Annotated in this window: 103 protein-coding genes, 3 tRNA genes and 1 pseudogene (1 of these 107 cut by a window edge); 41 read left to right on the top strand and 66 right to left on the bottom strand. The window is 69.4% G+C overall.

Going from position 1 to position 115343, the window contains the following annotated elements:
• Window positions 1-95 precede the first annotated feature (95 nt).
• The 3 genes from HEP85_RS21005 to HEP85_RS20995 all read right to left on the bottom strand — a co-directional run bounded on the left by HEP85_RS21005 (window position 96) and on the right by HEP85_RS20995 (window position 3686).
• Window positions 96-1571, bottom strand: a complete 1476-nt coding sequence (locus HEP85_RS21005; protein WP_369657791.1) for an FAD-dependent monooxygenase — start codon at window positions 1569-1571, stop codon at window positions 96-98.
• Between the two features lie 209 nt (window positions 1572-1780).
• Window positions 1781-2176: a pyridoxamine 5'-phosphate oxidase family protein gene (locus tag HEP85_RS21000; protein WP_168529100.1), complete on the bottom strand. Its 396-nt coding sequence runs from the start codon at window positions 2174-2176 to the stop codon at window positions 1781-1783.
• 19 nt (window positions 2177-2195) lie between these two features.
• Window positions 2196-3686 (bottom strand): MFS transporter, encoded by a 1491-nt coding sequence (locus HEP85_RS20995; RefSeq protein ID WP_168529099.1) that lies wholly within the window; start codon window positions 3684-3686, stop codon window positions 2196-2198.
• 137 nt (window positions 3687-3823) lie between these two features.
• On the opposite strand from HEP85_RS20995, the gene HEP85_RS20990 reads away from it, so the two are divergent.
• Window positions 3824-4321: a helix-turn-helix domain-containing protein gene (locus tag HEP85_RS20990; RefSeq protein WP_168529098.1), complete on the top strand. Its 498-nt coding sequence runs from the start codon at window positions 3824-3826 to the stop codon at window positions 4319-4321.
• 43 nt (window positions 4322-4364) lie between these two features.
• Here the strand turns inward: HEP85_RS20990 and HEP85_RS20985 are convergent, their stop codons facing one another.
• The 3 genes from HEP85_RS20985 to HEP85_RS20975 form a co-directional block, all read right to left on the bottom strand.
• A complete protein-coding gene (locus tag HEP85_RS20985; RefSeq protein WP_248002019.1) occupies window positions 4365-4901 on the bottom strand; it encodes a flavin reductase family protein in 537 nt (178 codons plus the stop codon).
• An 82-nt stretch (window positions 4902-4983) separates the two neighbouring features.
• Window positions 4984-6354: a cation:proton antiporter gene (locus HEP85_RS20980; RefSeq protein ID WP_168529097.1), complete on the bottom strand. Its 1371-nt coding sequence runs from the start codon at window positions 6352-6354 to the stop codon at window positions 4984-4986.
• Window positions 6351-6797 (bottom strand): nuclear transport factor 2 family protein, encoded by a 447-nt coding sequence (locus tag HEP85_RS20975; protein ID WP_168529096.1) that lies wholly within the window; start codon window positions 6795-6797, stop codon window positions 6351-6353. The genes HEP85_RS20980 and HEP85_RS20975 overlap by 4 nt, the downstream gene beginning before the upstream one ends.
• Before the next feature lie 213 nt (window positions 6798-7010).
• On the opposite strand from HEP85_RS20975, the gene HEP85_RS20970 reads away from it, so the two are divergent.
• From HEP85_RS20970 to HEP85_RS20960, 3 genes are all read left to right on the top strand, one after another.
• The gene (locus HEP85_RS20970; protein ID WP_168529095.1) at window positions 7011-7706 is read left to right on the top strand and encodes an antibiotic biosynthesis monooxygenase; all 696 of its coding nucleotides are present in this window, start codon (window positions 7011-7013) and stop codon (window positions 7704-7706) included.
• Between the two features lie 300 nt (window positions 7707-8006).
• Entirely contained in the window at window positions 8007-8996 is a 990-nt protein-coding gene (locus HEP85_RS20965) for an aromatase/cyclase (RefSeq protein WP_168529094.1), read from the top strand.
• Window positions 8993-9799: a 4'-phosphopantetheinyl transferase superfamily protein gene (locus tag HEP85_RS20960; protein ID WP_369657790.1), complete on the top strand. Its 807-nt coding sequence runs from the start codon at window positions 8993-8995 to the stop codon at window positions 9797-9799. Before HEP85_RS20965 ends, HEP85_RS20960 begins: the two co-directional genes overlap by 4 nt.
• 149 nt (window positions 9800-9948) lie before the next feature.
• Here the strand turns inward: HEP85_RS20960 and HEP85_RS20955 are convergent, their stop codons facing one another.
• The 16 genes from HEP85_RS20955 to HEP85_RS20880 all read right to left on the bottom strand — a co-directional run bounded on the left by HEP85_RS20955 (window position 9949) and on the right by HEP85_RS20880 (window position 26591).
• On the bottom strand, window positions 9949-10185 hold the full coding sequence (locus HEP85_RS20955; RefSeq protein WP_168529092.1) for an acyl-CoA carboxylase subunit epsilon: 237 nt from the start codon (window positions 10183-10185) through the stop codon (window positions 9949-9951).
• Window positions 10186-10216: 31 nt separating this feature from the next.
• On the bottom strand, window positions 10217-11767 hold the full coding sequence (locus tag HEP85_RS20950; protein ID WP_248002018.1) for an acyl-CoA carboxylase subunit beta: 1551 nt from the start codon (window positions 11765-11767) through the stop codon (window positions 10217-10219).
• A 76-nt stretch (window positions 11768-11843) separates the two neighbouring features.
• Entirely contained in the window at window positions 11844-12149 is a 306-nt protein-coding gene (locus HEP85_RS20945) for an acyl carrier protein (protein ID WP_148014262.1), read from the bottom strand.
• A gap of 61 nt (window positions 12150-12210) precedes the next feature.
• On the bottom strand, window positions 12211-12570 hold the full coding sequence (locus tag HEP85_RS20940) for a hypothetical protein (protein WP_168529090.1): 360 nt from the start codon (window positions 12568-12570) through the stop codon (window positions 12211-12213).
• A 119-nt stretch (window positions 12571-12689) separates the two neighbouring features.
• Entirely contained in the window at window positions 12690-13577 is an 888-nt protein-coding gene (locus HEP85_RS20935; protein WP_329294934.1) for an alpha/beta fold hydrolase, read from the bottom strand.
• Between the two features lie 199 nt (window positions 13578-13776).
• Complete coding sequence (locus tag HEP85_RS20930; RefSeq protein WP_369657789.1) at window positions 13777-15252, bottom strand: FAD-dependent monooxygenase; 1476 nt, start codon at window positions 15250-15252, stop codon at window positions 13777-13779.
• 138 nt (window positions 15253-15390) lie between these two features.
• The gene (locus HEP85_RS20925; RefSeq protein ID WP_369657788.1) at window positions 15391-17067 is read right to left on the bottom strand and encodes an FAD-dependent oxidoreductase; all 1677 of its coding nucleotides are present in this window, start codon (window positions 17065-17067) and stop codon (window positions 15391-15393) included.
• Between the two features lie 2 nt (window positions 17068-17069).
• Entirely contained in the window at window positions 17070-18005 is a 936-nt protein-coding gene (locus HEP85_RS20920; RefSeq protein ID WP_168529087.1) for an aromatase/cyclase, read from the bottom strand.
• A gap of 99 nt (window positions 18006-18104) precedes the next feature.
• The gene (gene fabG / locus HEP85_RS20915) at window positions 18105-18890 is read right to left on the bottom strand and encodes a 3-oxoacyl-ACP reductase FabG (protein WP_168529086.1); all 786 of its coding nucleotides are present in this window, start codon (window positions 18888-18890) and stop codon (window positions 18105-18107) included.
• Between the two features lie 131 nt (window positions 18891-19021).
• Window positions 19022-19297 (bottom strand): acyl carrier protein, encoded by a 276-nt coding sequence (locus tag HEP85_RS20910; RefSeq protein ID WP_168529085.1) that lies wholly within the window; start codon window positions 19295-19297, stop codon window positions 19022-19024.
• 131 nt (window positions 19298-19428) lie between these two features.
• The gene (locus tag HEP85_RS20905) at window positions 19429-20643 is read right to left on the bottom strand and encodes a ketosynthase chain-length factor (RefSeq protein ID WP_369657787.1); all 1215 of its coding nucleotides are present in this window, start codon (window positions 20641-20643) and stop codon (window positions 19429-19431) included.
• A complete protein-coding gene (locus HEP85_RS20900) occupies window positions 20640-21911 on the bottom strand; it encodes a beta-ketoacyl synthase (RefSeq protein WP_168529083.1) in 1272 nt (423 codons plus the stop codon). The genes HEP85_RS20905 and HEP85_RS20900 overlap by 4 nt, the downstream gene beginning before the upstream one ends.
• Window positions 21908-22237, bottom strand: coding sequence for a TcmI family type II polyketide cyclase (locus tag HEP85_RS20895; protein WP_153289591.1), 330 nt, complete (start codon window positions 22235-22237; stop codon window positions 21908-21910). Before HEP85_RS20895 ends, HEP85_RS20900 begins: the two co-directional genes overlap by 4 nt.
• Before the next feature lie 186 nt (window positions 22238-22423).
• Window positions 22424-24205, bottom strand: coding sequence for a biotin carboxylase N-terminal domain-containing protein (locus HEP85_RS20890; protein ID WP_168529082.1), 1782 nt, complete (start codon window positions 24203-24205; stop codon window positions 22424-22426).
• A 387-nt stretch (window positions 24206-24592) separates the two neighbouring features.
• The gene (locus tag HEP85_RS20885; protein WP_168529081.1) at window positions 24593-25516 is read right to left on the bottom strand and encodes an NAD(P)-dependent oxidoreductase; all 924 of its coding nucleotides are present in this window, start codon (window positions 25514-25516) and stop codon (window positions 24593-24595) included.
• 55 nt (window positions 25517-25571) lie between these two features.
• The gene (locus HEP85_RS20880; RefSeq protein WP_369657786.1) at window positions 25572-26591 is read right to left on the bottom strand and encodes a ScbA/BarX family gamma-butyrolactone biosynthesis protein; all 1020 of its coding nucleotides are present in this window, start codon (window positions 26589-26591) and stop codon (window positions 25572-25574) included.
• A gap of 473 nt (window positions 26592-27064) precedes the next feature.
• Here HEP85_RS20880 and HEP85_RS20875 point away from each other — a divergent pair, with 473 nt between their 5' ends.
• Both HEP85_RS20875 and HEP85_RS20870 read left to right on the top strand, forming a co-directional pair.
• A complete protein-coding gene (locus HEP85_RS20875) occupies window positions 27065-27859 on the top strand; it encodes a response regulator transcription factor (RefSeq protein WP_329526935.1) in 795 nt (264 codons plus the stop codon).
• 228 nt (window positions 27860-28087) lie between these two features.
• Complete coding sequence (locus HEP85_RS20870) at window positions 28088-28714, top strand: ScbR family autoregulator-binding transcription factor (protein ID WP_168529079.1); 627 nt, start codon at window positions 28088-28090, stop codon at window positions 28712-28714.
• Between the two features lie 985 nt (window positions 28715-29699).
• Here the strand turns inward: HEP85_RS20870 and HEP85_RS20865 are convergent.
• Window positions 29700-29858 (bottom strand): annotated as a pseudogene (locus HEP85_RS20865) (TetR family transcriptional regulator); the annotation flags it as partial.
• 310 nt (window positions 29859-30168) lie between these two features.
• Here HEP85_RS20865 and HEP85_RS20860 point away from each other — a divergent pair.
• Complete coding sequence (locus HEP85_RS20860; RefSeq protein ID WP_369657785.1) at window positions 30169-31425, top strand: histidine kinase; 1257 nt, start codon at window positions 30169-30171, stop codon at window positions 31423-31425.
• A gap of 126 nt (window positions 31426-31551) precedes the next feature.
• Here HEP85_RS20860 and HEP85_RS20855 read toward each other — a convergent pair.
• Window positions 31552-31638, bottom strand: a tRNA-Leu gene (locus tag HEP85_RS20855).
• Window positions 31639-32035: 397 nt separating this feature from the next.
• On the opposite strand from HEP85_RS20855, the gene HEP85_RS20850 reads away from it, so the two are divergent.
• From HEP85_RS20850 to pknB, 7 genes are all read left to right on the top strand, one after another.
• A complete protein-coding gene (locus HEP85_RS20850) occupies window positions 32036-32179 on the top strand; it encodes a hypothetical protein (RefSeq protein ID WP_168529077.1) in 144 nt (47 codons plus the stop codon).
• Window positions 32167-33027, top strand: coding sequence for a DUF3662 and FHA domain-containing protein (locus tag HEP85_RS20845; RefSeq protein WP_329526928.1), 861 nt, complete (start codon window positions 32167-32169; stop codon window positions 33025-33027). Before HEP85_RS20850 ends, HEP85_RS20845 begins: the two co-directional genes overlap by 13 nt.
• A gap of 10 nt (window positions 33028-33037) precedes the next feature.
• On the top strand, window positions 33038-33565 hold the full coding sequence (locus tag HEP85_RS20840; RefSeq protein ID WP_168529076.1) for an FHA domain-containing protein: 528 nt from the start codon (window positions 33038-33040) through the stop codon (window positions 33563-33565).
• Between the two features lie 128 nt (window positions 33566-33693).
• Entirely contained in the window at window positions 33694-35238 is a 1545-nt protein-coding gene (locus HEP85_RS20835; RefSeq protein WP_248002015.1) for a Stp1/IreP family PP2C-type Ser/Thr phosphatase, read from the top strand.
• Window positions 35239-35264: 26 nt separating this feature from the next.
• Window positions 35265-36713, top strand: a complete 1449-nt coding sequence (locus HEP85_RS20830; RefSeq protein ID WP_168529074.1) for an FtsW/RodA/SpoVE family cell cycle protein — start codon at window positions 35265-35267, stop codon at window positions 36711-36713.
• The gene (locus HEP85_RS20825; protein ID WP_168529073.1) at window positions 36710-38200 is read left to right on the top strand and encodes a penicillin-binding protein 2; all 1491 of its coding nucleotides are present in this window, start codon (window positions 36710-36712) and stop codon (window positions 38198-38200) included. The genes HEP85_RS20830 and HEP85_RS20825 overlap by 4 nt, the downstream gene beginning before the upstream one ends.
• A gap of 170 nt (window positions 38201-38370) precedes the next feature.
• Window positions 38371-40350: a Stk1 family PASTA domain-containing Ser/Thr kinase gene (gene pknB, locus HEP85_RS20820; protein WP_168529072.1), complete on the top strand. Its 1980-nt coding sequence runs from the start codon at window positions 38371-38373 to the stop codon at window positions 40348-40350.
• A gap of 278 nt (window positions 40351-40628) precedes the next feature.
• Here pknB and HEP85_RS20815 read toward each other — a convergent pair whose 3' ends face one another.
• The 6 genes from HEP85_RS20815 to HEP85_RS20790 all read right to left on the bottom strand — a co-directional run bounded on the left by HEP85_RS20815 (window position 40629) and on the right by HEP85_RS20790 (window position 45305).
• Window positions 40629-41375 (bottom strand): class E sortase, encoded by a 747-nt coding sequence (locus tag HEP85_RS20815; RefSeq protein ID WP_168529071.1) that lies wholly within the window; start codon window positions 41373-41375, stop codon window positions 40629-40631.
• Between the two features lie 83 nt (window positions 41376-41458).
• On the bottom strand, window positions 41459-42928 hold the full coding sequence (locus HEP85_RS20810; RefSeq protein WP_356016073.1) for a class E sortase: 1470 nt from the start codon (window positions 42926-42928) through the stop codon (window positions 41459-41461).
• Window positions 42925-43563 carry an aminodeoxychorismate/anthranilate synthase component II gene (locus HEP85_RS20805; protein WP_168529070.1) on the bottom strand — a complete coding sequence of 213 codons (639 nt, stop codon included), beginning with the start codon at window positions 43561-43563 and terminating at the stop codon, window positions 42925-42927. The genes HEP85_RS20810 and HEP85_RS20805 overlap by 4 nt, the downstream gene beginning before the upstream one ends.
• A complete protein-coding gene (locus HEP85_RS20800) occupies window positions 43560-43757 on the bottom strand; it encodes a hypothetical protein (protein WP_168524952.1) in 198 nt (65 codons plus the stop codon). The genes HEP85_RS20805 and HEP85_RS20800 overlap by 4 nt, the downstream gene beginning before the upstream one ends.
• A 37-nt stretch (window positions 43758-43794) precedes the next feature.
• Window positions 43795-44493 carry a class E sortase gene (locus HEP85_RS20795; RefSeq protein WP_168533837.1) on the bottom strand — a complete coding sequence of 233 codons (699 nt, stop codon included), beginning with the start codon at window positions 44491-44493 and terminating at the stop codon, window positions 43795-43797.
• Between the two features lie 32 nt (window positions 44494-44525).
• Entirely contained in the window at window positions 44526-45305 is a 780-nt protein-coding gene (locus HEP85_RS20790) for a DUF881 domain-containing protein (protein ID WP_168529069.1), read from the bottom strand.
• 142 nt (window positions 45306-45447) lie between these two features.
• On the opposite strand from HEP85_RS20790, the gene crgA reads away from it, so the two are divergent.
• Window positions 45448-45702, top strand: coding sequence for a cell division protein CrgA (gene crgA, locus HEP85_RS20785; RefSeq protein ID WP_168529068.1), 255 nt, complete (start codon window positions 45448-45450; stop codon window positions 45700-45702).
• Window positions 45703-45982: 280 nt separating this feature from the next.
• On the opposite strand, the gene HEP85_RS20780 is transcribed toward crgA, so the two are convergent.
• Window positions 45983-46897 carry a rhomboid family intramembrane serine protease gene (locus HEP85_RS20780; protein WP_168529067.1) on the bottom strand — a complete coding sequence of 305 codons (915 nt, stop codon included), beginning with the start codon at window positions 46895-46897 and terminating at the stop codon, window positions 45983-45985.
• A 109-nt stretch (window positions 46898-47006) separates the two neighbouring features.
• Window positions 47007-47540: a peptidylprolyl isomerase gene (locus HEP85_RS20775; RefSeq protein WP_168529066.1), complete on the bottom strand. Its 534-nt coding sequence runs from the start codon at window positions 47538-47540 to the stop codon at window positions 47007-47009.
• Between the two features lie 312 nt (window positions 47541-47852).
• On the opposite strand from HEP85_RS20775, the gene HEP85_RS20770 reads away from it, so the two are divergent.
• On the top strand, window positions 47853-48554 hold the full coding sequence (locus HEP85_RS20770; RefSeq protein ID WP_168529065.1) for a DUF5324 family protein: 702 nt from the start codon (window positions 47853-47855) through the stop codon (window positions 48552-48554).
• 482 nt (window positions 48555-49036) lie between these two features.
• On the opposite strand, the gene HEP85_RS20765 is transcribed toward HEP85_RS20770, so the two are convergent.
• A tRNA-Ala gene (locus HEP85_RS20765) sits at window positions 49037-49109 on the bottom strand.
• Window positions 49110-49290: 181 nt separating this feature from the next.
• Between HEP85_RS20765 and HEP85_RS20760 the strand changes: the two genes are divergently transcribed.
• Complete coding sequence (locus HEP85_RS20760; protein ID WP_168529064.1) at window positions 49291-49839, top strand: DNA-binding protein; 549 nt, start codon at window positions 49291-49293, stop codon at window positions 49837-49839.
• A gap of 129 nt (window positions 49840-49968) precedes the next feature.
• Window positions 49969-51699, top strand: coding sequence for a serine/threonine protein kinase (locus tag HEP85_RS20755; protein ID WP_369657784.1), 1731 nt, complete (start codon window positions 49969-49971; stop codon window positions 51697-51699).
• Window positions 51700-51736: 37 nt separating this feature from the next.
• Here HEP85_RS20755 and HEP85_RS20750 read toward each other — a convergent pair whose 3' ends face one another.
• Entirely contained in the window at window positions 51737-53239 is a 1503-nt protein-coding gene (locus tag HEP85_RS20750; protein WP_248002014.1) for a hypothetical protein, read from the bottom strand.
• 192 nt (window positions 53240-53431) lie between these two features.
• A complete protein-coding gene (locus HEP85_RS20745; RefSeq protein ID WP_003999697.1) occupies window positions 53432-53560 on the bottom strand; it encodes a DLW-39 family protein in 129 nt (42 codons plus the stop codon).
• Between the two features lie 338 nt (window positions 53561-53898).
• On the opposite strand from HEP85_RS20745, the gene HEP85_RS20740 reads away from it, so the two are divergent.
• Window positions 53899-54264, top strand: a complete 366-nt coding sequence (locus HEP85_RS20740) for a DUF6344 domain-containing protein (RefSeq protein WP_168529062.1) — start codon at window positions 53899-53901, stop codon at window positions 54262-54264.
• A 163-nt stretch (window positions 54265-54427) separates the two neighbouring features.
• Here HEP85_RS20740 and HEP85_RS20735 read toward each other — a convergent pair whose 3' ends face one another.
• The 10 genes from HEP85_RS20735 to dnaA all read right to left on the bottom strand — a co-directional run bounded on the left by HEP85_RS20735 (window position 54428) and on the right by dnaA (window position 68197).
• Window positions 54428-54781 carry a VOC family protein gene (locus tag HEP85_RS20735; RefSeq protein ID WP_168529061.1) on the bottom strand — a complete coding sequence of 118 codons (354 nt, stop codon included), beginning with the start codon at window positions 54779-54781 and terminating at the stop codon, window positions 54428-54430.
• A 160-nt stretch (window positions 54782-54941) separates the two neighbouring features.
• Window positions 54942-55018, bottom strand: a tRNA-Ile gene (locus tag HEP85_RS20730).
• A 111-nt stretch (window positions 55019-55129) separates the two neighbouring features.
• Window positions 55130-55909: a DUF3566 domain-containing protein gene (locus tag HEP85_RS20725; protein WP_168529060.1), complete on the bottom strand. Its 780-nt coding sequence runs from the start codon at window positions 55907-55909 to the stop codon at window positions 55130-55132.
• Between the two features lie 18 nt (window positions 55910-55927).
• A complete protein-coding gene (gene gyrA / locus HEP85_RS20720) occupies window positions 55928-58519 on the bottom strand; it encodes a DNA gyrase subunit A (protein ID WP_168529059.1) in 2592 nt (863 codons plus the stop codon).
• A 42-nt stretch (window positions 58520-58561) separates the two neighbouring features.
• On the bottom strand, window positions 58562-60646 hold the full coding sequence (gene gyrB / locus HEP85_RS20715; RefSeq protein ID WP_168529058.1) for a DNA topoisomerase (ATP-hydrolyzing) subunit B: 2085 nt from the start codon (window positions 60644-60646) through the stop codon (window positions 58562-58564).
• Window positions 60647-61011: 365 nt separating this feature from the next.
• A complete protein-coding gene (locus tag HEP85_RS20710; protein WP_168529057.1) occupies window positions 61012-61584 on the bottom strand; it encodes a DUF721 domain-containing protein in 573 nt (190 codons plus the stop codon).
• Entirely contained in the window at window positions 61581-62705 is a 1125-nt protein-coding gene (gene recF, locus HEP85_RS20705) for a DNA replication/repair protein RecF (RefSeq protein ID WP_168529056.1), read from the bottom strand. Before recF ends, HEP85_RS20710 begins: the two co-directional genes overlap by 4 nt.
• A gap of 90 nt (window positions 62706-62795) precedes the next feature.
• Window positions 62796-63671 (bottom strand): phosphogluconate dehydrogenase (NAD(+)-dependent, decarboxylating), encoded by an 876-nt coding sequence (gene gnd, locus HEP85_RS20700; protein WP_168529055.1) that lies wholly within the window; start codon window positions 63669-63671, stop codon window positions 62796-62798.
• A gap of 162 nt (window positions 63672-63833) precedes the next feature.
• Window positions 63834-64964 (bottom strand): DNA polymerase III subunit beta, encoded by a 1131-nt coding sequence (gene dnaN, locus HEP85_RS20695; RefSeq protein ID WP_168529054.1) that lies wholly within the window; start codon window positions 64962-64964, stop codon window positions 63834-63836.
• 1160 nt (window positions 64965-66124) lie between these two features.
• Window positions 66125-68197 (bottom strand): chromosomal replication initiator protein DnaA, encoded by a 2073-nt coding sequence (gene dnaA / locus HEP85_RS20690; protein WP_168529053.1) that lies wholly within the window; start codon window positions 68195-68197, stop codon window positions 66125-66127.
• Window positions 68198-68591: 394 nt separating this feature from the next.
• On the opposite strand from dnaA, the gene rpmH reads away from it, so the two are divergent.
• From rpmH to HEP85_RS20645, 9 genes are all read left to right on the top strand, one after another.
• Window positions 68592-68729, top strand: a complete 138-nt coding sequence (gene rpmH, locus HEP85_RS20685; RefSeq protein WP_006381191.1) for a 50S ribosomal protein L34 — start codon at window positions 68592-68594, stop codon at window positions 68727-68729.
• A gap of 18 nt (window positions 68730-68747) precedes the next feature.
• Complete coding sequence (rnpA, locus tag HEP85_RS20680) at window positions 68748-69119, top strand: ribonuclease P protein component (protein WP_168529052.1); 372 nt, start codon at window positions 68748-68750, stop codon at window positions 69117-69119.
• On the top strand, window positions 69116-69469 hold the full coding sequence (gene yidD / locus HEP85_RS20675) for a membrane protein insertion efficiency factor YidD (protein WP_168529051.1): 354 nt from the start codon (window positions 69116-69118) through the stop codon (window positions 69467-69469). Before rnpA ends, yidD begins: the two co-directional genes overlap by 4 nt.
• Window positions 69470-69472: 3 nt before the next feature.
• Complete coding sequence (gene yidC / locus HEP85_RS20670) at window positions 69473-70765, top strand: membrane protein insertase YidC (RefSeq protein WP_168529050.1); 1293 nt, start codon at window positions 69473-69475, stop codon at window positions 70763-70765.
• A gap of 15 nt (window positions 70766-70780) precedes the next feature.
• A complete protein-coding gene (locus tag HEP85_RS20665; RefSeq protein WP_168529049.1) occupies window positions 70781-71290 on the top strand; it encodes a R3H domain-containing nucleic acid-binding protein in 510 nt (169 codons plus the stop codon).
• A gap of 118 nt (window positions 71291-71408) precedes the next feature.
• Window positions 71409-72125, top strand: coding sequence for a 16S rRNA (guanine(527)-N(7))-methyltransferase RsmG (gene rsmG / locus HEP85_RS20660; RefSeq protein WP_168529048.1), 717 nt, complete (start codon window positions 71409-71411; stop codon window positions 72123-72125).
• Between the two features lie 337 nt (window positions 72126-72462).
• Complete coding sequence (locus HEP85_RS20655; protein WP_168533835.1) at window positions 72463-73536, top strand: ParA family protein; 1074 nt, start codon at window positions 72463-72465, stop codon at window positions 73534-73536.
• On the top strand, window positions 73533-74639 hold the full coding sequence (locus tag HEP85_RS20650; protein ID WP_168529047.1) for a ParB/RepB/Spo0J family partition protein: 1107 nt from the start codon (window positions 73533-73535) through the stop codon (window positions 74637-74639). The genes HEP85_RS20655 and HEP85_RS20650 overlap by 4 nt, the downstream gene beginning before the upstream one ends.
• A gap of 322 nt (window positions 74640-74961) precedes the next feature.
• Window positions 74962-75579, top strand: coding sequence for a GNAT family N-acetyltransferase (locus HEP85_RS20645; RefSeq protein WP_168529046.1), 618 nt, complete (start codon window positions 74962-74964; stop codon window positions 75577-75579).
• 142 nt (window positions 75580-75721) lie between these two features.
• Here the strand turns inward: HEP85_RS20645 and trxA are convergent, their stop codons facing one another.
• The 7 genes from trxA to HEP85_RS20610 all read right to left on the bottom strand — a co-directional run bounded on the left by trxA (window position 75722) and on the right by HEP85_RS20610 (window position 85621).
• The gene (trxA, locus tag HEP85_RS20640; RefSeq protein ID WP_168529045.1) at window positions 75722-76054 is read right to left on the bottom strand and encodes a thioredoxin; all 333 of its coding nucleotides are present in this window, start codon (window positions 76052-76054) and stop codon (window positions 75722-75724) included.
• 42 nt (window positions 76055-76096) lie between these two features.
• Window positions 76097-77059 (bottom strand): thioredoxin-disulfide reductase, encoded by a 963-nt coding sequence (trxB, locus tag HEP85_RS20635; protein WP_168529044.1) that lies wholly within the window; start codon window positions 77057-77059, stop codon window positions 76097-76099.
• Between the two features lie 184 nt (window positions 77060-77243).
• On the bottom strand, window positions 77244-78218 hold the full coding sequence (locus tag HEP85_RS20630) for a hypothetical protein (protein ID WP_168529043.1): 975 nt from the start codon (window positions 78216-78218) through the stop codon (window positions 77244-77246).
• Window positions 78215-78946: an RNA polymerase sigma factor SigM gene (sigM, locus tag HEP85_RS20625; protein WP_168529042.1), complete on the bottom strand. Its 732-nt coding sequence runs from the start codon at window positions 78944-78946 to the stop codon at window positions 78215-78217. The genes HEP85_RS20630 and sigM overlap by 4 nt, the downstream gene beginning before the upstream one ends.
• A gap of 28 nt (window positions 78947-78974) precedes the next feature.
• Complete coding sequence (locus HEP85_RS20620) at window positions 78975-80687, bottom strand: protein kinase family protein (protein WP_168529041.1); 1713 nt, start codon at window positions 80685-80687, stop codon at window positions 78975-78977.
• A 118-nt stretch (window positions 80688-80805) separates the two neighbouring features.
• Complete coding sequence (murJ, locus tag HEP85_RS20615; RefSeq protein WP_168529040.1) at window positions 80806-83106, bottom strand: murein biosynthesis integral membrane protein MurJ; 2301 nt, start codon at window positions 83104-83106, stop codon at window positions 80806-80808.
• A gap of 46 nt (window positions 83107-83152) precedes the next feature.
• Window positions 83153-85621 (bottom strand): DUF6049 family protein, encoded by a 2469-nt coding sequence (locus HEP85_RS20610; RefSeq protein ID WP_168529039.1) that lies wholly within the window; start codon window positions 85619-85621, stop codon window positions 83153-83155.
• A gap of 223 nt (window positions 85622-85844) precedes the next feature.
• On the opposite strand from HEP85_RS20610, the gene HEP85_RS20605 reads away from it, so the two are divergent.
• Entirely contained in the window at window positions 85845-87311 is a 1467-nt protein-coding gene (locus HEP85_RS20605; protein ID WP_168529038.1) for a CCA tRNA nucleotidyltransferase, read from the top strand.
• Between the two features lie 118 nt (window positions 87312-87429).
• On the opposite strand, the gene HEP85_RS20600 is transcribed toward HEP85_RS20605, so the two are convergent.
• The 4 genes from HEP85_RS20600 to HEP85_RS20585 all read right to left on the bottom strand — a co-directional run bounded on the left by HEP85_RS20600 (window position 87430) and on the right by HEP85_RS20585 (window position 91283).
• Window positions 87430-87903, bottom strand: a complete 474-nt coding sequence (locus HEP85_RS20600; protein ID WP_168529037.1) for a hypothetical protein — start codon at window positions 87901-87903, stop codon at window positions 87430-87432.
• A 112-nt stretch (window positions 87904-88015) separates the two neighbouring features.
• Window positions 88016-89278, bottom strand: a complete 1263-nt coding sequence (locus tag HEP85_RS20595) for an MFS transporter (protein ID WP_168529036.1) — start codon at window positions 89276-89278, stop codon at window positions 88016-88018.
• Window positions 89279-89448: 170 nt separating this feature from the next.
• Window positions 89449-90531, bottom strand: coding sequence for an inositol-3-phosphate synthase (locus HEP85_RS20590; protein WP_168529035.1), 1083 nt, complete (start codon window positions 90529-90531; stop codon window positions 89449-89451).
• Between the two features lie 44 nt (window positions 90532-90575).
• Window positions 90576-91283, bottom strand: coding sequence for a PadR family transcriptional regulator (locus HEP85_RS20585; RefSeq protein ID WP_168529034.1), 708 nt, complete (start codon window positions 91281-91283; stop codon window positions 90576-90578).
• A 374-nt stretch (window positions 91284-91657) separates the two neighbouring features.
• Between HEP85_RS20585 and HEP85_RS20580 the strand changes: the two genes are divergently transcribed.
• Together HEP85_RS20580 and HEP85_RS20575 are read left to right on the top strand one after the other, a co-directional pair.
• Window positions 91658-94357: a transglycosylase domain-containing protein gene (locus HEP85_RS20580; RefSeq protein ID WP_369657783.1), complete on the top strand. Its 2700-nt coding sequence runs from the start codon at window positions 91658-91660 to the stop codon at window positions 94355-94357.
• 182 nt (window positions 94358-94539) lie between these two features.
• On the top strand, window positions 94540-96045 hold the full coding sequence (locus tag HEP85_RS20575) for a glycosyltransferase family 87 protein (RefSeq protein ID WP_168529033.1): 1506 nt from the start codon (window positions 94540-94542) through the stop codon (window positions 96043-96045).
• 119 nt (window positions 96046-96164) lie between these two features.
• Here HEP85_RS20575 and HEP85_RS20570 read toward each other — a convergent pair whose 3' ends face one another.
• The 3 genes from HEP85_RS20570 to HEP85_RS20560 form a co-directional block, all read right to left on the bottom strand.
• Window positions 96165-97196, bottom strand: a complete 1032-nt coding sequence (locus tag HEP85_RS20570; protein WP_168529032.1) for an alanine racemase — start codon at window positions 97194-97196, stop codon at window positions 96165-96167.
• Window positions 97197-97339: 143 nt separating this feature from the next.
• Window positions 97340-98461: a peptidoglycan bridge formation glycyltransferase FemA/FemB family protein gene (locus tag HEP85_RS20565; RefSeq protein ID WP_168529031.1), complete on the bottom strand. Its 1122-nt coding sequence runs from the start codon at window positions 98459-98461 to the stop codon at window positions 97340-97342.
• A 214-nt stretch (window positions 98462-98675) separates the two neighbouring features.
• Window positions 98676-98990, bottom strand: coding sequence for a hypothetical protein (locus tag HEP85_RS20560; RefSeq protein WP_168529030.1), 315 nt, complete (start codon window positions 98988-98990; stop codon window positions 98676-98678).
• A 300-nt stretch (window positions 98991-99290) separates the two neighbouring features.
• Here HEP85_RS20560 and rpsF point away from each other — a divergent pair, with 300 nt between their 5' ends.
• The 4 genes from rpsF to rplI all read left to right on the top strand — a co-directional run bounded on the left by rpsF (window position 99291) and on the right by rplI (window position 101029).
• Window positions 99291-99581 carry a 30S ribosomal protein S6 gene (rpsF, locus tag HEP85_RS20555; RefSeq protein WP_005482942.1) on the top strand — a complete coding sequence of 97 codons (291 nt, stop codon included), beginning with the start codon at window positions 99291-99293 and terminating at the stop codon, window positions 99579-99581.
• 77 nt (window positions 99582-99658) lie between these two features.
• Entirely contained in the window at window positions 99659-100270 is a 612-nt protein-coding gene (locus tag HEP85_RS20550; RefSeq protein ID WP_168529029.1) for a single-stranded DNA-binding protein, read from the top strand.
• Window positions 100271-100327: 57 nt separating this feature from the next.
• Entirely contained in the window at window positions 100328-100564 is a 237-nt protein-coding gene (gene rpsR / locus HEP85_RS20545; RefSeq protein WP_003949403.1) for a 30S ribosomal protein S18, read from the top strand.
• An 18-nt stretch (window positions 100565-100582) separates the two neighbouring features.
• The gene (gene rplI / locus HEP85_RS20540; RefSeq protein ID WP_148009270.1) at window positions 100583-101029 is read left to right on the top strand and encodes a 50S ribosomal protein L9; all 447 of its coding nucleotides are present in this window, start codon (window positions 100583-100585) and stop codon (window positions 101027-101029) included.
• A gap of 201 nt (window positions 101030-101230) precedes the next feature.
• Here rplI and HEP85_RS20535 read toward each other — a convergent pair whose 3' ends face one another.
• Entirely contained in the window at window positions 101231-102568 is a 1338-nt protein-coding gene (locus HEP85_RS20535) for an MATE family efflux transporter (protein ID WP_168529028.1), read from the bottom strand.
• A gap of 459 nt (window positions 102569-103027) precedes the next feature.
• On the opposite strand from HEP85_RS20535, the gene dnaB reads away from it, so the two are divergent.
• Window positions 103028-104503: a replicative DNA helicase gene (gene dnaB, locus HEP85_RS20530; protein WP_168529027.1), complete on the top strand. Its 1476-nt coding sequence runs from the start codon at window positions 103028-103030 to the stop codon at window positions 104501-104503.
• 90 nt (window positions 104504-104593) lie between these two features.
• Window positions 104594-105979 (top strand): serine hydrolase, encoded by a 1386-nt coding sequence (locus HEP85_RS20525; protein WP_168529026.1) that lies wholly within the window; start codon window positions 104594-104596, stop codon window positions 105977-105979.
• Between the two features lie 90 nt (window positions 105980-106069).
• Here the strand turns inward: HEP85_RS20525 and HEP85_RS20520 are convergent, their stop codons facing one another.
• Both HEP85_RS20520 and HEP85_RS20515 read right to left on the bottom strand, forming a co-directional pair.
• On the bottom strand, window positions 106070-106522 hold the full coding sequence (locus tag HEP85_RS20520) for a GNAT family N-acetyltransferase (RefSeq protein WP_168529025.1): 453 nt from the start codon (window positions 106520-106522) through the stop codon (window positions 106070-106072).
• A 42-nt stretch (window positions 106523-106564) separates the two neighbouring features.
• Window positions 106565-107023, bottom strand: a complete 459-nt coding sequence (locus HEP85_RS20515; protein ID WP_168529024.1) for a MarR family winged helix-turn-helix transcriptional regulator — start codon at window positions 107021-107023, stop codon at window positions 106565-106567.
• Window positions 107024-107165: 142 nt separating this feature from the next.
• Here HEP85_RS20515 and HEP85_RS20510 point away from each other — a divergent pair, with 142 nt between their 5' ends.
• Both HEP85_RS20510 and HEP85_RS20505 read left to right on the top strand, forming a co-directional pair.
• A complete protein-coding gene (locus HEP85_RS20510) occupies window positions 107166-108374 on the top strand; it encodes an MFS transporter (RefSeq protein WP_168529023.1) in 1209 nt (402 codons plus the stop codon).
• A 114-nt stretch (window positions 108375-108488) separates the two neighbouring features.
• A complete protein-coding gene (locus HEP85_RS20505) occupies window positions 108489-108914 on the top strand; it encodes a heme-binding protein (RefSeq protein WP_168529022.1) in 426 nt (141 codons plus the stop codon).
• Between the two features lie 88 nt (window positions 108915-109002).
• Here HEP85_RS20505 and HEP85_RS20500 read toward each other — a convergent pair whose 3' ends face one another.
• A complete protein-coding gene (locus HEP85_RS20500; RefSeq protein ID WP_168529021.1) occupies window positions 109003-109869 on the bottom strand; it encodes a GNAT family N-acetyltransferase in 867 nt (288 codons plus the stop codon).
• 153 nt (window positions 109870-110022) lie between these two features.
• Here HEP85_RS20500 and HEP85_RS20495 point away from each other — a divergent pair, with 153 nt between their 5' ends.
• Window positions 110023-110655, top strand: coding sequence for an HAD family phosphatase (locus tag HEP85_RS20495; protein ID WP_168529020.1), 633 nt, complete (start codon window positions 110023-110025; stop codon window positions 110653-110655).
• Window positions 110656-111049: 394 nt separating this feature from the next.
• Window positions 111050-112651: a globin domain-containing protein gene (locus HEP85_RS20490; protein ID WP_168529019.1), complete on the top strand. Its 1602-nt coding sequence runs from the start codon at window positions 111050-111052 to the stop codon at window positions 112649-112651.
• A gap of 52 nt (window positions 112652-112703) precedes the next feature.
• Here HEP85_RS20490 and HEP85_RS20485 read toward each other — a convergent pair whose 3' ends face one another.
• From HEP85_RS20485 to HEP85_RS20475, 3 genes are all read right to left on the bottom strand, one after another.
• Window positions 112704-113186 (bottom strand): NUDIX domain-containing protein, encoded by a 483-nt coding sequence (locus tag HEP85_RS20485; protein ID WP_168529018.1) that lies wholly within the window; start codon window positions 113184-113186, stop codon window positions 112704-112706.
• A 114-nt stretch (window positions 113187-113300) separates the two neighbouring features.
• Entirely contained in the window at window positions 113301-114206 is a 906-nt protein-coding gene (locus tag HEP85_RS20480; protein WP_168529017.1) for a LysR family transcriptional regulator, read from the bottom strand.
• Window positions 114207-114455: 249 nt separating this feature from the next.
• Window positions 114456-115343, bottom strand: the 3' portion of a protein-coding gene (locus HEP85_RS20475; protein ID WP_168529016.1) for a cystathionine gamma-lyase. 258 nt of this gene lie beyond the right edge of the window; the window shows 888 of its 1146 coding nt (coding positions 259-1146); its start codon lies off the right edge, out of view — the gene reads right to left on this strand; its stop codon occupies window positions 114456-114458.

Here is a 115343-nt window from a genome sequence, read left to right as displayed (position 1 = left end):
ACGGACGGATTCGGATGGGTGGCGCGCGTCCTACGGGGGGTCCGGGTCGACCGGTCGGGGGATCGGAGGATCGGGGGATCGGGGGATCGAGTGGTTCAGGCGGCGTCGCGGGGCTCGCCGAACCACCGGGCGAGCGCGTCGGTCAGTCCCTCGGCGGAGCCGTCGGCGCTGGCCCAGGCGACATAGCCGTCGGGGCGTACGAGGAGGTCGGCGGCCGGGGCCCCGGCGTCGGGCCGCGTCGCGGTGACGACGTCGACGCGGTCGGCCCAGCCGGCCGCGGCCTCGCGCAGCGCGGCGCTGTCGTGCAGGTCGAGCAGGACCGGACGGCCCGCGTGCAACTGCTCGTAGGTGGTGGTCTTGTCGTCGCCGACCAGCAGGTCCTGGTCGGGCAGCCGGCGGCCCAGCAGCGGGTGGCCGCCCTCGACGGCTCCGTAGGTGATGTCGAGGCCGGTGACCAGACCGACGAGGTGACGTCGTACGTCCTCGATCCGGACCAGCTCGGCGAACAGGTCGCGCAGCGGCTGGGCCTCGGGGCCGCCGAGGTAGAGGGTGCGCTGGACGAGGGTGTTGTGGACGATGCGGGCGCCGACCGGGTGGCGCTCGGAGTGGTACGTGTCGAGCAGGCCCGCGGGGGCGTGGCCCTTGACGGCCGCGGCGAGCTTCCAGCCCAGGTTCACCACGTCGCCGACGCCCGCGCTGATGCCCTGGGCGCCGATCGGCAGGTGGATGTGGGCGGCGTCGCCGGCCAGGAAGACCCGGCCCTTGCGGTACTCGGCGGCGTGCCGGCTGGCGTCGGTGAAGTAGCTGGTCCACAGCGGCCGGGCACCGCTGATGTCCTCGCCGGTGACCCGCTGGAAGGCGGCGGCCACCTCCTCGAAGGTGGGCGGCTCCTGGGTGGGACGGACGCCCGCGCCGCGCTCGAAGACCACCACGCGGGTGGCACCCGGGCCGAGCGGCAGGACGACGACCATGCCGGCCTCGCCGACCTCACCGGTGGGGCGCAACCGCAGCTGGACGCCGGCGACGTCGGCCATCTTCATCTCGATGGTGGCGCCGACCCCGGGGAAGTCGATCCCGGCCAGGTGACGGACGGTGCTGCGGGCTCCGTCGCAGCCGACGACGTACGCGGCGCGCAGGGTCTCCACTCCCTCGGGCCCCGCGACCTCGATCCGGACGCCGTCCTCGTCCTGCGTCAGGCCGATGACCTCGTGGCCGCGGCGGATGTCTGCGCCAAGTTGCGTGGCCCATTTGTCGATGATGGCCTCGGTGCGCGACTGCGGAACTCCGCGGACCCCGAAATTACCGCCCTCGACAATGCGGTAGTCGATGGGAAGTCCGCCGAAATGGCCGCCGGGTATGGTCTCCAGCGGGCCGAATTCCCCGAGAAGTCCGCGCTGGCCGAATTCCTCGATCGTACGGGCCGAGAACCCCAGGGCGCGGGACTGCTGCATCGGCTGTTCCAGCCGGTCGAGCACGATGACCGAGAGACCCGAGAGGCGGAGTTCCCCTGCGAGCATGAGCCCTGAGGGTCCCGCACCGGCAACGATCACATCGGCATTGAAAGCGTCCATATTCCCTCTCCCGCTGGCGTTTTCTCCAGTATTCCGAGGGTTCCCGGGAAGCTGAATGGCCGCCGGTACAGAGCTCTGACAAGTTCTGACAAGTTCGTCAGAGGCCCGGCAGCTACCGGGTGATACCGGGCGCGTACCACAGTCGGAGCACGCGAAAGGGTGCCGGAAACGTCCTCCGGCACCCTCTCGTCCGCTCGGCTCCCTCGGGTTCAGTACAGGCCCATCACCCGGTCCACCGCGATCTCGATGACCGCCAGTCCCGGCGGCTGCGGCGGCTGGGACCAGTACCGCTTGGCGTAGCGGCGCATCCCCTCCACCACCCGGGGCGGTTCGGTGGAGACGGTCGCCGGGCCCTCGAGGGTGATCCAGCGGGGCCCCACCAGCTGGCACACGGCGGCCCGGCCGCCGGCCGCGGCCAGCAGGTTGCGGGACTTGCGGCGGTGCACGGTGGTCATCACCCGGGCCAGGCCCGTCTCACCGTCCCAGGTGAACCGTACGGGCGCCACGTGCGGTGTGCCGTCCGGGCGCAGGGTGGTCAGGGTGCACAGGGCGTTCTCGGCGAGGAACTCCTCCGCCGCGGCGGAGAGGGGCAGGTGCTTGGACATGGCCGGGTCCGTTCTTCCGTCAGGCGTGCGCGGGCACGGCCGAGGACTGCTCGGAGGACTTGGTCAGCGGGAGCAGCACCAGGGTCACCAGGAAGGCGGCCGCGGCGAAGCAGGCACCGACGAGGAACGCGTCGTGGAAGACGGTCGTACGGGCGTCCTGGACCAGGGCCGGGACGCCGTGGGCCTTGGCCGTCAGCTCGTCGACACGGCGGAAGGCGTAGGTCGCCGCGACGGCCAGGCCGAGCGCGCCGCCGACTTCCTGGGCGGTGTTGATGAGACCGGCGGCGAGACCCGACTCGCGCTCCTCGATCCCGGCGAACGCCGAGACCTGCAGCGGGACGAAGGACATGCCGAGCCCGAGGCCCATGAGGACGAAGGCGGGCAGCACGTCCGTCAGGTAGGAGGCGTCGGACGGGGTGCGCCACAGGAGCATCATGCCGGTCGCCGCGAGCGCGAGACCGACCAGCAGGACGGGCTTGGCGGCGACCTTGGTGACGACCTGGGAGGCGATGCCGGCGCCGACCGCGGTGAGCACCGCGAGCGGCACGTAGGCGAAGCCGGTCTTGACGGCGGAGTAGTCCAGGACCTGCTGCATGAAGAGGCTGGCGAAGAAGAACAGGGTCACGCAGGTGCCGAGCAGCAGGACGGCGATGACGTTGGCGGCGCGCAGCGAGGGGCGGCGGAAGACGCCGAGCGGCATCAGCGGCTCCTTGGCGCGGCGCTCGATCAGGACGAAGGAGACGAGCAGGAGCGCGGAGAGGACGAAGCCGCCGACGACCCGGCCGGTCGGGACGTCGGAGTCGGAGACGGTCTGGCCGAGGGTGTAGATCAGCGCGACCAGGCCACCGGTGAGGGTGACGGCACCGGCGACGTCGAAGGACCTGCTGCGTTCGGCGGAGCGGCTCTCGCCGACGACCATCGGGGCGACCAGGGCGCCGATGATGCCGATCGGCACGTTGATGAAGAAGATCCAGCGCCAGCCGGGACCGTCGGTGAGCAGACCGCCGAGGGTGACGCCGGCGACGGCGGCGAGACCGCTGAGCGCGCCCCAGGCGCCGAGGGCCTTGTTGCGGGCCGGGCCCTCCTCGAAGTTGTTGGTCAGCAGGCTGAGCGCGGCGGTGGCGATGAACGCGGCTCCCAGGCCCTGTGCGCCGCGGGCGCCGATCAGCATCGCGGCGTTCTGGGCGACCCCGGCGAGCAGGGAGGCGCCGGCGAACAGGAGCAGGCCGGTCTGGAGCATCCGGCGGCGGCCGAGGGTGTCGGCGAGCCGGCCGGTCAGCAGCAGGAAGCCGCCCAGGAGCATGCCGTAGGTGGTGACCACGTACTGCAGCGCGGTCGTGGAGATGTTGAGTTCGTCCTCGATGGTCGGCAGGGCGACGTTCACGATCGAGACGTCGAGGAAGGTCATGAAGCCGGCCAGGCAGAGGAAGGCCAGGATGAGTCCGGGGCGGCGGACCGGCCCGGAGTCGCCCGCCACCGCGGGGCTGTGGGTGGACTCTTGGATGGACATGTCACTCCCTAGGAGCATGAGGATTCTGGGACGGGGACGTGCGGGGATGTGCGGTTATCGCTGGCTTCTCGGAAGCTAGCATCCTGAGTAAAGTAGGTACCTAGAGGAAAGTGACTTCCCGGAAGGTGATGATCGGTATGAAGAGCACCGCGGTCAGGAACGGCGGCGCGGCACCCGGGGGCGCCACGCCCGCGGGCGACAGCGCCGTCGCGGACGCCACCCCGGTCCCGGCCGGCCCCGAAGCCGCCCACGCGGCCGCGGCCGGCTCCCGGCAGCCCTGCCTGATCGAGCCGGTCCTCGACATCGTGTTCAGCCGCTGGACCACGCCGATCCTGTGGACGCTGAACGCCTTCGGCACCCAGCGCTTCGTGGAACTGCAGCGCAACATCGGCACCATCACGCCGAAGGTGCTGACCCAGCGGCTGCGTCAGCTGGAGCGCGACGGGCTGGTGATCCGCACGTACTTCCCCGAGGTGCCGCCCCGGGTGGAGTACCAGATCAGCGACCTGGGACGGACCCTGGCGCCGCTGTTCGCCTCGCTCACGGACTGGTCGACGGTGCACCTGCCGCTGGTGGAGCAGGCCCGTCAGGACTTCGACACGGCGGAGGAGCAGACCGCGGCCCGTCGCCCCTGAGCCCGGTCCGCCCGCCGTGGCACCGCCCGCGTTCGTCACCGGGTCACCGGCCCGGCAGGACCCGGTCGTCGCCGAGCTCCCGCATGGCGCCCTGGAAGAAGATCAGCGGGTCCTCCTCACCGGCGGGCGCGCCCAGAGAGACGACCTCGCCCAGCAGGATGGTGTGGTCGCCGCCGTCGTACTCGGCGGCCAGCCGGCACTCCAGGTGTGCCAGCGCCTCGCTGAGCACCGGCAGATCGTGGACCGACCCGTGGTGCGGCACCTCCTCGATCCGGGCGGTCCGCCGGCCGGCGAACGCCCAGGCCACCGGTTCCTGCCGCTGCGTCAGGAAGTTCACGACGAAGCCGCCGGACTCCTGGACCACCGGCAGCAGCCGGGAGTTGTGGTGCAGGCAGATGAGCACCAGCGCCGGTTCCAGGGAGACCGAGGTGAAGGAGTTCACCGTGGCGCCCGCGGCGTTCTCGCCGCTGCCCGAGGTGATCACCGTGACACCGGTGGCGAAGTGCCCGCACACGGTGCGCAGCGCACGGCCGTCGACCGGACCGAGCTGCTCGGGGATGGCTTGCGAAACGGGTATCACGACAGCCCTCTCGTTCTCGGATACGGGTTACGGGTTACGGGTTACGGAGGTACGCGCACGCTTCGGACCGGGGGCGCGGGATTCAGCCGCGTGGGCGGATGAAGTCCCCGGCGGCCTCCGGGCCGTACGGGGCCGGCTCCCCGGACGCCCTGGACGCACCGGGCACCTTCGACGCGTCCGGTGCCTCGGACACGTCGGCCGCCACCGGACGGCGCCGGGACAGCAGCGGTCCCGCCATCGCCGTCGTGACGAGAGCCATGATCACGAGCATGGTGAACATGCGGCCATCGAGCACGCCCAGGCTCACCGCGGCGTTGAGGATGATGAGTTCGGTCAGACCCCGGGTGTTCATCAGCAGCCCCAGGTCCTTCGCCTCCCGCCAGGAGAACCCGGCCAGCCGCGCCGGAAGGATCGCGCCGACCAGCTTGCCGGCGCAGGCCACCACGATGATCGCGACGAGCGCGACGAGGTCGCCGGAGGTGAGCGCGCCGAGGTCCACGCCGAGTCCGGTGACGATGAAGAAGACCGGGAGCAGCACGACGCTGACGTGGTCCATGGGCTTGCGCAGATGCTCGGCCAGGACCATCGCGGGCTCACGGGGCATCACGAACCCGAACAGGAACGCCCCGAAGATCGCGTGGATGCCGATCCAGGTGGTCAGCCAGGCCGAGGCCAGGGCGCCCGCGCAGAGCACCGCGAGCAACGCGGACCAGCGCTCGGTGGCCGCCCAGCGCCAGACGAGACGGGCCACCAGCGGCCGTACCACCAGCAGCATCCCCGCGACGTAGGCGGCGCTGAACAGACCGATGCGGGCGAGGTCGGCGTAGTTGCCGTCCGCCGTGACCAGGGCGGAGACATACGCCAGCAGGCACCAGGCGAGCAGGTCGTCGATGGCGGCGCTGGCCAGCGAGAGGGAACCGGCCCGGGTGTCCAGGAGCTTGTTCTCGGTGAGGATGCGCGCCAGCACCGGGAAGGCCGTCACCGACATCGCGGTGCCGATGAAGGTGGCGAACGCGACGAAGGAGATGTGGTGTCCGGCCACGGTGGCGTGCTCGTCGTACAGGAACGGGGCGAGCGCCACCCCCAGGCCGAACGCCATCGCGATCGACGACAGCGAGACGCCCGCGGCGAGCCGGGCGTGCGGCCGGATCAGCCGCTTCTCGAACTCCCAGCCGACCACGAACATGAACAGGATCAGGCCGACCTGGGAGACCGCGGACAGCAACGGCCTCACGTCGACGGGGAAGAGACGCTCGGTCAGGTTCCCCGGCAGCAGACCGAGGACGCTGGGGCCGAGCAGGATGCCCGCGGTGATCTCACCGACCACCACCGGCTGGCGCAGCTTCTGCGCCAGCCTGCCGAGCGCGGCACCCGCCACGAGCACCACCCCGATGTCGGCGAGCATGATCGCGAGCTTCATGTCCTGGGCGCTGGCCGCCGCCAGAGTCGTCATCGGGGCTCCTGGGATCGGGGCGGGGTCCCGCGGCTCCACAGCACGCGGAAGGTCAGGGACGAGAGCCGCCAGCCCTCGGCGGCGCGGCGGGCCTCACCGGTGGCGAGGGTGCCGACCTGGAACAGGGGCTCGTCCGCCGCACCGGGGTGGTGGACATGCGTCGAGACGAGGTTGGCGCGCAGCGTGGCCCGCTCGCCGTCGCCGTCGAGGGCGACGTCCGCGGGTGAGCCCAGGTGCTGGGTGGCGGCGAAGGCCGTCAGCGCGTCACGGTGATAGCCGGCGAGTCCTTCGAGACCCTCGTGCCGGCTCATGGGGAACTCGACCAGGGCGTCCTTCGTGAAGAGCCCCCGCGCCCACGCGTCGTCGAGTTCGTCGTCGTCGAGACCGATGAGGTACCGGTCCAGGAGAGTGGATATCTCTGATTCTTCCGGGCCTGGCTGCATTACCCGAGCATGGCGCCCGCGCCAATCGGCGACCAAGGCCGTTTTTCACAGCTCTGACGAAGTGGGGAAAGATCTGACACCCCCCTCGAACAATTGACAAATGAGCCGTCATTCCTGAACCGCGGAGCCTTTCACATGGGCAGATCCGCTTGCCATGCTGCATTCGTACCTCCATTCGCAACTCACCTTTCCTCGAACGGAAGAGACGAGAGAATGCCGAAGATCGCAGCCGATGGTCAGCACCTGACCGTTCTCAACCTGTTCTCGACCGACGCCGCCGAGAAGCAGGTCAAGCTGCTCGCCGCGATGCGCCAGATCGTCGACACGGCGGCCTATGAGGGCTGGATGTCCAGCACGGTGCACGCCGGACAGGACAAGCCGGGAACGGCCAACTTCATCCAGTGGCGCAGCACCGAGGACCTGGAGAGCCGTTACGCGGGCGAGGAGTTCAAGCACCGCACCCTGCCGCTCTTCGGCGAGATCACCACGTCGATCCGTCTGCTTCAGAACGAGATCGCCTTCACCCAGCAGAAGCCGGAACTGGGCGGCGTCACGGAGATCTCCCCGGACCGCGACGACTACACGTCCATCGAGCTGTTCGGTGTGCTGCCTGCCGACCAGGAGGACCTGATCGACGCTCTGGGCGAGTCCCAGACATGGCTGGTCGACGTCCCCGGCTACCGCACCCACACGGTTCTGCGCGGCCTGCGTGCCCGCGGCCTCGACGGCAAGTTCGTCGTCGTCTACTCCCAGTGGGACAGCAAGGAGGCGTACGACGCCTTCCGTTCCGTGCCGCAGGGGGAGCGCTCCCCGGAGCGTCAGAAGGTCGACGCCCGCGTCGCCGCCCTCCAGACCTGGCAGGACGAGAACACCTACCAGGTCGTGCACACCCGCTCCGCGGCCGAGTGAGCCACCCGGCGGTGGGCCGGTCGGGCGGCGACCGGCCCGTCGCCTGGTTCTGACAGCGCGTCACCGCGCGGCAGGAACCAACCGCCGGTTTCACGTGAAACAACGCCCTTCCGCGCCGTACGGCAGAAGGACGTCCACCAAGATCGCGCACGGACGCGGACACATGGGCGCGTTCCCACCCCCACTGGCCGGCCGCTGCCGGGAATTCCCCCACCCGGCAGCGGCTTTTCCGTCCGGCACCGTTCCCGGCCCGCCCCGTCCCGTCCGCGCGCACCACACCAGGACGAGGAGACAGCACGCATGGAGCACCCGGGCATGCGCCAAGTCGCGCACGAGATCAACGTCGCGGCCCCGGCGGACACGGTCCACCGATTGATCGCCGAGGTGGGGAACTGGCCCCGGATCTTCCCCTCGGTCATCCACGTCGCGCACGAGGAGGCCCCCGAGGGCGAGGAGCGGCTGCGGATATGGGAAACCGCGCCGTCCACGGAGGGCGGGCCGTCGACAGAAGGCGGGCCGTCCGCGGAGGGCGGGCCGTACAGCCGCCCGCTGCGCCGGATCGTCGAACCCGCCGCACTGCGGGTCAACTTCCAGCATCTGGTCACCGAGGCACACGTCGCCGGGATCGGTGGCGCCTGGCTCGTCGAGCCGCTGGGGGAGAACGCCTCCCGGGTGCGGCTGCTGCACGAGTTCCGGGCCGAGGGCGACACCCCCGAGGCACTGGACAGGATCGGTGCCGAGGTCGACCGCGGGGCCCACGCACAGCTCGCGGCGCTGAAGGAGAACGCCGAGCGTGACGTCGCCGAGGCCGGGCTGACGTTCTCCTTCGAGGACACCGTCCTGGTCGACGGGTCGGTGAAGGACGTGTACGCCTTCATCAACGAGGCCCATCTGTGGTCCGAGCGGCTGCCCCACGTCGCGACCGTCCGCCTGGAGGAGACCACCCCCGGCCTGCAGACCCTGGAGATGGACACCCGCGCCAAGGACGGCTCCGTCCACACCACCAAGTCCTACCGGGTCACCTTCCCGCACCAGCACATCGCGTACAAACAGGTCACCCTCCCCGCACTGATGACCCTGCACACCGGCCACTGGACCTTCACCGACACCGACGAAGGCGTCGCCGCCACCTCCCAGCACACCGTCACCCTCAACACCGCCACCGTCCACACCGTCCTCGGCCCCCAAGCCACCCTCACCGACGCCCGCCAGTACGTCCACACCGCCCTCTCCACCAACAGCCGCGCCACCCTCACCCACGCCAAGGCCTACGCGGAAGGCCGCCGTTGATCCCGGCGGTGCGCCGGCTCGCCGTGGCGCGGGGGGAGTTGGACGTGTGGCTGCTGCCACCGCCCGACTCGCCGCGTGATGTCCCCTACGACGAACTGGACACGCACGAGCGCGGAAGGGCCGACTCCTACCGCCGGCCCGACGACCGCCAGATGTACGCCGCGGCGCATGTGGGACTGCGCCGGGTCCTGGCCGGATACACCGGTATCGAACCGAGCCGGCTCCACCTCGCCGGCGAGCGGCACAAGGGCAACGGCGAACGGCACGGCCGGCCGGCTGTGCTCGGAGTGCCGGGCGGCGCCCCGCAGTTCTCGCTCTCGCACAGCCATGGTCTGGCGATCGTGGTGGTGGCCGAGGCACGGGTGGGCGCCGACGTACAGCGACTGCCGTCGGCCGAGACCGTCGAGGTGTGTCTGCCGGCGCTGCACCCGTCCGAGCGGGAGGAGCTCGGGAAACTGCCCGAACACGAGCGGACCATGGCCTTCGGCCGGCTGTGGACGCGGAAGGAGGCGTATCTGAAGGGTCTGGGCACCGGGCTGACGCGGGGCGCCGACCTCGACTACCTCGGCGAGGCCGGACTCGCCGAGCGGCCGACGGGCTGGGTGGTGGGCAACCTTCCGCTCTGCTCCACCCATATCGCCGCGGTGGCCCTGGCCGGTGCGGGGGACCGGCCCGTCGCGGTCCGCGCGGTGCCCACCGCGTATCTGTACGCCCCGGACGCGGTCGCACGCCTGGTGCGGATGGAACCGGGGCTGCGTTCCATGCTCCGGGACCCCGCCGAGCACGGGGACCTCGAGCGCTGAGAGCGTGCCCCGCGGGGCACGGGCCTCCGTGCGACCGGCCACGACCGGGCCGCGGATCGCCCCGGCCCCGCACAGCCCACAGTCGAAGGGCCGGAGAGTTCCTGGGAACTCTCCGGCCCTTCGTCCTGCTCCACCCCCGTGCGATCCGCTCAGGCCGCCGCTCGCCAGGTGCGCGGACCGTCGAAGCCGGTGATCCGCTCGGGCCGCCGCCACAGGGCGACGACCTGGTGCCTGCGGGCGAGATCGTCCGGTACGACGCCGGGGCCGGCGGTCACCGCCATGAGCACGGCGGTCAGCGCGGCCAGTTCCTCCGGCGAGGGGCAACCACGCTCGATCCGGAAAAGCGGACCGGCCACGGGGTCGGTGTCAGGGTGCTGTGCGGTCATGGATCCTCCCTCACTCACTCTTCGGGGCCGCTCACTGGGGCGGGTTGCCGTGCTTACGGCGGGGCAGTTCGGCGTGCTTGGCGACGAGCATCGACAGCGAACGGGCCAGGACCGCCCGGGTCTCGCGCGGATCGATGACGTCATCGACCAGCCCACGCTCGGCGGCGTAGTAAGGGTGGACCAACTCCCTCTTGTATTGGTCGATTTTCTCTCTACGCATCGCGTCGGAGTCGTCCGCGGCCGCGATCTCCCTGCGGAAGACGACGTTGGCGGCGCCCTCCGCACCCATCACCGCGATCTCGTTCGTCGGCCAGGCCAGCGCGATGTCGGCGCCGATGGACCGGGAGTCCATCACGATGTACGCGCCGCCGTACGCCTTGCGCAGCACCACGGAGACCCGCGGCACGGTCGCGTTGCAGTACGCGTACAGGAGCTTCGCGCCGCGCCGGATGATGCCTTCGTGCTCCTGGTCCACGCCCGGCAGGAACCCGGGCACGTCGACCAGTGTGACCAGCGGGATGTTGAAGGAGTCGCAGAACTGGACGAACCGTGCGGCCTTCTCGCTCGCCTTGATGTCCAGCACCCCCGCCATGGCCGCCGGCTGGTTGGCGACGATCCCCACGGTGTGGCCGTCGACACGGGCCAGCGCGCAGACGATGTTCGGCGCCCAGCCCGCGTGCACCTCCACGAAGTCGCCGTCGTCGACGAGTTCCTCGACGACCGCCCGCATGTCGTACGAACGGTTCCCGTCGTCCGGCACCAGGTCGAGCAGCGCGTCCCCCGACCGGTCGCCCGGGTCGCCGCTGACGTGACGGGGCGGCAGCTCACGGTTGTTGGACGGCAGCAGGGACAGCAGATAGCGCACCTCGGCGAGGCAGCTCTCCTCGTCGTCGTGCACGAAGTGCGCCACCCCGGAGACCTCGCCGTGGACGTCGGCGCCGCCGAGCCCGTTCTGGCTGATCTCCTCCCCGGTGACCGCGCGGACCACGTCCGGTCCGGTGATGAACATCTGCGAGATGTCCCGGACGGCGAAGACGAAGTCGGTCAGGGCGGGCGAGTAGGCCGCGCCGCCCGCGCACGGGCCCAGCATGACGCTGATCTGCGGGATCACCCCGCTCGCCCGGGTGTTGCGCCGGAAGATGCCGCCGTAGCCGGCCAGCGCGGAGACACCCTCCTGGATCCGGGCGCCCGCGCCGTCGTTGAGCGACACCAGGGGCGCACCGGCGGCGATGGCCATGTCCATGATTTTGTGGATCTTGCAGGCGTGGGCCTCGCCGAGCGCACCGCCGAAGACGCGGAAGTCGTGCGCGTAGACGAAGACGGTACGGCCCTCGACCGTGCCCCAGCCGGTGATCACACCGTCGCCGTAGGGCTTCTTGGCCTCCAGGCCGAAGCCGGTGGCCCGGTGCCGGCGCAGCGGTTCGACCTCCTGGAAGCTGCCCTTGTCCAGCAGCAGTTCGATGCGCTCGTGCGCGGTCAGCTTGCCCTTGGCGTGCTGGCGTTCGGTGGCCTTCGGGTCCTGTCCGGCACGGGCGGTGTCCTTGCGTTCGGCCAGCTCCATCAGTCGGCCGTCGAATTCCATGGGTATTGCGGGCTCCATCTGGGGATCTCCCCTTCACATGTGTCGAGAGGTCTGAGAAGGACTGGATACGGGCGGATCAGCGGGCGAGCAGCGCGGTCAGCTCACCGACGGTGCTCTCCCGCAGCACCTCGGCGGGCACCTCGGCGTCGAGGGCGCGCCGGATCCGGCGCCCCAGGTGCAGGGCGTCGAGCGGGTCGAGACCCTGGCCGCGCAGCGACAGGGCGGGCGAGAGCCGGTGGCCCGGCGGGACCGCGAGCAGGTCGTGCAGTTCGAGCCGGAGGCAGTGGCCGATGGCACCGGCCCGCTCGTCGGGGGTCATGGCGCGCAGGGCGACCGGATCGGGAAGCCGGTCGAGCCAACTGCACGGGTTCTCTTCGCTCATGGGGCTGCCTTTCGTGGTGGGGGCCGGGCCCGGCCCAGTGCCGGACGTGACCGGTGGCTGTTCAGGAGACGGCGTGTCCGCCCCGCGCGCAGCACCGCGAGCGACGCCGTCGACGAGGCGATCCCTCCCACGGGGAGGCCGGAGCGCGCACCGTGCCGGACGGTGAGCCGGCCCACGAGGAGAGCACCGAGCGGGTGAGTCCTTGCAAGGCGAGCGGGTCGAGCGCCCTCACCCGGCCGTGGTGGTCGGCGGCCCGGTCGAAGCAGAGGGTGGCGAAACGGGTCAGGAACAGCAGGACGGCCGCCCACACGCAGGTGGGCGACCAGCCGGCCGCGGTCTCGAGGAGTCCGAGGGCGCGCGTGGAGCCGGTGACGGTACGGGCCGCCGCGGGCGGTGGTGGCGAACGCGGCGAGCAGCGCACCGGCGGCGAACGCCGTGGCCGGCGGCCCGTACGTGGTCGGCGGCCCGTACGTGGTCGCGCCCGAGTGGAGGACGGACCTGGCGAGCGGTGGCAGGGCGAGCTGGAGGATGAAGCCGACGTCAGGGGGCGCCGGACGGGCCCGCGGTCCGGCGCGCGAGGCACTGCTCGAAGAACGCGAACGCGCGCAGGTGGTACGTACGGGCGGCCCAGCCCAGGCTGATGTTGTGACCCGCGCCGGGCTGGCGGTCGACGGAGGCGGACGGCGCCGAGGCGAAGTGCGCGGTGAGGTCGGCGACCGTGTCCTCGTCGTGGTTCCACCACAGTTCCTGCTCGGCGAAGGTCAGCCGCACCGGGACCCGCACCGCGGCCGCCGCGACCGGGAACCGGCGCGGCCACTGCACGGCCTCGGCCCGCTCGCGCGGGGGCATGGGCGCGACCATGGCCTCCGCCGCGCGGAAGGTGTTCGGCGGATAGAAGCGCAGAGCGCCCCAGTTCCGTTTCCAGTTCCGGTGCCGGTGCGGCTCGGGCCCGTCGCCCGGGTCGACCGCGTAGTCGCGGCCGAGTCCGGAGATGTCGAGCCCGAGCAGCGGCGGTACGGCCGGATCCGGGTCGCCGGCCTGACAGGCGGCGTACGTCAGCGCCAGCTTGCCGCCGAAGGAGTGCGCGAGCAGGAACACCCCGGCGCCCGTCTCGGCGCGCCCGGCCAGATGCCGGAGCGCCGCGTGCAGCGCACCGGCCTGCTCGGCCAGGGTCTGCCCGCCCGGGGCGTCCGCGGCGGACAGTCCGTAGCCCGGCCGGTCGACGGCGACCATGGTGTATCCGAGCCGCGCGCCGAGGGCGAGCAGTGAGACGTCGGGGTGGGCCTGCCCGTCGAAATAGGCCGCGCTCATCCCTCCGCCGTGCACCGCGACGACGGTGGCCCGCGGCGGGCCGGCCGGCTGGGCGATCAACGCGGAGAGCGTGACGTCACCGGCCTGCAGGGCCACGGGGCGGACGCCCGGTGACATGGCCGAGCCCGGCACGGACGAGCCGGACGCGGGCAAGCCGGATACAGCCGCGCCGGTTACGGACGAGCCGGATACGGACGAGGGGATGGTCTCGGCCGTGGGAACGCTCACTGGGTTACTTCCTCTCGTGGTCGTGCTCTGGTGTGCGGGCTCTCGTGGTCACCGGTACGCGGGGTGCCGTCGGCGCGGGCGTCGGATCTCAGCCGCCCTCCGGCGCGCCGAACCAGCGGTGCAGCGCGGCGGAAAGCTCGGCCGTTCCGGTGTCCGCCCAGGCGACGTAGCCGTCCGGGCGGACCAGCAGCGCGGTGGCGCCGCCGAAGGCGTCCGGGTCCCGCGGGGTACCGGTGACGACGGTGACGCGGTCCTTCCAGCGGGCCGCGGCCCCGCGTGTCACGGAGTCGTCGGCGAAGTCGAGCAGAAGGCCCTGGGCCGGTTGCAGCAGTTCCGGCGTACGGACCTCGCCCGCGGCGGTGTCCAGCGCGCGCGGCGGCAGCCGCCGGCCGACCAGCGGATGTCCGCCGTCGCCGAGGTCGTAGTGGACGTCGAGGTGGCTGACCACACCGGCGAGATGACGCTTGACGCTGTCGTGGCCGATGAGTTCGGCGAACAGGTCGCGCAGCGGCTGGGACTCGGGGCCGCCGAGGAAGACCGTGCCCTGCGCTCTGGTGTTCATCAGCAGCCGGGCGCCGACCGCGTGGCGTTCGCCGTGGTAGGTGTCCAGCAGGTCCTGGGGTGCCGTGCCCCGCACGGTCGCGGCCAGTTTCCAGCCCAGGTTGACCGCGTCCTGGACCCCGGTGCTCAGGCCCTGGCCGCCGGCCGGGAGATGGATGTGCGCTGCGTCGCCCACGAGCAGCACCCGGCCGCGCCGGTACTCGGTGACCTGCCGGGTGGCGTCCGTGAAGGAGCTGACCCAGTCGGCGCCCCCGCCGGAGATGTCCTCACCCGTCAACCGCAGCCAGGCCGCCGCCACTTCGGAGAACTCCGGGGTCTCGCTGCGGTCGGCCGGCGGGGTGCCGTGCTCGCAGACGATGATCCGGTCCACGCCCTCCTTCAGCGGCGCGGCCATCACCATGCCGCCGGGCAGCCGCTCGCCCAGGAAGCGGGGCCCGACCCGGCAGCCCACCACGTCGGCGAGGTACATGCCCCTGGTGGCGGGGGTGCCGGGGAAGTCGAAACCCGCGGCCCTGCGCACCGGGCTGTGTCCACCGTCGGCACCCACCAGATAGGCGGCGCGCAGCGCGCGTCGGCCGGCGGACGTGGCCAGCGTGACGGTGACCCCGTCCCCGTCCTGCTCCAGCGCCCGGAACTCCCAGCCCCGCCGGATGTCCGCGCCCAGGTCGCGGGCCCACTCCTCCAGCACCGCCTCCGTCCGGGACTGCGGGATGCCACGGGCCCCGAAGTGGGCGTCCTCCAGCACGGTGTAGTCGAACTGCACCCCGCCGAAGTGGCCCATCGGGCTCTTCTCCAGGCCGCCGAAGCGCGGGACCAGGCCCCGCTGGTCGAACGACTCCATCGCGCGGGCGGTGAACCCGAGCCCGCGCGACTGTCCGGTGGGGCGCTCCAGCCGCTCGGCGACGATGACGCTCACCCCGCCCAGCCGCAGCTCCCCGGCCAGCATCAGCCCGGCCGGGCCGGCGCCGACCACGATGACGTCCGCGTCCCTCTGCGCGTCCATGGGTGTCCTTTCCTCGCGCGCGCGTCGGCGCGCTTCGCATCGGTGGGTGGCGTGCGTGCGGTTCCTCGTGTGCGGGTGCGTGTGCGGGTACGAGCCGGTGGAGGTCGCCGGGGTCCGCGTACGTTCGTGCGGTCGCGCTCAGCCGGCGTCGGCCGGGAAGCCGAACCAGCGGGTCAGCGCCTCGGGCAGGCCGTCAGGACGCGGACCGGCCCAGGCCACGTAGCCGTCGGGGCGTACGAGAAGGGCCTGGCCCGCGGGGAGCGGACCCCCCGCCTCGGGAGGGCCGGCCACGAAGACGACCCGGTCCGACCAGGGCTCCACCACCGTGCGCAGCGCCCCGGCACCAGCACCGTTCCCGTTCCCGTCCAGGGACAGCAGCAGCCCGCGACCGGTGCGCAACAGTTCGGTCGTACGGCGCCGCGTGCCACCTCCCGAGGGCTCCAGCCACGCGTCCGGCAGCCGCCGCCCGAGCAGCGGATGCCCGGCGGCCGTGTCACCCCAGGCGTCGATCCCGGATGCGGCGCCGACACCAGGGCCGGTGCTTACCCCCAGAACCACGACCCCCGCCGCTCCCCCGGCGCCCTCGTCGCCCGCGTCGCCCCCGGATCCCGCGTGGTCCGCGACGCCTCCGACGTCGTAGCGGATACCGAGGCCGCTGATCATCCCGGCCAGGTGCCGGCGTACGCCGTCCACGGCGAGGAGTTCGGTGAGCAGGGCACGGGCCGGTTCGACCTCCGGGCCACCGAGCAGCAGCTCGACCTGGGCCCGGATGTTGGCGAGGACCTGACGGCCCACGGTGTGGCGCTCGGTGTCATAGGTGTCGAGGAGTTCCTCGGGGGCACGGCCCCGCACCACCGCGGCGAGCTTCCAGCCGAGGTTGAAGGCGTCCTGGACGCCCAGGTTGAGTGCCTGCCCACCGCTCGGCATCTGCCGGTGCGCCGCGTCCCCGGCGAACAGGACGCGGCCGTGCCGGTAGTGCGCGAGCTGCCGGTTGGCGTCACCGAAGGCGTTGACCCACAGCGGGGTGCCGTGGCTGATGTCCTCGCCCGTGACGCGCTTCCACACGTCGGTGACCTCGGTGAAGTCCGGTTCACCGCCGCCGCGTTCGGCGACGGGCCGGCCGAACTCGTGGACCATCACCCGGGTCACCCCGTCCCGGGTGGCGGCGATGGCGAGCCCGTGCCGAAGGCGCTGGAAGCGCCGGTCGGCGACGCTGATGCCGGAGACGTCCGCCCGCAGCAGTTCGCGTCCGGCGTCCTGTCCGGGGAAGGGGGCCCGCACCAGCCGCCGCACGGTGCTGTCCTCGCCGTCGCAGCCGACCAGATAGCGGGCCCGGACACGGACCGGTCCGTACGGGCCGATGGTCTCGGCCTCCACGCCCTCGGCCGCGCCGGCCGCTCCGTCCTGCACGGTCAGGGACAGCAGTTGGTGCCGGCGCCACAGATCCGCGCCGAGGTCGGCCGCCCGGCGCTGCAGCAGCTCCTCGGTGCGGGTCTGGGCCACCTTCCACTGCCCCGGGTACGGGCCGGGCAGCGTCAGGTCGAGCGGTACGCCGCCGAAGTGGCCGCGCGGCTCGCACGGCGGCGTACCGAGTTCGTCCAGCAGTCCGCGCGAGTCGAGGATCTCCATGGTGCGGGCGTGCAGCGTGGAGGCCCGCGACTCGGTGGTCGGGCCGGGGCGCTGGTCGACGACGACCACCTCGGCGCCGCCCAGCCTCAGCTCGGTGGCGAGCATCAGACCGGTGGGGCCCGCTCCGACCACGAGGACGTCGGTGTCCAGGGTGGCCGTGTCGGTGTCCTGATGGTCCGTCGTCATCGTCAACGCCTGCTCTCCGCGTAGGCCTTGGCGTGGGTGAGGGTGGCGCGGCTGTTGGTGGAGAGGGCGGTGTGGACGTACTGGCGGGCGTCGGTGAGGGTGGCTTGGGGGCCGAGGACGGTGTGGATGGTGGCGGTGTTGAGGGTGACGGTGTGCTGGGAGGTGGCGGCGACGCCTTCGTCGGTGTCGGTGAAGGTCCAGTGGCCGGTGTGCAGGGTCATCAGTGCGGGGAGGGTGACCTGTTTGTACGCGATGTGCTGGTGCGGGAAGGTGACCCGGTAGGACTTGGTGGTGTGGACGGAGCCGTCCTTGGCGCGGGTGTCCATCTCCAGGGTCTGCAGGCCGGGGGTGGTCTCCTCCAGGCGGACGGTCGCGACGTGGGGCAGCCGCTCGGACCACAGATGGGCCTCGTTGATGAAGGCGTACACGTCCTTCGCCGACCCGTCGACCAGGACGGTGTCCTCGAAGGAGAACGTCACCTCCTCCGCCGCGTGCGCGAACTCGACGTTCTCCTTCAGCGCGGCCAGCTCGGAGCGGCTGTTCCTGTCGACCGCCTGGTCGATCCAGAGCAGGTCGTGCGGGTCGTCGTCGATCGCGCGGTAGTCGTGCAGCAGCCGCACCCGGGAGGCGTTCTCCCCCAGCGGCTCGATGATCCAGGTCCCGCCCATCGCCGCGACCGGCGGAGCGGGTATCTCCTGGCGGAAGGTGATCCGCAGGCCCTCGGGGTCCAGTTCGCGGCGCGACGTCCAGTTCTTCGCCTCGCCGCCCGCGGTCGCCCAGATCCGTATCCGCTCCTCGGAGCCGTTCCGCTCGACCTGGTCGACGTGGATGGTGGGCGGGAAGATCCGCGGCCAGTTGGTGACCTCCGCCAGCAGCCGGTACACGGCCGGTGCGGGCGCGGCGATCGTGATCTCGTGCTCTACCTCACGGGTCGTCATGACGCTTTCTTCTCCATGGCTGGGTACGGGCTGCCGGTGGGGGAGAGCCAAGCGGGAATGGGTGTGACGGGGATGACGGGGCGGGGGTGGCGGGGCCGCTCAGAAGTTGCCGAGTCCGCCGCAGACGTTGATGGCCTGCGCGGTGACCGAGGCGGCCGTGTCGGAGGCGAGGTAGGCGACCATGCCGGCCACTTCCTCGGGGGTGGAGTAGCGGCCGAGCGGGATCTTGGCCTGGAACTTCTCGAGGATGGCGTCCTCGGAGGTGTCGTAGGCGGCGGCGTACCCGGCGCGCACGCGCTGGGCCATCGGCGTCTCGACATAGCCGGGGCAGACGGCGTTCACGGTGATGCCGGTGGGGGCCAGCTCGTTGCCGAGGGCCTTGGTGAAACCGACCACGCCGTGCTTGGAGGCGGAGTACGGGGCGCCCAGGACCACACCCTGCTTGCCCGCCGTGGAGGCGATGTTGATGATCCGGCCACGGCTGCTGTGGCGCATGCCGCCCGTGTTGAGCACCTCCCGGGTCAGCCGGAAGACGCTGTTGAGGTTGGTGTCGATGACATCGGTCCACAGCTCGTCGTCGATGTCGGCCGTGACACCGCCGCCGGACCGGCCGGCGTTGTTGACCAGGACGTCGACCGTGCCGAAGCGGTCGACGGCGGCCTGCACGAAGGCGGCGGCCGAGGCCGGGTCACGGACGTCGAGCACACCGCCGTCCGCCTCGGCACCCTCGTCCTGGAGCGTCTTGACCGTCTCGGCGACGTTGTCGGCGTTGCGCGCGCCGATGAACACCCGGTGGCCGGCGGCGGCCAGCGCGCGGGCGGACGCGAGACCTATGCCGCTGGTGGCCCCGGTGATGAGAGCGACCCGCTTCTCCAGCGTTGACATGTGCTTCCTCTCCCTGTGGCGTGTGGTCTGCGGCGGGCCCGGGCCGGACGAGGCCCCGCTCGGATGCGGTGCGGCAAGGCCGCGCTCGGATGCGGCGAAAGGTTTCGCCCGGCCCGGGAAAGCCGTCGGGGTCAGGCGGCGGCGGGCTCGTCGGCGCCGAACTGGTGGTTCACGGCCTCGATGAGGGCGCGCGGGGTGTCGGCGTCGGTCAGCAGGTCCTCGTCGAGGACGATCCCGTACTCGCGCTCGATGCGGCTGCCCGTCTCCAGCAGGGCCAGCGACTCGTAGCCGAGGACTTCGAACGGCTCGTCGAGGATGTCGCCGTCGAGGTCGACGCCCTCGTCGACGCCCGCGCCCTCCAGCAGGATGCGGCGCAGGTCGTCCAGGGTGAATTCCGAAGTGGACACGTGGGTTCCTTCCCAGGTCGAGATGGTTCGGTCGGACGATGGATCGGTCGGACGGTGGGTCGGTCAGCCGATGGGTCGGTCAGGCGATGGATCTTTCGGGCGACGGATCGGTCGGGCGACGGGATGTCCGGTCAGTCGACGGCGCGGACGACGACGGCCGAGTTGAAGCCGCCGTAGCCACGGGCCACGACCAGCGCGGTACGCACCTGGGCGGGCCGCGACTGGGTGAGGACCAGGTCGAGTCCGTACTCCTCGTCCGGGTCGACGTGCACCGTCGGGGGGATCAGTCCCTCCTCCACGGCGAGCAGGGCGGTGGCGATGTCGAGCGGGGCCGCGCCGGAGTACAGTCGGCCCGTCATCGTCTTGGGCGCGGTGACCGGAACGCCCCGGACACCGAAGACCGCCGAGATCGCCTCGGCCTCGATCCGGTCCAGCTCCGGCACGCCGGCCGCGTCCGCGAAGACCACGTCGACGTCCCCGGGTGCCACGTCCGCGTCGGCGAGGGCGAGTTCGATCGCCTTGCGCAGACCGGGCTCGCGGTCGCTGTCCGGCCGTGGGTCGAACGTCGAGCCGTAGCCCGCGATCTCGCCGTAGATCCGGGCGCCGCGCGCGCACGCCGACTCGGCCGACTCCATGATCAGGATGGCGCCGCCCTCGCCCGGCACATGGCCGGACGCGTCGGCGTCGAAGGGCAGATAGGCGCGGGTCGGTTCGTCGCTGGTGCTCAGCCGGCCGCCGGCCATCTGCGCCACCCAGCCCCAGGGACAGACCGACGCGTCGACACCCCCGGAGACGATCATCGGGGTGCCCTTGCGGATGAGCCGCCGGCCGTGCGCCACCGCGTCGAGACCGCCGGCCTCGTCGCTGACGATGACGCCGCTGGGACCCTTCAGCCCGTTGCGGATGGAGATCTGACCGCTGTTGACGGCGTAGAACCAGGCGAAGGACTGGTAGGCGGAGACGTACTGGCTGCCCTGACTCCACAGCTTCTCCAGCTCACCCTGGCCGAACTCGAAGCCCCCCGAGGAACTGGCCGTGACGACGCCCATGTCGTACTGCGGCAGCTCCGTCGGGTCGATCCCCGCGTCGGCGAGCGCCCAGTCGGCGGCGACCAGCGCCATCCGCGTCATGTGGTCGGTCTGCGGCAGCAGCCGGCTCGGCAGCACGTCCTCGGCGACGAAGCCCGGCACCTCGCCCGCCAGGGTCGACGGGTAGGACGACGGGTCGAAGCGGGTGACCCGCCCGATGCCGTTCTTGCCGGTCCGGGTCGCGGCCCAGTAGTCCTGTGTGCCCAGTCCGTTGGGGGCGGCGATGCCCAGACCGGTCACTACCACCGTGGTGGTCATGCCACGCTCCTCTCGGGACGCGCCAGCACCATGGCGCTCTGGAATCCCCCGAAGCCGCTGCCGACCGTGAGCACCGCGTCGGTGAGCTGCTCCCGGGCGACCAGCGGCACGTAGTCGAGGTCGCACTTGGGGTCGGGGGTGGTCAGGTTGGCCGTGGGCGGCACGACGTGGTTCTCCATGGCCAGCGCGGACGCGGCGATCTCGATGGAACCGATCGCGCCGAGCGAGTGCCCGACCATCGACTTGATCGAGCTGACCGGGGTCCGGTAGGCGTGGTCGCCCAGGCTGCGCTTGAACGCCTCGGTCTCGTGGCGGTCGTTCTGCTTGGTGCCCGAGCCGTGCGCGTTGACGTAGTCGATCGCGGTCGGGTTCATCCTGGCCTCGTCCAGCGCGGTCGTGATGGCCTCGGCCATCTCCGCGCCGTCCGGCCGCAGACCCGTCATGTGGTACGCGTTCGAGCGCGTCGCGTACCCGGCGATCTCGGCGTAGATGTGCGCGCCGCGCCGCCGGGCGCTCTCCAGTTCCTCCAGGACGAACACGGCGGCCCCCTCGCCGAGGACGAACCCGTTGCGGGTCCCGTCGAAGGGGCGCGAGGCCCGCTCGGGGTCGTCGTCCCTGGGCGTCGTCGCCTTGATCGCGTCGAAACACGCCATCGTGATCGGCGAGATGGGGGCGTCGGACGAACCCGTGATCATGACGTCGGCCGAGCCCTCGCGAAGCAGCTCGACGGCGTGGCCGACCGAGTCGATGCCGGACGTGCAGCCCGTGGAGACCACCGTGCTGGGGCCCTGCGCGCCCACCGCCCAGGCGACCTCGGCCGCGAAGGAGCTGGGAACCAGGTAGTTGTACAGGTGCGGGACGGTGTACGCGTGGTCCACCAGGCGCAGCCGGCCGCCGTCGCTGACGACGTTGTACTCCTCGTCGAGACCCATGGTGGCGCCGACCGCGCTGCCGATGGTGACGCCCACCCGGTACGGGTCGTGGGCGTCGAGGTCGATGCCGCTGTCGGCGACCGCGCCACGGGCCGCGACCACCGCGAACTGCGCGGCGCGGTCCATCCGGCGGATCTCCTGCGGGCTCAGTCCGTGCTCCGCGGGGTCGAAGTCGATCTCCGCGGCGACCCGGGAGCGGAAGGGGCTGGGGTCGAAGAAGCTGATGCGGCGGGTGGCCGTACGGCCCTCGCTCAGCAGGTTCCAGAAGTTCTTCGCCCCGACACCGCCGGGGGCCAGCACCTCTATGCCGGTGATGACGACTCGTCGGCCGGTCACGCGGACGCCTCCCAGTTGTAGAAGCGCGTGGCCATCGCGTCGGCCGGGGAGCGCCAGGTGGCCGGGTCGTACGCCTCGATGAACGGCTTCAGGTCCTCACTGATCTGTACGAAGCGCGCGTCGTGCCGGGCGTGCTGGATCAGCTCGCCGCCGTTGTCCGCGTCGAAGTCCTGGAGGTGGAAGTACAGACCCCGGTACTGGAAAAGCTGGCGCCGGCGCGTTCCCATGCGATGCGGCATTTCCGTGTCGTCGAAATCACCGAAAATCCTGGCCACGTCGACGCTCGACCCGGGTTCCATCCGAGCCACAATCAGCGTGCTGTACATACGTTTCCCTCTCCTCGAGGCCCACCACACGACAGGTGACGAAAGCTCTTATTCAGTATCCGGGGCGGTGAGAGCGGTTTCAATATTCGCTGTGTCAGGTAATTGTCAGACCGGGTCAGAATTCCGCAGACAATTACGGAGGACCGCACGGTTCCATGGCGAATTGGCCGAGAATCCGCTCATGAATCAGCCGGTGATGTCACACATGGCGGCGCCCGAGATGACGGACGCGCCGACCTCCGCGCTCAGGCCCTTGACGGTGCCGGAGCGGTGGGCGTTGAGGGGCTGTTCCATCTTCATGGCCTCCAGGACCACGATGAGGTCGCCCTCCTGGACCTCCTGGCCCTCCTCGACCGCGACCTTGACGATCGTGCCCTGCATGGGCGAGGCGAGGGTGTCGCCGGAAGCGACCGGGCCGGACCTGCGGGTGGCGGCGCGGCGCTTGGGCCTGGCGCCCGCGGCGAGTCCGGTGCGGGCCGGCGACATGCCCAGCGAGGACGGCAGCGACACCTCGAGACGGCGCCCGGCGACCTCGACGACGACGGACTCGCGGCCCGGTTCGTCCTCCGTCCCGGCGCCCAGGTCCCCGGGGGGCGTGAAGGCGGGGATCCCGTTGACGAACTCGGTCTCGATCCAGCGGGTGTGGACCGTGAACGGGTCCGCGGAACCGGTCAGCTCGGGGGCGAACGCCGGGTCCCGCACCACCGCGCGGTGGAAGGGCAGGGCGGTGGCCATCCCGCCGACCTCGAACTCGTCGAGGGCGCGGGCGGCGCGCTGGAGCGCCTCCGCGCGGGTACGACCGGTCACGATCAGTTTGGCCAGCAGGGAGTCCCAGGCCGGACCGATCACGCTGCCGCACTGCACACCGGCGTCGAGGCGGACGCCGGGGCCGGAGGGCGGGGCGAAGGTGGTGACGGTGCCGGGGGCGGGCAGGAAGCCGCGGCCGGGGTCCTCGCCGTTGATACGGAACTCGAAGGAGTGACCGCGCAGTTCGGGGTCGCCGTAACCGAGTTCCTCGCCGTCGGCGATGCGGAACATCTCCCGGACCAGGTCGATGCCGGCGACTTCCTCGGTGACCGGGTGCTCGACCTGCAGACGGGTGTTGACCTCCAGGAAGGAGATCGTGCCGTCCATGCCGACGAGGAACTCCACGGTCCCCGCGCCGACATAGCCGGCCTCCTTCAAGATCGCCTTGGACGACGCGTACAGCTCGGCGACCTGCGCGTCGGACAGGTACGGCGCGGGCGCCTCCTCCACCAGTTTCTGGTGACGGCGCTGCAGCGAGCAGTCACGGGTCGAGACGACGACCACGTTGCCGTGCGCGTCCGCCAGGCACTGCGTCTCCACATGGCGGGGCTTGTCGAGGTACCGCTCGACGAAGCACTCACCGCGTCCGAACGCGGCGACCGCCTCCCGGACCGCCGAGTCGTACAGCTCCGGGACCTCCTCCAGGGTGCGGGCCACCTTCAGCCCGCGCCCGCCACCACCGAACGCCGCCTTGATCGCGATCGGCAGGCCGTGCTCCTTCGCGAAGGCCACGACCTCCTGCGCGCCGGAGACCGGATCGGGGGTGCCCGCGACCAGCGGGGCACCGGCACGCTGCGCGATGTGCCGGGCGGCGACCTTGTCACCCAGGTCACGGATGGCCTGCGGAGGCGGCCCGATCCAGATCAGCCCGGCATCCAGGACGGCCTGCGCGAACTCCGCGTTCTCCGACAGGAAGCCGTACCCGGGATGGACCGCGTCCGCCCCCGAGTCCCCGGCGGCCCTGAGCACCTTCGCGATGTCCAGATAACTGGTGGCCGGGGTGTCACCGCCCAGCGCGAACGCCTCGTCCGCCGCTCGGACATGCACAGCGTCCCGGTCCGGTTCCGCATACACGGCAACGCTCGCGATCCCGGCATCCCGGCACGCCCGGGCCACGCGGACAGCGATTTCGCCACGGTTGGCGATGAGCACCTTGCGCACGATGGACCTCCCCTGACTCCGCTCGGAGCCCCAACACTGTTCGAGCGCGCACCCCCCTTCAATACGGTCCGTTGCAGAACTGGGTCAGAATCCGCAGACCCGGGGCAGCAGTTTGCGGAAGAGGAAAGAAAAAGGTCAGGCTTCCGTCAAAAAACCGGACCCGACGGGCGGAACCGTCGGGTCCGGAAAGGGAAGGAATGCAGCATTCCATGGAGATGCTTTCGGCCTTCCCATAGATTTTCCGGGCCGACGGAGGTCGCGTCGGCCGGAGTGCGGGAACCCAGGGTCGGAGTACGGGGACCTCGAGTTCGGAGTACGGGCACTTTCAGGCGGGGTAGGGAACTTCCAGACGGTGCACGGGCGCTTCCGGGCGGAGTGCGGGGACTCTCAGCCGGAGTGCAGGACCTTGCGGTACCAGGGCGCGGCCCGCGCGAAATCGGTGTCGAACCCGGGGCCGGGAGCACGGCGCAGATCGGACCAGAGCGGGGCACTGTCGAAGACGTGGTCGGTGATGAACATGTCGAGCCCCGACGCCGGTACGCCGCGTTCCTCCAGGACCGCCCGAGCCTGGTCGGCGGTCAGATCCCGGTCCGGCCGGTCGATGCCGGCGCAGGCGGCCACCGCGCGCAGCAGGGCGTCCACCGGGACGGGCTCCGGGTGGGCCGCGTGGTAGACGGAGGCCGTCAGGTCGGCGGCCGGGGCGAGCGCGGTCGCCACCAGCAGTCCGGCGAGCTCGGACACCGCGATCATCGACGTCCGGGAGGGCCAGCCGTCCACGGTGCCCGGCAGCGTGGACAGCAGCCGGGCCAGCCCCGGAACCACCCACGTGTCGCCCTCCCCGTACACCAGGTGCGGCCGCAGGACGATGCCGCCGGCCGCGAGAACGGCGTCCTCGGCCTCGGCCCGGGTGCGGGAGGTGGGCGAGCCCGGACGGCGCGTCAGCTCCCCGGGCCGGCCGCCGCGGAAGGTACCGCGGCCGTAGACGGAAGCGGTGCTGAGCTGGACGATGCGCGCGACCCCCGCGCCGCGCGCCTCCTCGACGAGGGCCGCCGTACCGCGGGCGTTGACGGCCTCGTTGGCCTCGACGTCCCCACCGATCCGCGAGGCGCAGTGGATCAGGACGTCGACGCCCTCGCACACCCCGCGCAGGGACGCGGGTTCACTCAGATCGGCCCGTACGACCCGGGGGCCGGAGCCGGGCAGGGGACTGCGGTGCGACATCAGCCTCAACTCGGCCCGCCGCCGCCCCGCCTCGCGGGTGACATGGCTGCCGACGAAGCCGGCCGCGCCGGTGATCAGAAGGGTGGGCACGGAACACTCTCCTCGGGATGGGACGCTCGCCAAGGGGCCCGGACGGTGTACGGGTTCAGCGTCCACGCGGGCTCAGGACGAGCTCGGCGGTGAAGACCGTCTCAGCGTGCTGCGTACCGCGCACCCGCACCAGTACGCCGCCGTCGGTGCCGTGCGGTTCGACCCGCGGTTCGATCCAGCAGGGGGCGTCGAACTCGGCGTAGCGCGCGAAGTTGCTCTTGAGGCCCAGCAGCAGGGCGTCGGGCATGCCCGTCGAGACGAGGGCGGCCTGCCGGGCCGCCTCCAGCAGGACCATGCCCGGTATGTGGTCGACGGGGTGGTCGAAGAAGGTGGGATGGGCGGTGTCCACGCGCAGTTCCCAGCGGTCGCTGGAACCGGGGCCGGCGCCGGCCCCGGGCTCGGCGAGCAGCACATGGTGGTCGCCGGAGTGGCCCACGGCGGCGGGATCGATCCCCGGCGGCACGACGCGGTCGGTGGTGGTGGGGCGGCCGGCGCGCAGCCTGCGGTGGACGGCCGGGCTGGTGCAGCTGAACGCGGCGCCCCCGGTGGCCAGGGCCTTCCCGTCACGCAGCACGGTGACGTCGTAGCGCATACCGCCGAGCACACGGCCCCGGCGGACGATGTCGCGGCAGACGGTGCGCAGTTCGACCTCGGTGGGCACGGCGTCCGCGACGAGGAGTTCGGGAACGGTGCTGAACGACATGTCCCACATCAGGAACTGGTGCCCGAAGGGGACGCCGAACTCGGCGTGCGCGAGCAGGGAGCCGATCTGGCGGACGGACTCGATCAGCAGCATCGGGTCCTGATAGCCGCCGGACTGGGTGAAGAACGAGTGGCTGCGCGGCCATTGGGCGCTGACCGCGAAGACGTCGGAGAGGTCGGGCCCGGCGGGCGCGGTGGCGGCTTCCCAGCCGGTCAGCAGCACTTCGGACACGGCGGCGCGGTGCACGTACTCGCGCGGAACCGTCGTGGTCAGCCGGGGCTGCAGCGTCCTCGCGGTGGTTCGCGGGGCCCTCGTGGCCACCGTCGCGACGTCGCTTTCGACGGACACACGGGTGGAGGTGGTGTACGACATGTACGGCACTCCTGTCTGTTTCCGAGCAGGGGGCAGCACTTCGCACTGTCGGCAGCCACCCCCCGTGGCCGACGTTCTCTTGCTCGCACAAGATACAGACATGTCTGTTCGGTTCTTCAAGTAAAGCTTTAGTATCCCTCTAGGTTCAGGCCGTCATTACCGGTTGGTACGACACGATCACGCCACTTGCGCCATCACCTCCTCGAAACCGTGCAGACCTGCATGGTTAGAGTCACGAAGCCCGGCCGGACCGGGCTCGCCACCCCCTGCGGACCCCCTGGACACACGACCTCGGATTGGCGAAGAACCGCACATCCAAGCAGGTCAGAAAGGGATGTTGACGGAGGTCACGGACCGACGCGCGGGGGACGGAGAACACGTTGACAATCAGACAAGTCTGTTTGCTATCGTCCTCAACGTGAGCGTTCAGCAGTCCGTTCCGTGATGACGAGACTGTGCCTCAGGAGGAGCAGATGAATCGGCAAGCCGTGGATCTACTCGACGTCCGATCGCAGCGCAATCTCCCGCACCGCCCCACGATTCCCCACCCCGGGCGGCCGGTTGCCGCACACGCTGCCACCAACCACCCCGGCCCGCCGGCCGGAGCCCTGCGCGTCCTGGTCGTGGAGAACGACGCCAGGGCCGCCGACTCCCTCGTCCAGGGCCTGCTGCGGCAGGGGTACGCCGCGCAGAGCGTGGCCACCGGCACCAAGGCGCTCCAGGCGCACCGCGACGCCGATCTCCTGCTGCTCGACCTCGACCTGCCCGACCTGGACGGGCTGGAGGTGTGCCGGGGCATCCGGGCGGTCTGCGACACCCCGGTCATCGCCGTCACCGCGCGCGGCTCGGAGCTCGACCGCGTCCTCGGACTGCAGGCCGGATCCGACGACTACCTGGTCAAGCCGTACGGCTTCCGTGAACTGCTGGCGCGGATGGAGGCGGTGATGCGCCGGGTACGGCAGCAGCCGGCGTCCGCCCAGGTCATCACCCACGGGCCGCTGCGCATCGACGTGGGCACCCGGGTGGCCACGCTGGACGGGGAGCCGGTGGACCTCACCCGCAAGGAGTTCGACCTGCTGCACCTGCTGGCCTCGCAGCCCGGCACCGTGATGCCGCGCCGCCAGCTCATGGCGCAGGTCTGGGACGACACCTGGTCCCACCGCGGCCGCACCATCGACACCCATGTCAGCAGCCTGCGCGGCAAGCTCGGTTCGAGCGGCTGGATCATCACCGTCCGCGGGGTCGGCTTCCGGCTCGGCCATCCGTAGTCCCGGGCGGTCGTCCGCGACCGCCCGGGGTGCCCCGGGACCGCCCCGCACAGCCCGCCCGAGGACCGCCGAAGGAACGCTGGAGGGCCACGCCCGGACCGGCCGAAAACCGAGCCGGACGGAGCCGAACCGGAAGCAAGTACTTCCGCCCTCTGGCGGCGTGCCGCCTTGCCGATACAATACAGACCAGTCGGTAAAATTTCAGCGGGGCGAGAGCAAGGACCTGGCATGGCCACACAAGAGCGCGGAACGAGGTCGAGGCACTCGATCCTGGAGTCCGCGGCCCGCGTGTTCGACGAGCGCGGCTACGACGCGGCGAGCACCAACGACATCCTGGCCCGGACGGGTCTCACCCGAGGCGCGCTGTACCACCACTTCCCCTCCAAGGAAGCGATCGCCGTGGCCCTGGTGACCGCGCACAGCGAAGCACTCGTGGTGCCCGACCGGGCGGTGAAGCTCCAGGCCGTCATCGACCTGACCCTGGAGTTCGCCCAGCGCCTCCAGCGCGACCCGGTGCTGCGCGCGAGTGTGCGGCTCGCGGTCGAGCAGACGTCCTTCTCCCGCCCGCCTCAGACCGCGTACGAGCAGTCCGGCGCGGCGATCCTGGCGCTGCTGCGGCAGGCCGAGGAGCAGGGCGAGATCCTGCCCGGCGTGGACATCCAGGAAGCCACCTCGACCATCGTCGGCGCCTTCACCGGGCTGCAGTTGATGTCGCAGGTGTACAGCAACCGCGAGGACCTGCCCGACCGCATCGGCGCGTTCTGGCGTTTCGTGCTGCCCGGCCTGGCCACCCCCGGCCTGCTCGGCCGCCTGCGCACCACCATGGCCGCGCAGCCCGGGTCCGAGGACGTCTGAGCGCGGCCGGACCCCGCAGCACCCCGCCGGACCGGCGGACCCGGCCGAACCCCGCCGAGCGGCCAGGCTCCCCCAAGCCGCCGTCCGGGCCCGGGACCTGACCGCGCGCCACCTCCGGACGCCCGGAACGCGACCAGCGCCCTGACACCCTCGTGCTCGTGTCCTCGCGCACCCCATGGACAGCTGCCGCGCCCCCCGCCCGTACGGCACCACCGGCGGCTCGCCCCGCTTCGCCCCGACCCGCGCCGGGGCGCGAGGCCGCGACCGCACGGGCCACGCCAACATCCCGGGCCCCTGACGCCGGGCCGACACGACTCGGCCCGGACAGAGAGCCGCTGAACCGCGATCGGCCCGCTCCGACACACCTCACCGCGCCCCTCTGGAACCAGACGCACCCCGCCACACCGCCGCGCGGGACAGGTGCCCGGTGCCACGCACACCGCCGCACGGCACGGGCGCGTCCCGCTACGACGCCGTCCGGGCCGGACGCGGCCCACCGCGGCACCTCAGACCCGCTCCCCTTCCCCCCGCCGCCCGGCCCCTCCGTACCCGCGGCACCCACCGCACCCACCGCACCGGCGCCCCCGACGGCCGCCACCGAGAACAACGGCCGCAACAGCGCCCACAGCCTCTTGGACGTCCTGGCGTCCCACCACTCGGCATCCGTGTGCCCCAGGGTTTCCAGCCCCGCGGCCACCACCACCGCGAGGTCGGCGAGATCCTCCGGCGCCGGCACGGCGTCCCGGTGCGTGTCGGCCACACGCCCGCGTACGAGCGTCAGCACGTCGTCGCGCAGCCGGGGCGGCCCCGCCGACCCGTCCACCGCCAACTGGATCCCGGCCCGGACGAGTTCCTCCGTCCGCAGGGCCTCGCAGAAGGCGATCAGGAGGCGCTCGGGGGCGTCCTCCACGGGGCCGCCCCCGAAGGCCTCGTCCATGAGCGCGACGACCCGCTCGTGCGCCTGCTCGTAGACGGCGGCGTTCAACTCCGCGATGGAGGAGAAGTGGTGGTAGAGAGCCCCCCGGCTCACTCCGGCCCGGCGGCAGATGTTGACCAGCCCCGCATCGGCGAGCCGGCCGTTCGCTATCAGTTCCGCCGCGGCACGGACGAGAGCCTGACGGGTCTGTTCGGACCGAGTCTGCATCAGGCTGCACCTGCCTATTCCTGCGCTTGGCATGAAGGAGCGCGCGGGTGCCCGTGGGCGCCGGCGACAACCGGAATCATACAACCATGCCTGTTTTGGTTGACAGCCCTGTGAACACACACCTCCATCCAATCCCCATACAACCTGCTGCTCTTGGCCATGACCGGGCTCTTGACGGGAGAGCGATCCCGTGAGCACCACCCGCCCGGAACGCTCGTCGACCCTTGACAATCAGACAAGTCTGTTTGTTACGTTGGCGATGGCCACGTTGCCCCGGCACCCGAGCGTCACCCGAGCGTTGAGGAGTCCGATGAGCAGCACGACCGCCCCCGCCCCCGTTCCTCCGGCCGTCTCCGTTCCCGGCGGCGTGCCGGTCGTCGGCAGCGGATTCGGCGAGGCCCTGCACGAGGGCCTGGTCCGTGCGGCGTCCCGGATGTCACCGCGCCACGGCCCCGCCACCGGCCCGGCCGGCGACGCCCTGGGGACCTGGGAGACCGACACCGTCCTCGCCCGCTTCGCCGCCCGGCTGCCCGACGTACTCGCCCCCGCCGAGGCGGAGGTGCCGGCGCTGCGCGGCACGCTGACGGAGTTCGCCCGTACCGTCCTGGTGCGCGCCGCGAAACCGCCCCGGCCACGTCCGCACCCCCCGCCGCGGACGATCCGCCCGCCCCCGTGGCCCCGCCCTCGGCCTCCCCCCCACCAGGTGGCGGCCGCCGTCGCGCTGCTCCTGGAGTGCGCCCTGCTGCACGTCCTGGAACACGGCATCGCGCACCGGGAGAGCGTGCTGCCGCGCGCGATCGCGGTCGTCCGGCGCCTCGGCGAGGTGGTCCGGGACGGCGGGGAGGGCGTGTGGTCCGGTGACGACGGCCGCGGTGAGCGCCGCAGACTGGCCCGGCAGCTCCACGACGAACTGGGCTGCGCTCTGTCCACGGCCCGCCTCAGCCTCGAGGCCGCCACGACGACAGCCGCCACGAAGGCCACACCGACCGCGGCGATGTCCGACGCCTCCGGCACACGCGCGACCCTGGACCCGCTCGCATTCCCCGGCTCCCCCACCACCTCCCAGCGCCCCGCCGCCCACCTGGCCGCCCATCTCGCCGCGGCGCAGCGGGCGTTGGCGGAGGCGGACCGGCAGAACCAGGCGGTCATCGGCGGCCTGCGCCACCGCGCCGCCCTGCCGCCCCTGCGCGAGGCCCTGGAGGCCTTCCTCGCGGGCCCCCGCCCGCACGCCGGCCTCGGTATCCGGACCTCCGTCGAGGTCGTGGGGGACGAGCGGACCCTCTCCGAGCGGTACCGGGAGGAGGCCTTCCTCGCCCTGCGCGAGGCCCTGCGCGACCGCCTGGCCCGCTCGGGCGCACGGCGGGTGGACACCGTCGTACGCGTCACCAGACGCTGGCTCTACGCGAAGGTGACCGACGACGGCCACGGTGCCGCGGCCGGCTCCGCCGAGGCCCTGCGCTCCCTGACCGACCGGATCGACGACCTCGGCAGCCGCACGCGCGTCACCCCGGGCACCCCCACCGGCACGCTCCTGGAGATCCATCTCCCGCTGCGCGGGCATCCCTGAGACCCCGCCCCGGCGGCCCGGGAAAAATTGAGAGACAGAACACACTCCGGCCAGGGCCGCCCGGATCCGCCCCGGTCACGGGCATACGGAAGAGGGCCCATCGTGATCACGATGGGCCCTCTTCACTGGTGCGCGAGGGGGGAGTTGAACCCCCACGCCCTTTCGGGCACTGGAACCTGAATCCAGCGCGTCTGCCTATTCCGCCACCCGCGCATTGGGTGTGTCCTCCGGCGCCCCACCGTGTGGTGCGACGGCCTTCCGACATGCAGAAGATTAGCACGGTGGCAGGGGCGGATTCACATCGCTTTTCGAGCGGCCCCGGTGACGTCCCGTACGCCGGGCCCGAGCACGTCGGCTCCGTCGCACGTATCGACGAGAACCGGTTCACGTATCAACCTCGTACCGGTCCAGGCCATCTCCCCAGGAGCAGGACAGCGTGCACAGTCGGGTGCGGGACACTGGTCCCGGGCCGCCTCTACGATCCTTGGCAGGAGTAGTGCAGGGAAGAGTTCGAAAAGGTGCCTCGCAGGGAACTTCGGGAGGGGACTTCGGAAGGCGTCGACAACCCGTCGACCGAGCCGACAGGGGGAACCAGCCGATTTCCCGGCGCGTGGATACGATCAGTAAGCAGTACCAGCACGACCAGCGCGACAGCGGCCGACCGTACGACGCGGCGGGCCGTGCGCAGTACGGCACAGGCAGCACGCAGTACCAGGACGGCTACGAAGGAGGAGGTGCCCCATGGGAGTCCTGAAGAAATTCGAGCAGCGTCTCGAAGGTCTGGTCAACGGCACCTTCGCCAAGGTGTTCAAGTCCGAGGTCCAGCCCGTGGAGATCGCCGGAGCGCTGCAGCGCGAGTGCGACAACAACGCCACGATCTGGAACCGCGAGCGGACCGTCGTACCGAACGACTTCATCGTGGAGCTGAGCACACCGGACTTCGAGCGCCTCAGCCCCTACTCGGGCCAGCTCGGCGACGAGCTCGCCGGCATGGTGCGCGACTACGCCAAGCAGCAGCGCTACACCTTCATGGGCCCCATCAAGGTCCACCTGGAGAATGCGGACGACCTCGACACCGGCCTGTACCGGGTGCGCAGCCGTACGCTCGCCTCCTCCACCGACCAGCAGGCACCCGATCGCGCCCCCGCGGGCCCCGCTCCGGCGTCCCCGCGCGGCCAGGGCGGCCAGGGGGGCCAGGGCGGGTACGGCTACCCGCCGGCGGCCGCTCCTCCCATGCCGTCCGCGCCGCCGCCCGGACGCCCGGCGCCCTCGCCCATGGGCCAGCGGCCCGGCGCGGCCGCCGGACCAGCGAGCGGTGGCCGCACGCGGCACTGGATCGAGATCAACGGCACCCGCCATCAGATCTCCCGCCCGACGCTGGTGCTGGGCCGCAGCACCGAAGCCGACGTGCGGATCGACGACCCCGGCGTATCCCGCCGGCACTGTGAGATCCGGACCGGAACGCCCTCGACGATCCAGGATCTCGGGTCCACCAACGGCATCGTGGTGGACGGGCAGCACACCACCCGCGCTACGCTCCGCGACGGCTCGCGGATCGTCGTGGGCAGCACCACCATCATTTACCGGCAAGCCGAAGGGTGAAGCGGGGGCAATGTCAGAGCTGACCCTCACGGTCATGCGGCTGGGTTTCCTGGCCGTACTGTGGCTGTTCGTGATCGTGGCCGTGCAGGTCATCCGCAGCGACCTGTTCGGAACGCGTGTCACACAGCGCGGCTCGCGCAGGGACGCCGCCAGGCCGCAACAGGCCGCGCGCCAGGCTGCGGCGCCACCGCCGCAGCGCCAGCAGCAGGCGCCGCCGAGCGGCGGCGGCCGCCAGCGCCGCGGCGCCCCCAGCAAACTCGTCGTCTCCGAGGGCACGCTCACGGGCACGACGGTCGCGCTCCAGGGGCAGACCATCACGCTCGGCCGCGCGCACGACAGCACCATCGTGCTGGACGACGACTACGCGTCCAGCCGTCATGCCAGGATCTACCCGGACCGGGACGGCCAGTGGATCGTCGAGGATCTCGGCTCCACCAACGGCACGTATCTCGACCGGAGCCGACTGACGACTCCCACGCCGATCCCGCTGGGTGCGCCGATCCGCATCGGCAAGACCGTCATCGAGCTGCGGAAGTAGTGCCACGTCATGAATGAGCGCGAGCGGAGCGAGCACGCAGCGGCGGTCCAGCCGAAGGACCCCGGCGCGCTCCCGACCGGAGGGTGGGCACCGTGCGGATGTACCCGGAGCCGACGGGCGAGGTGCGCATGAGTCTGTCACTGCGCTTCGCCGCCGGATCGCACAAAGGCATGATCCGCGAGGGCAACGAGGACTCCGGTTACGCCGGTCCCCGGCTGCTCGCGATCGCCGACGGAATGGGCGGCCAGGCCGCCGGTGAGGTCGCCTCCTCCGAGGTGATCTCCACCATCGTGGCGCTCGACGACGACGTGCCCGGCTCCGACATCCTCACCTCGCTCGGCACCGCCGTACAGCGTGCCAACGACCAGCTCAGGATGATGGTCGAGGAGGACCCCCAGCTGGAGGGCATGGGGACCACCCTCACCGCGCTCCTGTGGACCGGCCAGCGCCTCGGTCTCGTGCACGTCGGCGACTCCCGCGCCTATCTGCTCCGGGACGGCGTCCTCACGCAGATCACCCAGGACCACACCTGGGTGCAGCGCCTCGTCGACGAGGGCCGCATCACCGAGGAAGAAGCCACCACCCACCCGCAGCGCTCCCTGCTGATGCGCGCGCTGGGCAGCGGCGACCACGTCGAGCCCGACCTCTCCATCCGCGAGGTCCGCGCCGGCGACCGCTACCTGATCTGCTCCGACGGACTGTCCGGCGTCGTCTCGCACCAGACGATGGAGGACACCCTCGCCAGCTACCAGGGCCCGCAGGAGACCGTCCAGAACCTCATCGAGCTCGCGCTGCGCGGCGGCGGCCCGGACAACATCACCGTCATCGTCGCCGACGTCCTCGACATCGACTCCGGCGACACCCTCGCCGCACAGCTCTCCGACACCCCCGTCGTGGTGGGCGCGGTCGCCGAGAACCAGCACCAGCTGCACGACAACGGCGCCATGCAGACCCCCGCGGGCCGCGCCTCCGGTCTCGGCCGTCCGGTGCCCGGACAGGGCGGTGGCGGCGGGTTCGGGCCGCCCGGCAGTGGCGAAGCCGACGGCTACGCCCCCACCGGCGGCTTCGCCGACTACTCGGACGAGGACTTCGTCAAGCCGCGCCGCGGACGCAGGTGGCTGAAGAGATCCTTCTACTCCGTGCTCGCGCTCGCCGTCATCGGCGGCGGCGCGTACGGCGGCTACCGGTGGACGCAGACGCAGTACTACGTCGGCAGCAACGGGCAGCACGTGGCGCTGTACCGCGGCATCAGCCAGGACCTCGCCTGGGTCTCGCTCTCGAAGGTGGCGAAGGACCACCCCGAGATCGAACTCAAGTACCTGCCGCCGTATCAGCAGAAGCAGGTCAAGGCGACCATCGCGGAGGGCGGTCTCAGCGACGCCCGGTCCAAGATCGACGAGCTCGCCGTGCAGGCGTCCGCGTGCAAGAAGGACTCCGAGCGGCGCTCCGCCGGAACGCAGAACAACGCGAAGGCCGGTGTGGGCGAGGCAGGTGGGACCACGGGAACCACAACCACCTCGCTGACGTCCAAGGCCACGTCCAGTCCGACGCCGACACCGAACTCGTCGAGTTCACCGTCGTCGAACCCGTCCAAGACCGCACCTACTCCCACACCCGGCCCCAGCCTCTCCGACGAGGAGCAGAAGCTGGTCTCGCTGTGCGGTAAGCAGTAAGAAGCCGTGAGGGGCCCTGTCACACCATGAGCAGTAGTACGAACACGCCGACGCACCACACGTCGACGATCGGCTCGATCGGCACGCCGAGCCGGCGCAACACCGAGTTGGCACTGCTGGTGTTCGCCGTCGTCATCCCGGTCTTCGCCTACGCCAACGTGGGCCTGGCCATCAACGACTCGGTGCCGCCCGGCCTGCTGAGCTACGGCCTCGGACTCGGCCTGCTCGCCGGCGTCGGCCATCTCGCGGTGCGCAAGTTCGCCCCGTACGCGGACCCGCTGCTGCTGCCGCTGGCGACGCTCCTCAACGGGCTCGGGCTGGTGATGATCTGGCGCCTCGACCAGTCCAAGCTACTCCGGTCACTGCCCAATTTCGCCCCTGCCGCGCCCCGCCAGCTGATGTACACGGCGCTGGGCATCGGCCTGCTCGTCGCGGTACTGATCTTCCTCAAGGACCACCGTGTCCTGCAGCGCTACACCTACATCTCCATGTTCGGTGCCCTGATCCTGCTCCTGCTGCCGCTGGTTCCGGGCCTCGGTGCCAACATCTACGGCGCCAAGATCTGGATCTCGATTCCCGGCCTCGGCACCCTCCAGCCGGGCGAGTTCGCGAAGATCATCCTCGCGGTCTTCTTCGCCGGCTACCTGATGGTCAAGCGCGACGCGCTGGCCCTCGCCAGCCGCCGCTTCATGGGCCTCTACCTGCCGCGCGGACGCGACCTCGGCCCGATCCTGGTGGTCTGGTTCGTCTCCATCCTGATCCTGGTCTTCGAGACCGACCTCGGTACCTCGCTGCTGTTCTTCGGCATGTTCGTGATCATGCTGTACGTCGCCACGGAGCGGACCAGCTGGATCGTTTTCGGTCTGCTGATGTCGGCTGTCGGCGCCGTGGGCGTGGCGAGCTTCGAACCGCACATCCAGACGCGTGTCCAGGCCTGGCTCAACCCGCTGCACGAGTACAAGCTCAGCCAGGCCGGAACCCACGACGGCATCCTCCACTCCGAGCAGGCCATGCAGGCCCTGTGGGCCTTCGGCTCCGGCGGCACGCTCGGCACCGGTTGGGGACAGGGCCACTCCGAACTCATCCGGTTCGCCGCCAACTCGGACTTCATCCTCGCCAGTTTCGGCGAGGAACTGGGCCTGGCGGGGATCATGGCGATCCTGGTCCTTTACGGCCTGATCGCGGAGCGCGGCATCCGTACGGCGCTCGCGGCCCGCGACCCGTTCGGCAAGCTCCTCGCCGTCGGTCTCTCCGGCGGCTTCGCGCTCCAGGTCTTCGTCGTCGCGGGCGGCGTCATGGGCCTGATCCCCCTCACCGGTATGACGATGCCGTTCCTGGCCTACGGAGGCTCCTCCGTCATCGCCAACTGGGCGCTGATGGGCATCCTCATCAGAATCAGCGACACCGCCCGCCGCCCGGCCCCCGCACCCGCGCCCAGCCCCGACGCCGAGATGACCCAGGTGGTCCGCCCGTGAACAAGCCCCTGCGCCGGATCGCGATCTTCTGTGGACTCCTCGTCCTCGCCCTGCTCATCCGCGACAACTACATCCAGTACGTCCAGGCGGACAGCCTGCGGACCGACACGCTCAACCGCCGCGTCGCCATCGAGCGGTACGCCACCCCGCGCGGCGACATCATCGTCGACGGCAACCCCATCACCGGGGCCGCGAAGTCGACCAAGGACGGCATCAACGACTTCGAGTACAAGCGCACCTACAAGGACGGCGCGATGTGGGCGCCCGTCACCGGGTACGCCTCCCAGGCCTTCGGCGCCACCCAGCTGGAGAGCATCGACGACGGCATCCTCACCGGCAACGACGACCGGCTCTTCTTCCGCAACACCCTCGACATGCTCACGGGCAAGAAGAAGCAGGGCGGCAACGTCGTCACCACGCTCAACGCCGCCGCGCAGAAGGCCGCGTACCAGGGTCTGCTGAAGCAGGGCAAGGGCGCCGTCGCGGCGATCGACCCCAAGACCGGCGCGATCCTGGCACTGGCCTCGACCCCGTCGTACGACCCCTCGACCTTCGCCGGGAACTCGACGAGTGTCGACGGCAAGGCCTGGACGAAGCTGCAGAAGAAGAACGACCCCAACGACCCGCTGCTCAACCGGGCGCTGCGCGAGACCTACCCGCCGGGCTCCACCTTCAAGGTGGTCACGGCGGCGGCGGCGCTGCAGAACGGGCTGTACTCGTCCGCGGACCAGAAGACGGACTCACCGCTGCCGTACACCCTGCCGGACACCAGGACCGAGCTGAAGAACGAGGGCAGCATCCCCTGCAAGGACGCGACCATGCGCATCGCGCTCCGCTACTCCTGCAACACCGTCTTCGGCAAGATCGGCGCCGACCTCGGCAGGGACAAGATGCTGTCGGAGGCCGAGAAGTTCGGCTTCAACGCCCAGCAGTTCACGCCGGTCCGCTCGAACGCCTCCGTCTTCCCCAAGTCGATGGACAAGCCGCAGACGGCGCTCAGCTCCATCGGCCAGTTCGAGACCGCGGCGACCCCGCTGCAGATGGCCATGGTCGCCTCGGCGGTCGCCAACGACGGCACGCTCATGAAGCCGTACATGGTCGACAAGCTGCAGGCTCCGAACCTGGACGTGATCTCGCAGACCGAGCCGCAGAAGCTGAGCGAGCCGCTCTCCAAAGACAACGCCCAGATCCTTCAGTCGATGATGGAGACGGTCGTCAGCGAGGGCACCGGCACCAACGCCAAGATCAACGAGAACGGCGTCACGGTGGGCGGCAAGACCGGTACCGCCCAGCACGGTGTGGCCAACAGCGCGAATCCGTACGCCTGGTTCATCTCGTACGCGAAACTCGCCGACGGCAGCTCTCCGGTCGCCGTCGCCGTGGTGGTCGAGGACGAGAGCGCCAACCGGGACGACATCTCCGGTGGTGGTCTCGCCGCCCCGATCGCCAAGAGTGTGATGAAGGCAGTAATCGACAGCAAGAAGTGAACCCTGTCACGTCCCCTTCACATCGCTGCACGTTGCGATACCGGTCCTGTATCGGGTGACGGGCTCGGCCAGGTCACACAAGTCGATCCGGGTACGGTATGCCCGGACGGCACACCGCCGGACCACACATGTGTGCGGTCGGGATCGACGGAGAGGGCTGGTAGGTAGCTATGGAAGAGCCGCGTCGCCTCGGCGGCCGGTACGAGCTGGGCCAGGTGCTCGGCCGTGGTGGCATGGCGGAGGTCCATCTCGCCCATGACACCCGGCTCGGTCGCACCGTGGCGGTGAAGACGCTGCGAGCGGACCTCGCACGCGACCCGTCGTTCCAGGCCCGGTTCCGCCGGGAGGCCCAGTCGGCCGCCTCGCTCAACCATCCCGCGATCGTCGCCGTGTACGACACGGGTGAGGACTACATCGAGGGCATCTCCATCCCGTACATCGTGATGGAGTACGTGGACGGTTCCACCCTGCGTGAGCTGCTCCACTCGGGACGCAGACTGCTGCCCGAGCGGTCCATGGAGATGACCATCGGGATCCTCCAGGCCCTGGAGTACTCCCACCGCGCCGGGATCGTCCACCGCGACATCAAGCCCGCCAACGTCATGCTGACGCGCAACGGCCAGGTCAAGGTGATGGACTTCGGCATCGCCCGCGCCATGGGCGACGCCGGCATGACGATGACGCAGACGGCCGCGGTCATCGGCACCGCCCAGTACCTCTCCCCTGAGCAGGCCAAGGGCGAGCAGGTGGACGCGCGAAGCGACCTCTACTCGACCGGCTGCCTCCTCTACGAGCTGCTGACGGTCCGCCCGCCGTTCGTGGGCGACTCGCCGGTCGCGGTCGCCTACCAGCACGTACGGGAGGAGCCGCAGCCGCCGAGCGTCTTCGACCCCGAGATCACGCCCGAGATGGACGCGATCGTGCTGAAGGCGCTCGTCAAGGACCCGAACTACCGGTACCAGTCCGCCGACGAGATGCGCCAGGACATCGAGGCCTGCCTCGACGGCCAGCCGGTCGCGGCCACTGCCGCCATGGGTTCGGTCGGCTACGGCGGCTACCCGGACGACCAGGCCACCACGGCCCTGCGCTCCACGGACGCCCAGGCCACCTCCATGCTTCCCCCGATGAACCCGGACGACGGCGGCTTCGGCGGCTACGACGACCGTCCGCCCCGGCGCCGCCAGCAGAAGAAGTCGAACACCTCGACGATCCTGCTGGTCGTGGCGGCGGTCCTGGTCCTCATCGGCGCGATCCTGATCGGCAAGTGGGCCTTCAGCGGCAGCGGCAACGGCAACAAGCCCTTCGCGGCCCCGAACTTCGTCGGCCAGACCCTGGTCGACGCCAAGGCGATGGCCGCCAACGTCGAGCTGACGGTGACGACCACCAAGAAGCCGTGCGAGGCCCAGCCCAAGGGCAGCGTGTGCGACCAGGACCCGAAGGCCGGCGCTGACGTCAAGAAGGGCGACGCCGTCAACCTGGTCGTCTCGACGGGCGCGCCGAAGGTCGTCGTGCCCGGCGTGACCGGCCAGAGCCTCGACGACGCCAAGGCGAAGCTCGAGGGCGACGGCTACCGGTTCCAGGTCAAGACGAAGACCCAGATCTCCACGGAGGACCCGAACACGGTCCTGGAGCAGGACCCGAAGCTCGGCGCGGAGGTCCAGAAGGGGTCGACGATCACCCTCACCATCGCCAAGGCGCAGGAGAAGTCCACCGTGCCGGACGTGACGGGCAAGACCTGTGACGATGCCAAGGCGCAGATGACGGCCAACAACCTGGTCGGCAACTGCACCGAGGTGGAGACCGCGGACGACGCCCAGGTCGACAAGGTCGTCTCGACCAGCCCGCAGGCGGGCAGCTCGGCCGACAAGAACTCCACGGTGAACATCCAGATCGGCAAGAAGGCCCAGACCCCGCAGAAGAACATCCCGGACGTCAGGGGCAGGACCCTTCAGGAAGCCAGGCAGATCCTGCAGCAGAACGGCTTCAACAACATCCAGGTCAACGGCGATCAGAACGACAACGCCCGCGTCATCGCGCAGGACCCGCAACAGGGCCAGGCGGATCCGAACGCGACGACGATCAATCTGACCACCATCGGCGGCAACGGCAACAACGGCGGCAACGGCGGCGGATTCATCGGCGGCAACTAGCAGCCGAACACGCAAGGCCTGCCAACAGGGGCCCGGTACTCGTCCGAGTACCGGGCCCTTGCGCATCTTGTTTGCGATACACGTACGGAACATGCCAAATGAGGGCTGACCGGAGCAGCGACGGCCTGACGCCGAAGCTCCGGCTGGTCTCGGCCAACTACGACGGCACTCGCACCGAGTACCCGTGGCATTTCCAAGTCGGCGTAACCCGCCGCAGGCCGGACCGGGAGGTAACCGGCCGAATACGGCACGTACGACCGCCGAAGGAGCTGTGCCGGTCAGCCGCGCAGTTCCTTCGGCGGGGTCCTGTTCTCGTCCACCTTGTCGACGCGCTCCAGCTCGCCCCACACCACGTACCGGTAGCGGGACGTGTAGACCGGCGTGCAGGTCGTCAGGGTGATGTAGTGACCCGGCTTCTTCTTGCCGGACTCCTTGGGGACCGTCTGGAGGACCTTGACGTTGTACTTCGAGGTCTCGGGGAGGATGCCGAAGACCTTGTAGACGTACCACTTGTCCTTGGTCTCGAAGACGATCGGGTCGCCCTTCTCCACCTTGTCGATGTTGTGGAACTTGGCGCCGTGGCCGTCGCGGTGGGCGGCGAGCGTGAAGTTGCCGTTCTTGCCGGTCATCGGCAGGGACGACTTGACGGGGTCCGTGTAGTAGCCGGCGACGCCGTCGTTGAGGATCTCCGTGGAGGTGCCCTTCTCGACGAGCACCTCACCGTTCTTCATGGACGGGACGTGCAGGAAGCCGATGCCGTCCTTGGTGTCCAGCGCTCCGGGGCCCTTGTCCCCCGCCCAGTTGTCGCGGACCTTGTCGCCCTGCGTGTGCGCCGCGCGGTCCGCGACGACGTTCGTCCACCACAGCGAGTAGACGACGAAGAGGCCGAGCACCAGGCCCGCGGTGATGAGGAGTTCACCGAAGACACTGACCACCATCGCGATCCGGCCGGGACCACGCCGTTTCGGTGCGGGCGCCTCCGCGTCGGCGTCGGTGCGCTCGTCGTGGTCGGTCCTCGCTGCCACTGTGCATCTGCCCCGTCTGGTCTGTCTCAGGTTGTCTCACGTGCGCTTCGCCCGAGGGGCCGACAGCGCACCGCTGGATGCGCCTAGCCGATGAGGGCGTCCGGCTTGCCCTTGCTGCGCGGGCGTTCCTCGACCATCTTGCCCCACACGATCATCCGGTACGTGCTGGTGAATTCCGGCGTGCAGGTGGTCAGGGTGATGTAGCGGCCGGGCCCCGTGAAGCCGGACCCCTTGGGGACGGGGGCCAGCACACTTGTGTTCGAAGGAGACGTCACCGGGAGGATCGACGTCATCTTGTAGACGAAGTAGTCGTCCTGCGTCTCGACGACGATCGAATCGCCCGGCTTGAGGTGATTGATGTAGCGGAACGGCTCGCCGTGCGTGTTGCGGTGGCCCGCGAGACCGAAGTTGCCCGTCTTGGCGTCCGGCATCGCCGTCTTCAGGCCGCCCTCGCCGTAGTGGCCCACCATCCCGCGGTCGAGCACCTTCGTCTTGCTCGTTCCCTCCGCGATCGGCGCGACGACGTCCAGCTTCGGGATGTGCAGGATGGCGAAGCCCTGCCCCGGCTCGAACGTTCCCGGGCTCCGCTTGCCGCTCGCCCAGTCCTCCTGGAGGTGGTGCGCGGCGCTGCCGGCCTGCTGGTGCGCCCGTACGTTCGACCACCACAGCTGGTAGGTCACGAACAGCAGCATCAGGACGCCGGTGGTGATGAAGGCCTCGCCGATCATCCGGCTCACCATGACCGCGGCGCCGGGCTTCCGTGCCTGCGCCGCACGCCGGGCCGCGACACGGCTCAGCGGCGCCCCAGCGGCCTCCTGAGCCCCTTCCGGGGCCACCTCGGACTCCTGGGACTCCGGAGGCCCTCCGTGGCGCCCATGGCGCCGTGCCGCCTTGCGTCGGGCCGCGCGGCCCCCGGGCGCCGCCGCGGAATCGTCCGCGGCGTCCGCGCGCGTCACGGGCGCGGCCATGAGCCGTGCCTGCGCGACCTCCGAGGCCCGCAGCGCCACGGTCTCGTCGTCCAGCGGCCGGGCCGCGGTCGGAGGAACGCCGTAGCCCGCACCGGACGCCGGACCGGGCGAGGCCGTGGAGGCCCCGTACGCCGGCGCGGACGGGGTGACGGGCGGCGTGTACGGGGGCGGAGCGGCGGACGCCCCGTACGGGGGCGTGGACTCCTGGAAGGCCGGCGTGGCCGGCATGGCCGTCGTCGCCGGGTCCGCGTACGGCTGCCGCTGCCGCGCCCCGTCGTAGCCGCCCTGTGCCGTGCCTTGCCACTGCTGCGCGTACCCGGCGGAATCATCCCCCGCGTACTGATGGTGGCCGGGCCACTGCTGCCCCGGACCGACCTGCGGCCCGGCGGCGGGCGCGGCCGCCACGGAGTGGCCGGCGGCGGGGGCCGTGCCCGGAAGGGGATCGGTGAGCGGGTCCGCCAGCTGCTCGACCGCGACCTCGAACGCGCCGGGCGCCCCGTACGGCTGCTGCCCGTACGAGGACCCGTCTCCTCCGGCGGCGCCGTAAGCGGCACCGGACTCGCGCTCGGGGCGCAGCGCGGTCACGCCGTGGCCCTGCCCACCACCGGGGCGAGCCCCGCCGACCTCGCCACGGCACCCTGGTCGCCGCACTCCACGAGCCAGTTGGCGAGCATCCGGTGCCCGTGTTCGGTCAGCACCGACTCGGGGTGGAACTGAACGCCCTCGACCGGGAGTTCACGGTGTCTGAGGCCCATGATGATCCCGTCGTGGGTGCGAGCGGTGACCTCCAGCGCGGCCGGCACGGTCTCCGGCTCCGCCGCGAGCGAGTGGTAACGGGTCGCGGTGAAGGGGGACGGCAGTCCGGCGAAGACGCCGCTGCCCTCGTGCTCCACCAGCGAGGTCTTGCCGTGCAGCAGCTCCGGGGCACGGTCCACGACCCCGCCGTACGCCACCTGCATCGACTGCATGCCGAGACAGACACCGAAGACGGGTACCCCGGTGTCCGCGCAGTGGCGGACCATCTCGATGCAGACGCCGGCCTGCTCGGGAGCGCCCGGACCGGGCGACAGGAGCACTCCGTCGAACCCGTCCTGCGCGTGCGCGGTGGACACCTCGTCGTTGCGCAGCACCTCGCACTCGGCGCCCAGCTGGTACAGGTACTGGACCAGGTTGAAGACGAAGCTGTCGTAGTTGTCGACGACCAGGATCCGCGCGCTCACTGGTTGTTCACCGTCACATCGTTGAAGGGCAGCAGCGGTTCGGCCCAGGGGAAGACGTACTGGAAGAGCACGTAGACCACCGCCAGGGCGAGCACGAGTGAAATCAGCGCCTTGACCCACGCGTTCCCCGGCAGATGCCGCCAGATGAAGCCGTACATGCCGTCCCTTCCGTCGCACCACGGCGTCAGAGCCACGCCCTGCACCACCGGACCCACGCCGTACGGGACCAGACTAACGGCGGAGCGCCCCCGGTTTCCCAGCCTCCACAGGCTGTGTGGAATCCAGGTGTGCCCAGACGATCAGCCGGTGGCTGTGCCCCCACTCCGGTTCGCAGGTGGTCAGCGTGAGGTAGCGGCCCGGAGCCGTATACCCGGACTTACGTGGCACAGGGTCGATCACCTCAACGTCCGCGGGCACGGTTTTGTAGGGGCCTTTGTCGATCCGATACGTGAACCAGGTAGTCCCGTCGGTCAGCACCACCGCGTCGCCGTGTCGCAGCTTGGGAAAGTCCTTGAACGGGTCGCCGTAGGTCCGGCGGTGTCCCGCGACGGCGAAGTTCCCCGTCTGGCCCAGCTGGGCCGTCCCCCGGTAGTGGCCGAGGCCCTTCTTCAGGACACTCGTTCCGGTGCCTTCGAGCACGGGCTTGTTCCACGTGAAACCAAGACGCGGGATGTACATCACCGCGAAGGGCTTGCCGTACGTGTAGGAGGGCGGCGCCTTCGGGCTCCCGGTTGCCGGGGCGGCGGTGGGCGTCCCCGGCTGCCGCGCGAGTGCCCCCTTCGACCACTGCCGCTGGAGCTGGTCGATCTGGTGGCCCATCTCGCTGTCGGCCTTCACGCCCGTCCAGAACAGCACGTAGACCACGAAGAGCACGATCAGCGTGCCGACGGTGATGCAGAGTTCGCTCAACGTCCTGACGACCACTCGCACCGACACAGGCCCCCCAGCGGCAGCGGCTCCGGCTACTCCACAGGCTTCGCGTAGTGGAGATCCACTGTGCCCGAGTAGCCGGGAAGAGTCACCGTCCCGTTCTCCTCGACTTTCCAGCCGAGCCCGTAGACGTTGACGTACACCATGTAGTTCTGGATCGCCGGGGAGTCCGCCAGCGCCTTCTGGAGCTTCTGCGGGTCACCGACCGCGGTGATCTTGTACGGGGGCGAGTAGACGCGTCCCTGGAGAATCAGCGTGTTGCCGACGCAGCGCACGGCGCTCGTGGAGATCAGCCGCTGGTCCATCACCTTGATGCCCTGGGCGCCGCCCAGCCACAGGGCGTTCACCACGGCCTGCAGGTCCTGCTGGTGGATCACCAGATAGTCGGGCTGCGGCGCGGGGTATCCGGGCAGCTTGGCCGTGGCGTTCGGCGGGGCGTCGTTGAGGGTGACCGTGACGGCCTTGCCCTTGAGCGGCTGGGTGCCCGCCTTCTTCTCCAGCGCGGCGACCTTGGCGGTCTCGGCCTTGCTGCCGCCGTTCTCCCGGCCGGCGAGGGAGTCGACCTGGTCCCGCAGCGCGCCGTTGGAATCGTCGAGCGACGCGTTCTTGTGGCTGCGCTCCTGAATCAGGTCGGAGAGCTTCAGCAGGGACGCGTCGGTGCGGATATTGGTGCCTTTGGCCGTGTTGAAGCTGGTGAAGAAAATAAGTCCGGCGAGGGCGAAGACGGCCACGGTGAGCACGCGAACGGGCCGGAAACGGCGCGTATCGGCAGGACTGGAACCCGTCCCTGGAGAGTCGGCAGAATTGCTCAACGTACCCTTATCTCCTTCGGCGCCGCGGAAGCACTACGCTAACGGACGCCCGGGGGAGCGCTCAGTGTCCCCTTGTACGCTGCCCCGGAGCCCGCCCCAGTTCCCTGCGCGGCCACGCAGCGCATCGACAGGAGAGACCCTCGTGCCGAAGTCACGTATCCGCAAGAAGGCCGACTACACGCCACCCCCGGCGAAGCAGACGACCAACATCAAGCTCACCAACCGCGGCTGGGTCGCACCGGTCATGCTGGCCATGTTCCTCATCGGCCTCGCCTGGATCGTCGTCTTCTACGTGACCGACGGCTCACTGCCGGTCGACGCGCTGGACAACTGGAACATCGTGGTCGGTTTCGGCTTCATCGCGGCGGGATTCGGCGTCTCCACACAGTGGAAGTAGCGCTCCGCGACCGACGTTCCGGCAGCTCTCCGACAGCTCTCCCCAGGGCTATCCACTGAGTTATCCACAACTGTTTTCCACAGGTGGAAAAAGAACGACGATCTGTGGATAACTCATCCAGGGTTGACGCCGGTGTGACTGGCCTACCGGGATCCGCAAGCCTGTTCGCCCCCTGTCCGACCTGGGAAAACTCGGGTCAGCGACAGGGGGCACAGCTGTTCCCACACAGCGTGCACAAGATCCGCCACCGTCTGTGGACAACAGCGGTGAGCGGGGCGGCTCAGGTGAGCTGAGCCGTCCTGACCAGCGTCGCGACCACCACCGCGACCAGCACCACCGCGCACACCCCGTACTGGACCAGGGCCCGCCGCCCGCGCGGCGCGTGGACCATCGCGTAGCCGACGACGACACCGCCCACGAGGCCGCCGATGTGGGCCTGCCAGGAGATGCCGAACGCGGGGGTGAAGGTGAAGATCAGGTTGACCACCAGCAGGCCGATCAGCGGGCGCATGTCGTAGTTGAGCCGGCGCATGAGGACCCCGGTCGCGCCGAAGAGGCCGAAGATCGCGCCGGAGGCGCCGAGCGACGGCTGGTTCGGGGCGGCGAGCAGGTAGGTGAGCGCGCTGCCGGCGAGCCCCGAGACGAAGTACAGCGCGAGGTAGCGGGCCCGGCCGAGGGCGGCTTCCAGGGGGCCGCCGATCCACCACAGGCTGAGCATGTTGAACAGGATGTGGATATAGCTGGCGTGCAGGAACATCGACGTCAGCAGCCGGTACCACTGGCCTTCCGCGATGCCCTCGACCGAGCCGAGAACCGGGACGTACGCCCGGCCGATGAGGTCGAAGCTGTCCGTGAAGCGGTCGCCCACGGCCTGCTGCACCAGGAAGAGGGCGACGTTGATCCCCATCAGGATCTTGGTGAGGAGCCGGGGGTCCGCGGCGACGGTGCCGCCCGCCAGCGTGCGGGGCTGGGAGGCCGCCGGCGAATGTCCCGTACCGGAGCCGCCCCGGACGCATTCGGGGCACTGGAAGCCCACGGACGCGCTGACCATGCACGCGGGGCAGATCGGGCGTTCGCAGCGGCTGCAGCGCACACCGGTCTCGCGGTCCGGGTGCCGGTAGCAGGTGGGCAGGCCCTGGGCATCCTGCGATCCCTGGTCCTTCGGGCCCTGTGGGCTGCCTGGCGCCTGGTCCATGGGGTCCCCTCAATCGGTCGTACGCACTGCACCGCCCCGCCCATCCTTACGGATGAACGGGGCGATTGGTTCCCTGCGGGAGCCCTCGGTGCCTCTCGGGCCCCCGGGATCAGCCCTCGCGGGTCTCGACGACGACCGACTCGATGACGACGTCGTTGACCGGACGGTCGGTGCGCGGGTTGGTCTGGGTGCCCACGATGGCATCCACGACCTTCTGGCTCGCCGGGCTGACGACCTCGCCGAAGATGGTGTGCTTGCGGGTCAGCCACGCCGTCGGGGAGACGGTGATGAAGAACTGCGAGCCGTTGGTACCCGGGCCCGCGTTGGCCATGGCCAGCAGATACGGCTTGTCGAAGGCGAGGTCGGGGTGGAACTCGTCCTCGAACTGGTAGCCCGGGCCACCGGTGCCGTTGCCGAGCGGGTCACCGCCCTGGATCATGAATCCGCTGATCACCCGGTGGAAGACCGTGCCGTCGTAGAGCTTGTCCGTGGACTTCGCACCCGTCTCCGGGTTGACCCACTCCCGCTCACCCGTGGCGAGCTCGACGAAGTTCCGGACCGTCTTGGGCGCGTGGTTCGGCAGGAGCCGGACTTCGATGTCGCCTTGGTTGGTCTTCAGGGTGGCGTAAAGCTGCTCGGCCACGATCTGCCTTCCGTTGCCTTTTTTTGACCCCCCGATCCTCGCACGGACCGCCCCTCGCGTCGCCCGACCGCCACCTCCGGGGGAACATCCCGTCCTCGCTCTTGCGGAAAACGCGTCGAGTCCTCCCGCGAGCGGCGCCGGGAGCGCCGATCCGTGGCAGGGTCGGCGACAAGACCCTGTTGCCCCGTATGCCCTATCTCGCATGCCCCGCGGTCGCGCGAGGGGCATGATCTCGAAAAGGGTGGAAAGGTGGACTGTGCCTGTTTGGGGTACTCGAACGCCCAAGTACGCCACCGAGGAGGAGGAAAACCCGTGACCCGCATTGACAGCGTGCGCGCCGCGACCGGCTCGGCGAAGGACAGCGTGCTGCACGCCGCGGAAGTGGTGGCGCCTTACGCCGACACGGCCAAGGACCGGGCCTCGCACTACGCGACCGAGGCACGCGTACGGCTCGCGCCCAAGATGTCGCTGGCCGCAGAGCAGGCCCGCGTGCAGTACGACGCCCATCTCGCACCGCGTCTCGAGCAGGCGCGTACCCATGTGCCGCCGAAGGTCGACCACGCCGCCCACACGGCCGCCGTCCGTACCCGCCTGGCGGCGCTCCAGGCCGCCGATTACACCAAGCCGAGAATCGAGCAGGCCGTGGCAGCGGCCGGGCCGGTACGGGAGGAGGCCGCGGCGCGGGGTGCGGCGGCGCTGGCCGCTCTGCGCGGACAGGTCTCCCCCAAGGAGATCGAGAAGCTGGTCCGCAAGCACCGGCGGCGGGCGAAGGCCGGCCGTGCCGTCAAGGGACTGGCCGTCCTGGGTCTGCTGGCAGGTGGCGCCTACGCCGCCTGGAAGTGGTGGGACAAGCAGGCCAACCCCGACTGGCTGGTCGAGCCTCCCGCCGCTACGGAGGTACCCGAGCCCGGCCGCCTGACATCGGTCGACGGCAGCGGCCGGCCCGACCTCGACCCAGAGGTCCAGGCCAAGCAGGCCGAGGAGGAAGCGGCGAAGCGCGACGATCGCCACTGAGTCCTGACGCAGGACATCAACACCGCTGTGGGGCAGGAGACTTGAGGGTCTCCTGCCCCACAGCGCTGTTTCACGTGGAACGGACCGGAACCGCGGCGCCCACCGCACCGGGGACGACGGCGGAAAAGGCGCGGGGAGGACGACGGGGAAGCCGCCCGTTTACGGATTCCATCCGCGATGACGTTTGCAACGGCCGTCCCGCACAACATCCACACAGACTCTCTTCACCGTGCGCATTGCCCCGATTACACAGATCTGCTTGCACCAGTTCACGCACGGCTCCGAGATCGGAGCCCGGCCTCCTGTGGGGCGCCGCGACCACCCGCGTGACGGTTCCGGGCGCCCTCACCTGCCCATCCATTTGCGCAAACAAATGCAACGCCTGCGAACCGGACCCTGTGACGCAGGTCACCATGGATGGTCAAAGCGGGGCATACAAAAACCGGCCAGTCGCCGTGAAGGCGTCCGGCCGGTCCGAGGTGTGGAGCCTAGGGGAGTCGAACCCCTGACATCTGCCATGCAAAGACAGCGCTCTACCAACTGAGCTAAGGCCCCTGAAGGGAGGCGTCCGGCCGGTTGATTCGGATACCGACTGGCGCCGGGGACCAGCGTACCGGGTCACCCCCGGTATCTCGCAAAAAGATTGGGGGTCCCCGTGGGCGACCACTCTCCGTAAGATGCTCGACGTGGTTCGCGACAGCGAACCACGGTTTTGGGGAAGCGATGGGGAGACGCAATGGACGCCGCACAGCAAGAAGCAACCGCAAGAGCCCAGGAGCTGCAGCGGAACTGGTACGGGGAGCCGCTGGGGACGCTCTTCCGTAGGCTCATAGACGATCTGGGCCTCAACCAGGCGCGTCTTGCCGGAGTACTGGGCCTGTCCGCGCCCATGCTGTCGCAGCTGATGAGCGGCCAGCGTGCCAAGATCGGCAACCCCGCGGTGGTGCAGCGAGTCCAGCTGCTGCAGGATCTGGCGGGGCAGGTGGCGGACGGCAGCGTCAGCGCCGCCGAGGCGACCGAGCGCATGGACGAGATCAAGAAGTCGCAGGGGGGCTCCGTGCTCAACAACACCACGCAGTCGACGAGCAGTTCCGGTGCGCCCACGGTCAAGCGGGTGGTCCGCGAGATCCAGTCGCTGCTGCGCTCCGTGGCGGCCGCCGGGGACATCATCGAGGCCGCCGGCACCCTCGCTCCGACCCATCCGGAACTGGCGGAGTTCCTCCGGGTGTACGGCGCCGGCCGCACGTCCGACGCCGTCGCCCACTACCAGTCGCACCAGAACTGAGCCGACGGTCCGGCCGGCCGCACGACCCGCGCTGGAGGGCTCGCAACGCCGTCCAGCGCCGCGTCCCGGGCCGCCGGGCACCTCGCGGAAGCCGCAGGACCGACTGCCGAAGGGGAGCGACGCACGACCATGGGTGAGGTCTTCGCCGGACGGTACGAGCTGGTCGACCCGATCGGCCACGGGGGAGTCGGTGCCGTATGGCGTGCCTGGGACCGGCGGCGGCGCCGGTACGTGGCCGCCAAGGTGCTCCAGCAGAGCGACGCGCACGCGCTGCTGCGCTTCGTGCGGGAGCAGGCGCTGCGGATCGATCACCCTCATGTGCTGGCGCCCGCCAGCTGGGCCGCCGACGACGACAAGGTCCTGTTCACCATGGACCTGGTCGCGGGGGGATCCCTGGTCCATCTGGTCAACGACTACGGCCCATTGCCTCCCGCCTTCGTCTGCACCCTGCTCGACCAGCTCCTCGCGGGGCTCGCCGCGGTGCACGCCGAGGGGGTCGTGCACCGTGACATCAAACCCGCCAACGTGCTGCTCGAAGCGACGGGGACGGCCCGGCCGCGGCTGCGGCTGTCCGACTTCGGCATCGCGATGCGGCTGGGCGAACCACGGCTGACCGAGACCAACTACGTGGTGGGAACGCCCGGTTACTTCGCGCCCGAGCAGATGATGGGCGCCGAGCCGGACTTCCCCGCCGATCTGTTCGCCGTGGGTCTGGTCGCCCTGTACCTGCTCGAGGGGGCCAAACCGGACGCCAAGGCGCTGATCGAGTACTTCGCGCAGAACGGCACACCGCCCGCCCCGCAGGGCATACCCGAGCCGCTGTGGCAGGTCGTGGCCACGCTGCTGCAGCCGGACCCCCAGGCGCGGTTCCGCACGGCGACGGGGGCGCGCAAGGCGCTGGCCTCGGCCGCCGAGCTGCTGCCCGAACCCGGCCCCGACGACGAGTTGGTCGAGGTCTTCGACCAAGTCGGCCCGCTTCCCCCGGGGTTCGGCCCCACCGGACCGGCCGGGACGGCACCCGGGACCACCACCGAGCACACGGCTTCCCGGCCCGGGTCCTTCTCCGGCCCGGCTTCCGCCCAGGGGACGGATCCCGACCAGGCTCTCCTTCCCGATCCGAGTCTCCGCTCCGGCCAGAGCCCCGCTCACGGCCAAGGCGCCGTTCCTGACGAGGGCCCGGCGCCCGGAACTAGTTCCACCCCCGGCCCTCGTTCCGCCCTCGGCCCCGATCCCGGCTCAGTCTCCGATCCCGGCTCCGCCTCGGATTCGGGTGCCGTCGAAGCCGCGTGGCCCGAGACGACCGCCCCCGGTGACGCGACACCGCGCCCCGCGCCGGACTCCGTACCCCCGAGGCCGTCCACGATGTCGGACACCGGGAGCTTCCTCCTGCCGCCGCCCCGGGCGGCCGCCCCCAGGCACCACCACAGTCCCCGTCCCAGTCGCAGTCCCAGCCCGAACCGCGACCGCAACCGCAGCCCCAACACCGGCCCCCATCCCACGACTCACCGCAGCAACAGCCCCAGCCGCAACCGCAGCACGCCTGGCACGAGACTCAGCGGCATCCCGTCCCGGGCCACCCGTGGCATCCGCCCGAGCAGCCGCCCACTCCCCCCACCGCGGTCAACGTGCCGAGCACGACTCCCGTGCACGCGCAGCCCTTCGGCCTCCGGTCCGCGCCGGTGCCCGTCCCGCAGCGGCCCGCGGATCCCACCGTCGTGGTCCAACAGCACGCGCCCGGTTCCGCCGGTTTCCACCGGGCCGTGTCCCGGCGGGCGGCCCGCCCCGGACCACCCCGGCGGGTGGCCGTCCCGCTCCTGCTCCTCGCGCTGGCCTGTTTCGCGGTGGGTTTCTGGGCGCTGACGCGGCTCTGAACCCGGTCGGCCGCCCCCGAGCGGCTCTACATGCCCCGCGGCGCCTCAGGGTCCCAGGGCAGGGCGGGGGGAGCCGCGGACGAAGCCGGCGCTGATGTGTCCCCGGCCGCCGCCCACCTCCTCGCCCGCCGCCGTGCGACCGCCGTCCACACCGCGAGCACCAGCAACAGGGCGGTCCCGGTGCCGAGGCCGCCCGCGGCGAGCGCCTTCATGTGCGGGTCGGTGCCACTGCCGGAGCCCACCGCACGGTCCCCGGCGCCCGCCGTCGTCCCGCCGGAGGCCTCCGCCGCGGCACCGGCCGCGGCGTCGAACACGTCCCGGGGATCCGCCCGCCCCGCGTACGCCGGGCCCGCCTGGGCGGCGCCCTCCACCCGTACGCGCAGCGTGAGCCCGAACGGCCCGTCGCCGAACTTGTCGGCGACCTGCGCGGCGAGGTGCACGGCGAGGTAGTACGAACCCGCGAACCGCATACTGCTGGTCCGGTCGTTGAGGGCGTAGCGGTTCTCGTACGCGACGGGCGGCAGCGGATCCAGTACCGCGGCTCGCTGGCTGCCGTCGTATCCGCAGCCCACGTCGTCGACGAACCCGCGGACGGGGTTGTAGAGGGAGACGACCAGGGCCGTACCCAGGAACCCGTCGCCACCGGTCGAGCTGCCGAGCTCCGCGCCGGCGTAGATCTGCTGCCCCCAGTCGACCGGCACCTTGTAGAAGAGCGTCTGCCCGGGTCTGATCCCGTCCTTCCAGACGCCCTTTTCGAGAGCGGCGGCCGTGGCGAACCCCGCGCCGCCCGCCCGGGTCCGGGCGTCTCCCTGAAGGGCTTCGGGCGAGGCGGAGTTCCACGCTTCGGGGGCCTTCGTCGAACCGGCCTTCTTCAGGGCGGGTTCCGACACATAGGCGAGTTCGAGGTCCCAGTCGCCGGGGGAGAGGGACGCGGACGCCGACGAACCGGTCGTGTCGACGCGCTCGACGACCACGTAGTACGTCCCCGCCGTCTGGCAGGAGTATCTGGTGGGGCCGATCTCGCGGGACGCCCAGGCGGCGATGGGACGCGGACTCTCGGAGGCGCCGAAGTGGGCGGCCGCGGAGGACGAGCAGCGGCGGCTGTTGTCGTCCTGGACGGAGACCTTCACGCCGTCCGCGTAGGACACCGTGGTACCCGGCCTGGGAACGGCGGTGGCGGAGACGTACGCGTCGGACCTGGCGTCGAGTGCGAGGCGGTAGTAGAGCTTGCCGCCCTCGCCGATGGAACTCCGGTACGTCCTTCCGGGCTCCAGCCGTGCGGCGTTCGTGGTGTTCGCGGCGCCTTCGACCGTCGTGTCGTCCTCGGCGTAGGCGTACGGCTTCGGTGTACCGGACTCCGTCACGGGAGAGGCCGCCGAGGCCCTCCCCGTGGGCGCGGCCGTCGCGCACAGCGCCGCTCCCAGGGCCAGGGCACCGAGCGCCCGCCCGTACCGTGACGGCGCTCGCCGTCCCACCGTGCGCCGCCCCATCACGCGCCACCCCTCGTCGTGTCCCCGGACGGTGGCCATCCTGCCGCGCCAGGCGCGGGTTCGCCCTTGCTATCGGACAAGCGGCCGAAACCGCCTGTCCGTGGAGCAGAACGCTTTACTTCAGCAATCAATTCGTGTGCGAAAGCGAATGGCGGGCAGGTGGGCGGCCCGGGAAACACAAAACCCCGACCGCGAGGCGGCCGGGGTCTGCTCTGAGACTGGTGTCGGTACTCACGAACCCGTGGGTACGGAGTCAGTCGCCTCCGTCCACAGATCCTGCTCGGCGCGATCCGCCTGGATCTGGCGGTACACGAGGAGTCCGCCGATGGCGGCCAGTGCGACCAGGAGAAGCTTCTTCACCGCGCGACCTCGTCTTTCTTGACGTAGGGGACCTCTGGCGCCCGACTATACACACCGACCGATATCGATCAGTGACCTGCATCCACCCCCAACTCCCGCCTGGTGGAGAGCAGTAGGACGGGGCGTGACCACACCGATCTCACGGTGATCACACCTCACACAAGGTGACCGTTCGCTGCACTTTTGCGGGTTTTTATGGGCTTTAGAGACCTCTTGCACCCATACGGGTGGTGTTCATCGGAACATCCACGCGCCATGAGCGTCGGTCCACCACTTCGCGGCCCGCTTACACATCATGAGGAAAGTACGCAAATCGCCTGACCCGAAAGTGAGGGGCCATGACCCAGAACAAGGTCATGAAGCTGTGGACCGTCATCGTGACCGCCTTCCTGGCGCTCTGCACGACGCTCGGATTCATCACGACCACCGCGGCCGCGGCCGTACCGCAGACCGGAGCGGCGCACAACAGCGCGGCCCCCGTGACGGTGCCGGCGCAGGCCCCGTGGACAGCGTCCTACAGTCGGGCCCTGCCCCCCACGATGAAACAACGTATCCACGCCGAGGCCCACGGATCCTCACCTAGCTGTCGGCACCGCCCGCGGGTCGATGCCGAAGCGAGCGGCCTCACCGCCCTGTGCGCCCCGGATGCCACGACCGACCGTGATACGTCCCTCCAGCACGGCGAGGCGCCACTCCAGCGCTGACGCGCACCGCACCACCTCACCGACCCTGCCCCTCCTGCCCGACGTAGCGGCGAACTTGCGTACACCGCCACACCCGGAACCGAAGGCCCGGCACCTCGAAAGAGCTGCCGGGCTTTCTCATGCGCGGACACCGGTCAGGGATTCCTGCTCAGCGGTTCTCTTCTCACTGACGCCGTTGGCCGAGGACACAGAACTCGTTGCCTTCGGGGTCCGCCAGGACCACCCACGACTGGTCGCCCTGGCCGATGTCGACACGCTTGGCGCCATGAGCCTCAAGACGAGCCACCTCGGCGTCCTGGTCATCAGGCCTGAAGTCGAGATGCAGCCGGCTCTTGACCTTCTTGCTCTCATCGAGCCGGACGAAGTCCAGCCCCGGCAGGCGATCCGGCTCCGGGCGGATCTCGAACTGCTCGTCGGAGGAATACACCACGACCCAGCCGAGAGCCTCCGCCCACCACTGCCCCAGGGCCACCGGATCCGTCGAGTGAACGATTACCTGTTCCCATTCCAAGGTCATCCGCCGAGCGTAGGTCTACCGAGGCTTCGAAAACCGGCGCTTGAAGCGCTTGGAGGGAAGTCACGCTGCGGCCGGCACGCCGACCGGCGCACCCCCGGCGGCTGATGTCCGCCGTAGATGCCAAAAACCCCCGGTCCTCGTGGACCGGGGGTCTTCGTCATGGTGGGGCTAACAGGATTTGAACCTGTGGCCTCATCCTTATCAGGGATGCGCTCTAACCAACTGAGCTATAGCCCCGCCGCGCTTTGCGGTGTGTGTCCCGCGCGCTGACCTCTGAAGATTAGCGCACGACGCGGCCAGTCCCAAAATCGGTATCCCGGGCCCCTGGCGGAGGCTCGCGGGCCGCTGCTATTCGTCCTCGGCGAGGGTCAGCTCAATGCCCCCGACGAAGCCCGCGGAGAGGTTGTAGATGAAGGATCCGAGCGTCGCGAGCGCCGTGGCGAGCACGACGTCGATGACCGCGATGATCGACGTGAACAGCAGGACGTTCGGCAGGGAGAGGAACGACTGCAGGTCGAAACCGTTCGCCTCGTTCGACCCCGTCGCCTCGGAGATCGTGCCGCCGACCGTCGAGAAGACGCCCATGGCGTCCATGACCATCCACAGCACCGCCGCCGCCACGACCGTGCAGATGCCGAGCGCGATGGAGAGCAGGAAGCTGACCTTCATCACCGACCACGGGTCGGTCTTGGCCACCCGCAGCCGCGCCTTGCGGGTACGCGGCGTGGTGCGCGCCCCGGTTCGCGGCCGACGCACGGCGCCCGACGGCGTCTGCGCCGCGTACGCCTGCGGCGGGTGATACGGCTGCGAGGGCTGCTGCGGCTGCCGCTCCCCCGGCAGCGCGGAGGCGGCCGCCGGAGCGGCCGTCCCTGAGCCCGCGGGAGCGGTCGGCGCAGTGCCCGGCGCGCCGGGCGCCGCCTTGGTCGTGGCAGGACCGGCCGCGGCCGGTCCGCCCGGAGCCGCGGGGCCCGCTCCGGCCGCGTACTGCTGGCCCTGCGGACCTCGGGTGTCCGTCACAGTTCCCCCCTGGGATCCATGAGAGTCATGGGAGTCAGTCGCCTCCGTGGCGGGGCCACGGCCGCCGTCCGTATCCGTACCGGTCGATCCGGCGCCCGTGGCTCCGCTCACGATGACTCACTCCTCGCGCTACTCGGACGAGGACTGCTCGCCCTCGTCCGTACCGACGGCCTCGGTGCCTTCGGCGGTCTCGTCCTCGGCACCCTCGCCGTCGACTTCCTCGGCCTCACGGCCGGCCTCGGCGTTGCGTGCGATGCCGACCACGGCATCCCGCTTGCCCAGGTTGATCAGTTGGACGCCCATGGTGTCACGGCCCGTCTCCCTGACCTCGTTGACTCGCGTACGAATCACACCGCCGGACAGGGTGATGGCGAGGATCTCGTCGGTCTCCTCGACCACCAGCGCGCCGACGAGAGAACCACGGTCCTCCACGATCTTGGCGGCCTTGATACCGAGGCCGCCGCGACCCTGGACGCGGTACTCGTCGACGGCGGTCCGCTTCGCGTACCCACCGTCTGTGGCAGTGAACACGAACGTACCGGGTCGAACAACATTCATCGAGAGCAGTTGGTCCCCCTCGCGGAAACTCATGCCCTTGACGCCCGAGGTGGCACGGCCCATCGGTCGCAACGCGTCGTCCGTTGCGGTGAACCTGATCGACTGGGCCTTCTTGCTGATCAGAAGCAGATCATCCTCGGCCGAGACGAGTTCGGCTCCGATCAGTTCGTCATCGGATCCGTCCTCCGTCTCCCGGAGATTGATGGCGATGACACCGCCCGACCGCGGGGAATCGTAATCCTTCAGTGGCGTCTTCTTCACCAGGCCGCCCTTGGTGGCCAGGACCAGGTAGGACGCCGCCTCGTAGTCGCGGATCGCGAGGATCTCGGCGATCGCCTCGTCCGGCTGGAAGGCCAGCAGGTTCGCGACGTGCTGCCCGCGGGCGTCCCGGCCGGCGTCCGGCAGCTCGTACGCCTTCGCCCGGTAGACACGGCCCTTGTTCGTGAAGAACAGCAGCCAGTGGTGCGTCGTCGAGACGAAGAAGTGGTCGACGATGTCGTCCTGCTTCAGCTTCGCGCCGCGGACGCCCTTGCCGCCCCGCTTCTGCGACCGGTAGTCCTCGGTCTTGGTGCGCTTGATGTAGCCGCCCCGCGTGATGGTGACGACGATGTCCTCTTCGGCGATCAGGTCCTCGATGGACATGTCGCCGTCGAACGGCACCAGCTTGGAACGGCGGTCGTCACCGAACTTCTCGACGATCGCCGCGAGTTCCTCGCTGATGATGCCGCGCTGACGCACCGGCGAAGCCAGGATCGCGTTGTACTCGGTGATCTTCGCCTGGAGCTCGTCGTGCTCCTGGATGATCTTCTGGCGCTCCAGGGCGGCCAGTCGGCGCAGCTGCATCTCGAGGATGGCGTTCGCCTGGATCTCGTCGATCTCCAGGAGGCCCATCAGGCCCTCTCGCGCGATCTCCACGGTGTCACTGCGTCGGATGAGTGCGATGACCTCGTCGATGGCGTCCAAGGCCTTCAGGAGGCCACGCAGGATGTGCGCGCGCTCCTCGGCCTTGCGCAGCCGGAACTTGGTCCGCCGGACGATGACCTCGATCTGGTGCGTCACCCAGTGCCGGATGAACGCGTCGAGCGACAGCGTGCGCGGGACCCCGTCGACCAGCGCCAGCATGTTGGCGCCGAAGTTCGACTGCAGATCGGTGTGCTTGTAGAGGTTGTTCAGGACGACCTTGGCGACCGCGTCCCTCTTGAGCACGATCACGAGCCGCTGGCCCGTACGCGAGCTGGTCTCGTCGCGGACGTCGGCGATGCCGCCGACCTTGCCGTCCTTGACCAGGTCGGCGATCTTCTGGGCGAGGTTGTCGGGGTTGGTCTGGTAGGGGAGTTCGGTGACCACCAGGCACTGGCGGTTCTGGATCTCCTCGACATCGACGACCGCGCGCATCGTGATGGAGCCACGGCCCGTGCGGTACGCCTCCTCGATGCCCTTGCGGCCCACGACCAGGGCGCCACTCGGGAAATCCGGGCCCTTGATGCGCTCGATCAGGGCGTCCAGAAGCTCCTCGTGGGAGGCCTCGGGGTTCTCCAGGTACCACTGGGCGCCGGCCGCGACCTCGCGCAGGTTGTGCGGCGGGATGTTCGTCGCCATACCGACCGCGATGCCCGCCGAGCCGTTGATCAGCAGATTCGGGAAGCGGGCCGGCAGGACCGTCGGCTCCTGGTTGCGGCCGTCGTAGTTGTCCGTGAAATCGACGGTCTCCTCGTCGATGTCGCGGACCATCTCCATGGACAGCGGCTTCAGCTTGCACTCGGTGTACCGCATGGCGGCGGCCGGGTCGTTGCCAGGAGAGCCGAAGTTGCCGTTGGAGTCCACCAGCGGCATCCGCATCGACCACGGCTGCGCGAGGCGGACCAGCGCGTCGTAGATCGAGGAGTCGCCGTGCGGGTGGTAGGTGCCCATGACGTCACCGACGACACGGGCGCACTTGTAGAAGCCCTTCTCGGGCCGGTAGCCGCCGTCGTACATGGCGTACAGGACGCGACGGTGGACGGGCTTGAGGCCGTCCCGCACGTCGGGCAGCGCGCGCGAGACGATGACGGACATCGCGTAGTCGAGGTACGAACGCTGCATCTCGGTCTCGAGCCCGACGGGCTCGATGCGCAGGGCGATCTCGCCCTCTTCAGGGACGCTCGGAGTGTTCTCGTCGGTCATTGCTGGTGCAGATCCTTTCTGACGCGGTCAGCTGAGACCGACTCAGATGTCGAGGAAGCGGACGTCCTTGGCGTTGCGCTGGATGAACGCGCGACGCGCCTCGACGTCCTCGCCCATGAGGACCGAGAACAGGTCGTCGGCCTGGGCGGCGTCGTCGAGCGTGACCTGACCGAGGACGCGGTGCTCCTGGTCCATGGTCGTGATGCGCAGTTCCTCGGCGTTCATCTCACCGAGACCCTTGAATCGCTGGATCGAGTCCTCACGGACGCGCTTGCCGGCCTGGCGGCCCAGCTCGATCAGCGCGTCGCGCTCACGGTCCGAGTACGCGTACTCGAAGTCGTCCCGCCCCCACTTGATCTTGTAGAGCGGCGGGCGCGACAGGAACACGTGACCGGCCTCGACCAGCGGCCGCATGAAGCGGAACAGGAAGGTCAGCAGCAGGGTGTTGATGTGCTGGCCGTCGACGTCGGCGTCCGCCATCAGGATGATCTTGTGATAGCGGAGCTTCTCGATGTCGAAGTCCTCGTGGACTCCGGTGCCGAAGGCGGAGATCAGTGCCTGGATCTCCTGGTTCTGCAGGATCTTGTCGATCCGCGCCTTCTCGACGTTGAGGATCTTTCCTCGGATCGGGAGGATCGCCTGGTACTGCGGGTTACGGCCGGACTTGGCCGAGCCGCCGGCGGAGTCACCCTCGACGATGAAGATCTCGCACTTGGTGGGGTCGTTCGACTGGCAGTCGGACAGCTTGCCGGGCAGGGACGCCGACTCCAGCAGGCCCTTGCGGCGGGTGAGGTCGCGCGCCTTGCGGGCCGCCACGCGCGCGGTGGCCGCCTGGATCGACTTGCGGATGATGTCCGCGGCCTCGTTCGGGTTGCGGTCCAACCAGTCGTTGAGGTGCTCGTAGACCGCGCGCTGGACGAAGGTCTTCGCCTCCGTGTTGCCCAGCTTGGTCTTCGTCTGGCCCTCGAACTGCGGCTCACTCAGCTTGACCGAGATGATCGCGGTCAGACCCTCGCGGATGTCGTCACCCGTGAGGTTGTCGTCCTTCTCGCGCAGCAGCTTCTTGTCGCGCGCGTACTTGTTGATCAGCGAGGTCAGCGCCGCACGGAAGCCCTCCTCGTGCGTACCGCCCTCGTGCGTGTGGATGATGTTGGCGAAGGAGTACACGCCCTCGCTGTATCCACTGTTCCACTGCATCGCGACTTCGAGGGACAGGCTCTTGTCCTTGTCCTCCGCCTCGAGGTCGATGACGGTGGGGTGCACCGCGTCTCCCTTGCGGGAGTTGAGGTACTTCACGAAGTCGACGATGCCGCCTTCGTAGTGGTACGTGACGGACTTGACCTCGTCCTTCTCGTCCGCGCCCGCCTCGTCCGCGCCCGCGGTGGCCTTCGCCGACTCACGCTCGTCCGTGAGCTTGATCGTCAGGCCCTTGTTGAGGAACGCCATCTCCTGGAAGCGCCGCGAGAGCGTCTCGAAGGAGTACTCCGTGGTCTCGAAGATGTCCGCGTCGGCCCAGAAGGTGACCGACGTGCCCGTCTCCTCGGTGTCCTCGTGCTGGACCAGCGGGGCCGTCGGGACGCCCATCTTGTAGTCCTGCGTGTGGCGGTGGCCGTCCGTCTTGACCTCGACGGACACCTTGCTCGACAGGGCGTTCACGACGGAGACGCCGACGCCGTGCAGACCACCGGAGACCGCGTAGCCGCCGCCGCCGAACTTGCCGCCCGCGTGCAGGACGGTCAGCACGACCTCGAGGGCCGGCTTGCCCTCCGAGGCGACGATGCCCACCGGGATGCCGCGGCCGTTGTCGATCACGCGCACGCCGCCGTCCGGCAGGATCGTGATGTCGATCGTGTCCGCGTGTCCGGCCAGCGCCTCGTCCACGGAGTTGTCGACGACCTCGTACACGAGGTGGTGAAGTCCGCGCTCACCGGTCGAGCCGATGTACATGCCGGGTCGCTTGCGGACCGCGTCCAGACCCTCGAGGACGGTGATGGCACTGGCGTCGTACGAGGCCGTGACCTCGCCGTTCGAGGCGGTGGCCCCGGCGACGGCGCCTGCGTCGGTGGACGGGATGTTCTCGTTGGGGTTGCCGGAATCGGCCACGAAGCGCCCTTTCTGGCACAGCACAAACCAGGCTCGTCGGCGGGTTGCCGGAGCGGCTGCGGCACGTTGCGTTGGTAAGCCTTGATCAGCGTTGCTCAGCTTCTCCCGGACGGTCCCCACAAGTGGGGCGGGATTAGCTTCCAGTCTACCGGTAGCGCAGACAGTGATGGGGGTTTGCCGGTACCTGAGTCCGCATGTGCCGCCCTGAACCCGCCTCTCCCGACTCCCCATATGCGGCCCCGGCCCCAAAGAGGCTCACAGAGGCACTCAGCGCTTCCGGGTGTCAACCCTTCGCTACTGCGGAGTCAGGTCGGTGTTCGCAACCGCGTGCGATTGCCCGTACCCACCGCGGGCGCCCCCGCCCGGCGGCCGGTTCCCGCGGGCCCCGGTCACCCGTAGGTGTCGCCCGGACCCGTGCTCCCGGGGGCGCGCAGGGGCCCGAACCGGCGCGGGGGACCCCCCGGGCCCTGCACCTTGATCAGCCTCACCGTGCCGTGCCCGAGATCCTGGTTCAGCCGCGCGACCAGCTGCGGGGCGAGCAACCGCAGCTGGGTGGCCCAGGCGGTCGAGTCGCACTGCACGGTCAGCACCCGCTCGGCCGGGTCGTCGTCGTACCGCAGCGGGACGCAGTGCTTGGCCAGGTCGTCTCCGACGATCTGCGGCCAGCGCCCCATCACCCCTCCCACCGCGGCCGGCGTCTCCCAGCCGCGCTCGGTCAGCAGCCGGTTGATCGCGGCACCCAGCGCCATCGGGTCGCGCCCGTCGGCGCGCGCGCCGGAGCGCAGACCGCCGCGGCGCGCCTGCTTCTTCTGCTGCGCCGCGTCCCCACGCGCCCGTGCCTGTTCCTTCGCGGCGCGCAGCGCCACGCGCGCGAGGTCGACGCCGGACGGCTCGGGGGTCTTCCCGGCGCCCTCACCGGACGGCGCGGACGGCCCTGGGATCCGAGGTGTGTTCTCCGTCATACCCGCTCCACCGTGCCCTCCGAGACGGCGTAGCGCGTCCCCGCCAGGACACCCGGCACGTCGTCGTCGACCGCCGCCGTCACGAGGACCTGCTCGCCGGGAGCCACGAGTTCCGCGAGACGTTCCCTGCGCCGGCTGTCCAGCTCGGCGAAGACGTCGTCGAGGACCAGGACCGGCTCGTTGCCCTCGGCCCTCAGGAGGTCGTACGAGGCCAGTCGCAGCGCCAGCGCGTACGACCAGGACTCGCCGTGTGACGCGTATCCCTTCGCGGGCAGCTCGCCCAGCTTGAGCAGCAGCTCGTCCCGGTGCGGGCCCACCAGGGTGACGCCCCGCTCGATCTCCGCCTTGCGGGACTCGGCGAGCGCCTCCATCAGCTGCTCGTAGAGCTCCTCGCGGGTGTGCCCGGTGAGGGCGGCCGAGGAGGGCTTGTACTCCAGGGCGACGGGGCCCCCGCCGGGCGCCAGCTGTTCGTAGGCCTTGTCGGTCAGCGGCTGGACCGCGGCGACCAGGTCGAGGCGCTGGGCGAGCAGTTCGGCGCCCACCCGCGCGAGGTGCTCGTCCCAGACGTCGAGCGTGGACAGGTCCATGGTGCGGCCGCCGTGGCGGCGGGCCAGCGCGGCCGTCTTGAGGAGGGTGTTGCGCTGCTTGAGGACCCGGTCGTAGTCGGAGCGGACGCCCGCCATCCGCGGGGAGCGGGCGGTGATCAGTTCGTCGAGGAAGCGGCGGCGCTCACCGGGGTCGCCCTTGACCAGCGCGAGGTCCTCGGGTGCGAACAGCACCGTCCGTACGATGCCGAGCACGTCACGGGGCCTGACCTGCGAGGACCTGTTGACGCGCGCGCGGTTGGCCCGGCCAGGGTTCAGCTCCAGCTCGATGAGCTGCTGACGATCGCCCTGTCTGACATTGGCACGGATGACCGCCCGCTCGGCGCCCATCCGCACCAGGGGCGCGTCGGAGGAGACCCGGTGGCTGCCGAGGCTCGCGAGATAGCCGACCGCCTCGACCAGGTTCGTCTTGCCCTGTCCGTTGGGGCCCACGAACGCGGTGACGCCCGGGTCGAGCGGAACCTCGACCCGGGCGTAGGAGCGGAAGTCGGCCAGCGACAGATGCGTGACGTGCATGGTCGTTCGCCGACCTCCCCCGGGGACTCGGATCCCGGGCCTTCAGGCCCGGGATCTGTGGATCTGTGGATACGGATGTGGATCTGTGGATTACTTCTGCTCGACGGCGTGGCCGCCGAACTGGTTGCGCAGTGCCGCGATCATCTTCATCTGCGGTGAGTCGTCCTGGCGTGAGGCGAAGCGGGCGAACAGCGACGCGGTGATCGCGGGCAGCGGTACCGCGTTGTCGATGGCCGCCTCGACGGTCCAGCGGCCCTCGCCGGAGTCGTCGGCGTAGCCGCGCAGCTTGTCGAGGTGTTCGTCGTCGTCCAGGGCGTTGACGGCGAGGTCGAGCAGCCAGGAACGGATGACCGTGCCTTCCTGCCAGGAGCGGAAGACCTCGCGTACGTCGGTGACGGAGTGGACCTTCTCCAGGAGTTCCCAGCCCTCGGCGTAGGCCTGCATCATGGCGTACTCGATGCCGTTGTGGACCATCTTGGAGAAGTGGCCGGCGCCGACCTTGCCGGCGTGGACGAAGCCGGAGTCGCCCTCGGGCTTGAGCGCGTCGAAGACGGGCTGGACCTTGGCGACGTTCTCGGCGTCGCCGCCGACCATCAGCGCGTAGCCGTTCTGCAGGCCCCAGACGCCGCCGGAGACGCCCGCGTCGACGAAGCCGATGCCCTTGGCGGCCAGTTCCTCGGCGTGCTTCTCGTCGTCCGTCCAGCGGGAGTTGCCGCCGTCGACGACGGTGTCGCCGGGCTCCAGCAGGTCGCCGAGCTGGTCGACGGTGGACTGGGTCGCGGCGCCGGCCGGCACCATCACCCACACCACACGCGGGGCTTCGAGCGCGCCCACGAGTTCTTCGAGGCTGTGGACGTCGGCGAGTTCCGGGTTGCGGTCGTAGCCGATGACGGTGTGTCCTGCGCGGCGGATCCGCTCGCGCATGTTCCCGCCCATCTTGCCGAGGCCGACGAGACCGAGCTCCATCAGTTGTTCCTTAGGTTTGCGACGTGGCGTGAGGGCACTTTCGTACCTGTGTCTGAGCCTAAACCCGGACGCTCACGCACACCTGTGGGCATAGCCGCTCAGGCGTTACGCCCCACCTGCGGATTCGCCCGCCGGCCGGGTCGGCCCGGCGGGCTCAGGGCCTCAGCCGGACAGGCGCACCGGCATGATCAGGTACTTGTAGGCCTCGTCCGCCTCCGCGTCCAGGGCGGGCCTGCCGCTCAGCAGCGCGGGCTTCGTGGACGTCGTGAACGACAGCTGCGCGACCGGCGAGTCGATGGCGCTCAGACCGTCGAGCAGGAAGGTCGGGTTGAAGGCGATCGAGACGTCGTCGCCCTCGAGCTGCGCGTCGACCCTTTCCACAGCCTGTGCGTCGTCGCTGGAGCCCGCCTCCAGGATCAGCACGCCCTGCTCGAAGCTCAGCCGCACCGGGGTGTTGCGCTCGGCGACCAGGGCCACACGCTTGACGGCCTCCACGAAGGGGGCGGTCTCGATGACGGCGATGGAGTTGAACTCCGTCGGGAACAGCGAGCGGTACTTCGGGAGGTCGCCTTCGAGCAGCCGGGTGGTCGTACGCCGCCCGGCACCCTCGAAGCCGATCAGGCCCTCGCCCGCGCCGGAGCCGGACAGCGCCAGGATCACGCTGTCACCGCTCGTGAGGGCCTTGGCGGTGTCCAGGAGCGTCTTGGCGGGCACCAAGGCGACCGCGGACGCCTCCGGGTTCTCCGGCTTCCACAGGAACTCGCGGACCGCGAAGCGGTAGCGGTCGGTGGAGGCCAGGGTGACCGTGTCGCCCTCGATCTCGATGCGCACACCGGTGAGGACGGGGAGCGTGTCGTCGCGCCCGGCGGCAATGGCCACCTGCGCGGCGGCCGAGGCGAAGACCTCGCCCGGGACGGTGCCGGTCGCCGACGGCATCTGCGGCAGAGCCGGGTACTCCTCCACAGGCAGGGTGTGGAGGGTGAACCGGGAGGAGCCGCAGACCACGGTCGCCCGTACACCGTCTGTGGAGATCTCCACCGGCCGGTTGGGGAGAGCGCGGCAGATGTCCGCGAGCAGGCGGCCGGAGACCAGGACCGTGCCCTCCTCCTCGACCTCCGCGTCGACGGAGACACGCGCCGAGACCTCGTAGTCGAAGCTGGAGAGGCTCAGGGCGCCCTCCTCGGCCTTCAGAAGGAGGCCGGCGAGCACAGGCGCCGGCGGACGGGCCGGGAGGCTGCGAGCCGCCCAGGCCACTGCCTCCGCGAGTACGTCGCGTTCCACCCGGATCTTCACCGTTGCCGCCTCCGTCTGTTGCCGGCGCTCTCGCCCTGCTGGCCTTCGTCGTCTGACTCGGTGTCTTTCGACCCTGTGAGGGGAAGGACACCGGGGAACAGTCTGACGCACCGCGCTGACAGTCGGTGCCCCTCGGGGTCAAGTCGTGCCGAGCGGCAGACGGGGCTCCGGGAGCGAGTTGTGCACAGCCCCCACTTCGAAACGGTTCTCAGGCTCTCTCTAGTTGGTCTTAGTAGTAGGCCCTGTGGAAACCGTGGATAACCCTGTTTTCGCAGGTCAGCATAGATTTTTTGTCCACCGACCCTGTGGGTGGAGGCGGTGGAAAACCGGGGGCATCTGTGGATGGCGAAAAGTTCTGCACACACGATGCACAGCCTCGGGCCACTTCTCCCCAGCGCCGTCCCCAGCTTTGCCCACGTTCCCCACAGGCCGACCCGGCACCTCGATGTGACGCCTTTCACTCGACACGGTGAGAGGCCGCGTCTTGTTGCCGAACAGTGGACAGAGGTGTGGAGAAGCTGGGATTCACTGGGGACAAGAGGCGCCGGCCTGTGGGCTGCCGGTGGACAACTCCGCGCACACCCTGTGGATCATTTCTTTGTCCACAGTCTGTGGAGAGCGTTCATCCACGAATCCACAGGGGGCTGACCTGGCCCGATGGTCCTACGACCGCACCCCCTGTGGACACGATCGGGACAACTTCGCGGTCCCCAGGGTGTGGACGCCAGAAAGTCACCGAATCTGTGGAGAGTGGCCGTAACCCTGCGCGTATTCGAACAGACGGTGCCGAGGGCATGACCTCTGAACGACGCCGGGCGGCCACCGAAAGCGGACGAGGAGTGCCTCGGAGGGTGCCGGAACGGCGTTCCGGAGGGTGCCGGGCGGCGCTCCCGGGGGCGTGGGGCGAAGCCGGAACGCGCGTGGGGCGGAGCCGGCGCGGGTCTCGGAACCTCTCGAAGGCTCTCGGCAGGCCGAGGGGAAGCGGGGCGGACGCGCGGGGAGTGGCGGCCTGGGTGGACATGGGGAGCCGGGCCACGGGGACGCCCGCCGGGACGGCGAGAGCGGCGGCATCGGGATGCCGGGGATGTCGAGGGGGAAAACGGAAGGCGCCCGCGGGAGCGTGTCCCGGGGGCGCCCTGGCCGGCGTGAGGCCGAGTCCGTCAGCCGTTCTTGATGCGGTTGGTGAGCTCGGTGACCTGGTTGTAGATCGAGCGGCGCTCGGCCATCAGCGCGCGGATCTTGCGGTCGGCGTGCATGACCGTCGTGTGGTCGCGGCCGCCGAACTGGGCACCGATCTTCGGCAGTGACAGGTCGGTCAGCTCACGGCACAGGTACATGGCGATCTGGCGTGCCGTCACCAGGACGCGGCTGCGCGAGGACCCGCACAGGTCGTCCACCGTCAGACCGAAGTAGTCGGCGGTGGCCGCCATGATCGCGGTCGCGGTGATCTCCGGAGCCGAGTCCTCGCCGCCCGGGATGAGGTCCTTCAGGACGATCTCCGTCAGACCGAGGTCCACCGGCTGCCGGTTGAGCGACGCGAACGCCGTCACCCGGATCAGCGCGCCCTCCAGCTCGCGGATGTTGCGTGAGATCCGCGACGCGATGAACTCCAGGACCTCCGGCGGGGCGTTGAGCTGCTCCTGCACCGCCTTCTTGCGGAGGATCGCGATACGCGTCTCCAGCTCGGGCGGCTGGACGTCCGTGATCAGCCCCCACTCGAAACGGTTCCGCAGCCGGTCCTCCAGCGTCACCAGCTGCTTGGGCGGCCGGTCGCTGGAGAGCACGATCTGCTTGTTCGCGTTGTGGAGCGTGTTGAAGGTGTGGAAGAACTCCTCCTGCGTCGACTCCTTGTCCGCCAGGAACTGGATGTCGTCGACCAGCAGGATGTCCATCTCGCGGTAGCGCTTGCGGAAGCTGTCGCCCTTGCCGTCGCGGATGGAGTTGATGAACTCGTTGGTGAACTCCTCGGAGCTCACGTACCGCACCCGGGTGCCCGGATAGAGGCTGCGGGCGTAGTGCCCGATCGCGTGCAGCAGGTGCGTCTTGCCGAGACCCGACTCCCCGTAGATGAAGAGGGGGTTGTACGCCTTCGCCGGCGCCTCCGCGACGGCGACCGCCGCGGCGTGCGCGAAGCGGTTCGAGGCACCGATGACAAAGGTGTCGAAGAGGTACTTCGGGTTGAGGCGCGCGGTGGGCTCACCCGGACCGGAGGCCGGCGCGGGCTTGGCGGCCAGCGGACCTGGGGCACCGCTGGAACTCGGCAGCGAGGGGCCGCCGCGGTGCAGGGGGCCGCCGCCCGACGACGGGTCCTGGAGGTCGCGGCGGTCGGGACGCTGGTCGTAGTCGGGGCGTGGCTGGTCGTAGTCCTGGCGCTGCTGCTCGTAGGGCGGGCGCTCCAGCGACTGCGGTCGGTAGTCCTGCGACGGCGAGGCGTACGGGTCGCGCTCCGGGAAGCCGAGGCGCTGCTGCTGCCAGCCGTAGTCGTCCTGACCGTGCCGGGGCCAGGCACCGGGCTCCGGACGCTGGTAGTCCGGGTACGCGGGGCGGGCGGTCGGCAACTGGTCGGAACGGCCGGGCGGCAACTGGTCGCCGGGCGCGCCGGGCAGCTGGTCGGCGCGGCCTCCCCGGTGATCGCCCCGGTGGTCACCGCGGTGATCTTCACGCCGGTCCTCACGCCGTTCGTCGCGGCGGTCGTCGGCGCGGTGGCGGCCGTACCCCTCGTAACCTTCGCGGCGCTGCGCGTCGTAGGCGTTGCGGTCCTCACGGCCCGCGTCGTAGCCGTTGCGGTCGTCGCGCCCCTGGGAGTCGTAGCCGGTGCGCTCGTCGCGGCCCTGGCCGCCGTAGGAGTTGCGGTCCTCGGCGCTCTGGCCGTCGTACGGGTCGCGGCCCTGGCCCGTGGCCGAGGAGGGGTCGGGCTCGTCGTACCGGGGCTGGACGGGAGGCGGCGGGGGCTCGCCCGCCGAGTCGTCGACGGTGATCGCGATGCGGATCGGGCGTCCGCACTCGCGGCTCAGCGTCTCGCTGACGATCGGCGCGAGGCGCCCTTCCAGGACGCCCTTCGCGAACTCGTTCGGAACGGCGAGCAGGGCGGTGTCCGCGACCAGGGCCAGGGGCTGGCAACGCTTGATCCAGTGCTCGTCCTTCACCTCGACACCCTGCCCGCGGCCCTCACCGAGGAGTTGTTCCAGTACTCGTGGCCACACTGCGGCAAGATCGGCAGGTACGTCAGCCACAGGGCACGCTCTCTCACGGGTCCCACGAACGTGTGGTTCTGGGAACAGGTTGGGAAGTCAGTCGGGTGGGACGGGGAACAAAACCGCTGGGGCGGGGGGAAGGGAACGAATCGGAGTTCAGCCACGGTAGTCAGGGCGACCGCTGTGGTTCAAGTTGTTGTCCCCAGCCTGTGGACAGTGTCTCTCGCCAGGTGCTGGTTTGACCGAATGGCGCAGCCGCGCGTACCGTAACCAGGTCGAGTTGTCGATGGCTGCTGCCGCCTGCCTCCGATGGGCACAGATCGCGAAAAGTGATCGGGAAGCGGTGCACTCGGGCGTAAGCGAGCTACTCGTGGGCGCACGGTGACAGCCAGGACGGCACCCCGCCACCACCGATTCTTTCTGGAGCCCCCGAGTGAGCAAGCGCACCTTCCAGCCGAACAACCGTCGTCGCGCCAAGACCCACGGCTTCCGCCTGCGGATGCGCACCCGTGCCGGCCGCGCGATTCTCGCGAACCGCCGTGGCAAGGGTCGCGCGAGCCTGTCCGCCTGATCATTTACAGGTCATGACGTGCTGCCTTCCGAGCATCGGCTGAGGCGGCGCGAGGACTTCGCGACCGCGGTACGCCGAGGACGCCGGGCCGGACGCCCGCTCCTCGTCGTCCACCTTCGTAGCGGTGCAACGGACCCGCACGCGCCTGGGGAGAGCGCTCCCCCGACGCGTGCGGGTTTCGTCGTGAGCAAAGCCGTGGGTGGAGCCGTCGTACGCAACGCGGTGAAGCGCAGGCTTCGCCATCTGATGCGTGACCGGGTCGGCCTGCTGGCCCCCGGTAGCCTGGTAGTCGTACGAGCGCTGCCCGGTGCGGGCGACGCCGACCATGAACAGCTGGCCCAAGACCTGGATGCCGCTCTTCAGCGGCTGCTGGGAGGGGGCGCGCGATGAAGTACCCGCTGCTGGCTCTCATCAAGCTGTACCAGTGGACGATCAGCCCGCTGCTGGGGCCGGTGTGCAAGTACTACCCGTCGTGCTCCCACTACGGCTACCAGGCCATCGACCGCCACGGTGCGATCAAGGGAACGGCACTCACCGCCTGGCGCATCCTCCGGTGCAATCCGTGGTCGCTGGGCGGTGTGGACCATGTTCCGCCGCGCAAGCGTCCGCGGTGGCACGAGATGGTGCGCGACGCCTGGCGCGCACGCAAGGGCGGAACCTCCGCCGCCGAACCGGCCACCGGGGAGACCACTGCCCCGGGCCCGGCCGCCGAGACTCCGTCCCATGCTCAAGGAGCCTGATTAGTGGACACGATTGCCGGTTTTTTCAGCTTCATCACGACACCCGTTTCCTGGGTCATCGTCCAGTTCCACTCCGTGTACGGGAAGATCTTCGGTCCCGATACGGGCTGGGCCTGGGGCCTGTCGATCGTGTCCTTGGTGATCCTGATCCGTATCTGCCTGATCCCGCTCTTCGTGAAGCAGATCAAGGCCACTCGGGCCATGCAGACCCTGCAGCCCGAGATGAAGAAGATCCAGGAGCGCTACAAGAACGACAAGCAGCGCCAGTCCGAAGAGATGATGAAGCTGTACAAGGAGTCGGGCACCAACCCGCTCTCCTCGTGCCTTCCCATCCTGGCGCAGTCCCCGTTCTTCTTTGCTCTGTACCACGTGCTCAACGGCATCGCGACGGGCAAGACGATCGGCGTCATCGACGATCAGCTGCTCGCCAGCGCCCGTAAGGCGCACATCTTCGGTGCCCCGCTCGCCGCGAAGTTCACCGACAGCGCCGACAAGGTCGCCCAGCTCGGCGCTCACATCACGGACGTCCGTGTCGTCACCGCGATCATGATCGTGCTGATGTCGGGATCGCAGTTCTACACCCAGCGTCAGCTGATGACGAAGAACGTCGACACCACGGTGAAGACGCCCTTCATGCAGCAACAGAAGATGCTGATGTACGTCTTCCCGGTCATGTTCGCCGTCTTCGGCATCAACTTCCCGGTCGGTGTCCTTGTCTACTGGCTCACCACCAACGTGTGGACCATGGGTCAGCAGATGTACGTCATCCGCAACAACCCGACCCCGGGCAGCAAGGCCCAGGCCGCGTACCTGGAGCGCCTGCAGAAGCACGTCGCGCACCATGGCAAGACCCGCAACCGGCGCGAGAAGACCATCATCAAGACGATCGTCGGCAAGGGCCGCGACCGCAACGAGTTCGAGCGCAAGTTCATCAACGGTCTGACCAAGGCGGGCCTCGTCGCCCAGCCCGACGGCCTCGTGGTGAAGGGCGAGAACGCGACGGTCGTCGAGACCGAGGACGGCACCACGATCACCACCGGCGGCGCTCCCAAGCGCCAGCAGCCGAAGCGCCAGTCCAAGTCCCAGCGCCAGTCGAGCACGACGACCAGTACGGCGAAGACGGCGGACGAGTCCGAGCCGAAGACCTCGCTGATCAAGTCCGACGAGCCGCAGGACGCCAAGACCGCCCCCAAGCCGGCAGGCGGCGGCAGCAAGCCGGGCGCCGGTACCCGCAGCAAAGCCCAGTCCGGACAGCGCAAGGGCCCGCAGCGGCCCAAGTCCCCGTCCAAGAAGTAAGAAGGAGTCCATCCCGTGACGGAAGGCACCACCTCCGCCGCCGCCGAGGGCGACACCCTGTCCCGCCTGGAGCAGGAAGGCGAGATCGCGGCGGACTACCTCGAGGGTCTGCTGGACATCGCCGACCTCGACGGCGACATCGACATGGACGTCGAAGCCGACCGCGCCGCTGTCTCGATCATCAGCGACGTCGCCGGCCGTGATCTGCAGAAGCTCGTCGGCCGTGACGGCGAGGTGCTCGAGGCCCTCCAGGAGCTCACGCGCCTGGCCGTCCACCGGGAGACCGGGGACCGCAGCCGGCTGATGCTGGACATCGCGGGCTACCGGGCCAAGAAGCGCGAGGAACTCTCCGAGCTCGGCGCCAAGGCCGCGGCCGAGGTCAAGAGCTCCGGCGAGCCGGTGAAGATGAAGGCGATGACGCCCTTCGAGCGCAAGGTGGTCCACGACGCGGTGAAGGCCGCGGGTCTGCGCAGCGAGTCCGAGGGCGAGGAGCCGGAGCGCTTCGTCGTCGTACTCCCCGCCTGATCGGTACGTATGTTCCTCCGGCCCCGTCTGTTGAGCAGGCGGGGCCGAACTTTGTCAGCCTGATAGTCCTGGTGGTCAGCGCTCAGAGCGCTTATGCGGTACGGAAGGACGGTCCCCCGTGACGGAGGCAGCGGAGCTTCCTCCCGCGCCCGAGCAGGCGCGCGAGGTATTCGGTGATCGCTTCGCGGACGCGGTCCGGTACGCGGAGCTCCTGGCGGAGGCCGGCGTGGAGCGGGGGCTGATCGGCCCGCGCGAAGTGCCCCGCCTGTGGGAGCGGCACCTGCTGAACTGCGCGGTGCTCTCGGAGGTCGTACCCGAGGGCGTGACGGTGTGCGATGTCGGCTCGGGCGCCGGGCTGCCCGGTATTCCGCTGGCGCTCGTCCGCGAGGACATCAAGATCACGCTCCTTGAGCCGCTGCTGCGGCGCACGACCTTCCTCACCGAGGTCGTGGAACTCCTCGGACTCGACCATGTGACGGTTGTCCGTGGCCGTGCGGAGGAGGTCATGGGCCAGCTTCCCCCTGTGCACGTGGTGACGGCGCGGGCCGTGGCGCCTCTGGACCGCCTGGCCACGTGGGGGATCCCCCTGCTGCGCCCGTACGGCGAGATGCTCGCGCTGAAGGGTGACACTGCGGAGGAGGAGCTGAAGAGCGCCACAACGGCTCTCAGCAAGCTTGGTGCGGTGAAGACCTCCATCCTTCACGTCGGCGAGGGAGTGGTTGATCCCCTCTCCACCGTCGTCCGCGTCGAGGTCGGGGAGAGTCCGGGCGGTGTGCGCTTCGCGGCCAAGCGGGCCAAGGCGGCGCGGACCGGACGAACGCGACGCCGCCGCTGATCCCGCGGGACTGGTCGACCTGGACTCCCGGCTCCGCACGACGGAGCCGGGAGTTTTTCATCACTGCGGCTGATCCGTCCTGACGACGAGCCCTACTCCACACAAGCTGCCCCACCCTGTCGCTCGGAGTGTCGCGCCGTCGTGGCCGTGGCGGCCTTGCATCGTGTTTCACGTGAAACGTCGCTCACTGTTGCACGGCATCATCAGTCGCGGCCGGGCCGCGGCCGAACCCCGCGACCGGCAGCCTCTTGGTTCACTCCGAGAGGGGGTGGAGGTGTCCACAGAGGTGGATTTCTCCACAGAAGCACGGGCCTCGCTGGTTCACGACCCCGAAGGCATGGGAGGCTCTGTTCATTGCGAGCCTGAAGTCGAGGAGAGTGAATCCTTGCGGTCCGACGCCAACATCGCGGGACCGATGACCGATCCGGTCCCCGGTCCCCGTACCGAGTCGATGGGGGCGGATGTTTCACGTGAAACACCGCCTCCGATGGACGACACTCCCATCGGTCGTGCTGCCCAATTGGCGGTGGAGGCGCTAGGTCGCGCCGGCGAGGGCCTGCCCCGGCCTGAGCAAACCCGCGTCATGGTGGTCGCCAACCAGAAGGGCGGGGTGGGGAAGACCACGACCACGGTCAATCTTGCCGCCTCGCTGGCCCTGCACGGCGGTCGTGTCCTCGTGATCGACCTCGACCCGCAGGGCAACGCCTCCACCGCGCTGGGTATCGATCACCACGCCGAGGTTCCTTCCATCTATGACGTGCTGATCGACAGCAGACCGCTCTCCGAGGTCGTCCAGCCGGTCCCCGATGTGGAGGGACTGTTCTGCGCGCCTGCCACGATCGATCTCGCCGGTGCGGAGATCGAGCTGGTGTCCCTGGTCGCACGGGAGAGCCGACTGGAACGAGCGATCCAGGCCTATGAGCAGCCGCTGGACTACATCCTCATCGACTGCCCGCCGTCGCTCGGCCTCCTGACGGTCAACGCGTTGGTCGCCGGTGCGGAGGTCCTCATCCCCATCCAGTGCGAGTACTACGCGCTGGAAGGGCTGGGGCAACTCCTGCGCAACGTCGATCTGGTACGGGGGCACCTCAACCCCGACCTCCATGTCTCGACGATCCTGCTCACCATGTACGACGGCCGGACCCGCCTGGCGTCCCAGGTCGCGGACGAGGTGCGCAGCCACTTCGGCGAGGAGGTGCTGCGGACGAGCATTCCTCGCTCGGTCCGTATCTCCGAGGCCCCCAGTTACGGGCAGACGGTGCTGACCTACGATCCAGGGTCGAGTGGTGCCCTCTCGTATCTTGAGGCCGCACGAGAAATCGCTCTCCGAGGAGTCGGTGTGGCGTACGACGCACAGAACGCCCATGCGGGCGCACAGAACAGTCAGAACATTGTGGAGGGGATCCAGTGAGCGAGCGACGACGAGGGCTGGGGCGGGGCCTCGGCGCACTGATCCCCGCGGCTCCGACAGGGGAGAGGGCGGCTTCCTCGCCGGTAGGTGGACTCTCCACCTCACCGACCGGCGGGCCCGTGCTCACCGCGGAACGGGGAGTGGCGGTGGCGAAGGTGGCCACACTGCCGCCTGTTTCACAGGAAGCCGAGGAGTTTGCGGCGAGCGGAGGCCCGGAGACGCTAGCCGCGCCGGTCGGTGCGCACTTCGCGGAGCTGCCGCTCGACTTCATCACTCCCAACCCGCGTCAGCCCCGTGAGGTCTTCGACGAGGACGCTCTGTCCGAGCTCGTCACCTCCATCAAGGAAGTCGGGCTCCTCCAGCCCGTCGTCGTGCGCCAGGTGGGGCCGACGCGCTACGAGCTCATCATGGGTGAGCGGCGCTTCCGGGCCTGCCGTGAAGCCGGGCTGGACGCGATTCCGGCGATCGTGCGCGCCACCGAGGACGAGAAGCTCCTCCTGGACGCACTGCTGGAGAACCTGCACCGCGCCCAGCTGAACCCGCTGGAAGAGGCGGCGGCCTACGACCAGCTGCTCCAGGACTTCAACTGCACGCACGATCAGCTGGCGGACCGTATCGGGCGCTCGCGCCCCCAGGTCTCCAACACCCTGCGTCTGCTGAAGCTCTCGCCGGCGGTCCAGCGTCGTGTCGCCGCCGGAGTCCTCTCCGCCGGTCACGCACGGGCCCTGCTGTCCGTGGCTGACTCGGAGGAGCAGGACCGGCTGGCCCACCGCATCGTGGCCGAAGGGTTGTCGGTGCGGGCCGTCGAGGAGATCGTCACCCTGATGGGATCCCGTCCGCAGACCGCTACGCGCTCCAAGGGGCCCCGGGCCGGTGCTCGGCTCTCCCCGGCGCTCAGCGATCTCGCCACGCGTCTCTCGGACCGCTTCGAGACACGGGTGAAGGTCGACCTGGGACAGAAGAAGGGGAAGATCACCGTCGAGTTCGCCTCGATGGACGATCTCGAGCGGATCCTCGGCTCTCTGGCCCCGGGCGAGGGACCCGTCCTGCAGAGGAGCCTCCTGGACGGCGACTCCGAGGACACCGAGGGCACGGAGGACTGAGCATCCTGGTCGGAGATCTCGGATCCACCGACCACAAGAGCGGGTCATGTCCGGTGTGTACCGGAACACGGCCCGCTCTTTGCTTTCTGACGGTATCGATGGAATCGCATCGTGGATACGATGCGATCGGGTACGACGCATTCACCTGGGGCACCTTCATCGGGGAGGCAGGGGCCATGCACAGCGTGAGCCGTACCGGACTGGTGACCGCGGGTCTGGGCCTGGGGGCGGTCGGCGGGTTCGTCGGTAGCCTGCTCAGGGAGCGAAGCGCTCTGACTGCCGCCCGCGGCGCCGCGGGCGAAGGAAGCGAGGAACATCCTTCATGGGGCGTCGGCTCGTACCGCTCACGCTGGACAACCTTCCAGATCTTCCCCAGCGCTGTCGGGCGTGCGTCTTCTGGGAGCTGGACCCAGTCAGTGGGGAAGCCGCGGTAAAGGCGGGAACGTCCGAGCTGGAGAAGGAGTCGTGGATCTCCGCCGTCCTGCTGGAATGGGGATCCTGTGGCCGCGTGGTCTATGTGGACGACGTGCCGGTCGGCTTCGTGCTGTACGCACCCCCGGCGTATGTCCCCCGCGCCACCGCGTTCCCCACAAGTCCGGTCTCGCCGGACGCCGTCCAGCTGATGACCGCTTTCATCCTGCCTGGCTATCAGGGCCAAGGGCTGGGCCGGGTGATGGTCCAGACGGTCGCCAAGGATCTGCTGCGCCGGGGCTTCAAGGCGATCGAGGCTTTCGGGGACGCGCGTTGGAAGGAACCGGCCTGTCTACTGCCGGCAGATCATCTCCTGGCGGTGGGCTTCAAGACCGTGCGGCCCCACCCCGCCTACCCACGTCTGAGGCTGGAGCTGCGGACGACGCTCTCCTGGAAGGAAGACGTGGAGATGGCACTGGACCGTCTCCTCGGGGTGGTACAGAAGGAACCGGCGCTTCGCCCGTTGTAGCCAGTGGCGCGTCCCGTGGTCGGGGCTCCGCTGTACCTGTGATCGGTGTCTGAGACGACAAAGCGAATGGGCCAGCCCGGAAGGGCTGGCCCATTCGTGTTTCACGTGAAACACGCGCCGCTTGGGTACGGCTGCTCGCCTACTACTCGGTGATGAAGTCCTCGAGGTCCCGCACGAGCGCGGCCTTCGGCTTGGCACCGACGATGGTCTTGGCGACCTCGCCACCCTGGTACACGTTCAGGGTCGGGATGGACATGACGCCGTACTTGGCGGCCGTACCCGGGTTCTCATCGATGTTGAGCTTGACGATCTCGATCTTGTCGCCGTACTCGGCCGCGATCGCCTCGAGGGACGGCGCGATCTGGCGGCACGGACCGCACCAGGCGGCCCAGAAGTCCACCAGGACGGGCTTGTCGCTCTTGAGGACGTCCTGTTCGAAGGAATCGTCGGTCACGTTCTTGAGGGTGCCGGCCACGGCGGGCTCCTTAGCTGGTTGGTGCGGTGGGGCGGACGGGGATCAGACGGTGGCAGCCGCGGCGGTCTCGCTGTCCGCGAGGGCGGCGAGGTAGCGCTCGGCGTCGAGGGCGGCGGAGCAGCCGGTGCCGGCCGCGGTGATGGCCTGGCGGTACGTGTGGTCGACGACGTCACCGGCGCCGAAGACACCGGTCAGGTTCGTACGGGTCGAGGGCGCCTCGACCTTGAGGTAGCCCTCGTCGTCCAGGTTGAGCTGACCCTTGAAGAGCTCGGTGCGCGGGTCGTGGCCGATCGCGATGAACAGACCGGTCACCGCCAGGTCGGAGATCTCACCCGTCTTCAGGTTCCGCAGCTTCAGGCCGGAGAGCTTGGGGTCGCCCTCGATCTCGGCGACCTCGCTGTCCCAGACGAACTTGATCTTCGGGTCGGCGAAGGCACGCTCCTGCATGGCCTTGGAGGCACGCAGGCTGTCACGGCGGTGGACGATCGTCACGGACTTGGCGAAGCGGGAGAGGAAGGTGGCCTCCTCCATCGCGGTGTCACCGCCGCCGATCACGGCGATGTCCTGGTCCTTGAAGAAGAAGCCGTCACAGGTGGCACACCAGGAGACGCCGCGTCCGGAGAGGGCGTCCTCCCTGGGCAGGCCCAGCTTGCGGTGCTGCGAGCCCGTGGTGACGATGACGGCCTTGGCGCGGTGCACGGTCCCGGCGGTGTCCGTGACGGTCTTGATCTCGCCCGACAGGTCGACGGCGACGATGTCGTCCGGCACCAGCTCGGCGCCGAAGCGCTCGGCCTGGGCGCGCATGTTGTCCATGAGCTCGGGGCCCATGATGCCGTCCTGGAAGCCGGGGAAGTTCTCCACCTCGGTGGTGTTCATCAGCGCGCCACCCGCGGTGACGGCGCCCTCGAAGACCAGCGGCTTCAGCGACGCGCGCGCGGTGTAGAGCGCTGCCGTGTAGCCGGCAGGCCCGGACCCGATGATGATCACGTTACGGACGTCGCTCACGGCTTCATTCCTCGTCTCTGGAGACTGCTACGTACTGCCGGTGGGAGCCTCTCTCAGAACTCTCACCCCACCCAACGGATCCTAAGGGGCGTGCATTCCCGCTGTGTCCGGGCACACGGAGATGGGGCGCCGCACAGAGATCCCATGGGGTTCCTGGGGAACGGGGGACTCTACGGGCACGCTTTCAGGAGCGGGTGTACGAGTGGGTCAGCAGGAGCTTGCCGGGGGATGTTCCCCCGGGTTTCTCGCAGGCCGCGTCGACGAGGTACGCCGTGACCTTCGTGCTGTCGGAGGTATCCGGCAGTACGACGAGATAGACGCTCGTTCCCTTGTACGTGCCTTTTTCCGCGGCGAGAACGGCCCCGGTGCTTCCGGTCCCCTGCTGGATGCAGTCGGGGATCTGCACAGCGGGCGTGATCAAGGTGTCCACTCCGCCGGACCCGTTGTCCGCGCCGTTGGACTCGACCCCCCACGGATGCTTCGAGCCGCCGGAGCGGTCCCGGCCGTTCTTGTTCTTCGCGAGAAGGTCGGTGACCCGGGTCTGCAGCGTTCCTTCGGAGTAGGTGTTCTTCGACCCCTGCTGCGTCGCCGTCTGAGGGCTCTTGCCGGCGCCGTCGTCACCCAGCGTCTGGAAGAGGATCGCGCCCAGCCCCAGGGCTGCGGCGGTGAACGCTGTGCCGAGGAGGGCCACCCTGCGGCGTCCTGGACGTCCCCGATGTGAACGGCCCGGCCCGGTGGCCGCGTGGGAGTGCCCCGAGGGACGGTTCACGGAAGAGGCGGAACCGGGGGCGGACTGCGGACCGGAGACGCTCGTGGCCGATGTTTCACGTGAATCCGTGGTCGATGTTTCACGTGAAACAGTGAGGCTCTGATCGTCGGCCTCGGACGTGTGGCCCGGTGCCGCGGCACTCAGCAATGCCTCCGCGGCCAGTGCGGCATCGATCCGGCCGGCTACTTCGTCGGGCATGCGCGTCGGCCCCGGCAGCGTGCCGAGCAGCCCACGGATCTCCTCCAGGGAGTCGTACACGTCGGCGCAGAGCGCACAGTCGTCCAGATGCCGTCGAACGTCCGCGGTGCGGGAGGGCGGGAGCAGACCTTCGGTGAGGTCGGAGATCTCCGCGACATCCGGGTGCCCGGCCGTATCCGTCGTGGATGTCACGCTCGCCCACCTCCGCCCTTCACAGCAGCTGAATCGCTTGGCCCTGCGTCACGGGGTCCCGCGTCGTGCGGTCCCGCTGCCGGTGGGACGGATGCCCCCTGCGTCCGGTTCCTTCCACCCTCCGATTTGTTGCTGTCCTTGCTGCTCCTGTTCTCCGACCGGAGATGGGTGAGCAGCGGAAGCAGTCTGGCTCTGCCCCGGGCACAGCGGCTCTTCACCGTGCCGACGGGTACGTCGAGGAGGGTGGCCGCCTCTGCGACGGGGTAGCCCTGCATGTCCACGAGGACGAGGGCGGCGCGCTGGTCGGCCGGGAGAGTGCCCAGGGCCGTCACCAGTTCGCGGTGCAGGTCGTTGCGCTCCGCCGGAGCGGAGGCGGACTCGTGGGGCTCTAGGAGCTGTTCCAGACGTTCGGTGTCATCGACGGGGGAGGTCTTCCTGGAGGCGGCCTTGCGGGCGCGGTCCAGGCAGGCGTTCACGGTGATGCGGTGCAGCCAGGTCGTGACGGCCGACTGGCCACGGAAGGTGTGGGCGGCCCGATAGGCGGAGACCAGTGCGTCCTGAACGGCGTCAGCGGCCTCCTCACGGTCTCCCAGCGTGCGCAGGGCCACCGCCCAGAGCCGATCACGGTGACGCCGCACGAGCTCGCCGAAGGCCTCCGGATCGCCGTCCACGTGACGGGCGAGGAGGTCCTGATCGCTTGCATCGGCGTATGCGGCCTCATCGGCCATCGGACCCCCTCCCCCTTTTACGCGAGCGTCAGCCGGTGAACTTCACGTCAGTGATGGCCTGCTTGTAGCCGGCGTTGCTGTACTGGTCACCGGACGCGTAGGGCATCGCCGTGATCCAGAGCAGTACGTACTGACTCTTCACCTTCTTGCTGACCGTGATCTTCGCGGTCGTACCGCTCGTGGTGATGGACCCGATCCTCGTCATCGAATCCACGGGCGTCGAAGAACTCGTCGAGTCGGTTGCGTACAGGCCGATCGTGGTGTGGTCACCGGGGTACCGGAGCCCTATGGAAGCCGCCGTGACGGTCTGCTGCGAGCCGAGGTCGTAGACGACGCCGACGCCGGGCTTGAAGGCCGGATTCATGTTGGGACCGTCCACGAAGCTCTTGCTCCGCCAGTACGTCGAGCTGTCCCCGTCGTACGTCTTGTCGACGTCCCCGGCCGCCTGGGGGGAGCCCTTGGCGACGTACTCCTGGGCACCCTTGATGGCGATCGGCTTGACCGGCTTGGTCTTCTCGCTGTTCTTGTCGTTGCCGTCCGTCGTGCGCGTCGGCTGGGTGTCGTCGGACTTGCCGCGGTCCATCAGCGCGTCCGCGAGCTGCCAGCTGCCGAGGCCCAGGGCGGCGATGAGGAGCGCCGACACCGTCCACTTGAGGGCCTTGCCGGTGCGGCTCTGCAGCGGGGGCGTCGGGGTCGGCACCGGCTGCGCGGCGTGCGGCACAGGGCGGCCGTAGCTGCCCTGCTGGTACGAGGTGCGCTGGTACTCCGGCGGAGCCGTGAACGCGGGCTCCGGCGGCCGGATGCGAGGCATCTCGGCGATCGCCTTGACCAGTTCCTCCGGCGTCGTGCACGGCGACTCGTGTCGAGAGGCCGTCGCGCCGTCGTTGGCGAGCGCACGCATGGCGAGCTCGGACAGGCCACGGTGGACACCGGCCCGCACCTGGTCCGGTGCGATCAGGCCGACTCCCTTGGGCAGCCCCGACAGGCCGTACGCATCGCTCTCGTACGGCCACCGCTGGGTGAGCGTGGCGTACAGGAGCGCGCCGATCGCCTCGGTGTCCGTGCGCTGGGGGGTGTTGGAGCTGATGCCGCGCAGCGCGGCGTTCACCGCGAGCCCACGGATGCGCCACTGGCCGCTCGACGTGCGCAGCACGGCGCTCGGGGTCAGCCGCAGATGCGCGAGGCCCTCACGGTGTGCGGCAGCCATGGCCTGGGAGACCTGCGTGACCATCTGGTAGGCCTCGTACACCTCCAGCGGGCCCGCGGCCAGGAGCGCCGTCAGCTCCGTGGCGTCCGGCAGCCACTCGTGGACCACATAGACGAGATCGTTCTCCTCGACCGCGTCCAGGACCTGGACGAAGCGGGGGTCGCCCAGCAGGGCGGAGGATCGGGCCGCCGCCAGTACCGAGCGTGCCCGCGGATGGTCGGCGGGCAGCAGATGCACGCCGACGGCTCGGCGCAGCTTCTCGTCCACCGCACGCCAACTGCTGAAGCCGTCCAGACGGGTGACGCACTCCTCGAGGCGATACCTCCTGGCCAGCTTGTGGCCGCTGTGCAGTTCTGGCGGTGAGACCTTCCCGGGACTCTCGGTCCCGCCGCTCCCCTGTGCCTCGTCGCTGTCCGTCTCCCGCTCCCGGTTCTGGGCCACCCCGTCGGACGTGGACTGGCCCGCCTTGGCGGTCAGCGGCTCATCGCCACTGTTGTCTGCCACGTCGACGGCAGCCGTGCTCCGTTCCGCCACCGTCGTTCCCGCCTCCCCATCCATTGCGCGCTGTCCGACGCAGAAACCAATTGTGCCCACAGTCCGGCGCTATGCACGACACACGGCGACGGACGATGGTTGTGCTCGTACCCCCGCCTCAGCGCCCCAGGCGCCCGCGGACCATTCCGACCATCGAGTTGAGTTCTTCGATGCGCATCTTCCGCGCGGCGACGTAGAAGACGCCGAACAGCACGACGCTGCCGCCGAGCAGGGCGGCGAACGAGCCGCCGACCCCCTGTCCCAGCGTCTGTGCGATCCCGTAGCAGGCGGCGCCGCTCAGCAGTGCCGCCGGAACCGCGGCGATACCGAGCCTGGCGTAGGTGCGCAGGACGCGGGCCCCGTCCAGGTCGCCGCCCAGCCTCTTGCGCAGCCTGTTCCAGGCGACCCCGACGCCGATCGCATAGGCGAGGCCGTAGGAGGCGGCCATGCCGACGACGGCCCAGCGGGCGGGGAGCACGAAGTAGCACACGGCCGAGGCCGCGGCGTTGAAGACCGCCACGATGACCGTGTTGTAGAAGGGGGTCCGGGTGTCCTCGTACGCGTAGAAGGCGCGGAGCACGACGTACTGCACGGAGAACGGGATGAGACCGAGGCCGAAGGCCATCAGCATGTAGCCCATGTTGGTGGCCGGCGCGATGCCCGAGGACCCGAAGATCAGGGTGCACATCGGAATGCCGAGGGAGAGGAAGCCGAAGGCGATCGGCACGATCGCGACGGCCGTCGTCCGCAGCCCCTGGGAGATGTCGTCGCGCACCGCGCCGCTGTCCCCCTCGTGCGCCGACCGGGAGATGCGCGGCAGCAGGGCGGCCATCAGGGAGACCGTGATGATCGCCTGCGGCAGACCCCAGATCAGCTGGGCGTTGGCGTAGGCGGCGAAGCCGGTTCCCTTGACGGAGTGCTGGCCCGCGGCGGTGGACAGCTGGGTGACGACCATCGCACCCGCCTGGTTGGCGAGGACGAAGAGCACGGTCCATTTGGCGAGCATCGCGGCCTTGCCGAGGCCGTGACCCTTCCAGTCGAAACGCAGCCGCAGTCTGAAACCGGTCTCACGCAGATACGGGATCATCGCCAGGGACTGGACGACGAGGCCGAGGAGCACACCGACGCCGAGGAGCCGCTGGCCCTCCGGCGGGATGTTCTCGACGGACATGTCCGAGTGCGCGGCGGTGCCGTACACCCAGATGAACATGCCGAGCGTCACGATGATGACGATGTTGTTCAGGACCGGGGTCCACATCATCGCGCCGAACTTGCCCCGGGCGTTGAGAACCTGCCCCATCACCACGTGGATGCCCATGAAGAAGATCGAGGGCAGGAAGTAGCGGGTGAAGGTGACGGCCACCTCGTTGGCGGCGGGGTTGGTGGCGACGGGGTTCGACAGCATGCGGACCAGAAGGGGCGCGGCCAGCATCGCGAGCGCGGTCAGCAGGCCGAGCGCCACCATGACCAGGGTCAGCAGGCGGTTGGCGAAGGCCTCGCCACCGTCGTCGTCGTCCTTCATCGCGCGCACGAGCTGCGGCACGAAGACGGAGTTGAGACCACCGCCCACGGTCAGGATGTAGATCATCGTCGGGAGCTGGTAGGCGACCTGGAAGGAGTCGCCCAAGAAGCCGAGCCCCAGCGCGGAGACGATCAGCGCGGAGCGGATGAAGCCGGTGAGGCGGGACACCAGGGTGCCGGCCGCCATGACGGCGCTCGACTTCAGCAGACCCGACGCACGTCCACCCTTCTTCGGGGCGGCCATGGGGGTGGGCGGCGCCGTGGGGGTGAGCTGCATCGTCTGCTCGGACAGCGGGCCGGGAGGCTGAGCCGCCGGGCCCTGGCGCACGGACGGTGCCTGTGCCTGTGCCGGGGCGGCCGTGGCCTCCATGGAGGGCCGGACGCCGCCCTGCCGCTGGTCACGGAAGAGGTGGGCGAAGGCATCGGTCTCGGGCTGCTGCTCGGCGGCCTGCGTGACGAGATCGTCGACGCCGACGAACTGGGTCGTGCGCGCGTCCTCGCCGTACGGCAGGTGGCGGCTGGGACCCGCCGGCTCCGGCGGAGGCGTCTGGGCCCACACACGAGGGTCGGGGGCGTGCTGGGCGGTGGGCGGCTGGGCGTAGAGCGGCTGCTGCGGGTACTGCGGTCCCCCGGGCGGCGGGGGATGCGCCGCACGGTCGTAGAGCGCCTCGGTCACCGGATCCTGGGCGGCGAGATCCTGCGCCCCGTACGGGTCCTGGTTGTAGGCGTCCTGGAAGTACATGTCCGGGTAGTGCCCCTGAGGCACCTGACCGGGCTCGGCCGGAGGCTCCGGGTAGCCCTCGGGGTAGCCGTTCCCCGCGCCCTGCTCGGGGCGGCCCTCGGGGTAGCCCGAGCTGCCCGCGCCCTGACCGCGGTCACCGTCGTACGGCGCGTTCATGGTTACCCCACCTCATCGTCCCCGGGCCCACCGGCCACGACATCGCTCAACGGTCCACTCTCTCACCCGTGCCGGACGGGTCGGTGCTTTCCGGTGCGGTGTCCGGTGCGGGGTCACTCGGCTGCTCCGGGGCGTCCGCCCCGGGCTCCGTCGTGGAATCCCCGTCGGGACCGTCCTTGGAGCGCTCGGTGTCCTCAACAGTGTCTACGGTGCCCGCGGCGTCCTTGTTCACGCCGTTCACGCCGTTCACCCCGTGCACGCTCGTGGCCTCGGCCTCGGTTCCACCCTCGGCGTCCGAGGCGTTCTCCCGCGCCTCCTCGGCCTGCCGGGCCGCCGCGCGCTTGCGCTGCGTGTACATCCGGAATCCGGCGAGCACGAGGAGCAGCACGCCGCCACCGATGACCAGCATGACCGTGGGGGTGATCTCGGTGACCTTCACCTCGAACGGCACGGCGGAACCGTATGCCTGGCCGTCCTCGGTGAACAACTGGGCGGTCACCGTCACCGGACCGTTGGCCTTCGAGGAGGTGGTGAACTTCACCGACTGGCTGTGCTCGCCCGCGACCTGGATCGGCTGCTCGTAGTAGGCGGCGTTGCCGATCTTCAGGCGGGTGGGCTGCTTCGACGTGAGGCGCAGTACCAGGTGGTGGACGCCCTGCACGAGGTTGTTCTGCACCGTCACCGGGATCGTGGCGCTGCGGCCCGACAGCTTCGCGTCGGACTTGTCGATCAGCTTGACGAGACCGGTGAGGTTGTTGAGATACGTGTCCACCCCGTCGCGGAAGGTCTCCCCCTGGGTGGCGCGGCCGCGCCAGGACGTCGACATCCCCCGGTCTATGGCCCGACCGAACGGAGTCACCACGCGGGACTTGTCGGTGAGGATGACCTTGAACCTGTCGAGGGTGTGCTGCGTGGTCTGGATCGTCTCGAAGTCCGACCGCGTCAGCTCCTGATTCTTCAGGGAGAGCGGGTACAAGGACACCGGGCGGATGGTTGTCGTGGCATCCGGATCCGGTTTGGCCTTGGCGGCCGCGGACAGGCCCTCGGCGTCGGACCAGTTTCCGTTCTGGAGCGCCTTCACCGCCGTCGCCATCGCCTGTGCCTGGCTCACGGACGGCATGCGCTGCGGGGCGACCACGATGCTGCGCTGGTGGTTCGGCTCCTGCAGGTTGAGCGCGAGGGCCTGTGCCAGGAATTCCTGCACGGCCAGCGTGGAGCTGTCGGCCTTCGCCATGTCGCCCTGGAACTCCGTCGACAGTCGGTAGTCCGAGACCACCGCCGTCGTGCCGCCACCGATGGGGCGGGCCGCACTGGGGGTGTACGTCAGATCGCCGGTCTCACGGAGGCTGTCGCTACGGGCGATCACCTTGTGTGCGCCTGCGGAGGTGGCGACCTTGACGATCGACGGGTCGACGGCGCCGTTCACGGGCCATGCGAAGTCGGTCTCCGGCTTCACGTGGATGATCGTGTCCACGGTGTCGGAGGCCACGTCCGTGGCGTCCTTGAGGTGATTCAGGGAGTCGGCGACGTCCTTGCCCCGGTGCGCCAGCGACGCGAGGTCGGGGTCGGCGAAGGGAAGTGCGACGACTTCCTTGTCGGAGACCGTCTTCTCGAGCTTGTCGAGCCACTCCTTGGCGACGGCCTGGTTCTTGCCGGCCGTCGTGGTGTCGCCGTCCTGGATCCGGTAGTTGCCCGTCATGGCGTCGACGGAGGCCAGCAGGTCCGGGTCGAGGACCCAGGTGACGTCGAGATCGCCGCCCAGCGTCAGGAGCTGGTCGAGGCGGCCACCGGGGGCGATCTCCTCGGCCAGTTCGTCGTTCTGGAAAACGGGGGTCTGCTGGGCGTCCGAGCCGGTCTCCGCACTGAGGTGGACCGTCGAGATCAGCGGCCAGAGATACGCCGTCTTCGTCCTGGTGTCCGCGGCGCCGGGCTGCCAGGGCAGGAACGTCCGCTCGATCCCCAGCACGTGCTCCCACGGTTCCGCGGAGGTCTGACCCGAGAGGGAGACGCCCAACTGGTACACCCCGTCCGACCCGAGGTCGAGCTCCTTGACAGGCACCGAGATGCTGAATCGCTGCGAGACGCCGGCGGGGAGCGCGGAGAACTTCTGGACGTACTTGCCACCGACCTCCAGGGGGTCGAGCCCCGGCTGGAACCCGGTGCGCTCGGCGGCGTCGTCGATGGCCACCCGACCGCTGAGGGAGGGGCCCACCCGCAGCCCCACGTGGGCGTCGGTGACCGTCTGCTTGCCCTTGTTGGTGATCGAGCCGGAGACGGTGACCGTGTCGCCGTCCGTGGGGGCGCTGGGGCTCAGGGAGTCCAGGGAGACGTCGACCGTCCGGGACCCGCTCGCGGCGGCCACAGAGGCCGTTTCCGCGGCGTGTGCGGCGGGAGAGGCGGGCAGCTGGAGCAGTCCGGCCAGAAGGGGCGCCCCGGCCAGCAGTGCGCCGGTGCGCCGCAACCACCGGTGGGCAGGTGAGGGACTCGTCCCTTGGAAGTCTGCCGCCTCGGCCACGCGCTCGCCCGTCCCTCGTCGTCGTCAGTGGTCGTCGGAATGTGCGTCCACGCATGGTAACGATGCGCGCTGAGGGGAAGTGCCGCGGAGTGCTCCACAAGATCGGGAGACTGGGTCGACTGTCCCGTATGTGCGTGTATTGAGGCCCGTGTAAAGGGGAGGACGCCTGTGCACGTTTTATGGAGGCGCCCCGGGGTGCCCCGGCCACGTACCCTTTTCTGTTGTGCCGAACGCCAACGAAGACAACCCCAGTGCCCTGAGTCAGGTGCAGCACCGCGCGGTGAGTGAACTGCTGCGGGTGTCCCCTGTCGCCGACGACCTCGCCCTCCGATTCCAGGAGGCGGGGTTCTCCCTCGCCCTCGTCGGCGGCTCGGTCCGGGACGCGCTCCTCGGCCGGCTCGGCAACGACCTGGACTTCACCACGGATGCCCGGCCCGAGGACGTACTGAAGATCGTGCGTCCCTGGGCGGATGCCGTCTGGGAGGTCGGGATCGCCTTCGGCACCGTCGGCGCGCAGAAGGACGCCCTCGTGGACGGCGTACAGCAGTCCTTCCAGATCGAGATCACGACGTACCGCTCCGAGGCATACGACCGGACGTCCCGCAAACCCGAGGTGTCCTACGGCGACTCGATCGAGGAAGACCTCGTCCGCCGTGACTTCACCGTGAACGCGATGGCTGTCGCGCTGCCGGAGAAGAAGTTCATCGACCCGCACGGCGGCCGGGACGATCTGGCCGCCCGGGTGCTGCGCACGCCGGGAACGCCCGAGCAGTCCTTCTCCGACGATCCACTGCGGATGATGCGGGCCGCCCGGTTCGCGGCTCAGCTCGACTTCGAGGTGGCCCCGGACGTCGTCGCGGCGATGACGGACATGGCCGGACGTATCGAGATCGTCTCGGCGGAACGGGTACGGGACGAGCTCAACAAGCTCCTTCTCTCCGCGCACCCGCGCAAGGGCCTGACGCTGCTCGTCGACACCGGTCTCTCGGCCCATGTGCTGCCCGAGCTGCCGGCCCTGCGGCTGGAGCGTGATGAACACCACCGGCACAAGGATGTCTACGATCACACCCTGATCGTCCTGGAACAGGCCATGGCGCTGGAGGAGAACGGCCCCGACCTGACCCTGAGGCTGGCCGCGCTGCTGCATGACATCGGCAAGCCGAGGACACGGCGCTTCGAGAACGACGGACGGGTCTCCTTCCACCACCACGAGATGGTCGGCGCGAAGATGACCAAGAAGCGGATGTCGGAGCTCAAGTACTCGAACGAGCTCGTGAGGGACGTCTCCCGGCTGGTCGAACTCCATCTGCGGTTCCACGGGTACGGCACCGGCGAGTGGACCGATTCGGCGGTGCGTCGCTACGTACGGGACGCGGGACCGCTCCTCGACCGCCTTCACAAGCTGACCCGCTCCGACTGCACCACCCGTAACAAGCGCAAGGCGGCCGCGCTCTCGCGCGCGTACGACGGCCTGGAGGAGCGCATCGCCCAGCTCCAGGAGCAGGAGGAGCTGGATGCGATCCGGCCCGACCTCGACGGCAACCAGATCATGGAGATCCTGGGCATCGGCCCGGGCCCGGCGATCGGGCAGGCGTACAAGTTCCTGCTGGAGCTGCGGCTGGAGAACGGCCCGATGGAACACGATGCGGCAGTGGCCGCGCTCAAGGAGTGGTGGGCCGAGCAGGGCTGAGGCTCATGCCTGTGGGCCATGTTTCACGTGAAACATGGCCCACAGGGAAGCGACGGAGAGTGACGAGGGGTGGTGTTTCACGTGAAACACCACCCCTCATCGCGTGTAAACGGTGCCGCTACTTGTTCTCCTTCAGGCACAGCACCACGTCGTGGCCCCCGCCCGACTGGATGTAGGAGATCGTCGCGTCCGCGACGTCCTTGCACTTGGTGTCGTCGCTGGTGTTGTCGAACTTCTCGACGACCTTGAACTGCGCGTCACCCGAGGAACAGTCGACCTTCTTGAGGTCGGCCTTGGAGTCCGTGCCGTCGTTGTGCATGCAGTTGCCGACCGACGCGGTCTCCGCGTCGCTCTGGCCGAGATACCACTTCACCCCGTACAGGCCCAGGGCGACGACTATCAGGACGACGATCCGCAGGGCCTTCTTGCCGGCACGCTTGGCCGGGGCCGGCGGAGGCACCGGGGCGCCCTGGTTGGGGAACGGCGCGTAGGGCTGCTGCGGGGGAACCCCCGGCTGGACGGGCTGCTGCCCCATGGGAGCGGTGGGCTGCTGGGCGTACGGGTTCTGGCCGTGGGGCGGCGGAGTAGCCATTGGGGTCCCCCCTGGGACGTAGGCGCATGGCGCGAAATAAGACGCACGTAAGTTATCTGGAGCCTGTGACAACGCAGTAGCCGGGAGGGGCTCTGTGTCATTGATGTGACACTTACCGGCGCTCAAAACGGGCCATAGAAAGAGCAATCGCGGCATAGAGCAGGGCCACGGTGGCCACGAGCGGAACCGAGCGTCCGTCAGAAGGCAGTATCAGGGCGGCCACCGCGGCCGCCCCGACGAAGGCGACGTTGAACAGGACGTCGTAGACGGAGAAGATCCGGCCGCGGTAACCGTCGTCGACCGAGGACTGCACCACGGTGTCGGTGGCGATCTTCGCGCCCTGTGTGGTCAGGCCCAGGACGAAGGCGGCGGCCAGCACGGGGGGCGGGGTGAAGGACAGACCGAGGGCGGGCTCCAGGACCGCGGCCATAGCGGCGCACATGACGATCCAGCCCCCGGGGCCCAGTCGCCCCACCGCCCAGGGCGTCACCACGGCCGCGGCGAAGAAGCCCGCCCCCGATATGCCCACGGCCAGCCCCAGCAGGGCGAGCCCGTCGTCCGAGCCGGACGACCAGGCGTACCGGCAGAGCATCAGCATCATGACCGTCAGGGCGCCGTAGCAGAAGCGCATCAACGTCATGGCCAGGAGCGCCCAGGCGGCCTCCCGTCGCGCGGGTTCGGCGAGATGGCGCACGCCCGCCACCAGACCGCGCGCGGTACCGGCGAGCGCCGTGCGCAGACTCGGCCGCACCCACTGCTGCTCCGGGCCGAGCAGTTCCGGGGAGATGCGCAGGGAGGCGAGCGCCGCGCCCAGGTAGAGGGCCGCCCCGACGAGCACGACCGCCGCGTCCGAGTCCGAGGCGACCAGCCGCACGACGAAGGCGAGGCCACCGCCCGCGGTCGCGGCGAGTGTCCCGGCGGTGGGTGAGAGGGAGTTGGCGATCACCAGCCGGTCGGAGTCGACGACGCGGGGCAGGGCGGCCGAGAGACCCGCGAGGACGAAGCGGTTGACCGCGGTGACGCACAACGCGGAGGCGTAGAAGAGCCAGGAGGGGACGTGGCTCAGCATCAGAACGGCCGTCGCACAAGCCAGCCCGGCCCGCAGCAGATTGCCGTACAGGAAGACCTGGCGGCGCCGCCAGCGGTCCAGCAGGACGCCCGCGAAGGGGCCGATGAGGGAGTACGGGAGGAGCAGGACGGCCATCGCCGAGGCGATCGAGGCAGCCGAGGTCTGTTTCTCCGGGGAGAAGACGACGTAGGTGGCGAGCGCGATCTGGAAGACCCCGTCGGCGCCCTGGGACAGCAGGCGGATCCCGAGCAGACGTCTGAAGTTCTGGACGCGCAGGAGGACGCGCAGATCACGCACGACGGCCATGGGGCACAGCCTCACATACGAGGAAGGTCCCCGGGTGAGTGACCCGGGGACCCTCGACGGGCAGGAGCGAAGAGCCCCTCGACGCTGTGCGCGCGGCGTCCCGTCGGCCCGCGGCGCCTTGTCCTACGGGCACTGCGAACCGTGGCGGCCGGCGCTCGGCGCCTGTCTTTCTAGCGCTCGACCTCGCCCTGGATGAACTTCTCGACGTTGGCGAAGGCCTCGTCGTCGAAGTACTGGACCGGCGGGGACTTCATGAAGTAGGACGACGCCGACAGGATCGGGCCGCCGATGCCGCGGTCCTTGGCGATCTTCGCGGCGCGCAGGGCGTCGATGATGACACCCGCCGAGTTCGGGGAGTCCCAGACCTCGAGCTTGTACTCCAGGTTCAGCGGAACGTCACCGAAGGCACGGCCCTCGAGGCGGACGTAGGCCCACTTGCGGTCGTCGAGCCAGGCCACGTAGTCCGAGGGACCGATGTGGACGTTCTTCTCGCCCAGGTCGCGGTCGGGGATCTGCGAGGTGACGGCCTGCGTCTTCGAGATCTTCTTGGACTCGAGGCGGTCGCGCTCCAGCATGTTCTTGAAGTCCATGTTGCCGCCGACGTTGAGCTGCATGGTGCGCTCGAGACGGACACCGCGGTCCTCGAACAGCTTCGCCATCACACGGTGCGTGATGGTCGCGCCGACCTGCGACTTGATGTCGTCGCCGACGATCGGGACACCGGCCTCGGTGAACTTGTCCGCCCACTCCTTGGTGCCGGCGATGAAGACCGGGAGGGCGTTGACGAAGGCGACCTTGGCGTCGATGGCGCACTGGGCGTAGAACTTCGCCGCGTCCTCGGAACCGACGGGCAGGTAGCAGATGAGGACGTCGACCTGCTTGTCCTTGAGGATCTGGACGACGTCGACCGGCGCCTCGGCGGACTCCTCGATGGTCATGCGGTAGTACTTACCGAGACCGTCCAGGGTGTGACCACGCTGGACCGTGACGCCCTTGTTCGGGACGTCGCAGATCTTGATGGTGTTGTTCTCGCTGGCACCGATGGCGTCGGAGAGGTCGAGGCCGACCTTCTTCGCGTCGACGTCGAACGCGGCGACGAACTCGACGTCACCGACGTGGTAGTCGCCGAACTTGACGTGCATCAGGCCGGGGACCTTGGTCGCCGGGTCGGCGTCCTTGTAGTACTCGACGCCCTGAACCAGCGAGGCGGCGCAGTTGCCCACGCCGACGATGGCTACGCGAACCGAACCCATTCCGGTTGCTCCCTGTGTGTACGAGGTGAAGCCCCGACTGGACCTCACGTGGTGGTGTCGTCGGACGGATCCGGTCGGGAGTCATCCCGGTGCCGGGGCAGGCCGCCCGTCTCTCCAGATGTGCTGTGCTGCGGAGCGGGACCGTCGGAGGCACCTCGGGAGGTGTCTTCGGTGGCGGAACCCTTGACGTCCCGTCCCGCCCGCTCGCTTTCGATGAGCTCGTTCAGCCAGCGCACTTCGCGCTCCACGGACTCCATTCCGTGGCGCTGGAGCTCAAGGGTGTAGTCGTCGAGGCGCTCCCGGGTGCGTGCCAGAGAGGCGCGCATCTTCTCCAGGCGCTCCTCGAGCCGGCTGCGGCGGCCCTCCAGTACGCGCATGCGTACGTCGCGTGACGTCTGCCCGAAGAAGGCGAAACGAGCGGCGAAGTGTTCGTCCTCGTACGCGTCGGGACCCGTCTGCGAGAGCAGCTCCTCGAAGTGTTCCTTACCTTCTGCCGTCAATCGGTAGACGATCTTGGCGCGACGCCCTGCGAGTGGTGCGGCGAGGGCGTCCTCCGGGGTGTTCCCCGATTCCTCGATCAACCAGCCGTTGGCGACCAGCGTCTTGAGGCAGGGGTAGAGCGTCCCGTAGCTGAACGCCCGGAACACACCGAGTGACGTATTGAGTCGTTTGCGCAGCTCATAGCCGTGCATCGGGGACTCGCGGAGCAGACCGAGAACGGCGAACTCGAGGATCCCGGAGCGCCGGCTCATGTCGCCTCCTGTCTGTCGCGGCCTCCTCGGCACGTTCTTTATGCCGAGCTGATGTATCGACTCGATACATCAGCACGATAGAACGGCCATCCGTCTGCGACAAGAGGGGCCACGGTGAACGGCGTCACATCACCGATTCATACGAAGCAAGTTGCCTGATTTGAGGTGAACTTCGGAGCTAGGTGGGTTTTGACGGTGCGTAGTCTGTGCGCCATGCAAAACCACCGGGAACCGAGTGACGCCTGAGGACGTCTTCGTCCTCGGTGCAGTACGGGTGAATGTGTGATCGACCGCATCCGTACTTCGGGGGGACCGGAAACCAGCCGCCGTTTCCAGGCGCGCAAGGGTGCGCCTGCCCTAGGAGTAGTCGTTCGATGAGCGAGCACCGTCGCAAACCGCCGCAGCAGCAGGGCGGCGGACGTGCCGCGGCCCGGCGCGGCCAGCCCGGCCCGGCCGCCGGCCGCCGCGCGACACCGCGAGGCGCCACCGGGTCACCTTCCGACTCCTATGAGTCACCTTCCGGCTCCGGTGGGTCAGGAGGTGAGGAGGAGCGCCCGTACGGTGGCCGCGCCGAGGCCCGGCGCGCGGCACAGAGAAGCAGTGGCGGCGGACGCCGCAGAGGCGCGGAGGCAGCCGGATCCGAGGGCCGCCGCGGAGGCCCCGGCGGGCCGAACGGGCCCGGTCGTGGCCGTCCCTCGGGGCCCGTCAAGAAACGCTTCATCGACTACCCGCGCGCGGGCCGGTCGGGGGGTGCCCGCTGGGTGCCGTCCTGGAGGCTGGTGTCGGGCCTGTTCATCGGCTTCGTCGGGAGCCTGGTGGCCGTGGCCGGCATCGGGTACGCGATGGTGAGTGTCCCCGACGTGGCGCACACCGCCGAGGCGCAGAACAACGTCTACTACTGGGCCGACGGCACCCAGATGGTCGCCACCGGTGGTGAGACGAACCGCCAGATCATCAACTACTCGCAGATCCCCGCGGCGATGCGCTACGCCGTCATCTCGCAGGAGAACAAGACCTTCGAGACCGACAGCGGCGTCGACCCGAAGGGCATCGCGCGTGCCTTCCTGAACATGGCCAGGGGTGGCCAGACGCAGGGTGGCTCCACCATCACCCAGCAGTACGTCAAGAACGCGATGCTGGACGACCAGTCGCAGACGATCTCCCGGAAGTTCAAGGAGATCTTCGTCTCGATCAAGGTGGGCGCCACGGTCAAGAAAGAAAAGATCATGGAGGGCTACCTGAACTCCGCGTACTACGGTCGCGGAGCCTATGGACTCCAGGCGGCCGCGCGCGCGTACTTCGACAAGGACGCCATCAGGCTCGACGAGAGCCAGTGCGCCTTCCTGGCAGCGATGCTCAAGGGCGCCACCTATTACGACCCGGCGGGCTCGACGGCGCTCGACTCGACGGCCACCGCCGAGGCCAATACGAAGCGGGCCACCGCCCAGTGGTCGGACACGCTGGACAAAGAGGTCAAGTACGGCCACCTGAGTGCTGCGAAGCGGGCCACGTTCAAGGAGCTTCCCAAGCCCCAGAACCCGCGTTCGAACACTCGGCTCAGCGGCCAGATCGGCTACCTCGTCGACCTCGCCAAGGGGTACGTCGTCCACAACACCAAGATCACTGAGAACCAGCTCCAGCAGGGCGGCTACTCGATCCACACGACCTTCGACAAATCGAAGGTCAATGCTCTCGAAGCCGCCGTCAAGGAAGTCCGCAGCAAGAAGATCAACCCCAAGGTGCGTCCGGACACGGACAAGTTCGTCCAGTTCGGTGGGGCCTCCGTCGACCCGGCCACGGGAGCGATCAAGGCCATCTACGGCGGTGAGGACGCGACCAAGCACTTCACCAACAACGCGGACCAGACCGGTGCCCAGGTGGGATCGACGTTCAAGCCGTTCGTCCTCGCGGCCGCCATGCAGTGGGGCGTCAAGGATCCCTCGGGGTCGTCGGAGCGCAAGATCGCCTCTCCGAAGAGCCTGTACAGCGGCAAGAACAAACTCAAGATCAAGCAATACGACCACTCCGTCTGGACCGACAAGGACGGCAAGGAGTGGCTGCAGACCAACGACGGAAACGAGTCGTACAACCCGCCGAGCTACAAGATCGACCTGCGTGAGGCGATGCGGGAGTCCGTGAACTCCGCCTACGTCCAGCTGGGCATGGACGTAGGCCTGGACAAGGTGGAGGAGGCCGCGCTGAACGCGGGCATCCTCAAGACCAGCCTGGCGAGTTCCGCCTTCCCCTCGTTCTCCATCGGCACCTCCGACCCCAGTGCGATCCGGATGGCCGGTGCGTACGCCACCTTCGCGGACAGCGGACAGCAGCGTGAGCCCTACTCGGTCGAGAAGATCAGCAGCAAGGACGGCGTGGTGTTCGAGCACAGCAAGATCGCCAAGGCGAAGGAGGCGTTCAGCCCGGAGGTCGCGGACAACGTCACCGACGTGCTCAAGACCGTCGTGGACAAGGGAACCGGTACCGCGGCGCGGCTGACCGGCCGTCAGGTGGCCGGCAAGACCGGTACCACCGACGGCAACAAGTCGGCCTGGTTCGTCGGCTACACCCCGCAGTTGTCGACCTCGATCGGCATGTACCGCCTGGACGACGACGCGAGCAGCAAGAACCGTACGTTCCTGGAGATGTACGGCACGGGCGGCGAGAAGAAGATCCACGGTGCCTCGTTCCCGGCCCAGATCTGGCACGACTACATGGAGACCGCGCTCAAGGGCCAGAAGGTGGAGAACTTCCCGACGCCGCAGCCCATCGGCGAGGTCCTCAACAACACCCCGAGCCCGTCCGCGACCCAGTCGGCCACCTCGACGCCGTCGTCGAGCCCCACGCCGAGCGACACCCCCAGCCCGACGCTCAGCAACTCTCCCTCGCCCACGACGAGCGAGAGCTGCGGCAAGTTCGACTGGACCTGCGGTAACAACGGCGGGACGGACGCGGGTGGTACCGGCAACGGCGGGACGGACGGAGGCGTCACCACCAGTCCCACGGCCACCGATACCGCCGGCAACGGCGGCAACGGCAATGGCAACGGCGGCGGCTTCATCCGAGGTCAGACCGGCTGAGTGAGGGACACCCGGGCCGAGCGACAGACGCGAGCCTGACCAAAGGGGGCCGACGGCACATGCCGTCGGCCCCCTTTCGTGCGGCGGCATCCGATGTGTCGTTGATCACAAGCGGGCGGGAGGGGAAGCGGCATCCGTCGCCGACCACCGCACTCTCAGGTCCGTACGGCAGGATGTGCGCCATGCCCAGTGCAGAGACGACGCGAGCGAGCGTGCGCGAGCCGGAGCCGGTGCGGCCGACCAAGGAGGACGAGGTCGCCGCGGCCGGCAGCGAGCTGATCGGCGGCCCCATCGGACGAAGGGCCCTGCTGGGGACGTCCTGGTGGACGCCCGTACGGGTCGTCGCGCTCGTCGCGATCGCCATGTTCGCCCTCGGCATGGTCCAGAAGCTGCCCTGCTACGACGGCGGCTGGTTCTTCGGGGCCAGCACCCAGTACACGCACGCGTGCTACTCGGACATCCCGCACCTCTACCAGGGGCGCGGTTTCGCCGACGGCCTGGTGCCGTACTTCGACAAGCTCCCCGGCGACATGGACTACCTCGAGTACCCCGTGCTCACCGGTGTGTTCATGGAGGTCGCGGCCTGGCTCACGCCGGGCGGCGGCAGCATCCAGGACCAGGAGCAGATCTACTGGATGGTCAACGCCGGGATGCTCATGGTGTGCGCGGCGGTCATCGCCGTGAGCACCGCGCGCACCCACCGCAGGCGCCCCTGGGACGGCCTCCTGGTCGCCCTCGCGCCCGCCTTCGCGCTCACGGCCACCATCAACTGGGATCTCCTCGCCGTGGCCCTGCTGGCCGCCGCGATGCTCATGTGGTCGCGGGGACGTGCCCTCGCCTTCGGCATCCTGATCGGGCTCGCCACCGCCGCCAAGTTCTACCCGTTCCTGGTGATGGGTCCGCTGCTCGTGCTGTGCTGGCGGGCCGGCAAGTGGCGCGAGTTCGGGGTCGCGCTGATGGGCGCGGTGGGCGCCTGGCTGGTCGTCAACCTTCCGGTCATGTACCTCGCCCCGGAGGGCTGGGCGAAGTTCTACAGCTTCAGCCACGACCGGGGGGTCGACTTCGGTTCGGTCTTCCTGTTCCTCTCGACCTGGTTCAAGATCACGATCACCGCCGACACGGCGAACGCCTGGGCGCTGGTCCTGATGGTGCTCGTCTGCGTGGGCATGGCCGCGCTCGCCCTCACCGCACCGCGCCGCCCCCGCTTCGCCCAGCTCGCGTTCCTGATCGTCGCGGCCTTCGTCCTCACCAACAAGGTCTACTCGCCCCAGTACGTACTGTGGCTGGTCCCGCTCGCCGCGCTGGCCCGGCCGCGTTGGCGGGACTTCCTGATCTGGCAGGCGTGCGAGGTCGCGTACTTCCTGGGGATCTGGATGTACCTCGCGTACACGACCAGCGGGGAGGCCCACAAGGGCCTCTCCTCGCAGGGTTACCAGATCGCCATCGCCGTCCACCTCCTGGGCACGCTGTACCTGTGCGCCGTGGTGGTCCGCGACATCTTCATGCCGGAGCGGGACATGGTCCGCAAGGCGGGCGACGACGACCCCTCGGGCGGAGTCCTCGACGGGGCGGAGGACGCCTTCGTCCTTGGGGCCGCGGCCCATCCGCCCCGGCACGCGGCGCACTTCGACGGGCCGGCCGTGCAGTGGGGCAACGGAGGGGCGGCCGTGGAGGACCGTTCGCCCTGAGCGAACAGCGCGCCGCGGGGCATGCGAAAAGGCCGTACACGGTGATCGTGTACGGCCTTTCTGTTGCTTGCTGCCTGGCTGCCCCGCCGGCTCCGGTGAGGGAGGGCGGCGGCCCGGCGTCAGCGCTCGACTACGCGGTCGAACTGCGTGGTCGTGTGCCGCAGATGGGCCACCAGCTCGTCGCCCACCCTCGGCTCCGTGGCGTCGGAGGGCACGAAGAGGATCGAGACCTGCATGTGCGGAGGCTCGGCGAACCAGCGCTGCTTGCCCGCCCAGACGAACGGGGAAAGGTTCCGGTTGACCGTCGCCAGGCCGGCGCGGGCGACGCCCTTGGCGCGCGGCATGACGCCGTGCAGTGCCTTCGGGGCCTCCAGGCCCACCCCGTGCGACGTACCGCCCGCCACGACGACGAGCCAGCCGTCCGAGGCCGCCTTCTGCTGCCGGTAGCCGAAACGGTCGCCCTTGGCGACGGGCGTGACGTCCAGGACGGCCCCGCGGTACTCGGTCGCCTCGTGGTCGCCCAGCCACAGTCGCGTGCCGATACGGGCGCGGAACCGGGTCTGCGGGAACTGCTGCTGCAGCCGCGCGAGTTCCTGGGCCTTCAGATGGCTGACGAACATCGTGTGCAGCGGCAGGCGGGCCGCACGCAGGCGGTCCATCCAGCCGATGACCTCCTCGACGGCGTCCGAGCCGTCGGTACGGTCCAGCGGCAGGTGGATGGCGAAGCCCTCCAGCCGCACGTTCTCGATGGCGGAGTGCAGATGCGGCAGATCCTGCTCGCTGACACCGTGCCGCTTCATCGAGGACATCACCTCGATGACGACACGGGCGCCCACGAGGCCGTACACGCCGTCGATGGACGACACCGAGCGGATGACACGGTCGGGCAGCGGTACGGGCTCCTCGCCCCGCCTGAACGGCGTCAGGACCAGCAGATCGCCGCCGAACCAGTCCTTGATCCGGGCGGCCTCGTACGTGGTGCCGACGGCGAGGATGTCGGAGCCGAGGCGGGTGGCCTCGTCCGCGAGCCGTTCGTGGCCGAAGCCGTAGCCGTTGCCCTTGCAGACGGGGACGAGCCCCGGGAACTGCTCGGACACCTGCTTGTGGTGTGCCCGCCAGCGCGCGGTGTCGACGTAGAGCGTGAGCGCCATGGCCGGTCCCGGAACCTTTCTCGTGGCTGCGGTGTATCAGGGGTATGGAAGGAAAGTGTGGCTGATGCGCCGGACCGACGGAGCGACACCGGGCCGGATCAGCGGCTCGGCATGCTGTTCGGGCCGGCTCGGCGGCGTGCCCCTCAGCGGCGGGACATGTAGATGTCGAGCGCCTTGTGCAGCAGCTTGTTGAGCGGGAAGTCCCACTCTCCGAGGTACTCGGCCGCCTGGCCGCCGGTGCCCACCTTGAACTGGATCAGACCGAAGAGGTGGTCGGTCTCGTCCAGCGAGTCGGAGATGCCGCGCAGGTCGTACACCGTCGCACCCAGGGCGTACGAGTCACGCAGCATCCGCCACTGCATCGCGTTCGAGGGACGGAACTCACGGCCGATGTTGTCCGAGGCGCCGTACGAGTACCAGACGTGACCGCCGACCACCAGCATCGTCGCCGCCGACAGGTTCACGCCGCCGCGGCGGGCGAAGTAGAGCCGCATCCGGTTGGGGTCCTCGGTGTTGAGGGCCGTCCACATGCGCTGGAAGTACGACAGCGGTCGAGGCCGGAAGTGGTCGCGGATCGCCGTGATCTCGTACAGCCGCTGCCACTCCTCGAGGTCGTGGTAGCCACCCTGTACGACCTCGACGCCCTCCTTCTCGGCCTTCTTGATGTTGCGGCGCCACAGCTGGTTGAAGTTCTTGTGGACTTCTTCCAGGGAGCGGTTGGCCAGCGGCACCTGGAAGACGTAGCGGGGCTGTACGTCGCCGAAGCCGGCGCCGCCGTCCTCGCCCTGCTGCCAGCCCATGCGGCGCAGCTTGTCGGCGACCTCGAAGGCGCGCGGCTCGATGAAGTCGGCCTCGATGTCGCGCAGACGCTTCACGTCCGGGTTCTGGATGCCGCCCTTGATGGAGGTGGCCTCCCAGCGCCGGATGATCACCGGCGGACCCATCTTCACGGAGAAGGCGCCCTGGTGCTTGAGGTGCGCGAGCATCGGCTGCAGCCACTCGTCGAGGTTCGGCGCGTACCAGTTGATGACCGGGCCCTCGGGCAGATAGGCGAGGTAGCGCTTGATCTTGGGCAGCTGGCGGTACAGCACCAGCCCGGCGCCCACCATCTCGCCGCTCCTGCCGTCGAACCAGCCCAGGCTCTCCGAGCGCCATTCGGCCTTCACGTCGGCCCAGGCCGGGACCTGCATGTGGCTAGCCGAGGGCAGGCTCTGGATGTATGCCAGATGCTGCTCTCGGCTGATGGTCCTCAGGGTCAGGCTCATTAGGGGCGCTCCTCGGGCTGGTGTGTCCCCATGGGTACAAGGGCTCCGGCTCTCGCGCCGAAGCCTACTGCGCCCTGCGAGCGCCCCGTCTGGCCGTATGGAACCTGCGTCCCGACCGGTGCCCGGTCGGGACGATATGGGGTGTTGTGTCACCTGTCGGGGACCGTGCGGGCGGCCGCGGAGTGGGTCCGGGCCGCCCGGCCGCTCCGCCCCCTCAGCCGATGATGCCGCCGAAGAGGCCGCCGTGTGCCATGCCCAGGAAGAAGCCGACCGCGGAGGCGCCGAGCCCCAGGATCAACCCGAAGCGCTGCCTGGTCGTCTCCGAGATGAACTGCCCGCCCGCACCGGTGAAGATGCCGATCAGCCCCGTCCAGGAGCTGATCAGGTGCAGGCTGTCGAACTGTGCCGTGATGAACGCCGTCACTCCGAGCACCAGGGTCACGGCGAGCAGGGTGTCCTGGAGCGGATGGGGCTTGTGGTCGGTGGCGAGCAGGGATCCGGCGGTGTTGGTTCGCACTGTCTGTGCCATAGGGCACCTCCTGCGGAAGGCGGCGCATCGTAGCGCCATACACACCCGATGTGTACAGATTGACGGTGACCCCGGCCGGATTTCAACCCGAAGCAGGTATGCAGGTACTCTGTACCCTCTGCACCGGTGTCTGCCCAGGCCGCGGCCAGGTCACGACAAGGACTCCCTTCGATCCGCCGATCACTCGGTACATCGAACGGAGCCCGATTGTCAGTGGCGGCCGATACCGTTGCGTACGCATCACAACCCTCCTGCCACGGAACGACCGTGGCCGTTGAGTCCAAAGGAGGTGGGTTCCACATGCGTCACTACGAAGTGATGGTCATCCTCGACCCCGATCTGGAGGAGCGCGCTGTCGCCCCCCTGATCGAGAACTTCCTCTCCGTCGTCCGTGAGGGCAACGGAAAGGTCGAGAAGGTCGACACCTGGGGCCGTCGTCGTCTCTCGTACGAGATCAAGAAGAAGCCCGAGGGCATCTACTCGGTCATCGACCTGCAGGCCGAGCCTGCGGTCGTCAAGGAGCTCGACCGCCAGATGAACCTGAACGAGTCGGTCCTCCGGACCAAGGTCCTCCGTCCCGAGACCCACTGAGCTCTCCAGCTCAGCTGATCTCGGGCATCGAGTAGCAGCACCAGCAGCCAGCAGCAAACCCGCCGAGAGGTTCCCCCATGGCAGGCGAGACCGTCATCACGGTCGTCGGCAATCTTGTAGACGACCCCGAGCTGCGCTTCACCCCTTCCGGTGCGGCGGTCGCGAAGTTCCGTGTCGCGTCCACCCCCCGCACCTTCGACCGTCAGACCAATGAGTGGAAGGACGGCGAGAGCCTGTTCCTGACCTGCTCGGTCTGGCGTCAGGCGGCGGAGAACGTCGCCGAGTCGCTCCAGCGAGGCATGCGCGTCATCGTGCAGGGCCGGCTGAAGCAGCGGTCCTACGAGGACCGTGAGGGCGTCAAGCGCACGGTCTACGAACTGGACGTGGAGGAAGTCGGCGCCAGCCTGAAGAACGCCACGGCCAAGGTCACCAAGACCACAGGCCGAGGCGGTCAGGGTGGTTACGGCGGCGGTGGCGGCGGCGGCCAGCAGGGCGGCGGCTGGGGCGGAGGCTCCGGCGGCGGCCAGCAGGGCGGCGGCGGTGCCCCCGCGGACGACCCCTGGGCCACCGGCACTCCCGCCGGTGGTGGCAACCAGGGCGGCGGTGGCGGCGGCTGGGGCGGAAGCTCCGGCGGTTCCGGCGGTGCTGGCGGTTCTGGCGGCGGCTACTCGGACGAGCCCCCCTTCTAGGCCTTCGGGCCGAGGGTGGGCCGTACCCCCACTTCTTGATCACACAGGAGAAACACCATGGCGAAGCCGCCTGTGCGCAAGCCTAAGAAGAAGGTCTGCGCTTTCTGCAAGGACAAGGTCACGTACGTGGACTACAAGGACACGAACATGCTGCGGAAGTTCATTTCCGACCGCGGCAAGATCCGTGCCCGCCGCGTGACCGGCAACTGCACGCAGCACCAGCGTGACGTCGCCACGGCCGTGAAGAACAGCCGTGAGATGGCGCTGCTGCCCTACACCTCCACTGCGCGATAAGGGAAGGGTGACCGAAACATGAAGATCATCCTCACCCACGAGGTCTCCGGCCTCGGTGCCGCGGGCGACGTCGTCGACGTCAAGGACGGCTACGCTCGCAACTACCTGATCCCGCGGAACTTCGCGATCCGCTGGACCAAGGGCGGCGAGAAGGACGTCGAGCAGATCCGTCGTGCTCGCAAGATCCACGAGATCGCGACCATCGAGCAGGCCAACGAGATCAAGGCCCGCCTCGAGGGCGTCAGGGTCCGCCTGGCCGTTCGCTCCGGTGACGCCGGTCGTCTCTTCGGCTCCGTCACCCCGGCCGACATCGCTTCGGCGATCAAGGCTTCCGGTGGCCCCGAGGTCGACAAGCGCCGCATCGAGCTGGGCTCGCCCATCAAGACCCTGGGCGCCCACGAGACGTCCGTGCGTCTGCACCCCGAAGTTGCCGCCAAGGTCAACATCGAGGTCGTCGCTGCCTGAGTGCAGCGCTCGGCATAGCTGAGAGAAGGGCCGTACCCCCTGGGGTCCGGCCCTTCTTCGTTTCACGTGAAACGAGAGACTTCCCCGGAATCAGGGGTTTCACGTGAAACGCAGGCTTCGTGTGCCGCCCGTTTCACGTGAAACGGGCGACGGGCCGGACGGGTACACACATGTAAGCGTCCGATGGGGTCGCTCACTCGATCAGCGCGTAGCGCCCGTGACGATCCAGAGTCCTGAACGGGAACGCAGCCAGAGGGTCAGCATTCTCAGCGCCATCATCAGCGTCATCGCTCCCCACAGTGCCGTGAGCCCACCGCCGAACGCGGGCACCAGCAGTGCGACGGGTGCGAAGACCGCGAGGATCAGCAGCATGGCCCACGCCAGATACGGCCCGTCCCCCGCGCCCATGAGGACTCCGTCCAGGACGAAGACGATTCCACTGATGGGTTGGGAGACGGCCACCAGAACGAGTGCGGGGAGCGCGGTGTGCTGGACGGCCGGATCGCTGGTGAACAGCGGGAGGAACAGCGGCCGGGCGACGAAGACCAGCAGGCCGAGGACAACGCCGGAGGCGATGCCCCACTGGACCATGCGGCGGCACGCCTCGCGGGCACCTTGAGCGTCGTTCGCACCGAGGTAGCGTCCGATGATGGCCTGTCCGGCGATGGCGATCGCGTCGAGCGCGAAGGCGAGCAGGCTCCACAGACTCATGATGATCTGGTGGGCGGCGATGTCCGCGTCCCCGAGACGGGCCGCGACGGCAGTGGCGATCATGAGGATCGCCCGCAGTGACAACGTCCGCACCAGCAGGGGGGCGCCGGCCTGGGCGCAGGCCCGGATGCCGGCGGCGTCCGGTCGTAGCGAGGCCCCGTGCCGCCGGGCTCCGCGTACGACCACGAACAGATAGGCCGCGGCCATGCCGAACTGGGCGATGACGGTTCCCCAGGCTGAGCCCGCGATACCCAGTCCGGCGCCGTAGACCAGCCCGAGGTTGAGCGCGGCGTTGGCCACGAAGCCGGCGACGGCGACATAGAGAGGAGTCCTCGTGTCCTGCAGTCCCCGCAGGACACCGGTGGATGCGAGGACGATGAGCATCGCGGGGATGCCGAGTGAGGAGATGCGCAGATACGTCGTCGCGTACGGGGCGGCGGTCGGTGAGGCGCCGAAGAGTTCGACCAGGGCGGGGGCCGTCGGCAGGACGGTGACGATGACGACGGTGCCGAGCAGCAGCGCGAGCCAGATGCCGTCCATGCCCTGGCGGATCGCGGCTCGCAGATCACCCGCGCCGACCCGTCGGGCAACGGCGGCGGTGGTGGCGTAGGCGAGGAAGACGAAGACGCTGACGGCCGTCACGAGGAGGGCTGAGGCGATACCGAGACCGGCCAGTTGCGCGGTGCCGAGATGGCCGACGATGGCGCTGTCCGCCATCACGAAAAGAGGCTCGGCGACGAGTGCGCCGAAGGCCGGGACGGCCAGCGCGACGATCTCTCGGTCGTGCCGGCGTCGGGCGGCCCTGGGTGCCGGGGGAGCCTGTGTCATGGGCACCAATCTAATCTTCCACAGGTAAGAGATGCAAAGGATTCGTGACCCTTACTGACCGGGTCGCCGGGCGTGTCGGCGCGCACCGTTTGAAGGGATCTTGGTCCGGCTGGGAAAGTTTTTCTTCTGCACAGCCGGTGGACGGTGAAAGGCCAGGTCAGAAGTGTTGATGAGTCCTCGCTGAGGGCTTGTTCACAGGCCTGTCCACCGGGTCGTGCACAGGTTTCGTGGGGTTCTCCACAGCATCTGGGCCGTCGTCCACATGGCCTGTGGATAACCAGATTGGCTGACGGTGCCCGCGGGCCTAACGTGGTGCGGCGCGCGCTCTCTCCTCCGCCCTCGGAAACCTCGCAAAACCGACGGGTCAGAACCGGAGTTGGGCTCCTTATTTGTCAGTGCCGTGCCGTAGAAATATTGGGCACGGCTAGGTCCGCTCGGCGGACGGGAGGAGGTGGCTCGGTGAGTATTTCCGAGCCCTTGGACGACCCGTGGGCCGACAGCGGTCCCAGTGATCGTCTGCCCGCTTCCCGTCAGCGCCGCGACACCGGGCGCGCCCGTGACGAGCAGCACGACCGCGACCGGGACAACGGGCCGTGGGAGGGCGGAGGCTCGTCCTTCGAGCGCGTGCCGCCCCAGGATCTGGACGCCGAACAGTCCGTCCTCGGTGGCATGCTCCTGTCCAAGGATGCGATCGCCGATGTCGTCGAGGTCATCAAGGGCCACGACTTCTACCGGCCCGCACACGAGACGATCTACACGGCGATCCTCGACCTGTACGCCAAGGGCGAGCCGGCCGACCCGATCACCGTCGCGGCCGAGCTCACCAAGCGGGGCGAGATCACCAAGGTCGGCGGCGCGTCCTACCTTCACACCCTCGTCCAGACGGTCCCCACCGCGGCCAACGCGGAGTACTACGCGGAGATCGTCCACGAGCGCGCCGTGCTGCGCCGCCTGGTCGAGGCCGGCACGCGCATCACACAGATGGGATACGCGGCCGACGGTGACGTCGACGAGATCGTCAACAGCGCCCAGGCCGAGATCTACGCGGTCACCGAGCAGCGCACCACCGAGGACTATCTGCCGCTCGGCGACATCATGGAGGGCGCCCTCGACGAGATCGAGGCGATCGGTTCGCGGTCGGGGGAGATGACCGGTGTACCGACCGGCTTCACCGACCTCGACTCGCTCACCAACGGGCTGCATCCAGGCCAGATGATCATCATCGCGGCCCGTCCCGCCATGGGTAAGTCGACGCTCGCGCTGGACTTCGCACGGGCCTGCTCCATCAAGCACAACATGCCCAGCGTGATCTTCTCCCTCGAAATGGGGCGCAACGAGATCGCGATGCGTCTGCTCTCCGCCGAGGCGCGCGTGGCACTGCACCACATGCGGTCCGGCACGATGACCGACGAGGACTGGACCCGGCTCGCGCGCCGGATGCCGGACGTCTCGGCAGCGCCGCTCTACATCGACGACTCTCCGAACCTGTCGATGATGGAGATCCGTGCCAAGTGCCGCCGCCTCAAGCAGCGCAGCGACCTGAAGCTCGTCGTGATCGACTATCTGCAGCTGATGCAGTCGGGCGGCAAGCGGTCCGAGAGCCGGCAACAGGAGGTCTCCGACATGTCGCGAAACCTGAAGCTGCTGGCCAAGGAGCTGGAGCTGCCGGTGATCGCGCTGTCGCAGCTCAACCGTGGTCCCGAGCAGCGCACGGACAAGAAGCCCATGGTCTCCGACCTGCGTGAATCCGGCTCGATCGAGCAGGACGCGGACATGGTGATCCTGCTGCACCGCGAGGACGCGTACGAGAAGGAGTCACCGCGGGCGGGCGAGGCGGACATCATCGTCGGCAAGCACCGTAACGGCCCGACGGCCACGATCACGGTGGCCTTCCAGGGCCACTACTCCCGCTTCGTGGACATGGCACAGACCTGATCCGGTGCTCGGGGCGGCGGCGGAGGACATCTGCCGACGTCCGGGGAAATGGATTCGACGTGTGGCGGCGGTCCGGGTGGACTGGGGGGTATGACAACACCTCAGGAAGAGCTGCTTCCCGCCACACGCCGGGCTCTGTCGCACCGCATCGCCGTCGCTCAGGCCGACGGACGGGCACCGTCGCTGGTCGCCGCGGTGGTCCGGGGTGGGCGGACGGTGTGGCACGGATCGCGGACCTCGGTGGACGGGCACGGGCCGGACGAGAACGTGCAGTACCGGATCGGCTCGATCACCAAGACCTTCACCGCCGTGCTGGTGCTGCGGCTGCGCGACGAAGGGCTGCTGGATCTGGGCGACCCACTGGAGAAGCATCTGCCGGGAACGGGCGCGGGGGAGGCGACCATCGCCCAACTCCTCTCGCACACCGCAGGCCTGGCGGCCGAGACACCGGGCCCCTGGTGGGAACGTAGCCCCGCGTCCTTGCGGCCCGAGCTGTCCGATGTCCTCGGCGAGCAGCCCTTCCTCCATCCGGTCGGGCGGCTTCATCACTACTCGAACCCGGGCTACACCCTGCTCGGCGCTCTGGTCGAGGAAGTGCGCGGGGCTCCCTGGGAGGAGGTCCTGCGACGCGAGGTACTCGAACCCCTGGGCCTGCACCGCACGAGTGGGCTGCCGCAGGCACCTCACGCGGGCGGCTGGGCCGTTCACCCGTGGGCGGACGTCATGATGCCGGAGCCCGCGGAGGACCTCGGCCGGATGGCCCCCGCCGGGCAACTGTGGTCCACCACCGGCGACCTGGCGCGCTTCACGGTCTTCCTGGTGGAGGGGGACGACCGGGTGCTCAGCGCGGAGTCCCTCCGGGAGATGCGGACGCCCGCGGCTCCTCTGGACGCCGAGGAGCTGGCGTCGGGCGACGCATACGGCCTGGGACTGCAGGTGTTGCGCCGTTCGGGCCGGATTCTCGCGGGCCACTCGGGGTCCCTGCCCGGCTTCATGGCAGCCCTCGTCATCGGCGTAGGGGACGACGTGTCGGCCGTCGTCCTGACCAACTGCACCTCCGGCCCACAGCCGCTGACGGTGGCAGCCGATCTCGTACGCATCGTCGCCGAGGCCGAGCCGCGGATCCCCGAACCCTGGCGTCCGGCCCCTGAGATCCAGCCGTCCGTACTGGAGTTGGCGGGACCCTGGTACTGGGGTACTCAGGGCTGTGCACTGCGTCTCACCGCCCACGGCATGGTCGAGCTGGGCCCGCTGGCGGGTGCCGGCCGCCGTTCACGCTTCAGGCCGAACGACGACGGGACCTGGACGGGACTCGACGGCTACTACACGGGGGAGCTGCTGCGGGCCGTACGGCGCCCCGACGGGTCCCTGAGTCATCTGGACCTCGGGTCGTTCGTCTTCACGCGTCAGCCGTACGACCAGAGCGCTCCTGTGCCCGGTGGGGTGGACCCCGAGGGGTGGCACGGCATCGCATAGGCGGCGATGCGTTGAGAGGCGTCCTGTTTCACGTGAAACAGGACGCCTTGGCGTAGATGGGTCTCACCGGGCTGTTGCGGTCGGGCGTGCTCAGAGCGCCAGTTTGAAACCCACGTGCGAGGCGGTGAAGCCGAGCCGCTCATAGAAGCGGTGGGCGTCGGTGCGACTCGCGTCGGAGGTCAGCTCGACCAACCGGCAATCCTGGCGCCGGGATTCATCGACCGCCCACTCGATGATCTGGGTGCCGAGGCCGCTGCCGCGCTCGTCGGTACGCACCCGCACCCCTTCGATGAGGGCGCGGGTCGAGCCTCTGCGGGACAGTCCGGGAATGACGGTGAGTTGCAGGGTGCCGACGACCTGCCCGGAGCGAACGGCGACGACCAGGTGCTGGTTCGGGTCTCCGCTGAGCCGTTCGAGCGCGGCCAGATAGGGGGTCAGATCGTCCGGCGACTCCCGCTGGGCCCCGAGCGCATCGTCGGCGAGCATCGCGACGATGGCGGGAACGTCATCCGCGACGGCCGATCGGATCTCAAGATCTCCCATGGCCGCAGCCTATACAGCGGTGGGAACCCGTCTGCGCAGGGCCTATGCGGGCACGCTCGCCGACTCCACGACACGGACCAGTGGTGCCAGGGCGGGGTTCTCGGCCGCTTCGTCGAGTGCCTCGCGCAGGGCGGCGTCATTGGTGGGCCGTGCCTCGTCGAGCAGTGCGAGGCCCGCCTCGCTGACGTTCGTGTAGATGCCGCGACGGTCGGTCGGGCAGAGGTAGCGGGACAGCAGCCCGCGGTCCTCGAGCCGGGTGACGAGTCGGGTGGTGGCGCTCTGGCTGAGCACGACCGCGTCCGCGACCTGCTTCATCTGCAGATGACCGCCCTCGCCGTCGTGCTGTCGGCTGAGCACATCGAGCAGGGAGTACTCCCGCACGCTCAGGTCGTGCCCGGCCTGCAGGGCGCGTTCGATGTGGGCCTCGATCCTCCCGTGCAGCAGGGAGAGGGCGCACCACCCTTGTGCGAGAGCAGTGAGTGCGGGGTCCGTGGCAGTCATGGCGTGTTCCTCCGTCCCGGAGCGGCTGACACCAGGGTAGGGCACGGGCGCAATAGTCCGCTCTTGCATTTAACCCGCGTCTGCAACTATTGTGAACGCACGCAAAGCGCTCCTGCAATCGTCTGGGAAGGTGTACCCCACCATGCCTCTCGCGCTTCTGGCCCTCGCGATCGGGGCCTTCGGAATCGGAACCACCGAGTTCGTGATCATGGGTGTGCTGCCTGAGGTCGCCGGCGATTTCGGTGTCTCCATCCCCACCGCCGGGCTCCTGGTGACCGGCTACGCCCTGGGCGTCGTGATCGGCGCCCCGATCATGACCGTGCTCGGCACGAAGGTGTCCCGCAAGCGGATGCTGATGCTGCTGATGGGGCTCTTCGTCCTCGGGAACCTGCTCTCCGCCGTGGCGCCGGTCTTCGGACTGATGCTGGTGGGCCGGGTCGTGGCATCGCTCGCCCACGGAGCGTTCTTCGGCATCGGATCGGTCGTCGCCGCCGAGCTGGTCGCGCCCGAGAAGAAGGCCGGCGCGATCGCCATGATGTTCAGCGGCCTCACCATCGCCAATGTGGTGGGTGTCCCCCTGGGCACGCTGGTCGGACAGTCCGCGGGCTGGCGGGTCACCTTCGCGGGTGTGGCCGCACTCGGCGTGATCGGTCTGCTGGGTGTCGCCAAGCTGGTCCCCGAGATGCCAAAGCCCGAAGGCGTCCACCTCCGCCATGAACTCGCCGCCTTCAAGAACGTCCAGGTCCTGCTGGCCATGGCGATGACCGTGCTCGGCTTCGGCGGCGTCTTCGCGGCCATCACCTACATCGCGCCGATGATGACCCGTGTGACCGGTTTCGCCGACGGTTCCGTCACCTGGCTGCTGGTCCTCTTCGGCCTCGGCATGGTCGGCGGGAACCTCATCGGCGGCAGGTTCGCCGACCGGGCGCTGATGCCGATGCTGTACACGTCCCTCGGCGGCCTGGCCGTCGTCCTCGCACTGTTCACCGTGACGGCGCACAACAAGATCCTCGCGGCGGTCACGATCGCCCTGATCGGCGCGCTGGGGTTCGCGACCGTGCCACCGCTCCAGAAACGCGTCCTCGACCAGGCACACGGCGCCCCGACACTGGCCTCGGCCGTGAACATCGGCGCGTTCAACCTCGGCAACGCCCTCTCGGCCTGGCTCGGCGGGATCGTCATCGCAGGGGGCCTGGGCTACACGGCTCCCAACTGGGTCGGCGCCGCCCTGGCCGCGGGGGCTCTGGTCCTCGCGGTCCTCTCGGCCGCTCTGGAGCGCCGGACCGATGCCCCTGGGACCGTCGTCACCGAAGGCGTGTCCGCCGAGCAGCGGACCGCTGTCCACCACTGAGCCCACCGGCTCGCCCCCTCACCTGCCCGACCGTCAGACGCCCCCCGCGACGATCGACCCGGTCCCCCACGGCTTACCCCCGGCCGAGTACAGCCCCCAAGGAGAGAACCCTTCATGAGCACCACTGCCACCGCTGTCGCCCCGCTGAGCATCCAGGACGCCGAGGTTCTCCTCTCCGCGGCCCGCCAGGCAGCCGAGGCCTCGGGAGTCACGGTCAGCGTCACCGTCCTCGACGCGGGCGGTCATCTGCTCGCCTTCCGGCGAGACGACCGGGCCGTCCTGATCTCCGGCGAGACCAGCACCCGCAAGGCCTACACGGCCCTCCAGCTGGACTCCGCCACCGCCGACCTCGTCGACGCGGTCCAGCCCGGCGCCCCCTTCCACACGCTGCCCACCGCGCTCGACCGCCCGTTGCTGTTCATCGCGGGCGGTGTGCCGGTCCACCGTGACGGACGTCTGATCGGCGCCGTCGGTGTCGGCGGCGGAGCGCCGGAGCAGGACCACTCCTTCGCCGTCGCCGCCGTGGACGCTCTCGTCTGATCACACCCCTCCGCCGAAGTGCCGTGCCCAGCAGATGCCGGGGACGGCACTTCCGTGCCGGGGAGGCCTCACCGGGTCGGGCGGTCCTTCAGCCCGCCGCCACCGTCAGCGGGGCGAAGCGCCGCGTCCAGTCGCCGGGCAGCTCCGAGATCCCGTACGCCATCACGGCATTGAACCCGACGGGTTCCAGGCCGCACTCCTTCACCCAGGACAGCAACTCTTGGTGCCGTACGTCGATGTCCGTGCGCAGCCGACGGTCGGTGCGGGCGGCCAGCGAGGTGACGAGTGCCTTCGCGGTCTCCGTGTCGCGGGCGATCAGGGGACCCACGACATGGGTGTCCATGGTGGGCCAGGCGGCCGCGTAACCGATGATCCGGCCGTTCTCCTCGGCTACGCGCAGCTGGTCGGAGAAGGCGGGCAGCCGTGTGATCACATGCGTGCGGTCGAGGCCGAAGATCTCCGAGTCGAGCCGGAGGATCCCGGCGAGATCCTCGGCGCCGGCCGGTCGTGTGGAGATCTCTGGTTCCGGCCCGCGGGGGACGAAGTGTCCACTGACCATCTCGGCGCGACCCGTGACCTTGAAACCGAGTTCCTCATAGAGCGGCCGCCCATAAAGGGTCGCGTGCAGGGTCAGTGGGGTGAGGCCCATCTCGGCCACCACCTGCCGCATGAGCCGTCGGCCGACGCCTTGGCGGGCGTACCGCTTCGCCACCAGCACCATGCCGATCGCCCCGAGTTCGGGCCTCCCAGGCGTTCCGTACTCGGTCACGACGCACGCGGTGACGAGGCCGCCGTCCGGGGCGTCGATGCCGTATCCCTTCCCCGCTGTCAGAAGCAGACCCCACTTGTGTTCTTCGCGGGGCCACCCCCGGTCCTCGGACAGGTCGGCGCACGCGGTGAGATCGCGGAGCGTCAGACGACGGATGGGCAGAGCAAGGAGAGAAGGTGTCGACACGCAGGTCAGGCTGTCCGACACATACCCCTGGCGTCCACCTGTTTGCCCGGGGACGCATGCGCTTTTGGCCATGCGGTCCCTCTCGGTAGAGGGCGCGTACAGACGTTTCACGTGAAACAGCGAAGACCGCTCATGCCACTAGCCTCGGCTCGTATGGCACGCCTTCATCTCTTCGACCTCGACGGAACGCTGCTGTACGGGAGTTCCGCGCCTCTGGAGATCTCGCGGCAGATCGGTCTGGAGGCCGAGACCATCGTGATCGAGCAGGCAATCTCGGCAGGACGCATCGGCCCACCGGAATACGCCACGCAGGTGTACGCCTTGTGGGCGCAGCTCACGGACGCGCATGTGGCTGCGGCCTTCGAGCAAGCGCCCTGGCTGTCCGGCATCGAAGACGTCTGGGCCGAGATCAGGGACAACGGGGATTACTGCGCCGTCATCTCGCTCTCGCCCTCATTCTTCGTCGAGCGGCTGACGAGGTGGGGCGCGCACGCGGCATACGGCTCGCGGTTCCCGGCCCTCCCCTTCGCCGAGCCCGTTGATCTCGCCGGCATTCTCAGCGCCGCCGCGAAGGTGCAGATCGCGAACCGGCTCTGTGAAGAGTTCGGGGTGGAACGGGCCGACTGCGTCGCCTACGGGGACTCGCTCTCGGACAAGGACCTGTTCGAGACCGTGCCGGTGTCCGTGGCGATCAACGCGGACCGGCATCTGGCCGGCATCGCCACGCACTCCTACATGGGCCGGAGCCTGTGGGAGGCGTATGAATTGGTCCGACCGGCCCTGTAATCAAAGCAATTGATGGGCAGTCCCTCGTTCGATCACTTCGAAGGAAGAGTGGACTTGTCAGTGGGGCGACTGCCGGTATGGTCGACTCCGGTTCGCGTCACCGTGATGTGCGGGCAGGTCGTGGGGCGTGAACGCAGGCCAATGCAGCGTAACGGGACGGAGAGATCGAGACCCGAATTTTCCGTTATGCGGACGGGCGTTGACGCGGAGTGGGATGCTGCCGTGAGGGCGATGCGGTCAATGTCACACTCTCGCCTTACTTGTCCGCGCCGAGCGGAAGCCCGGATTGAATGTGGCCGCATGGGTCAGGGGACTGAACGGGGCAGGGGAGCAAGCCGTCTACGGGGGAAAGCAGGCATTTTCCGAACGCGGAAGTGCATAGACCGACCGAAAGATGTTCGAGGCGAGGCACAGTATGGACGCTCCGACCACCACGTCGGCCGACAACGGCACTTCCGGAGGAAATGGCGGGAGCGGCTGGTTCACGCCGCGCAAGGAACCGGCACCGTCGCCCGCCGACAGAGAGCGGGAGGCCGAAGGGACCAGCCGGCTGGCCGCGTTGCGCCCCGTGGGCCGCTCCACGGAGGCCGGGCCGGCCGAAGGAAGCCCCGTGAGGCATGGGCGTCCGGTGGGCGACGAGACGGGCGCGCAGACACGAATATCTGCTCTTGAGGACGCGGTGCCCACGGCCGCGCCCGAGGCCGTCCGAGACGCTGTTCCGCCCTTCCAGGCACCGCCCTTCCCGGCACCGGCGATCCAGGCACCGACGATGCCGGAACCGCGGACCACGCCGCCCTCGGTGCACCGGAACCCCGTCCCCTCGCAAGCGGGACCGATCCGTCCCGCGGTGCCCGCGGGACGGCCCGCCGCCGTCGCGAAACCGTCCCCCGACGCCGCGCTCATCCGTCGGACCATGGCCGAGGTCGGCCCCGTCGCCGACAAGGTCACCTCGTACTTCTACGCGCTGCTCTTCGTACGGCACCCGGATCTTCGGTCGCTGTTCCCCGCCGCGATGGACACCCAGCGGGACCGGCTGCTCAAGGCGCTGCTCACCGCCGCCGAGCACATCGACAACACCCCGGTTCTGGTCGACTATCTGCAGAACCTCGGTCGCGGTCACCGTAAGTACGGCACCCGGCCCGAGCACTATCCGGCCGTCGGCGAGTGCCTCATCGGCTCGCTCAGCCGGTTCGCCTCGGCGGTCTGGGACGCCGAGACCGAGGCGGCCTGGGTGCGCGCGTACACGACCATCTCCCAGGTCATGATCGACGCGGCGTCCTCGGACGAGCTGCGTGCCCCTGCGTGGTGGTACGCCGAGGTGGTCGCGCACGATCTCAGGACCCCTGACGTCGCCGTCATCACCGTCCGGCCCGACCAGCCGTATCCTTTCCTCGCCGGGCAGTACACGAGCCTGGAGACGCCGTGGTGGCCCCGGATCTGGCGCCACTACTCGTTCGCCTCCGCGTCCCGGTCCGACGGGCTGCTGTCCTTCCACGTGAAGGCGGTTCCGGCGGGGTGGGTGTCCAACGCCCTGGTGCACCGGGCCCGCCCCGGCGACATCATCCGTCTCGGGCCGCCGGCCGGATCGATGACCGTCGACCACAGCAGCGACAGCGGACTGCTCTGTCTGGGCGGAGGCACCGGCATCGCCCCCATCAAGGCACTGGTCGAGGATGTCGCCGAGCACGGGGAGCGGCGCCCGGTCGAGGTCTTCTACGGTGCCCGCACCGATCACGACCTGTATGACATCGACACGATGCTGCGGCTTCAGCAGAGCCACCCATGGCTCGCCGTCCGTCCGATCGTCGACCACCAGGCCCATCTCCACCTGCCCGACGCCGTGCGTGAGTACGGGCCGTGGAACGAGTACGACGCCTATCTCTCCGGGCCGCCCGGCATGATCCGCAGCGGGATGGACGTGCTGAGGGACGCCGGCATCCCGTCGGACCGCATCCGACACGACTCGGTCGAGGAACTCGTCGGGGCCGGGGACTGATCCAGGGCACACACTGCCGGGGTGAGCGCGAGAGCCGTACGACTGGAGGACGTCAGCCCAGGTCGGGTGCGTGCATCGCCCGTACGCCTTCGATGTTCCCGTCGAGATAGTGGCGCAGGGACAGCGGGACGAGGTGGACGGAGGCGATGCCGACCCGGGTGAAGGGCACCCGGACGATCTCGTACTCGCCGCAGGGCTCGTCCATCTCGGGGCCGTGCCGCAGGGCCGGATCCATGGATTCCAGGCGGCAGACGAAGAAGTGCTGCACTTTCACGCCGGTGGCACCGCCGTCATCGCCGATGTGCTCGACGGTATCGACGAAGCAGGGCACCACATCGGTGACCTTGGCGCCGAGTTCCTCGTGGACCTCGCGGTGAAGTGCGTCGACGACAGTCGTGTCCTCCGGTTCGACCCCGCCACCCGGTGTGAGCCAGTAGGGATCGACACCAGGCTTGGTGCGTTTGATCAGAATCAGGTCGTCGCCATCGAGCAGGACGGCACGGGCGGTGCGCTTGACCACGGGTCGGACGGTCATGGGAGGAATGTGGCCCGACAGGTTCCACGTGAAACATCGTGGAGCCCCGAGGACCCCAGGAGGGCTCTCGGAGAGGGCCTCCACGGGTACCTGGGGAGTTGCCCGGGACGGTCTTCAGGTCCAGTCCGCGGCGGCCTGCAGCAGCCATTCGTAAGCCCGCGCGATGTGCGGCATGGCCAGCGTGCCGGTGCGGACCACCAGAAAGTACGTACGCAGTGGAGGCACCACCGGGTCGAGGAGCGCCACGACGTCACCGCGCTCCAGGGCCTCGGCGCACAGATACCGAGGTAGCACCGCGAGTCCCGCGCCCGTGGCGGCGCAGGCGAGCACGGCGCGCAGGTCGGGGACGACCACGGTGCCCGAGGCGGCCGGACGGGAGTCGAAGACGGAGGCCCAGTAGCGGGCGACGAGCGGCAGTGACTCGTGGACCTCGACCACGGGGAAGTTGTCCAGGACCGGCGAGCCCTTACGGCGGAGCTTTCCGGGACCGATGCGGGCGGCCCAGCGCGGAGCCGCCACCAGAACGTGCTCCTCGTCGCAGAGCGGGGTCGCGGTGAGCAGGGCGCCGCGCGGACGGGCCGTGGTGATGGCCAGATCATGGTGTCCGGCGGCCAGCCCCTCCAACGTCTCCTCGGCGTTGCCGAACGAGGCGCGCAGCGCGAACCCCTGTCCGTCGTCACCCGTCAGCTCGGTCAGGGCGGGCAGCGCCCGCTCGGCGGTGAACTCCGGCGGCCCGGCGAGATGCAGGGTACGCAGCGACGAGTCCTCGTCGAGCCCGGCCTCGGCGATCTCCACCAGGGCGTCGAGATGCGGCGCGGCCTTGTGCGCGAGCTCGTCGCCGATCGTCGTGGGCGTCACCCCGCGGGCCTGACGCAGAAAGAGCGGCCTCCCCAACTGCCGCTCCAGGGTACGGATCTGCGAGGTGACGGCAGGCTGGGAGAGACCGAGCAGCGCGGCGGCGCGAGTGAAGGAACCGGCCCGGTGCACGGTCACGAACGTCCGCAGCAGGGCCAAATCCATGGTGCCCCTCCTCTCCCTGCACCCCCGACCGGGCCCCAACTATAAATAAGTCGATAGGTCTCTGTCGCTACTGTGATTGGACACTGACACAGAGTCAACTAGCCTTGTGCGCGCGGTTCTTAGCGCAAAGAACCGGGGCGGTCCGAGCCACGAGGGGGGAGGCTCGGACCGTCCGTCGTGCGAAGCGAGGTGCCGAGCGGACGGTCGGACGCCAGGGCGCAGCCTACTCACCGACCGCTCAGCAAGAGGTCACTCCGCGGACTCGTCGAGCGCGCGGAGGATGTCCGCCACCAGGTCCTCCGGGTCCTCGGCGCCGGCCGAGAGGCGGATGAAGCCCTCCGGCACCGCGTCGCCGCCCCATCGGCCGCGCCGCTCGGCGGTGGACCGCACCCCTCCGAAGCTCGTCGCGTCGTCCACCAGACGCAGCGCATCGAGGAACCGGTCGGCACGCGCGCGCGTGGACAGCGTGAAGGAGACCACACAGCCGAAGCGCCGCATCTGCTGCGAGGCGATCTTGTGCGAGGGGTCGTCGGGCAGACCCGGATAGCGCAGTCCCGTGACGTCGGGCCTGCCCCGCAGTGCCTCGGCGATGACCAGCGCGTTGGCGTTTTGCCGGTCGGCGCGCAACTGGAGCGTGGCCAGCGAGCGGTGGGCCAGCCAGGCCTCCATGGGACCGGGGATCGCCCCGACGATCTTCCGCCAGCGCCGCACGGGCGCCATCGGACCGGCGTCGAGCGCGGTGACGTACCCCAGGAGGATGTCGCCGTGCCCGGTGAGCATCTTGGTCCCGCTGGCCACCGAGAAGTCGGCTCCCAGCTCCAGCGGGCGCTGCCCGAGCGGAGTGGCCAGGGTGTTGTCGACGGCGACGAGGGTGCCCTGAGCATGGGCCGCCTCGACGAGCCGCCGTACGTCGCACACGTCGAGCCCCGGATTCGAGGGGGTCTCGATCCACAGCAGCTTCGCGCCGTCGAGGACGTCGAGCTGCGCGTCACCGGCGGTCGGCGCGGTGCGCACCTCGATGCCGTACGCGGTGAGCTGCTCGCGCACCAGTGGCAGCACCTGGTAGCCGTCGTCGGGCAGGACCACCACGTCCCCGGCCCGCAGTTGCGAGAAGAGCACCGCCGAGATGGCGGCCAT

It is taken from the genome of Streptomyces sp. RPA4-2 (genome assembly GCF_012273515.2).
Lineage (GTDB): Bacteria > Actinomycetota > Actinomycetes > Streptomycetales > Streptomycetaceae > Streptomyces > Streptomyces kaempferi.
The sequence above is the reverse complement of the archived record's forward strand: the minus strand, read 5'-3'. Positions and strand labels throughout refer to the sequence as shown.

Bases quoted from the DNA above. Each gene is read 5' to 3' on its own strand.
- HEP85_RS20570 (WP_168529032.1), bottom strand. From the start codon at position 97,196: ATGGCGCTCACGCTCTACGTCGACACCGCGCGCTGGCGGGCACACCAC.
- recF (WP_168529056.1), bottom strand. From the start codon at position 62,705: ATGCACGTCACGCATCTGTCGCTGGCCGACTTCCGCTCCTACGCCCGG.
- HEP85_RS20875 (WP_329526935.1), top strand. From the start codon at position 27,065: ATGAATCGGCAAGCCGTGGATCTACTCGACGTCCGATCGCAGCGCAAT.
- HEP85_RS20975 (WP_168529096.1), bottom strand. From the start codon at position 6,797: ATGCAGCCAGGCCCGGAAGAATCAGAGATATCCACTCTCCTGGACCGG.
- rpsF (WP_005482942.1), top strand. From the start codon at position 99,291: ATGCGTCACTACGAAGTGATGGTCATCCTCGACCCCGATCTGGAGGAG.
- HEP85_RS21000 (WP_168529100.1), bottom strand. From the start codon at position 2,176: ATGTCCAAGCACCTGCCCCTCTCCGCCGCGGCGGAGGAGTTCCTCGCC.
- HEP85_RS20780 (WP_168529067.1), bottom strand. From the start codon at position 46,897: ATGGACCAGGCGCCAGGCAGCCCACAGGGCCCGAAGGACCAGGGATCG.
- HEP85_RS20830 (WP_168529074.1), top strand. From the start codon at position 35,265: ATGAGCAGTAGTACGAACACGCCGACGCACCACACGTCGACGATCGGC.
- HEP85_RS20655 (WP_168533835.1), top strand. From the start codon at position 72,463: ATGGGAGGCTCTGTTCATTGCGAGCCTGAAGTCGAGGAGAGTGAATCC.
- rplI (WP_148009270.1), top strand. From the start codon at position 100,583: ATGAAGATCATCCTCACCCACGAGGTCTCCGGCCTCGGTGCCGCGGGC.
- HEP85_RS20965 (WP_168529094.1), top strand. From the start codon at position 8,007: ATGGAGCACCCGGGCATGCGCCAAGTCGCGCACGAGATCAACGTCGCG.
- HEP85_RS20905 (WP_369657787.1), bottom strand. From the start codon at position 20,643: ATGACCACCACGGTGGTAGTGACCGGTCTGGGCATCGCCGCCCCCAAC.
- HEP85_RS20600 (WP_168529037.1), bottom strand. From the start codon at position 87,903: ATGGCTACTCCGCCGCCCCACGGCCAGAACCCGTACGCCCAGCAGCCC.
- HEP85_RS20490 (WP_168529019.1), top strand. From the start codon at position 111,050: ATGTTCGAGGCGAGGCACAGTATGGACGCTCCGACCACCACGTCGGCC.
- HEP85_RS20755 (WP_369657784.1), top strand. From the start codon at position 49,969: ATGGGTGAGGTCTTCGCCGGACGGTACGAGCTGGTCGACCCGATCGGC.
- HEP85_RS20750 (WP_248002014.1), bottom strand. From the start codon at position 53,239: ATGGCCACCGTCCGGGGACACGACGAGGGGTGGCGCGTGATGGGGCGG.
- HEP85_RS20860 (WP_369657785.1), top strand. From the start codon at position 30,169: ATGAGCAGCACGACCGCCCCCGCCCCCGTTCCTCCGGCCGTCTCCGTT.
- HEP85_RS20645 (WP_168529046.1), top strand. From the start codon at position 74,962: ATGGGGCGTCGGCTCGTACCGCTCACGCTGGACAACCTTCCAGATCTT.
- HEP85_RS20495 (WP_168529020.1), top strand. From the start codon at position 110,023: ATGGCACGCCTTCATCTCTTCGACCTCGACGGAACGCTGCTGTACGGG.
- HEP85_RS20560 (WP_168529030.1), bottom strand. From the start codon at position 98,990: ATGGCACAGACAGTGCGAACCAACACCGCCGGATCCCTGCTCGCCACC.
- HEP85_RS20760 (WP_168529064.1), top strand. From the start codon at position 49,291: ATGGACGCCGCACAGCAAGAAGCAACCGCAAGAGCCCAGGAGCTGCAG.
- HEP85_RS20565 (WP_168529031.1), bottom strand. From the start codon at position 98,461: ATGAGCCTGACCCTGAGGACCATCAGCCGAGAGCAGCATCTGGCATAC.
- HEP85_RS20950 (WP_248002018.1), bottom strand. From the start codon at position 11,767: ATGGAATTCGACGGCCGACTGATGGAGCTGGCCGAACGCAAGGACACC.
- HEP85_RS20585 (WP_168529034.1), bottom strand. From the start codon at position 91,283: ATGAGCCGGCGCTCCGGGATCCTCGAGTTCGCCGTTCTCGGTCTGCTC.
- HEP85_RS20945 (WP_148014262.1), bottom strand. From the start codon at position 12,149: ATGAGCGAAGAGAACCCGTGCAGTTGGCTCGACCGGCTTCCCGATCCG.
- HEP85_RS20535 (WP_168529028.1), bottom strand. From the start codon at position 102,568: ATGACACAGGCTCCCCCGGCACCCAGGGCCGCCCGACGCCGGCACGAC.
- HEP85_RS20840 (WP_168529076.1), top strand. From the start codon at position 33,038: ATGTCAGAGCTGACCCTCACGGTCATGCGGCTGGGTTTCCTGGCCGTA.
- HEP85_RS20580 (WP_369657783.1), top strand. From the start codon at position 91,658: ATGAGCGAGCACCGTCGCAAACCGCCGCAGCAGCAGGGCGGCGGACGT.
- HEP85_RS20550 (WP_168529029.1), top strand. From the start codon at position 99,659: ATGGCAGGCGAGACCGTCATCACGGTCGTCGGCAATCTTGTAGACGAC.
- HEP85_RS20990 (WP_168529098.1), top strand. From the start codon at position 3,824: ATGAAGAGCACCGCGGTCAGGAACGGCGGCGCGGCACCCGGGGGCGCC.
- HEP85_RS20735 (WP_168529061.1), bottom strand. From the start codon at position 54,781: ATGACCTTGGAATGGGAACAGGTAATCGTTCACTCGACGGATCCGGTG.
- HEP85_RS20980 (WP_168529097.1), bottom strand. From the start codon at position 6,354: ATGACGACTCTGGCGGCGGCCAGCGCCCAGGACATGAAGCTCGCGATC.
- HEP85_RS20920 (WP_168529087.1), bottom strand. From the start codon at position 18,005: ATGACGACCCGTGAGGTAGAGCACGAGATCACGATCGCCGCGCCCGCA.
- HEP85_RS20740 (WP_168529062.1), top strand. From the start codon at position 53,899: ATGACCCAGAACAAGGTCATGAAGCTGTGGACCGTCATCGTGACCGCC.
- HEP85_RS20935 (WP_329294934.1), bottom strand. From the start codon at position 13,577: ATGTCACCGGGCGTCCGCCCCGTGGCCCTGCAGGCCGGTGACGTCACG.
- HEP85_RS20525 (WP_168529026.1), top strand. From the start codon at position 104,594: ATGACAACACCTCAGGAAGAGCTGCTTCCCGCCACACGCCGGGCTCTG.
- HEP85_RS20955 (WP_168529092.1), bottom strand. From the start codon at position 10,185: ATGACCGCACAGCACCCTGACACCGACCCCGTGGCCGGTCCGCTTTTC.
- HEP85_RS20970 (WP_168529095.1), top strand. From the start codon at position 7,011: ATGCCGAAGATCGCAGCCGATGGTCAGCACCTGACCGTTCTCAACCTG.
- HEP85_RS20505 (WP_168529022.1), top strand. From the start codon at position 108,489: ATGAGCACCACTGCCACCGCTGTCGCCCCGCTGAGCATCCAGGACGCC.
- sigM (WP_168529042.1), bottom strand. From the start codon at position 78,946: ATGGCCGATGAGGCCGCATACGCCGATGCAAGCGATCAGGACCTCCTC.
- HEP85_RS20590 (WP_168529035.1), bottom strand. From the start codon at position 90,531: ATGGGTTCGGTTCGCGTAGCCATCGTCGGCGTGGGCAACTGCGCCGCC.
- HEP85_RS20595 (WP_168529036.1), bottom strand. From the start codon at position 89,278: ATGGCCGTCGTGCGTGATCTGCGCGTCCTCCTGCGCGTCCAGAACTTC.
- HEP85_RS20925 (WP_369657788.1), bottom strand. From the start codon at position 17,067: ATGACGACGGACCATCAGGACACCGACACGGCCACCCTGGACACCGAC.
- HEP85_RS20515 (WP_168529024.1), bottom strand. From the start codon at position 107,023: ATGACTGCCACGGACCCCGCACTCACTGCTCTCGCACAAGGGTGGTGC.
- HEP85_RS20575 (WP_168529033.1), top strand. From the start codon at position 94,540: ATGCCCAGTGCAGAGACGACGCGAGCGAGCGTGCGCGAGCCGGAGCCG.
- HEP85_RS20845 (WP_329526928.1), top strand. From the start codon at position 32,167: ATGGGAGTCCTGAAGAAATTCGAGCAGCGTCTCGAAGGTCTGGTCAAC.
- HEP85_RS20520 (WP_168529025.1), bottom strand. From the start codon at position 106,522: ATGGGAGATCTTGAGATCCGATCGGCCGTCGCGGATGACGTTCCCGCC.
- HEP85_RS20895 (WP_153289591.1), bottom strand. From the start codon at position 22,237: ATGTACAGCACGCTGATTGTGGCTCGGATGGAACCCGGGTCGAGCGTC.
- HEP85_RS20480 (WP_168529017.1), bottom strand. From the start codon at position 114,206: ATGGATTTGGCCCTGCTGCGGACGTTCGTGACCGTGCACCGGGCCGGT.
- HEP85_RS20485 (WP_168529018.1), bottom strand. From the start codon at position 113,186: ATGACCGTCCGACCCGTGGTCAAGCGCACCGCCCGTGCCGTCCTGCTC.
- fabG (WP_168529086.1), bottom strand. From the start codon at position 18,890: ATGTCAACGCTGGAGAAGCGGGTCGCTCTCATCACCGGGGCCACCAGC.
- gyrA (WP_168529059.1), bottom strand. From the start codon at position 58,519: ATGACCGACGAGAACACTCCGAGCGTCCCTGAAGAGGGCGAGATCGCC.
- HEP85_RS20835 (WP_248002015.1), top strand. From the start codon at position 33,694: ATGAGTCTGTCACTGCGCTTCGCCGCCGGATCGCACAAAGGCATGATC.
- gnd (WP_168529055.1), bottom strand. From the start codon at position 63,671: ATGGAGCTCGGTCTCGTCGGCCTCGGCAAGATGGGCGGGAACATGCGC.
- HEP85_RS20930 (WP_369657789.1), bottom strand. From the start codon at position 15,252: ATGGACGCGCAGAGGGACGCGGACGTCATCGTGGTCGGCGCCGGCCCG.
- rpsR (WP_003949403.1), top strand. From the start codon at position 100,328: ATGGCGAAGCCGCCTGTGCGCAAGCCTAAGAAGAAGGTCTGCGCTTTC.
- HEP85_RS20710 (WP_168529057.1), bottom strand. From the start codon at position 61,584: ATGACGGAGAACACACCTCGGATCCCAGGGCCGTCCGCGCCGTCCGGT.
- yidD (WP_168529051.1), top strand. From the start codon at position 69,116: ATGAAGTACCCGCTGCTGGCTCTCATCAAGCTGTACCAGTGGACGATC.
- HEP85_RS21005 (WP_369657791.1), bottom strand. From the start codon at position 1,571: ATGGACGCTTTCAATGCCGATGTGATCGTTGCCGGTGCGGGACCCTCA.
- HEP85_RS20510 (WP_168529023.1), top strand. From the start codon at position 107,166: ATGCCTCTCGCGCTTCTGGCCCTCGCGATCGGGGCCTTCGGAATCGGA.
- pknB (WP_168529072.1), top strand. From the start codon at position 38,371: ATGGAAGAGCCGCGTCGCCTCGGCGGCCGGTACGAGCTGGGCCAGGTG.
- HEP85_RS20995 (WP_168529099.1), bottom strand. From the start codon at position 3,686: ATGTCCATCCAAGAGTCCACCCACAGCCCCGCGGTGGCGGGCGACTCC.
- murJ (WP_168529040.1), bottom strand. From the start codon at position 83,106: ATGAACGCGCCGTACGACGGTGACCGCGGTCAGGGCGCGGGCAGCTCG.
- HEP85_RS20870 (WP_168529079.1), top strand. From the start codon at position 28,088: ATGGCCACACAAGAGCGCGGAACGAGGTCGAGGCACTCGATCCTGGAG.
- HEP85_RS20880 (WP_369657786.1), bottom strand. From the start codon at position 26,591: ATGTCGTACACCACCTCCACCCGTGTGTCCGTCGAAAGCGACGTCGCG.